Raw genomic sequence first — 115,343 nt, forward strand, 5'->3', positions numbered from 1 at the left:
TCGATTTCCGTGTGAACGAGATTATTTTGACGGTCGTCTATGATTTGCTTATACGGTTGCTCGATTTCCAGCGTTTTTCTCCAACGCTCATCCTCATTTTTCATCAAGATTTCGTCCAGCGTTAGCTTTTCCTGATAGAGCATGAAATACATCGCCATACTAAGATTAATTAATTTAAACGTACTCATCACAGGGACTCCGTCGTAATATTTCTTCATTTCATGATGATCCGCTTTGGCTAACAAATCACTTAGAGTCACACGAATAATTTCCTCTGTCATTTTAAAATTAATAATCGGGCCTACAATGATGATTCCTTTCCACTGATGATCCGCATGAATACGTATGGCGAAAAATTTCTCCAAATACATTGTTTCACGAAGGACAGGGAGTTGCTCGATTGGCATGCTGGAAAACAGGTCTGTCATGATCTTATATTCGGAGGGGAATAAGGGGTTACACCGGAAATCCACTGGGGTGACCTGATAGACTAGCTTGTATTCATTATCAAAATAGTAGACGGGTACATTGTATAAATGATGTGTCATATTACATATATATTCAAGGTTTTCATCACAAAAGTTAGGCATCACCAAGCCTCCGTTTCAATCTAAGAACTGAAAAACACATGTGAATATTCCTATTTACATGTGAAACTTACCATATGAAACCTCACAAGACCGATTATAATTTGTCATGAAATCGATTTCAAGCACGGATTTAAGGGGGATCAGCTACTCAGCCAATATAACACATGACCTATACCCTGAATTGAGAGCGTTATCAAAAGATCAGATTCATCTTGTAATAAAATTCGACAATAGTTATTCCAAATTTTGAATAAAGAGGTGGATTTTTATGCGTCCTTTCGGATATAAGGATAAATTCGGTTATTTGTTTGGTGATTTTGGAAACGATTTCTTTTTCGCGCTAGTTGGCTCATTTTTGATGGTCTATTACACGGATGTATTTCATATTAACCCGGCAGCGGTCGGAGGATTATTCCTGTTAGCTCGTTTGTGGGATGCCATAGCGGATGTCTCGTGGGGGCGTTTTGTTGATACGCGTAAAGCAAGCAAACACGGTAAATTCAAACCATGGATTTATCGCATGTCATTTCCGCTTGTGATCTCCGGGGTACTCATGTTTGTTTACATTCCCGGAATGTCCGATGGATTTTATCTCGCTTACGCTTATGTTACTTACATTCTGTGGGGAACGCTCTACAGCACCGTTAACATTCCTTACGGTTCCATGGCTTCAGTCATTACTGCTGACCCAGTAGAACGAACCGTGCTGTCTACATGGAGATCGCTTGGAGCAACATTGGCGCAATTATTTGTAGGCGTGGTGGGCCCGTTGCTGTTGTTTGTTAATAACGAAGCGAATGCAAGCCGTTTTTTCCTGGGAGCTGTTATTTTTGGAATATTGTCCATTGCTTCTTATATGGCGTGTTATAAATTATCGCTCGAACGTGTTATCCCGGATATGAATGAGAAGCCAAATACCAATTTGAGAAAAACACTATATGGCCTTTTGAAAAATAGACCGCTTATCGTCTTCCTGATCGGATCGCTCATTTTCTTAATTAATTTAATGTTGCTGGGCACGGTTAATACGTATTTGTTCAAAGACTATTTCGGTAACGCGCAATTACTTAGTGTGTTCAGTCTGGTGCAAGCTGCGCCTATATTTATCGGAATGCCGTTAATCAAACCACTCGTAGCAAAGTTCGGGAAAAAAGAAGTTGCCGCTGCTGGCTTTTTACTCTCAACGCTCGTTTACTTGCTTCTCTATTTCATTCCGAATCTTTCCGCTATTCAATACATGGCGATTCTGTTCATTGGCTTGTTAGGATACGCTCTGTTCAATCTAATCAGCTGGGCGTTTATCACAGATTTGGTTGACTATCACGAACATGTTACAGGACTCCGAGAGGATGCGACGATATATTCCATCTATTCCTTTTCGCGTAAAGTCGGGCAGGCCGTTGCAGGTGGTATTGGCGGGGTAGCTATGGCGGCTGTTGGCTATAATGCTACACTGCATGTGCAAACAACACGTACACTTGAAGGCATTTATTTCTTGGCAACACTTGTTCCAGCTATGGGCCTATTTCTCGTATTTATCTGCATTGCTTTCCTGTATCCATTAAACAAAAAACGTACAGCACAACTTGTAAGCGATATCAAGGCAAAACGAATGAACTGATACCCGAGACCTGTTTCACAACGTGCATAAGTCAGGAGGTAGAGGAAGCACCTATTTTATAGAGAATGAAGGAGTGTTCATATGTTATACCCTATTTTGACCGAGACACGTAATCTAATCGATCTGAATGGAATCTGGAATTTCAAATTGGATGCCGGAGAGGGATTTCAGGAAAATTGGCAAAAGGCAAAACTCCAAGATCCGATGCGCATGGCTGTCCCAGCTTCATATAACGACATCGGAGTAAGCGCCAAAATTCGGGACCATGTAGGCTGGGTCTGGTACGAGCGGGAGATCACGCTACCGAGTGTGATGAATGAAGAGAGAGTTGTTTTGCGCTTTGGCTCCGTTACTCATATGGCCAAAGTGTATGTGAACGGGGAATTTGTTACCCAGCACAAAGGCGGATTTTTACCTTTTGAAGCTGAAATAAACCGTTACCTGCACACAGGGAAGAACCGCCTGACCGTCGCTGTAAATAATATTGTGGATGAAACAACACTACCCGTTGGCTCCATTGTTGAGAAACAACATTCAGATGGGCAAACAACGGTGCACAATCTGCCGAACTTTGATTTTTTCAACTATGCCGGTCTGCATCGCCCTGTAAAAATATACACAACACCAACGACCTATGTTAAGGACGTCACGATCGTAACCCAATTGGATGGACAGGTTCATTATTCCATTGATGTGGTTGGCTCTGCGTCGGTTAAAGCTGAAATTATCGATGAATCCGGCTTTTTGGTTGCAGCATCCGAAGGCGAATCGGGCACAATGATTATATCAGATGTTAGACTCTGGGAGCCGCTGAATGCCTACTTATACACGTTGCGCGTAGAACTGCAAACCGAAGGGGAAACCATAGATGTATATGAACAGCCATTCGGGGTGAGAAGTGTAGAAGTGAAAGAAGGCAAGTTCCTGATTAATGATAAACCCTTTTACTTCAAAGGGTATGGCAAACATGAGGATACGACTATTCATGGCAGGGGATTTAATGAGGCCGCCAATGTGCTTGATTTTAATCTCATGAAATGGTCGGGAGCCAACTCCTTCCGAACTGCACACTATCCATATTCGGAAGAAGTGATGCGACTGGCTGATCGGGAAGGATTTGTTGTGATTGATGAGGTGGCCGCAGTTGGCATGCATCTGAACATGCTGGTTGTGCATCGCGGGGGCGTGCTGAAGAACACATGGGATGAACTTGATACGTTCGAACATCATGAGGATGTCATTCGGGAACTCATTGAGCGGGACAAAAATCATCCCTGTGTGGTCATGTGGAATATCGCTAACGAGCCTGCCTCTGAAGAAAAGGGAGCCTATGAATATTTTAAACCGCTGATTGATCTAACGAGAGAATTAGATCCACAGAAACGTCCGGTGACTATTGTTACTCAAATGGAATCTTCACCAGAAAAAGATCAGATTGCAGAGCTGTTGGATATACTCACTTTCAACCGATATTACGGCTGGTATGTGGATGGTGGGGATTTGCACGCCGCCAAGGAAAAGCTTCGTGCCGAATTCAATGGCTGGCTAAAGCGATGCCCGAACAAACCTTTCATGATGACCGAGTACGGGGCAGACACGGTTGCCGGATTGCACGATGTTGAACCTGTCATGTTTACGGAGGAATACCAAGTGGAATTTTACAAAGCCAACCATGAAGTATTCGATGAATTTGAGCAATTTGTCGGTGAACAAGTATGGAATTTTGCTGATTTTGCCACCAGTCAGGGAATTATCCGTGTGCAAGGCAATAAAAAAGGCATTTTCACACGGGATCGCAAACCGAAAGCTATCGCACATGAACTGAAAAGACGGTGGACGAGTATCCCTGATTTTCATTATAAGGGCTAAGAACGAAGCGGGAATATGTACGTGAAGCAATCCGAGTGATCAAGAAGTAATTTTAGTGATCAAGTCATTCTAGTGATCAATAGGTAAGCCAGCTAATCAATATGGTTAGCTGGCTCTTTTTTATTTAGTAGCAGTGATAACACAGGTTGTAGGAGCAGGTCAGGAGGCGGCATCAGAATCGGTAGTTGGTGTCCTTAATCCTCTGTATCCGCTCCTTCAAACAACTGCTGAATCATCTTATCTTTGTTATTCAAAAATTCCTTCATGATCAAGAAATGATCGGTTTCCTCCAAGATCTGTACCTCGATGCCTTCCGGTGTCAGGTTATAGATCTGCGCATCAGGATAAGCCATCAGAATAGGAGAGTGGGTAGCAATAATAAATTGTGAATTTTGCTCTACCAGCTCATGAATTCTGGCAAGCATGGCCATCTGGCGAAGCGGCGATAATGCCGCCTCAGGCTCGTCCAGAATATAAAGACCATGACCGCCAAACCGATGAACAAACGTGGAAAAAAACGACTCTCCATGGGATTGCTCATGCAACGATTTCCCTCCATATGAATCCTTGATGGGAGCACCATAGGAAGGCTCACGATCCAACTCATCAATGGTTGTAGCCAGATTATAATAACTCTCGGCCCTGAAAAAGAAACCGTCCTTGGGACGCCGTGTGCCTTTGACTAATTGAATATGCTCATACAAGTTCGAATGCGTGGCTCGGGTAGAAAACGTAAAGTTCATCGTGCCGCCTTCGGGATTGAATCCCCATGACACGGCAATCGACTCCATTAACGTAGACTTGCCCATCCCGTTTTCACCAACAATGTACGTAACTTTGGGATGAAAATCCATCGTATGCAGGTTACGAATAACGGGTAAGTCAAACGGATACTCATCATAAGTAGCAATTTGATTCCGTTTAAGCTGTATTTGCCTCAAATAGGCTGGAGATCCTTTCAATTTCACTTCACCTCTTATATCTGTACATCATAACGATCGCGAAGGACTGACAAATGATGTAGCTCGTGTCCAGTAATCACATAAGCAATGGAACGAGTAGATGCCGTGTTATCATTGACCTGCCCCATACGCATCCAAGCTTCTGGACTCAAGCGGCGGAGCAGTACAATGGTGGAATACCGTACCGCTGCATATTCTTCAGCCAGATCAACCACGCTATAAGCTTCAAAAGGGTGACCTTCCATAAGTGTGTCCTGATCATATCCTGGAAGAGAGGTCTTGTCTCCTCTGGCGATGCGTAACAAACGGCTGCTCATAATTCGCTCATTATCAATAAGGTGACCAAATACTTCTTTAACGCTCCATTTCCCTTCATCATAGCGGTAATTGGCTTGTTCCTCTGATAATGCGCGAATTGCGCTCTCCACACGTTCCGCTTGCTTTTGTAATAACTCAATGACATTTCCTTCAGGAACAAGGTGGATGTATCCTTCGTAGAAAGCAGCGTATTCTTCTTGACTCGGTCTTTCGTTCATATTAACTCTCCTTTAGTGGGCATCATTTTTTGTTTATTTTACCATTAATCCAAGGTAGAACCGAAGAAAACTACAACAACTGATCTCATATGAGGATTGATCAATAATCGGTCAGGATAAATCATTGAATGAATGTGTTAGAAACCTTATCGTAAATTATAAGATAACGTTACCAATTCACTAAGAAACGTGGAGAAACAAACAAGTCTGTTTCAGAGGTGCAGATGCTCATTAAGACTCACTGATGTTTGAATCGCTTAGGCGATACACCTGTTATTTGTTTGAATTGCCGACAGAAATGTTCGACATTACGGTACCCGCATCTGTCCGCAATCTCTGCAACCGTATAGGGATGGTGTCTAAGGTACTCTTTAGCCAAGCGAATTCGGCTATGGATGACATCATCTATGCAGGACAAACCGAATGATTTCTTATAAATGAGTTGCAGGTATCCCGGGCTGATATTCATGGTTTTGGCCATTGTAGCCACAGTCCATGGATGACTTGGATGGTTGTGAATAGCTGTCCGAAGTTTCATCAGAGGATAATGCTGCGGGCCAATATTTTTTTGCACATAAGATTCAAGCAGTTTGTTAAACAATGTGCGAAGCAAATAATCGATGGATGATTCCTTGTAGCCTTTCTGGAGAGAATGCTCTGCGACAAGTAATTGAAACAGCTTATGACAATATTCAGGATCATCCAATGCAAAAGGCTCGCCCAGAGGGAGAGATGTTTCGGTTACATAGAGCTCGTCACTTGCAAAACGTATCCAATCGTTCACATATTGGTCTGAGCAAGCGCGATAGTATATTTTCGAGTAGGGCGGATACAGAACAGCACAATAGGGCGGGAATTCTTCCAGTTGACCTTTAACCCAGAACAGTGCCGGAGTCTGCGTAATGACCAACAGCCAGCAATCATGACCTTCAGGTATATCAAACACAAATGGACCGTGATGCTCAGCATCATATTCAACGTAATAAATCGTATTCATCGTATTTCACCTTTACCATGCGTATTGTGAATCTCGTCTACGTGTACATCGAAACGCCATTGAAACATGAACATGCTCGGTGTCTCCTAATTATACGAAAGTTATCTTGACAAATCTAAACAAGGGGTGCATTTTCCAATGAAAAAACAAGGTTTAAACCCTTATCTCCCATCATGGGAGTACGTGCCTGACGGCGAGCCTTATGTGTTTAACGACAGAGTATACGTCTACGGGTCACATGATCGGTTTAACGGACATGCGTTTTGTCTGAACGATTATGTATGCTGGTCCGCACCTGTAGATGACCTTGGGAACTGGCGCAATGAGGGAGTTATTTATCAAAAAACAGATGATCCGCTGAACCCCGACGGTCATATGTGCCTTTATGCCCCCGATGTGACACTCGGCCCCGATGGTCGTTATTATCTATATTATGTACTTGATAAAGTGCCTGTTGTTTCTGTAGCGGTATGCGATTCGCCTGCGGGTAAATATGAATTCTATGGATATGTTCAATATACAGACGGCACTCGGCTTGGCGAACGAGAAGGGGATGAGCCGCAGTTCGATCCAGGTGTGCTGACAGAAGGAGAGCTCACTTATCTCTACACGGGCTTCTGTGCACCCGGTGACCGTTCCAGACATGGAGCAATGGCGACAGTGCTTGGCCCCGATATGCTAACGATTGTAGAGGAACCGGTATTTATAGCCCCAAGTCAGCCATATAGTGATGGAAGCGGATATGAAGGACATGAATTTTTTGAAGCTCCTTCGATTCGCAAAAGGGGAGACCTCTACTACCTCGTATACTCCTCGGTCGTCATGCATGAATTATGTTACGCAACCAGTACGTCTCCAACTCAAGGCTTTGAATATCAAGGTGTAATTGTGAGCAACTGCGATCTTCACATCGATACATACAAGCCGGCTGGAAAGCCCATGTATTATGGAGGGAACAATCATGGAAGTATCGTAGAGATCGGCGCAGAATGGTACATTTTTTACCACAGACATACGAATGGAGATGCATTTAACCGGCAGGGATGTATTGAAAAGCTTACGTTTGAAAAGGATGGCTTCATCCCTCAAGTTGAAATGACCTCTTGTGGTTCGAATGGGGAACCTTTGGAGGGTAGAGGCGAGTACCCCGCCTATCTTGCGTGCAACCTTTTTACCCAAGAAGATCAATTGTATACGGGTGGATTTGGTGCAGGTGCTTGGCTCGACAGTCGCTTTCCGAAAATTACCCAAGATGGCCGAGATGGCGACGAAGAAACCGGATATATTGCCAATATGACGGAATCTGCGACAGCTGGTTTTAAATACTTCGATTGTAAAGACATTCAACAAGTCACGATTAAGGTGCGTGGATACTGTAATGGTAGCTTTGAGGTAAAAACCGCTTGGGACGGCCCCGTCCTGGGAACCATCCCGGTACACTTCACCAACGTATGGAAGCCGTATTCAGCCGCGATTCACATTCCGGACGGTAAACAGGCCTTGTATTTTACATACCAGGGGATGGGTAGCGCGAGCCTGGCTTCATTTGAACTGAATTAACTTCATTTGTTTCAAAAGTTCCAAGCAGTCAGTGGTGAGGGCACTCATCCTTGAGCTGCTTTTTTCTTTTTCACATGGAATCGCGTTTCATTTAAACAGTACGTTCTTCTCCATCTTTGCGCATTATTGTTCTTGCGTAAGACTCATCACATCCTGCTGGGCATGCACGCGAAATTCACTTGGCGCAATGCCTGTCCACCGTTTGAACTGGCGGCTAAAATGTGCATTCGTTTTGTATCCGAGCATCATGGCAATATGATCAATATTCAGATCCGTTTGTTTTAATAGCCGCTGTGCTTCGTTCAGTAATGTTTCGGATAAATACTTGCGCGGCGCCTGACCGTACACTTCTCGGAAAATTCGATTGACCTGTGACGTGCTCAAGTTGAGCGATTTTGCAATATCCTGAATCCAGGTTCTATCCGTTTCTTGAATCTCACTATGTAGATGGATATATCTTACCGAGTCCTCGATATACTCAGCGATCTGATGGGCAATCGCCTCTTTTCTGGATACAGTAACGGATGCGTTTTCCGATAACTGTCCAACTAGCGAGCCAAGAAGCTCAAATACAGCGGCATGCACCTTCATTTGTTTCGAGGAGGATAAGGATTCAGACAAATGCTCTGTGGACAGATCATACAACGTAGAGAGGATCGGGGACATCGCCATGGCCAGATTCGATGTTGCTGGATAGTAGGTGTCTTTGCTGCGGTTGAGTTCCCGGCAAAAAGAAGTATCGTGCACACTGAAATGAACTGAAAAATAGGTAAACCCTTCTGGCCCTGCCCCTGTGCAAGCATGGGTGATTCCCGGACGAATGAACAAAAGATCTCCTTTGGACTGCTGATTCAATTTTCCATTGATCACCATGCTCATCTGACCCTCCATCATCCAATGAATTTCATACATCGAATGTTCATGGGATGGATATGTCCAGTTCGAATCTGCTTTTCTGGCATGCAACCCCATTAATTGGAACGACAGACGAACATCAGGCAAACGGCCTAAATACATCCCTTCTGAATGCTTCGCCACAGCAAGTCCCCCTCATCCTGTACAATTTTTAAGATTGTTTATGTTTGAACTAACCCTTTACACAAAAACGGAGAGGACAGAAAAAACCTGAAAAAGCGAAGCGGTCGCCTTTATCACCGGATTTTCACCTTACAAGGGGAATTAAAAAAATCTGGGGATAACAGCGATTGGAAGGTTATTCTGTCATCGGAGTGTCTGTGTAAATCAGCTCCTTGTGAAACTGATATCCTTATCTTAACAGAAAGTTGATGCGTGAAAAGGGTAAATGGTCGGAGTGATTAGAACATCGTCATGAGACATGGTGAATGCTAATCTAGAATTATCAACCCAATAGGGGCACAGGAGGCACGTTTATATGCGAATTATTCGATTTCTGGATGGAGAACAGAAGTGGCTGGCAGCCGTGACGGATGATGAACAAGCCTATCGTTTGCCACAGACCGATTTCATGACCTTAATCTACCAAGCGAGAGAACAGGGCATTTCAACAGTCCAACTTGTTGAAAGCGCTTTTAAACCTGTAAACAAACTGACCGACGATTGGACAACCCTGCATATTGTCAACCCCATTGAAGCACCCGAAGTATGGGCAGCAGGTGTAACGTATCAGCGAAGCCGGGAAGCTCGTAATTATGAAGCAACGGATGGCAAGCTGGATGCGACTACCTTTTACGATAAAGTTTATGATGCAGAACGTCCGGAAATTTTTTTCAAATCCACAGCTGCTCGTACCATTGGACCCAATGAAGCGGTCACGCTCCGCAGTGATTCCACATGGCAGATTCCAGAGCCCGAGCTTGGGCTTGTGCTTGCCGCTGATGGCAGCATTGTAGGATACATCGCAGGCAATGACATGAGCTGCCGGGATATCGAAGGGGAGAACCCACTGTATCTGCCGCAGGCCAAAATATGGCGCAATTCTTGTTCTATCGGGCCAGCGATCCGGCTAGCGGAAACGGTGCAGAATCCCTATGACCTGAGCATTATTTGCGAGATCTATCGCAATGGAGAAGTCATTGTAAAAAGTGATGCTAGCACGAGTGAATTAAACCGTAAGCTGGATGAACTGGTTTCGTTTTTGGCAAGAGACAATGACTTGTTCGACGGTACAGTACTTCTGACCGGTACTAATATTGTACCGCCAAATGATTTTACACTTGAGCCAGGAGACCGTATCGAGATTTCAATCAGCAGCATCGGAACGCTAATTAATCCCGTTATTTCGAACTCGTGACAATCCGACAATTCTAAATACTAAATTCTAATGACTGATTAGAGAGGATGAAAACAATGAGCACTTTTCAGTTAGAGCAGACCTATAGCAATTTTATTAATGGAGAATGGGTGAAAGCTGCCAGTGGAAAAACAGACGCTAGCATCAACCCGGCCAATCGAAATGAAGTGGTGGGGCATGTACCTGCATCTGGCGTGGAAGACCTGAATCAAGCCGTGACAGCAGCAAAAGCAGCGGCAAAGTCATGGCGGAAGTTAACTGGCGCTGAACGAGGTAATTTTCTTTTTCAGGCGGCAAACGTACTGGAACGCAGAGCGAATGAAGTCGCAGAAGCGATGACGAGAGAAATGGGGAAAACGTTCCCTGAAGCCAAAGGAGAAACAATGCGCGGTGTTGCGATCTTAAGATATTACGCAGGTGAAGGCATGCGTAAAACGGGTGATGTCATTCCGTCCACAGACAGCGAAGCTCTAATGTTTACAACGCGTGTACCGCTTGGTGTTGTTGGTGTAATTGCACCGTGGAACTTCCCGGTAGCTATCCCGATCTGGAAAGCTGCACCTGCGTTGGTCTATGGCAATACGGTTGTTTTGAAACCTGCACAGGAGACAGCGGTTACAGCAGCCAAAGTATTGGAATGTTTTGAAGAAGCGGGCCTTCCGGCTGGCGTTCTCAACCTGGTGTGTGGTAAAGGCTCGGTAATCGGTTCTGCAATGGCTGAACATCCAGATGTGAACGGGATTACGTTTACGGGCTCCAATGAAGTGGGTAAACGGGTCGGTGCTGCTGTACTTTCTCGGGGGGCCAAATATCAGCTTGAAATGGGTGGCAAAAACCCGGTCATCATTGCAGCTGATGCTGACCTGGATTTGGCTGTGGAAGGAACGATTAGCGGTGGCCTGAAATCAACGGGTCAGAAATGCACGGCGACCAGCCGCGTAATCATTGAACGAAAAGTCTATGATGCTTTCAAGGAAAAGCTCCTGGCAAAAGTTGAGGAAATTCGTTTGGGCGATGGTATGTCTGGCGAGAGCTGGATGGGTCCATGCGCAAGTGAAGGACAGCTTAATACAGTCCTGAGTTACATTCAAAAAGGACAGGATGAGGGTGCAATACTATTAGCCGGTGGGAACAGACCGGACAGTCCTGAGCTTGCAGAAGGATTCTATGTACAGCCGACAGTATTTGAAGGTGTCGAATCCCATATGTCGATCGCTAGAGAAGAAATATTCGGCCCAGTGCTGGCCTTAATGCCTGTAGATTCCATTGAAGAAGCTATAGAGCTAGCCAATGATAGCGACTATGGATTAAGTGCTTCAATCTATACACAAAACGTTGGATCGATGCTTTCGTTTATTCGTGATATGGACGCTGGACTTGTAAGAATTAATGCGGAAACAGCGGGTGTCGAGCTACAGGCTCCATTTGGCGGGATGAAGATGTCCAGTTCCCATTCCAGAGAGCAAGGTCAGGCCGCTATTGAATTTTTCACCGCAATCAAAACCGTCTTCGTGAAATCTTAAACCGCGGGGAGGGATATCATGTACGAACAGATTCGATCCATTATGGGTGAAAATTCGCCTGATCTGAGTAACAATCAATCTGACCTCTTCACGATTCAAGCCCATGCTCCCGGGGTGGAAGGGCGTCTGCCACTAACCGATGATTTACTGCGAAACGCGCCAAGTGGCGACTTGTTCGGTATGTCTCAGAATGTGGGTATGGGTTGGAAGCCTGGAGAGTTAAATGGAAAACAGTATCTGATCTTAAGTACCCAAGGCGGTATCCGGAATGAGGATGGCAGTCCGACAGCACTCGGTTATCATACGGGGCACTGGGAAGTTGGACTGCTGATGAAAGCAGCAGCGGATGAATTGTCCAGCCGCGGTGGAATTCCTTTTGCCGGTTATGTCAGCGACCCCTGCGACGGCAGATCGCAAGGAACAACCGGTATGTTCGACTCACTGCCATACCGAAATGATGCCGCGATGGTGTTTCGCCGATTGATTCGGTCTTTGCCCACACGCAAAGGTGTGCTTGGTGTTGCAACATGTGACAAGGGACTGCCCGCTATGATGCTTGCCCTCGCAGGTATGCCACAGTTGCCAGGCGTTATTGTTCCTGGCGGTGTAACTCTTCCGCCTACGGATGGGGAAGATGCGGGCAAGATTCAGACCATTGGTGCAAGGTACTCCAATGGAGAGCTTTCTTTAGAAATGGCGTCGGAGTTAGGTTGCCGCGCTTGTGCGACACCAGGCGGAGGCTGTCAGTTTCTAGGAACAGCGGCAACCGCGCAGGTTGTAGCTGAGGCACTGGGCATGACTGTGCCTCATGCCGCTCTAGCGCCGTCAGGACAACCGATTTGGCTTGAGATGGCTCGGCAATCCTCGCGTGCGCTGATCCAAATGGAGACTCAAGGAATGAAAATGGCAGATGTTATCACCAATGCATCAATTCGCAATGCCATGGTAGTACATGCAGCTTTCGGCGGATCTACCAATCTGCTGCTTCACATTCCTGCCATTGCACATGCAGCCGGTTTAACCTTGCCCGATGTACAGGACTGGATTCAGGTCAATAAACATGTGCCGAGACTGGTGAGTGCATTGCCAAATGGCCCGATCTTTTACCCAACCATTCGGGTTTTTCAGGCAGGTGGTGTACCGGAAGCTATGCTTCACCTTAGACGTCTTGGTTTGTTGGATGAAAGTGTGAAGACGGTAACAGGAACATCTCTTAGCCACGTCATGGATTGGTGGGAGTCGTCTGAGCGTCGTCATGTTATGCGAAAACAATTGCAAGAGGTCGATGGCATCGATCCGGACAGTGTCATTATGAGTGCGGAACACTCCCAGCGGCTGGGCATTTCCTCTACTGTGACATTTCCAACGGGCAATATTGCTCCTGAAGGCTCTGTTATCAAATCTACGTCCATTGACCCGGATGTACTCGATGAACAAGGAGTATATCGTCACAGGGGGTTGGCCAAGGTATTTACCACTGAACGTGAAGCCATCCGTGCAATTAAAACAGGTGGAATAGTCGCGGGTGATATTATAGTCCTGCTTGGACGTGGGCCATCTGGAACAGGGATGGAGGAAACGTATCAACTTACTTCTGCACTTAAACATCTTTCCTTTGGAAAACATGTTTCGCTCATTACCGATGCCCGCTTCTCCGGTGTATCTACCGGTGCATGCATTGGTCATGTTGGACCGGAAGCGCTTGCCGGCGGTCCCATCGGAAAGTTGCGAAACGGTGATTTAATTGACATTGTCGTAGATCGGAACACGCTGGATGGAAGTGTTAATTTTGTCGGAGCGGAGGGGATCGAAGTTTCTCCCGAAAAAGGAGCATTGATCCTGGCACAGCGGCCTTTTCATCCGGATATGCGACCAGACCAAGCACTGCCTGACGATACACGCTTGTGGGCAGCGCTGCAATCGGTCAGTGGAGGCACCTGGAGAGGGAATATATACGATGTAGACCGCATCATAACTGCACTTGAGGCTGGCAAAAAGGCGCTCGGTTGGAACTGAGACCCTGCAATCAACGCATTCTTTTACCATGTGCTAGCCAGCAATGTTTCATAGCTATTACTTTTACCGGAGGTTGCTTTCATGAATACAACCACAACCATGATTACCAATCCAATCCTCACCGGCTTTCATCCCGATCCTTCCATATGCCGGGCAGGAGAAGATTATTATATTGCCACATCCACCTTCGAGTGGTTCCCAGGTGTCCGCATTCATCACTCCAAGGATTTAGTTCACTGGCATGCGTTACCTTCACCATTGACGCGAAAATCCCAGTTAAACATGGAGGGGAATATCAACTCTGGAGGCGTATGGGCACCTTGTCTCAGCTATGATCACGGTATGTTTTATCTAATATATACGGATGTGAAGAGTAGAATAGGTGCTTTTAAAGATACTCACAACTACCTCGTGACCGCAACAAATATCGAAGGGCCATGGTCTGAACCAATCTATCTGAACAGCAGCGGCTTTGATCCTTCTCTGTTTCATGATGAAGATGGACGTAAGTGGCTGGTAAACATGATTTGGGATCATCGTAAGGGCAAAAACCGCTTTGCAGGTATTGTACTTCAGGAGTATTCGGTTCAGGAGCAGAAGCTGGTCGGAAGTGCTATCAACATTTTTAAAGGAACAGAACTGGGACTGACAGAGGCACCACATCTTTATAAACACAATGGTTATTATTATTTAGTAACCGCTGAAGGCGGAACAGGTTATGAGCATGCTGTGACGGTTGCCCGTTCACGTACATTACAAGGCCCGTATGAAGTTGATCCGAACAATCCGATCCTCACATCACACGGTAGAACGGATTTACCACTGCAAAAGGCAGGTCACGGATGTCTCGTCGAGACGCACACGGGCGAATGGTACATGGCACATCTGGTGGGCAGACCTGTTCAGGAGAAACACTGTGTCCTTGGACGTGAAACGGCTCTGCAGCGCTGTACGTGGAGCGAGGATGGGTGGTTAAGGCTTGCAAGCGGGGATCGATATCCAGAACTTCAAGTATCCGCACCGAATATAAAGCCTCAGCCGTTTGAGCCGTCAGCGGAGATGGACCACTTTGATCAGAGCGAGCTTCGTAACGACTGGAACACTCTTCGTATCCCGCCGGACGCCACTTGGCTGACACTGAAGGAACGTCCTGGCTATTTACGTTTGTATGGGATGGAATCGATGAGTTCAACCCATAGACAAAGCTTGCTTGCTCGCAGACTCGAGGCTTTCGAGTGTGAAGCTGAAACGTGTCTGGAATTTGCGCCTGATTATCCACAGCAGATGGCTGGACTGATCCTCTATTACGATACGCAGGATTACCTTTACCTTAGGGTGACGCATCAAGAAGAGAAGGGACTGTGCATTGGCATCCTTCAGTCTAAATATGGGGTGTATGATGAGCTTTTGGAGGAAGATATTCCGCTACAGACAGGTAATCCAATTCGTTTAAAAGTAGTCGTCCATCATGATCGTGCCTGCTTTTACTATGCGTTAGGAGATCGTGAAGCGTCATGGAAACAGATCGGTGAGTGGACGGATATTACCCATCTATGCGATGAATCCCCGGAATACATCCGGTTCACGGGAACCTATATTGGTCTTTGTGTGCAAGATCTGGGTGGAACCCGCAAACATGCTGATTTTGATTATTTTCGTTATTCTACATCATAAAAAACGATGTAGATGGCTCCTGTTTTCACGGGGGCCATCTTTAGGTTGAGCGACAGAAGTTTAAAGCGGATAACCTAGTTCGCGTGATACATAGAGTTCAGGTATTGTAGAATCTGTGCGCTGTCCTCAATGGAAGTGCGTAATGCGATGTAGCCATCAGGACGAATCAATAAAAGTGTCTCGCTTGTAATATCGTACATTTGATAGGCATTACCTGCTGCGTCAATAATGCATTCTTCCCCTTCGACATGTGATGGCACAATGCAGTGCGTATGGAGTTCATCAAAAGTGAAGTCCATTAGAGAAAGGTGGTCTGTACGGTTTACAAAAGCGAAAAGAGTCCAGTGTGGGCCGCGCAACAGGTCAAAGACATCTCCTGTGAACTCAGCACTTTGCAGACCCTTGGCATTAGGAGCACGATCTCCAGGCATTGAACGGGTAACATTGGCTTGATGAGAGGGGAGGGTAAGAGAATTTGAACGATAAGAAATAAGAAGTCCGCTCGTTAGATCATCGGATACGGTACTTAAGGATTGGGATAATGCTCCACGTTCAGTCGCTGTCCCTAGAATCGCTCCCATTTTTTTGGTGCTATCCTCAAGCACCGCTTGTGCTACGGGACGACGTTCCTCATCATAGGTGTCAAGCAAGGTGGTGTTTGCTCCGCGTATGACGGATTCCAGTTTCCATCCTAGGTTGTAGGCGTCCTGCATCCCGGTATTCATGCCTTGCCCTCCGGCTGGCGAGTGAACATGCGCAGCGTCTCCGGCAAGAAAAACCCGACCGTTGCGGTAAGATTCAACCATTCGCACGTTGATCCGGTAGATAGATAGCCAGGAGGCATCGATAAACTGAACATGCCCAGCACCTGCCCGACGGTTAAACATATCCTGATACACTTCTAACGATGGCTTTTCCGGTTCCTTAATCTCTGACGGAATGGTAGCTTGCAGTTGCCAAATGTCGGATTTCGGTAATGGCGTTACTCCAATCATCCCTTCCGGAGAAGTCCAGATATGGATATGATCACGATCTAGTCCTTCCAAACGCACATCGCCAAGATACCAGCGTTCATGATCGTATGTATTCCCGACCAATGGATGATGGATAAATTTGCGAACACTACTTTTCCCACCATCAGCGCCAACCACATAACGGGCATGAATTTGCTCTTTTCCTTCTGGTGTATTCACCGTTACCTGCACACCCTCCAAGTCTTGAACAAGTCCTACAGCTTCCATATCCAACTCCACTTTACCGCCAAGCATCTCATATCGGTCACGTAGCGCCTTTTCCACATCAAATTGAGCAATCCAGACCGGATCTGGATAGGGTGAACCCAGTTCAGCGCTAGCTGCAACGGTAATAGAGGGCTTAACCATACTTCTGCCATCCTCGTTATAATAGCGGACAGGTAAATCTACGACACCGGTTTCCATAATGTAACGAACGGCTTCCAAATCATCAACGACTTCAAGCGAACGGGGCTGAATTCCTTTGGCACGGGACGCTAAGTTATACGAGGTGCTTCGTTCGATAATCCGATGGTCTACGTTTCGACGCGCAAGGTCACAGGCGAGTGTCAGTCCTGTAGGCCCAGCCCCAACAATAAGAACATCAACAAAAGACTGCGGCGTGTTCATAAATAAATTCCTCCTTGATCATGGATAGGTTATATAACTAAACTACACCGTGCAGTGTAGTTTGTAAAGAGGAACTCATTTTTGATAGTATAGTTTTAGGGGGGAAGCTTAAGGATGAATACTACGGAAAACAAAAAAGTACGAAAAGGCTCTTCTGACAAAAGAGCGAAAATTATTGCGGCGGCACGTGATTTGTTTCTCTCAGATGGGTTTGATCGTTCCAGCGTTGATGCGGTCGCAGCTAAAGCAGGCGTTTCGAAAAGGACAGTTTATGATTATTACGGTGACAAACAAAACTTGCTGCTTGCTGTTGTGGAAGACACAAGTTGGGCGGTTTTGGACATGATCAAACAAGGAATAACAGACTATCTCTCGGAATTCGAGGATTTGGAGCAGGCTCTTATATCCTTCTGTGAACAATTCGTAGCTTCTGCGAACGGTTCTTCTGATTACAGTGCTTTGATCCGTCTGGTTACGATGGAAGAAGCCAACCTACCCATCTCTTTTTTAGAAAAGTTAGACAATGCAACAGAGGAGGGGCTAATCAGGAGGTTTACCGAGTTGGGAGAAAACGGACTTCTTCATGTGCCCGATCCTGAACTGGCTACAAAGCATTTCGCCGCATTAACGTTTTTAATGGTATTTAATCAACCGAAAAAAATTGAAAATTTTCAGGATGAACAAACCAAGCGAATCATCACTGAAGGGGTACGTGTCTTTCTTCGCGCCTATGGGCAACACATCATTTATTATAAAAAATGAAGAATTGTCCTGATCGTTGGGTTCACTTTTTAAAGAATTACATTCTGGAGGGAGTACATATGAAGCAATACAAAGTGATTCACCCGCATAAGTCCAATTATCCAGACCCTATTGTTCTGGCTAAGGGAGATATCGTTCATTACGGAGAAGAAGATACTGAATTTCCGAACTGGATTTTTTGTGAATCTATCGAGTCTAAGAAGCGTGGCTGGGTACCCAAGCAAATACTGAGCACGCCTAATGAAGAACAAATGGCAAAAGTACAAGAAGACTACTCAGCATACGAACTAAACGTGGCTCCAGGTACGGTAGTGCAAAAAGAACGAGAACTAAACGAATGGAGCTATGTACATACAACTGAAGGGGAGAAGGGCTGGGTGCCCAACAAAGTCATCACTCCATTAGAACAATGACCCGTTGGGTTCTACGTCATAATGGAACAACCCATTTCTTCACAAAGATTACTTACGCATGTTTAGCCATTCCGATTGCAAAATCGCGTATTGATACTCATCAATCCAATGACCTTTGGACATGTAATTTTCGAGCAAATGTCCTTCGCGTCTCATGCCCAAACGTTCCAGAACGTGAATAGACTTTGTGTTACGCACATCGGAAAAAGCGATCAATTTATGTTTGTTCAGTGTACCGAAAATATAGTCAAGTAGGGCACAAAGTGCTTCATGCATATATCCTTTCCCTTGATGCTCAGGCGCGAGAGTACATCCAAGCTCGACAATTCTAGGTTCGGCTCCAAGTGTATGAATCGCACAATCTCCGATAATCTGATCAGACGCAGCCAAAGCAACCGCATATTGAAACCACCTACCCGGCTGATCAGGGAAAGATTCTAATTGATGGCCGACAAATGATTCTGCATCTTGGAGCGTATAATTTTCCCACGATTGAAAGCGAGCAATATCGGGATTAGAGCGGTATTGATAGAAGGACTGAACGTCTTGCATGCCGAACTTTCGAATCACTAAACGCTCCGAAACGGCAAATACGTCTTTCGATTTCTCCATTTTATAAAACCTCATTTATTCTCTTCGAATTTTCGCTTTTCACTAGTTCGTTTTCGATTTAAAAAATTCAATCAACCACTCCGCTAGTTGGTGTTGCGCTTTGCTAATGAATCGATCCGCATAGTAGGTCAACTCCATGTGTCGAACAGGTGCAGGCCCAACAATGGGAATCGTTACGATATCTTCCCAGCCAGAATGCTGCTTTAACAGTTCTCTTGGCTGGATCGTTGCACCAATACCTGCAGCTACCAGTTGCAATAGGGAAGAAGCAGAACCTGCTTCCATAACCGTAGTTAACTCCAAGCCTTGCTCCCGAAAAACCTCATCCACCAAATCTCTGCCAATATACCCTTTGGGATACATGACCAGCGCGAGCCGGGTCAATTCTTCCAGGGTTATTTCATGTTTTTTTGCAAGATCACTGGATGCATGAACAAACAGTTCATAAGGCTCACTTCCCAGTGGAATCTGCACAAGGCGCTTGTCCTTGGGACCACGAAGACCAATACCAAGATCTACTTTATGTGTTAGTACTTCGTCTCGAACGAAAATGGTTGAAAAAGCCTGTAGCTTCGTATGAGGGTACCGAGTCTTGAATTCAACAAACAGCGGAACAAGTTGAAAATCAAGATCAGAGGGTAACACAGCAAGCCGGACCGTTCCACGCTTCTCAGATACAAGTTCTTGAATCGCACTTTTTGCATCCATTTCAGCCTGAATCATTTTCATTCCGTATTGATGGAGCAGCCTTCCAGCCTCGGTTGCCACAACTTTTTTGCCAATCCGATCGAAAAGAGGCATACCGACTTCAGCCTCCAGCAGACGTATCTGCTGACTTAATGTAGGCTGTGAAATCCCGAGAATCTCTGCGGCTTTTGTGAAGTGAAGATGCTCAAAGACGGCTATAAAATACGTTATATTTCGAGTATCCATCTTTTTCTCCTCGTTTAATAATAGTATTTTACTATCATAATAATACGAATTATTGGATTGATCAATGGTTAGAGCGGACGTATACTCAAAGTGACTTCAAGAAGAACCGGGAGGAAAAGAACCATGAAAAAAACATTATATTTAATCGCTCTATTTATTGCGGCATTGAACCTGCGACCTATCATTACTTCTGTCGCATCCATGATGAGCATGATTCAAACCGAGTTAGGTATAAGCGCATTAACAGCAAGCCTTCTGACCACACTGCCTGTCCTGTGTATGGGATTATTTGCTCCTGTCGCCACCACATTAAGTCAGAGGCTCGGTTTGGAGCGAACTATTTTTCTCTCGCTTCTGCTTATCACACTCGCCACTGCACTTCGCAGTGTAGATCAATCTGTTACTTTACTACTTGCTACCGCCTTAGTCGGAGGGATCGGCATCAGCTTTGCGGGACCGCTACTTTCAAGTTTTATTAAAAAGTATTTCCCGGCAAGCCCAAGCATAGTGAGTATTTACTCTGTATCGATGACGATTGGGGCAGCATTGGCATCCGGATTAACCATTCCGATTTATAATCAAAATCAACACAATCTTTCACTAGCCTTGTCCTGCTGGGCCGCTTTTGGTTTCATTGCTGTGATCTTCTGGACCTTACTCATTCGAAAAAACAAACCCTCCAGCAGCAGATCACAACGCGTTAAACTGCCTCTGGGTAATAAAAAAGCGATTCAATTCACTTTGTTTTTTGGCTTCATGGCCAGCATGTTCTATAGCTTGACAGCTTGGATTTCGCCAATCGCTCTTAGCTTCGGATACAGCGCACCAAACGCAGCGTTGCTTCTGACCGTGTTTACATTGATTCAAGTTCCTGTTGCATTACTGATTCCGAATCTTGTAAACCGTTCAGGCAAGATCAAACTATGGCTTGTCTTGTGTAGTGTCTCAGAACTCATCGGTTTAGTGTTACTTTTGTTGCCTGTGCCCATGCTACCAGCCGTTATTTTTCTAGGTATCGGGGCTGGTGGATTGTTTCCACTAGCGCTGATGCTACCCATTATGGCAACAAATACGGCCGAGGAAGCAGGGTCGTGGTCAGCAATGTCACAGATGGGAGGTTATATCATGGGTGCCTTCGGTCCACTTGTTATTGGATGGATCTTTGATCTCAGCGGACGGTTTAACGTATCCATTATTGCCATGCTGGTCATTGTAATGCTAATGATTAGTGTACAGTTATCCATGAACATGGGGAGAAAAGCTGTTGGAGCTCCTAAGGGTAATGAAGCGCAAAAAAGCTGATAAGAAAATTACCAAAATCAGGTTCATCATTGAATTAGAGCGCTTAAGCTGTTACAGATCCTACACAAATTCATAGTACAAATCGCCGCAGAACGAATCTTGAATCTCTGTTATCAGAAAAGAAGGGTGCAGGATTAGGCTCATCCGTGCCTGTTCATTAGTACTCCATAAATTAAAAATAATCGTATTTTTGTGAGACATGTCTTATTTTCATTTGCCCAAAGTGTTGTTTAGATCCATCTTAGGCAAGTGAGCATTGGGCATGTCTTTTTACTTCTCATTGGCGATACTTAGTTTATCCAATATACAAAGTGTTGTAAACATGTTATTATCACACCAAGTTCAAGTAAAAGGTGGTGCAGAGCCATAATGGATCAATATCTCAAACGAGCGATTGTCAGCGGAGAAACCTCGCTTGGCATTGAATTTGGATCAACCCGGATCAAGGCTGTTCTGATCAATAACAAATTTGACATCATTGCTTCCAGCAGCTACGAATGGGAAAATCAATGGAACAATCACTACTGGACTTATCATCTTGATGAGATAATTCAAGGGTTGCAAGAAGTGTACGCTAAACTGAAACAGCAGGTTATGATGCATTATGAAGTAACGCTGAGCAGCATAGGCTCCATCGGACTATCCGGCATGATGCAGGGTTATCTTGTTTTGGACAGCATGGGAGAATTGTTAGTTCCATTTCGGACTTGGCGTAATATCGCAACGAGTCATGCAGCAACATTCTTAACCAGGGAGTTCCAATATAAAATTCCGGAGCGATGGAGTATTGCGCATCTTTACCAAGCCATCTTAAACGATGAAGAACATGTAAGGGACATTAACTATATGACAACGTTGTCGGGTTACATGCACTTTCTTCTAACAGGTAATAAAGCGCTCGGTGTGGGCGATGCTTCGGGCATGTTCCCGGTCAATAGGATGACCAGAGGATACAATGAAGAGATGATTGAGCAGTTCAACGAATTCATTAGCCATAAAGATTACCCATGGAAACTTGAAGATCTTTTACCTTCTGTTTATTCGGCTGGTGAACATGCAGGCTATCTTCATGAAGCCGGTGCACGTCTCATCGACCCGTCTGGCGATCTACAAGCAGGCATTCCGTTCTGCCCTCCGGAAGGGGATGCAGGAACAGGCATGGTAGCTACGAATAGTATCCATACAAGTAGCGGCAGTCTATCCGCAGGAACATCTATTTTTGCTATGATTGTTCTGGATAAAGATATAGGGGTGTATCCCGAGATTGACATTGTGACTACACCGGATGGAAGTCCTGTTGGTATGGTTCTTGCCAACAATTGCACTAGTGATATCAATGCATGGATCAGAATTTTTCATGAGTTTTATGAAGCATTAGGATATAAAGCTGACGCCAGTCACTTGTTCCATGTTCTGTTTAATAAAGCCCTCGAAGCAGACCCGGATGGCGGCGGTTTGCTAAGTTATGGTTACTATTCGGGAGAGAAAATTACCGGTATGACTCAGGGGCGTCCGTTATTTGTTCGTTCTCCAGAGAGCCGCTTTACACTCGCTAATTTTATGAGGACGCATCTGTTCAGTGCGTTTGGCACATTAAGGCTCGGAATGGACATTTTAACGCAGAGGGAGAATGTAAAGGTTGACCAGATCTTGGCACATGGCGGACTATTCAAGACGCCCTTCGTTGGCCAGAAAATGTGTGCAGTTGCACTTAACGTTCCCGTATCTGTCATGCCGACTGCTGGTGAGGGTGGTGCATGGGGTATAGCCATATTAGCTTCCTATATGGTTTGTAAGGAGAAAAACGAAAGTTTGACAGATTACCTCCATCTGAAAGTATTCAAAGACATCGAAGCCCTGAAGATTGATCCGGACATTTCTGATGTGAACGGGTTCAACCGCTTTATGGAAAGGTACACGAAAGGAATAGCAATTGAGCAAGCAGCAGGCGATCATTTACAGAAAAGAGATGAAATCCATTGACTGAATTCGTTTGGGGAATATTCGCAGTAGATGCCTCTGCACACTTTCCTAATTTTTTTCCTATTGGCATGTACAGCACGAGGGAGGAGGCCGTGAAAGAAATCGACACTTTACCCCGAGATCACAATTATCAATTGCTGCGAATGCCGCTGAATCATAACTTTGCGTTTTACCACAAAAAAACGGGGAAGCTGGCAGGAATGGATTCAATCCATCACGAACATTTCCATTTTAAGGATGAAGGTTAACTGTAGCTCTTATTTTTCAGATGGACTAGACTATGCTCAAACGTTCTGGAGGAAAATCTTGTACGATAGGGGCGATGTACGTTATGAATAAAACGATTCTGGAATTTGTGACTTGGGCTGAGTCAAACGGATGGATTGTAACTCTTAAATCCGAACGTGACCTCCATCTGGATCCTCGTTTACTCACTAGATACACGGATATTCCCGCGGAATATACAGCGTTTTTGCGCGTAATCAACCAATGTATGACACCTAGCGAGCAGACGTGGTTCCTGTGTGAGGCAGACTACAACAATAGCTCTGATTCGGACTTTCACTGGAATGAATTTGAATTAATCAGCCTGGATGCAGCAGTGGACGATGAGGCGTGGCGATCAGAAATTACGACATGGTGGGAGAAGTATCTGCCGATTATGATGTCTGTTCGTGATGGATATTCTTTCTATGCCATTGATTTAAACAATGAGATTGGCTCTATTGTACGAGGAGAAGAACCTGAGTTTGAAGAGGTTAACAAAATCGCAGACAATTTGCATCATTTTTTACGACAAATAATGTCCGATTCGATTAAACTTTACTAAGAAGTTGACTGCAGAGTTACACCCACAGGTTATACGACTTGTAAACATGGGAGCACAGTCTTTAGGTGAAGCTGCTTTTTTTGAGTTTCCATGATCTTTATACCGTTACCATTCTTAAACAAAACTTAAACATCACGTGGACTGGTTTTAAACGGAGAATGTTAAGCTGAACTTCATCATAGCAGAAGGAGTGTCAGCCTAATGAATCCATGGTACAAAAAGGTTTTATTATCTACAGCAGTAATCTGCAGCTTAAGTATGGTGTCTGTGAGTGCAACGGCATATATGGAAGGATCTTCTAAAGAGGGACAAGAGAGCCTTATGTCTTCCGATCTAATCTGGAAAGAACACGTTCGTACAAATGCCAAAACGATCACATCGATCAAACTGCAAAAAGAGGATGAATACAATGATTTGAAGTTTTTGAATTCTATTTTAGCGGATAAACAAATCGTTAGTCTGGGCGAAGCTTCGCATGGTGCATCTGAGTACAATTCGATGAAAGTGCGGCTAGTCCAATTTTTGCATGAGGAATTAGGATTTAACGTCATCGCATTCGAGTCTAATCTTTCGGATACAGCTACTGCGTATTCTCAGGTACATCAGTCGACGCCGGAACAATTGATGAAAAATTCTGTTTTTGGTGTGTGGCAGGTCAAAGAAAACTTGCCCTTGTTTGAATACATTGCAGAGCAGAGCAAGACCGATCATCCATTGATTTTAACTGGATTCGACGCACAAGGCCCAAAGGAGTCTTTTATCACGTTCATCAAAGATTGGTTCGCCCAAGTCGATCCAAGTAAAGCGAGCGGTTTTGCTCAAACGGAACAATGGTATCTGAAAATGAACACGATTACCGACATGGATGAATTCAACAAGCAGAAAAAGAAGATTAAAGAAAAATATCTAGCTCTTCAGCAATTCGTAAGCGAAAATCAAGATGAATTACATCAAGCACAGCCAAAACAATCCGACTTGGTACCCTTGATTGAACGTGTATTGCAAAACCGTTTGGATATGCTGGATAGCTATCATCCACACATCATAAACATGTTTGCTGGAATTGACCCTGAGAAGCAGTTACAAATGGCGAGTTATGAACGTGATCGCGTTATGGCCGATAACCTGACTTGGCTTGCCAAAACGGTATATCCCAATGAAAAAATGATCGTATGGGGACATAACTATCACATTCGTAAACACAATTCTACGATGATCACAGAGCATAACGGTTATGATTTTGACGAGAATCCATATCCCACCATGGGGGAGCTTCTGCCTTATTCACTGAAGCAAGCTAATTATGTAATCGGTTTATTTGCTTACCAAGGAAGCTCATCCAAAAATAATGGCGAAGAGGAACAGGTTCAATCTCATGATAAGGGTAGCCTGGAAGATATTCTAGGAACGGAAATGGAGGCAGCCCGATTTATCAACATGAGAGACCAAAAATTAAGCCCAGCGACGGAATGGATGTTTACACCTCGTATAGCCAAGGCGTGGGGCGTATTGGATGAAAAGATGATTCCTCGCGATCAATATGACGGAATCTTGTTGATCCGCGACATTCATCCTTCAACAAAGTAGAATTAGCACAAAATCTAATTTTTGCAAAAAATCTAAGGATACCTAACGAACTAAACGAGCCGAGTAATTGAAGGAAAGTGCTCAGGACATTTGGAAAAGCCGCTCTATAGCGGCTTTTTTTAATTTAATTTAGTTTTAGACTAGACTTTTTACAAATGTCTTTTTTCTAAAATGTTATTGTTACTTCTGCTTATTTTTGGATAATGTCTACAATCTGTTTAAGCGCCTTTTTCGCTTCAGGTATCGGAAATACAGGGAAGACATGATTCATTTTTGGATACTCGAAATAGTTGATATCAACGGATTGGCGGGCTGCTTTTTCTTTGAATTTGCAGGCATCCGGAAGGAAAAATTCATGTGTTCCAATAAATAATGAAATTTTACCCAGATTTTTAATCTCTCCATGGATGGGGCTGACCAAGTAATGGGAGCGCGGAGTTTCACCGGCGTATCTTTTCCCGGCCTCGACCAGCATATCCCAGTTCAACATAGGTTCTTTGTCGATCATGGCGAGTACTGCCGGATTGCTTAATGTTATATCAAGCCAGGGTGACAACAGAATAATGTCCTTGGGCTGCGGCAGTCCTTGTTCTAATAGATACTGCGCAAAGGCTAGTGACAGGCCACCACCTGCAGAGTCACCCATGATGACGATGTTTTCGGGTTTAGCTATTTTTAATAGATGCTGATAAACCATGAGAACACTCTCAATCGCGTCCATATACTGATAGTTCGGTGCTTTAGGGTAAACAGGGACGTACACCGTACAATGTAACTGCTTCCTCAGTTGGTTCAAAAAATGCCAATGCCATGTCAAGGGCTGCTCAACATATCCTCCGCCAGGCAAAAATAGAACGATCCGACGGTCCGATTGTGAATCAGATTTCAACACATACGTATCTACCGGGAGGCTGCGTTCCTTCGTTATATTATACTTATGTTTAAGTTTGGCAGGTACTTCATAAGGGATGCTGTTAATTTTTCTTCGCTGCTCCATAAATTCTTTTGCATCAAGCTTTTGTTTCGTCATCTTCAGCAGCATTTCTACTAGAAAACTTCGAATGCTTCGCATAATATCAACCTCCTGTATAAAGAATACTTGAATATAATCATAAATGATATTTAAATATAATTTAGTATCCTAAATAATTATTTAAAGATATGGAGGATAGAATGAATATTTCACAGCTGCAATATCTGATATCTGCTGCACAGTGTGGTTCGTTTACAAAGGCCGCAAGTGTTCATCATCTCACAGTTCCAACGATCAGTCAGTCCATTAAACAATTGGAAGAAGAGATAGACACCACTATCTTTCATCGTACCAAAAAGGGAGTTGTGCCCACGGCAGAAGGAGAGCTCGTGCTGCAGCATGCCGCAGCTATACTCAACAACTTGGATCATATGCATCATGACTTACTCAGCCTTAAAGAAGAACATATCGAGAGCATCACGATCTCCACCATTCCAGGTTTGGTTCCTCAAGTGGTTCAAGCTACGTTAGAACTTATGCATACGTATCCCGCACTTAAAGTTCAGATGATCGAAGGAGATACCCAAACCGTAATGAAACACGTTCAGGATGGATACGCCAACATGGGATTGCTCTCTTACAGTAAAAGCCAGCAGAATACTTCATTGAAATGGGTTCCTATCGTTAAAGGCAATGCTGTGTTAATCATGAATACGCAATCGCCCCTGCGTTTCTACAAAACGATATCTCCTCAAGTATTGAAAAATGAGGTGTTTGTTCTGTATAAAGATGAACATATCGAACAAATAGCGCACCATTTAATGTCTGCCAGTGATGGTAACCGTATATCTTTAATCACCAACAACACAGATGCTCTGTGTCAGATGGTTGTTAAGGGAAATGCAGTTACTATTGCTCCCGACTTTATCGTAACTGCGTTGTCTTCCATCTATCAGGAGCAGTTAGTCACCGTTCCTATACATCAGTTCACCTCGGACGGTACAGCTATATTGGGCAGAATCACAAGAACGGATGAAACGATTCCCAAAATGGTTAAAGAATTTACAACCAAGCTGACGGATCTGGTTAAACATATTAGTCCCCAATCGGAATGAGCTGCATACCTGGTATGCGAGGCTGATCACATCCATGTGAACATCTGACTGCGTTATCCCTAATCTGTTAAGTACATTTGACTCACATCATAAAATGATATACTTTATTATCAAATGATATTGTTTTTTATTTATCGCTTCAAAATCCTATAAGATCGGATTGATGTAACTATGAAAATGAATCAGAACATTAAAATAATAGTTGACAGCACATCAGATTTATCAAAAGAACTCATGGATAAGTACAATATCAGTGTCGTACCTCTATATGTCGTTATGGGCACAGAATCATATAAGGATAACATAGAAATCACTACAGGACAGTTATATCAACGTTCGGATCGAGAAGGGATCACTCCCAAAACAGCAGCGCCGTCACCCTCCGATTTTGTTCCTGTCTTCGAAAGAGAGCTTAACGAGGGCAATCAAATCTTGTTCATCAGTATGTCATCCAAGGTGTCTTCCACCAATCAAAATGCACATATTGCAGCATCTGAATTTCCGGCTGGTCGAATTCATATCGTGGATTCGATGCACTTATCAGCGAGCTATGCCATGTTGGTTATACGTGCAGCGCAAGCACTTGAAGCCGGACATTCGCTTGAGCAAGTCATTAAAGATATCGAGAATGTAAGAGAGAAAGTCCATATTGAGGTTCTAGTGGACCGACTTGATTATCTACATAAAGGCGGGCGGGTGAGCAGTTTACAACATCTTATTGCTAATGTACTGAGAGTGCGACCTGTGCTGAATATCATCCAGGGAGAGGTGCGCTCCATACAGAAGTACCGCGGGAAAATGGAGAAAGCCTTGGACGGGGTTGTACAAAAGATTGTTACACGGAAAAATGAGATCTGTCCAAACGTACTCGTAATCGCTCAGACTTTTGCCGAGAAAATGACTGAAAAGCTTCTTACATCTCTGCTGCAAACCAACCATTTTAAAGAAATCATCATTATTGAGGGCGGATGTGTTATCGGCTCCCATACAGGTCCAAATTCAATCGCTGTAAGTTATGTTGACTTATAATTCCCATGAAAAGGCTCAGGTTGGTTTAATCCAAACGAGCTTTTTTATGTTAGATAAGAAATGAATTTAAATGTTGGCTGCCTGAAAAAGTACCAGAAAGGCGTTCTTTTGGCTAGATTGCGTCAACCTTCTCAAGGTTTGAATGTAACCGAAAACGACAACTTCAAGCGGCCTGTTTGGCGTGAAAGCGTTTGACTTATTTAGATAACCTTTTATAATTATGAAAGCAAAGGCAAGCTTCCGCAGGCAGGAGGCTTGCTGTTTCATTTAGCAAGGAGAATATCAACATGACACTAAAGAAAAGAATCTTTCTGTTGTTTTTCCTCAGTGCGTTTATCCCCTTTATCAGTATTTTTGCCATTTCGTATTATACGATCGATTCGATTTTCGCCAATAAAATTGATGATGGCATCCGAAGCAGTCTGCAGCAGGTTAACTCCTCTTTGGAAAACTCAATCACCAACCTGAATCACGTGACCCAGCAATTATCATACAGCGGCACTGCGGGCAAGAGACTGCAGCAATTTCTGAACCCCTCCTCTGATATTTTTGAATTAATCGAAGCGAGAGACGAATTAAAAAGTGAGTTAAGTGTTGTTACGTTCACCAATCCTAACATCGGTTTGACCTTGTATTATTTTCAAAAAGAAGGCACGACGCAGTTCGGTAATTTTCCGATCAAGGATCGGTTTTCTCCCGAATCGCTACCCGCTCTTTTTCAATCCTATGGCATCCAATATCACAGTCCGCACATCAGTATGAATCGGTTCAATGACGAGCTTGTTCTGTCCGCCATGCGAAAGGTAAAGCTGCCAGGCAGAGAAGATGTGTATATTTATGTTGAATCCGGCTTCCGTCTGAGTGAGGATATTCTTGGTGCCAATCAGCACAACACTACCGTATCCCATCTCATCCTTGATGCCGAAGGAAACACCGTCTACAGCGAAATCCCCGGGACCATTCGTGTCGGAGAGAATTTCGACACCTTGACTGAGGCATCTGCCCAAGACGGAATATCGCGAGGATATCACTGGTTTAAGACAAGTTCTCCGCAAAAATGGAGTGTTGTATCCGTCATTTCACAGGATCAATACCAACAAGAGAAAAATCAATGGCTGGTCCAAATTCTGCTGGTTGCTTTATTTTTTTTAGGCTTTACCGTATTTCTTGCTTGGCTGCTCTGGAAGATGGTGTACAGACCTCTCAGTCTGTTTCATTCCGAAATCAACAGCATGTCGAGTAATCCGCAAACGACAGGCAGTCAGGCTCGTACGGAGATTCCCGAGTTTGATTTTCTGCTCAGTGAGTTTTCCAATATGCAGCACCAGATTGGTGACTTGTTTAAGGAAGTACAGCAGAAAGAAAAGATCCGTGCTGACTTGGAGGTAGAGAAGCTACTCTATCAGATCAATCCACATTTTCTGATGAATACCCTGGATACAGTGCACTGGCTGGCAGTAATGAACGGACAAGGAGAGATTGATAAGCTGGTGCAGGCACTGAACAAGCTGCTCTATTACAACCTTGGTAAATTGGGGCAATTCTCCACCATGCAGGAAGAACTTGATGCGTTAAGACAGTATTTGATTCTTCAGCAGATTCGCTATGACTTTGAATTCGATGTGCGCATTACCGCAGATGAACAGGTACTTCAGATTCCCGTACCCCGCTTCATTCTGCAGCCGCTGGTCGAAAATTCGCTCTATCATGGGCTGAGCGATGATGGATTTATTCAGATTGAGGTCACCTGTACGTCGACATTGAACATTTTGATCGAGGATAACGGCGCAGGCATGAGTGAGGAAGCGATTCAGAAACTGCTGAACAATCGAGAAGCCGAACAGGAAAAGGTAGGAATGGGCATTGGACTCAATTATGTTCATCGTATGTTGCAGGCCCAGTATGGTAATCAAGCACAACTGGTCATTCACAGTGAACCAGGAACAGGGACAACTATGCTGTTGATATTGCCTATAAAAGGAGAAGACACTCATTATGATTAAAGTATTGATTGTTGATGACGATAAACTGGTACGCAAAGGTATCAGCTCAGCGATGCCATGGAATGAATTCAATATGGAGGTTATAGGGGAAGCGAGCAATGGACATAAAGCGCTGGAGTTTCTGCAGTCCCGTCCCGTTGATCTGATGCTGACGGATCTGGCGATGCCGGTGATGTCCGGCATTGAGCTGATGAGAGCCGCGAAGCAGCTCTATCCGGAGCTTCATATTGTGGTGTTAACCCTGCATCAGGATTTCGATTATATCCAGGAAGCACTTCGGCTGGGCGCAATCGACTATATCGCTAAAGTGCAGCTGGAAAAAGAGCAGTTCGAGCATGTGCTGCAGCGCATCCATACACGGATGAACGGATCAGCCAAGATTGTTCGCCAGCTTCCTTCACTCGATGAAACCAATGTTCATTATTCAACCGTGTATGCTCTTATATCACAGGATCGCAAATCCGAACCGTCGTGGGGCGATCAGCTGCATTCGACTGACCATTCTGAGGTTCGATGGGAAATTGAACGGAACAGCTGGATGTGGGCAGCACGTAAGGAACAGGAAGAGCAGGTGTTTGAACTGGTTAAGAAAACACAGCTTCAAGCTCCAAACAGCACACTACTAGTACTGTCTGATGTACAGGGACAAACGTGGTCGCAGATTAAAAACTGGATTATAAATTACACGGAGACGGCGTTATTCTACGCTTACTCTCCCGATCAGCAAGTCATGCATCTTACGATGAAAGATGAGCACCAGCAGATAGAAGAACCCCGGGATGAAGAACTGGACCGGATGAAGCAAAGCTGGTTCCAAACAGCCTGGGCACACCGGGAGCAGGACTATCACCGGCTTATTGCTCAGTTCAAAGCACTGCAGCTGCAGAAAGCGCAGCTAACCGGACTGCTTTATTTCATTGTCATGGAGTGGAATCGCTTATTTGCTCACACCTCACTCGGTAAAATCACCATGATCCATTCATTTCATTCCTGGCACGAAGTGCAGGCCTGGGTCAAGCAGACGGCTGCCAATATTCAGAAGGCTGATCAACAGCAGGCGTATTCACCTGAAATTATAGAGGCTGTAAAAAATGCGGTGATTATCATACAACATGATTTGACTCAAGCACACACTGCTTCGGAGCTTTCACAACAGCTCAACATCAGCCGAAGTTATTTCAGTCAATGCTTCAAAGAGCTGATGGGACGCACCTTTAATGATTATTCCCGTTTTGTTCGGGTAGAGAAAGCCAAAGAATATTTGGTCAGTACACCTCACACCATCTCCTGGATTGCGGAGCAAGTCGGGTATACGGATGAGAAATATTTCAGCCGGATTTTTCGTGAAATGACAGGTCTGCTGCCAAGCGAATATCGACATGTTGGCGAGCAACGAAGTAACAGATCGGATACAGAGAATTCATTACGTTCTTAAAATTTCAAAATGATAAGCGAGGTCATCTTTACAGGTCGACAGTATTCTTAACTAAGGAGCTGCCGGCTTTTCTTTTCAAATGTAAACACAGGGGCGGGTAGACAAATGGATGACAGCAGGTAGGACGAATGTTCACAGGCGAATGGTATAAGGGAATTCCACCTGAGAACTGTTAACATTAATCTATCTAAAGGGGCGTGTAATCCCTATCCCGGCAGGAACGGAGTCCACCTTATAATGAAAGCGTACACAAAAAACGAAATCAGATTGAAGGGGAATCTAACAAGATGAGAACAAAACGATCGATAAGAAGCAATCTGTTCACCAAACGTTTAGCTGTGCTGTCGATGTCTGCTTTGATGGTTGCTGCCTTGGCAGCATGTGGAGCCAAGACAGAAGCTCCTACTGCAGAGGAAGCAGGAAAATATGAAGTAACACCGGGCGATCCATTCAGTGCGTATAAAGAGGAAATAAACGTAACGATGGGACGAGTGACCACGGCTAATCCTAAGCTGCCCGCGGGAGATACGTATGAGAACAACGCCTATACCCGGCTGGTCAAAGACACCTTTAATGCCAAAATCACAGATCAATTTGAAGCGAACGGTGAGGATTACAGCCGCCAAGTCTCGCTTGCGATTGCATCCGGGGAACTGCCCGATATGATGCGTGTCGATTCCAAAGATGAGCTCAAGGAACTGGTTGACAATGATCTGATCGAGGATTTAACAACCATTTATGATCAATATGCCACGGATGAGATTAAGAAAATTTACGATTCCTACGATGGCCGCGCGTTGGACAACGCAACGATTGACGGACGTTTGATGGGACTTCCCGCGACTTCCCTGGATTCTGCGCCAACGATGGTTTGGGTTCGCCAAGACTGGGTGGATCTGCTCGGCATCAAGCTTGATGCCGATGGAGACGGAGCCATAACACTGGAAGAGGTAGAGAAAACGACACAGGAGTTCCTGAAAAGAGATCCGGGACAATCCGGCAATCCGGTCGGCATTCCTTTTGTTAACACATTGAATACAACGGATTATAATGGCTCTGCGTATACGATGCTGGGAGCAGCTTCAACGCAGCATGCATTTCCGCAGTATTGGATGAGAGGAGACGACGGTAAAATCCTCTACGGTTCAACGACGGAAGAAACGAAGAAGCTGCTCGGAATTATGGCAGACTGGTTTAAAGAAGGAATCATCGATCCTCAATTCGGAACTCGTACATTTGACGATATTACCGCGCTGTATGCAAACGGGCAGAGCGGCATTGCCTTCGGACCTTGGCATATTCCTGACTGGGGATTGATCAGCGTCAAACAGATGGATAAAAACGCTAAATTTTCAGCTTATGCACTGCAGGATGCAGATGGTAAGGTTAACGTCGCACATGCTAATCCTTCCAATCAATTTATTGTGGTGAGAAAAGGATACGAGCATCCCGAACTTGCGGTGAAAATTTTGAACCTGTTCTACGATAAGCTGGCCAATGACAAAGACGTGGCCACAACGATGCCGGAAGCGGCCAAGTATCAAGAGACCGGCGTGGACGGTTCCACCCGCCCATTCAATATTGAAGTTAACTCGGCTACATCGCTGCTGGACGATTATTCGGACGTTGTTCGCGGGATTAAGGGAGAGATCAGCCTGGATGAGGTACGTACAACCGAATCCAAAAACAATATTGGCAGCATCAAAACATATCTGAGTGATATGGACACGGATAATACTACAGCTTGGTCGAAATACCACTCGCGCATTAACGGTGTGGGACTGATTGACAAGCTGACCAAAGAAGACAAGTTCGTGTGGATCACTCCTGCTTTTTCGGGAACGACCCCAAGCATGAAACAGACATGGGCTAACCTGACCAAGCTGGAACAGGAGTCATTTATCAAAATTGTAACCGGTTCAGAACCGCTCGATTACTTCGACACATTCGTGAGCAATTGGAAAAAACAAGGCGGTGAGCAGATTATTCAAGAAATTGAAGCCGAGATCGGGGCAAAACCATAATCATCTATGGATAGCTGCAGGGCTGCGCGCGAAATCCGAATGCGCAGCCTTTCTTCATAAGGAGAGGAGAGAATTTCATGAAACAACGAGTATACAAGACAGATGGCCGCATCCGCTCAGGTACGATGTACCATATGATGATGATACCGGGCATTTTGTTTTTGCTTGTATTCAGCTATATACCGATGGTTGGTGTGATTACGGCCTTTCAAGACTATATTCCTGCCAAAGGCATGTTCGGCTCGGAATTTGTCGGGTTAAAACATTTTATCTATATGTTCAAGCTCCCGGATATTGCCCAAGTGGTTAGCAATACACTGGTGATCGCTCTGGGCAAGATTCTGCTCGGCACATTAATGGCGATCATTTTCTCCGTACTGCTTAATGAAATTCGGATGAAAACGATTAAAAAATCGGTCCAGACGATCGTGTATCTACCGCACTTTCTATCCTGGGTTGTGCTCGCGTCCGTCGTTGTTAATATGTTCAGTCTGGATGGCATTGTGAATCAGATCCTGGCCTTTTTTGGACTGCAGCACATTAATTTTCTAGGCAGCAACACATGGTTTCAGCCGCTGATTATTGGGACGGATGTGTGGAAGGAATTCGGCTACAGTTCCATCGTTTATTTGGCAGCCATTACGTCAATTGATCCAGGCTTATACGAAGCTGCAGGTATGGATGGAGCCAGCTGGTGGAGAAAAGTATGGCATATTACGCTCCCAGGCATGCTGCCTATTATTCTGCTCATGGGTGTGATGAGTCTGACGAATATATTAAGCGCCGGTTTTGACCAAATCTATAATCTCTATAATCCGGTAGTCTATGAATCAGGTGACATTCTCGATACCTATGTTTATCGAATTGGTCTGGTCGGAAGACAGTACAGTTTCGGAACGGCTGTAGGTCTGTTCAAGTCCGTAATCGGCATCATCCTACTGCTATCTGCCAATCAGCTCGCCAAAAAATATACCGATCGTAAAATATTCTAAGGAGGCAAACGTCTGTGTCTTATTCCGCAAACTTCAAAGATCGAATGGGCCGGGTGTGCATCTATGCCATCGTCATTATGCTTGCGCTGATCTGCCTTCTGCCGTTATGGAATATTGTTGCGATTTCCTTCAGCAGCAGCGAAGCGGTATCCGCGAACGCCGTCGGTCTGGTTCCTGTTCATTTTACAACAGCTGCGTATATCCGAATTATCGATGATGCCCAGTTCTGGCGCTCCTTCGGCATATCCATTCTGCGTGTGGCGCTCTCGCTCGCGCTGAACATGATTTTGATTATTCTAATGGCGTATCCGTTGTCCAAATCCAAAAGAGAGTTCAAGGGCAGAAACATTTATATGAACATTATGATTTTTGCCATGCTGTTCAGTGGCGGTATGATTCCGAGCTACCTGTTGATTAAAAATCTGGACATGCTGAATACAATCTGGGCACTTGTTTTGCCGGGAGCAGTACCCATATTCAGTGTCATTCTGGTCATGAACTTCTTCTCAGCCGTTCCTAAAGCACTTGAGGAAGCAGCTTTCATTGACGGAGCCAATCCGCTTCAGGTTTTATTCAAAGTGTACGTTCCCGTATCCATTCCCGCACTTGCAACAGTCGCCTTATTCAGTATCGTGGGTACATGGAATGACTTCTTCAGCGGGTTGATCTATATGACGAAAATAAGCAACTATCCGCTCATGACCTATATCCAGTCACTTAACGTCAATATTGCGGATCTGCTCCAAGCCGGAACGAACTCCAGCGAGCTCAGCAGCCTGACGGAGATATCCAACAAAAATTTAAATGCAGCCAAGATCGTCGTTGCTGTTATTCCACTACTGCTGATTTATCCGCTGCTTCAGAAGTATTTTGTAACCGGGATCGTTGTTGGATCGGTTAAGGAATAACATCCTGCCATGAGATTGCAACCGTGAGTATCTTAATATACAACCGCATTGAAACTTTACTAAAATAACCGTAGGCACAGCCTTTAGGCAGCGTCAGAGAGGTGGAATGAAACATGGAACAGCAAGAATGGTGGAAAGAGACCGTCGTTTATCAAATCTATCCGCGCAGCTTTCAAGATAGCAATGGAGATGGAATCGGCGACTTAAGAGGCATTATATCTCGGCTGGATTATTTGCTGCATCTCGGGATCGGTGCGATCTGGTTATCACCTGTTTGCAAGTCTCCTCAAGATGATTATGGTTATGATATTTCGGATTACCAGGATATTGATCCGATGTTTGGATCGCTGGAGGATATGGAAGCTTTAATTCATGAAGCCGGCAAACGGAACATACGCATCATTATGGACCTGGTCCTGAATCATACCTCTGACGAACATCCTTGGTTTCAGGAAGCTAAAAAAGGAAAGGACAACCCGTACCATGACTATTATGTATGGCGAGACGGGATTGAAGGAACCCCCCCCAATGACCTGACATCTACCTTCGGCGGTTCAGCCTGGGAATGGGTGCCTGAGATTGGGCAGTATTATTTGCATTTATTTTCGGTCAAACAGCCGGACCTGAACTGGGCGAACCCGAAAGTCCGTCAGGACATCTACAGCATGATCAATTGGTGGATCGAAAAAGGTGTAGGCGGATTCCGCCTGGATGTCATAGATTTGATCGGGAAAGAGCCGGATTCCAAAATTACAGGAAACGGACCTCTTCTGCATGAATATATCAGGGAGCTCAGTAAGAAAACATTCCAGAAAGGGAAGGAGTTGTTAACCGTAGGAGAGACGTGGGGAGCCACGCCGGAGATCGCAAAATTGTACAGCAACCCTGATGGCAGTGAGTTTTCCATGGTATTTCAATTTGAGCACATCAGTCTGGATGAGCAGGAGGGGAGGGGGAAGTGGGATCTCAAACCTCTAGATCTAATGGAATTGAAAGATGTGCTGTCCAAGTGGCAGACCGAGCTCAAAGGCGAAGCGTGGAACAGTTTGTTCTGGAACAATCACGATCTGCCTCGAATTGTTTCACGTTGGGGTAATGACGGGGAGTTCAGGGTTGAATCTGCTAAGATGCTGGCAACCCTTTTGCATGGCATGCAGGGAACACCATACATCTACCAGGGCGAGGAACTGGGCATGACGAATGTCCAATATGAGATCAAGGATTATCGGGATATTGAACTGCTTCGTTTTTATAAGGAAAGAATGGAGAAAGGATATCCCGAACATGAAGTTATGGAGTCGATCTACGCCAAAGGGCGTGATAATGCGAGAACACCCATGCAGTGGGATGACTCCCATCAAGCAGGATTTACGACAGGAGAGTCCTGGATTAAAGTCAATCCGAATTATAAGGAGATCCATGCTGCGGAAAATGTCCAAAATCCGGACTCCATCTTCCATTATTATCGACAGCTCATTCAGCTTAGAAAAGATCATGCGGTCATTATCTATGGCGATTATGAATTAATTTTCCCGGAACATCCGGATGTATTTGCTTACACACGCACATTACATGAGAATCAGCTCATCGTTGTCTGTAACTTCCGGGGAGATACGGTGCAACTTCCGCTTCAGGAACATTTGTCATCCTCAGCCAAACTGCTGCTTGCCAATTACACAGATATGCTGCCAGACAACGAGCTGCGTGCTTACGAAGCCAGAATGTACCTTATGCAGAACAATTGAAAAGCAGCATACCTAACTAAAGCCTAGTCATTGAAGAAAGAAGGAAGAGATGGAATGAAAAGAGTATGGTGGAAAGAGGCCGTCGCTTACCAGGTCTATCCGAGGAGCTTTATGGATTCGAACGGAGACGGCATTGGTGATATACAAGGCATTCTTTCAAAACTGGATTATATTCAGGAACTGGGTATTGATCTGATATGGATCTGTCCGATGTATAAGTCACCTAATGATGATAACGGTTATGACATCAGTGATTACTGCGCCATTATGGATGAATTCGGTACGATGGCTGACTTCGACCAATTATTAGATGAAGTACATCGTCGCGGTATGAAGCTCATTATGGATCTGGTCATTAACCACACCAGTGACGAGCATCCCTGGTTTATTGAATCAAGTTCTTCCGTGGATAATCCCAAACGAGACTGGTACATCTGGAAAGACGGCAAGAACGGGGAGGAGCCGAACAACTGGGAAAGCATCTTTGGCGGTTCAGCCTGGCAGTACGATGAAACTTCAGGCCAGTACTATCTTCATCTGTTCTCCAAAAAACAGCCGGACCTGAACTGGGCTAATGCCGACGTTCGCAAATCCATCTATGAAATGATGAATTGGTGGATGGACAAAGGCATTGACGGCTTCCGGGTGGATGCGATCAGTCATATCCACAAAGAAGAAGGTCTGCTGGATATGCCGGCCAAGGAAGGTTTCAAATACATTTCGTCATTCGAGAAGCATATGAATGTCAAAGGCATTCAGCGCTATCTGCAGGAAATGAAAGAAGAGACGCTGTCGAAATATAATGTCGTCACCGTTGGCGAAGCCAATGGAGTCAAAGTAGAAGATTCAGAAGATCTGCTGGACTGGATCTGTGAAGTCAGAGGCAAATTCAACATGGTTTTTCAGTTTGAACATCTTGACCTATGGAATAACAGTACAGACAAGCAGCTGGATGTTCCCAAACTGAAAAACGTAATGACCAAGTGGCAGAAATCACTGGAAGGCATCGGCTGGAATGCACTGTTTATTGAAAATCACGATCAGCCGCGCAAGGTTTCATCCTGGGGAAACGATGTCGATTACTGGTATGAGAGCGCTTCGGCACTTGGAGCAATGTACTTTTTCATGCAGGGCACACCCTTCATCTATCAGGGACAAGAAATTGGCATGACCAATGTGGCTTACCCTTCCATCGAGGATTATAACGACATCGCAGACCAAAATCTGTATCAGATCAAGCAGGCAGAAGGCATGGAGCATGAGGAGATCATGAATATCATCTGGGCGTCCAGCCGTGACAATTCAAGAACACCGATGCAGTGGTCTGCAGGCAACCAGAGCGGATTTACGACTGGAGTTCCTTGGCTAAGGGTAAATGACAATTATCTCGATATCAATGTGGAGAAACAGCTTCAAGACCCGAACTCTGTCCTTCACTTTTATAAAGAGATGATTCGGCTCCGCAAGCAGCATGACACGTTGATATACGGCACCTATGACCTGCTCCTGCCTGATCACCCTCACATTTTCGCCTATACACGTACATTGGAAGATCAGCAGGTGTTAGTACTCATTAATCTTACTGAACAGATGGTGGAGCTTAAGGATGATGAGCCGGGCGTTCAACTCTCCGAGATATGGCTGACCAACTATGAGATTTCTTACGCTGGTCAGCTGCAGCCGTTCGAAGCCCGCATTGGATTATGTGATAAAATGTAGGGGATTCGCTTGTTCGAGGCATGATTCTAACGAGTCATGCTTTTTTTTATTCGATAGCCCCACACCCATTTATAGCAACTTAATAGGTGTAGGAGTTCACCACAGCTCCAGTCTTGTGGTGAAGTTTTCATATATGACATATAATAGCCTAACCGTAGGCAGAGGATACAGCTTAGTATGAATGAAAGTGACTTGTTCATGACATCCTACAGAAGTAGTACTATTCTCATTTCCTGAGGAGGAGATCTTATATGGCTCGCCAGAAGAAAAGGCAGGAAGCTGCCTGGAAGTCACGTAAGCAAGAACAGCACCCTCATGGTAAAATCAGATCGCTCAAAGAAATATCAAGCGAATATGAAGAGAAGAATACTACGGAGTAAGAGCATGACTGTCGGCGATATTTGCCGGCAGTCATTTTACATTTATATTGGAATTTTAACAGTATTATTTTCTTATATAGAATATGCTCTCCTATGGTAGTCAGGTAAAATAGTCACTCTTTACTGTGAGGGATTTTTTCATGTAAAAAAAGACCAAGATGAGATAAATTAATTATACCCGGGTAATATTGACTTCATATTTTTACCCGGGTATAATACCTAAAGAAGATCATTAAAGGAGGGTTAACATGCAGGATTCACCTACACAGATAAACTACACTGCCTTTGTAGGCAGAAAACATTTCGTCAAAGGTACATTACAACACGTTGTTCAAGTCGTAAAAGAAAACTTGGAAGAGAATACACTTTTTGATTTGCTTGTTTTTGACGATTCTACTGGAAAACCGATAGATATTGATTTTCGAGGAAGCCTAGAGGATGTATTAGACCGTCTTAATAGTAAACCGGGACGAATAAAGGATACGAAAGAAAATGAACAACCCGCTCGCAGAGCCGGCCGCCCCAAACTAGGCGTAGTATCCGGTGAGGTTACTTTGCTGCCCAGGCAATGGGACTGGCTTAAAGCTCAACCCGGTGGCGCTTCGGTAACCCTAAGAAAACTGATTGATGAGGCTCGCCATTCAGGGGAGAACGGAAACAAAGTTCGTGCGGCGCAGGAAGCAACCTATCATTTCATGACAGCAATGGCGGGGGATTTCCCTCAATACGAAGAAGCTTTGAGAGCACTGTATGCCCCGAATGAAAATCGTTTTTACGAATCAATTGATGATTGGACACCTGATATCAGAGATTATATTAAGTCTTTGTCCAGTAATGCATTCACGCAGGAATAGAGGAGAACATCGTAATGAATATGTTAAGAGTAAACGATATTGATATTGCTTATGACAGTTATGGCAGTGAAAAGAATGAAACCATTCTATTAATTGCAGGGCTCGGCACACAGATGATTCGTTGGACGGTTCCATTCTGTGAGATGTTAGCAGCACGTGGATTTCGAGTGATTCGTTTTGATAATCGAGATACGGGGTTATCGACCCATTTTAGCAATCATGCAACATTAGATTTCGAAGCACTTGCTAAAACACTCATGTCGGGAAAACTTCCTGATCTTCCATATACCCTTGATGATATGGCTGACGATACAATTGGATTGTTAAATGCCTTGGGGATCAAAAAAGCACATGTTGTTGGTCGTTCGATGGGCGGTATGATTGCCCAGCTTATGGCCAGCCAATATCCCGAGCGTGTCCTCTCGCTTACTTCACTAATGTCAACTACAGGTAACCCGGAACTTCCACCCACATCCACGGAAGTCATGGCGTTGATGACTGGGCCAGCACCGAATCCGATGGAGGATGAAGAGGGTTATTTGGCTCACAGCGTAGCTTTTGCTAAACGTATTGCCGGTACAGGTTACCCTTTTGAGGAAGACGCGTATCGTTCACTCATTCGAGAGGAAATACAGCGAGCTTATGATCCGGGAAGTGTTGGGCGACAGATTGCTGCAATTGCGGTTTCAGGTGATCGGCGGGCGCGACTGGCAAAAGTTAAGGTCCCAGCCTTAGTGATTCACGGTGTGGAAGATCCGATGTTTGTTCCCGCTTGCGGTAGAGACACGGCGGAAGCGATCAACGGTGCAGAATTGATGTTACTTGAAGGTATGGGCCATGATTTGCCGCAGCAGCTGTTTGAAACCGTTGTTGATGGAATTGAGAGGACAGCCCGCAGTACACGCCCGTGATGAGTAAAAAGCCGCTTTAATAGCGGCTTAAACTGTATTATCTTTATTTGTGATAAGTCGCAGTAAACCCATGTTGTCCGAAACTTAATTATATTTTATGCTGCATCAACTGTGATCTTTGGGAAAACACCCAGACGGCAAACAGCATCACCAAAGCAACCAATATGCCGGATTCCCCCGTCCATAGGTAGGCGTTTTCTCCGCTTGTGGATAGATCAAATGAATCCTGAATCACGGCGTTCCAGGAAGCATGAAGGAGGATTGCCGGCCATATGCTACCTGTACTTAAACGAAGATGACTGATGACAAAGTTAAATGAACTGATCGTAATCAAAAATAGGATAATTGACAATCCGAGTGATGGTCCCGAATAATAACTCCCTAACAGAATGGCGGGAATATGCCACGCTCCCCAGATCAACCCACTTGTAAGAATCGGTTTGGGCACACCTGCTGTTATTAATCTGGTAAGCATATAGCCTCTCCATCCCAGCTCTTCACCGGCACTGCTGATCACACCGAACAATGTACCAGCAAACATCTGATAAATAACACTTCCCATCAGAGCCCAGATAAAAGAGCCACTGGTGTGCACGTAGTCGACCAAGCCGGTTATCCAGGCGAATCCATAAGCTAACGACCCGACAACTACTGGAAATAGTAGCACAAAAGGAAGCGTTTTTAACGTTAATATCCCGCCAAATCGCAGAGAAATATCTGCAAAGCCTTCGCGCAACATAAGCCGTGTCAGGATAGATGAGAGTCCTGGGCCCACATTAGTAGCAGACCAAATACAGGTGACACATTGATTGCCAGTACATAGCTAAGTAGGGTGAGAGAAATAAGCCATATGAAAAAAACAAGTAAACCTCTCCGTGATTGTTGAATCGCTCTCTGACTTTGGCCCAAGATAGAATACGGCTTAAGACGGTTCAAAAACGATCATTCTACAATTCGAGCGCATAAGCAAGGACTCGCGCTTGGCTCATGTCTGCCCCTTTATTCCACCAAATTTGCCATTCGTGCTGCTGTAAACCTTGATGGATGGCTTCCACACATTCCAAATATTCTTCTGGAAAGCTCGGTTGATTATCCCCGCCATAGGACTGACGTCTTTTCTCGGCAGCACCGAGTAATAATGCGGCTTCCATTAATGCTCCCCGAGCACATAATGTTATTCCCAAACCCTCAACTCCACGAGAAAGAACCCAGGAACCGCGGTAGATCTGACTTGCAGCGATACATTTCTTGAAATATTCAACCGCTTGATTCATTGCCCCGCGTTTCAACGCGGAATACCCGAGACATTCGTACGGGCCAGATAGTTCCCATGGGTCCTTTACCATTTGAAAAAGACGCACGCTCTCTTCCAGCAAGTTGGAAGCCTCTGTATAACGTTGCTGTTCCAAACGAATTTTGCCGTATGCATGCAGTGAAGAAGCAAGATTCCAAGAGTCATTGATACTTCTTGCCAATTCTACGCTCTGTTGTGCCATTGCCTCCGCTTTTTGAAGATCGTTCTGCCGAATGTAGATAAAAGCAAGCAAGCGAAGGGAAGAGGCAGACAGGGAATTGTCTTGTTGTTCAAGGGCTAGCTCCACACTGCGTGTTGCAGCGTCCATTCCCGATTGGATGTTCCCTTGAACAAATTGAATGATGCCTAACCCGTGCCATGCTTTGGCACAATCTGTTGCAGAACCATCGTTCGATTCTTCTACATGCAAAAATCGTTCCAGCCAGAACAATCCATCCTTCAATCTGCCCTCATGAAGCCAGAACCCATACAGATGGGCCGCCAGATGAAGACCCGATGCTCGTGAGTAAACATGAGCATAACACCATTGAAGTGCAGCACTTAAGTTGGCGTATTCCGTTCTCACAGATTCGATACTAAGCTCTCGTTCAATGGTTCTGAAGCAGGCTTCAGCCTGAATCAAATAGCCTTTGTAATATTCCATATGTCGCATAGAGAGAGTACTACGTTTTTCATCATCAGATTGTTCGTTCCATTTATCTGTGGCATATTCCTTGATTGCCTCCAGCAAAGAGTAACGAATGGAGCCATGGTGCGAATCAATCCCGGTGGAGACAAGAGACTTGTTAACCAGACCCGATAAAAGATCGAGCATATCTTCGACCGTAATAGGGTCTTTCTGGCCAGACAGATCCGGTTCACATATGCAGATTGCCTCTGCTGCTTCCAGCGTGAAACCGCCCGCAAATACATTTAACCTTTGGAGCAAATGGCGTTCCTTGCCTGTCAGCAGATGATAACTCCAATCAATGGTTGAACGCAGTGTTTGGTGCCGAGGCCCGGCGGTTCGTTTACCTGAAGTCAAAAGGGTAAGCTGCTGAGTGAGACGTTCTTCAATCTGTCCCAAGCTCAACATGTTCATCCGTGCTACCGTAAGCTCAATCGCTAGAGGTATACCCTCAATTTTCCGGCAGATCGCACCGATTTGCTTGAAATGTGAAAGCGTAGGCACAAAGTGCGGAACCAGAACGCTGGCTCGTTCCACAAACAGCTGGATCGCTTCATAGCTCATCCATTCTGATTCAGTATGTACATCCGATAAATCCTCCTCCGCAGGATAAGAGAGTGGAGGAAGGCGATAAACCAATTCTTGAGTGATATTAAGAGGCTCTCGACTGGTGGTTATTATTCGTAGGTCTGGTGTTTCCATCAAAAGGAATTCCGCTACCTCAGCAATTGTATCAATGATATGTTCACAGTTATCGAAAATAAACAGCAGCTCATAATGACGTATCGCTTCAATGATCACAGCTTCATCCGACATCTTCCCCTGGGTGGTCAGCCCCAATGTAGATAAAAGCAAAGGATATACGTCATGTGCATCATGGATTGTACCAAATTCAAACATATATATTCCTTGCGAAAAACGAGCTGTGAGTGTGGAAGCCACTTCGGTAGCAAAAGACGTTTTGCCAATCCCACCAGGTCCGATGATAGAAATCAGAGCATGATCAATCAATTTCTCAGTCAGCACTTCTCTGGAATGTTGTCGTCCGACAAAGGTGGAGGGTCGATTGCGTAATCGTACTGCTGCCTTGAACGGTGTTGTGGACACTTCTTTCACAGCCTCAGGTTGCACAGTTTCACTTGCCATGAGGGTGTTGAACCATGTTTGATCAAAATCTGCAAATTCACGACCTGACGCCGAACGCGCTTCCGAGAATCGCTTGACGGTATTCCATAACATTGTAGCTTCCTCTATAGCAGCATCCTCTAGAAAAAGTCCTTCTTCCCAAAAAGCCTGAATGATCTGCTTCAGGCTTCCGATACTGGGGAGACGATCCCCATTCTCCCATTGCTGTACCGTCCTTGGATCTACGCCAGCTCGCTTGGCCAAGTCCACTTGCCGCATTTTTTTAAAAGTGCCTTTCCGAGAAGGCCTTGTACGAATTTTTTTAATCCATTCATGGGGCCAATCGTTTGTGTATTTATCGTTTTCCATGACATCACCTGAATTTCATAGTCTAAGCAACCTGAGCACACGAACAAACACGAACTCTTGTACATTCGTGTTCTGGATTGTAGCAGATAAAATAAGTCATATCAACACCAATTAACTAAGGAGGTAACACAGATGCCTTTAACTCGCATTGTCGCATTGAAAGGTCGTTCGAGCGAAGAGAAAACGCAGCTCAAGGAAGTTGTTTTACAAACCATCGTGGATAAACTGCATGTGCCCACAAATGATCGTTTTCTGATTATTGAAGAACTGGATCGAGAAAATTTCAGCTTTGATCCAACTTGTCTGGATATCGAAAGAAGTGAGGGTTTCCTAATCATTCAGGTCACCTTGAACCTGGGTCGTCCTGACGAAATGAAAAAGGAGTTTTATGAAGCGCTCGCTGAAGAGTTAATCAGAAGGTGGGGATTCGAAAAGAAGATGTATTCATTAATCTGATTGAAGTTACCAAAGAAAACTGGTCATACGGCAATGGAATTGCTTCGTTTATTGTCTAGATCTGTAACAATGCATTCATACCGTATATAAGAGAGGAAGTTATAACTATGTCAACTTTACTATATGTAACAGCTCATCCCGGCAACCCCGAGACATCGTATAGCCTTTCGGCAGGCGAGCAATTCGTACAAGCTTATCGTGAAAGTCACCCTCAAGATGAGGTCGTGCATGTAGATCTGTATCAACGCAATATCCCACACATCGATGCAGACGTATTGGATGCTTGGGGCAAACTGCAAACAGGCGGCACTTTCAATCAATTGACTGAAATACAGCAACAAAAAGTAACTCAATTGAATGAACTTCTCGAAGAATTCGTGGCTGCAGACAAATATGTTTTTGTGACACCCATGTGGAACTTTTCTTATCCTCCCGTAATGAAAGCTTATATCGATTCCTTTTGTGTCAGAGCCAAAACATTCAAATATACCGAAAACGGTCCAGTTGGCCTGCTACAAAACAAAAAAGCGTTCCACATTCAGGCAAGTGGCGGAGTATACTCATCAGGTCCTGTAGCGGATCGTGAGAATGGCAACCGTCATCTGGAAACAGTACTTCATTTTGTAGGCATCACAGACGTTCAGCATCTGTTTATCGAGGGTGTATCCACAGCAGGAGAACGTGCACCACAGATCAAAGCCGAAAGCATTGAACAAGCGCGTAGCATAGCACAAACATTTTAATGCTAGATATAAAATAACGATGTAAAAACAGGAATTACAATACGTCAACTTGTATCGCATCTCATTGTACCCATCACGCATTTTTCGGTTCATCCGTCATTTGCAGGATGGGTATCTTGATTCAAGGAGGATTTAGTCATGAAAGTAACTTATCACGGACATTCTGTAGTAAAGATCGAAACGCAAGGCACTATCATTTTAATTGATCCTTTTATTACCGGAAACGCACATACCGATCTTGATCCATCCACCATAGAGACAGACGTTATTCTGCTGACACACGGGCACGGCGATCATGTGGGAGATACCGTAGACATTGCAAAACGCAACAATTCACTGGTTATTGCTTCACCCGAACTCGCCGACCTGCTCGGATGGGAAGGCGTTCGTACACATGCCATGAGCATTGGGGGTGCGTATACGTTTGACTTCGGGCGAGTGAAATTGACACAAGCTTTCCATAGTTCAAGTTATGTAAACCATATTTCGAAAAAAATTACGTATACCGGCATGCCAACAGGAATTTTATTTACCACCGAAGGAAAAACGGTGTTCCATGCAGGAGACACTGGCCTGTTTTATGATATGAAAGTGATTGGTGATCGCCATGCCATTGATCTGGCTTTTCTCCCCATTGGAGACAACCACACCATGGGACCCGAAGACGCGGCTGTGGCGGCTGAATGGCTTCAAGCCAAACAGGTGGTACCGATTCACTTCAATACCTTTCCGTTCATTCAGCAAAACCCGCATTCCTTTGTCGCGCTGTTGCCTAGTGGAGTAGGGAAAGTTCTAGAAGCCGGCGAAGGAATTGAACTCTGAGTCTCATTTGTATATCAAAACGGAATAATCGTTGTATTCTCAACAAAGTTCAGCTAAAATAAAGCTACAAATTTTATATCATGCTTGTTTTTATCCCCGGGTAAGAACGATAAAAAGCATTGAGTCTCAATCCCCACTAGGGCCTATGTAATGTGGGAGGGGTGAGATTCAGTGCTTTTTTTGATAAAGAAGGAGGCATACCAGGTGCGATTTTTAAGTGATCACGATGTCAGACAAGGATTGAATGTACCTCAGGTGATACATTTAGTGGAAACAGTATACAAGGCTAGGAGTGAAGAGAACACGGAGACTTGGCCGACAATCTTCTACGATTTTGTTCCAGGCAAGGCAGATATGGATATCAAATCAGGATATTTGAAGAGTGATAAGGTATTTGGACATAAAACAATCACATGGTTTGCCGAGAATGAAGCGAAGCAACTCCCCACGTTGACGGGGCTTATAAACGTATTTGATGCCGATACAGGCAGACCCTTAGGCATAACCGAGGCATCCTATATTACGGGCATACGTACAGGTGCTTCGGGGGCAATCGGAGCAAAATACTTGGCAAGAAAGGACTCTGAAACTCTCCTTGTCTTAGGCTCTGGCAATCAGGCGATCTTCCAAATCGCTTGTGCCTTATCCGTGCTTCCGAACTTGAAAACGGTTTGTGTGGCCGGTAGGGACCAAGAGAAGCTGAGAACTTTTGTAAACGCCTTACCACACCGACTTCAATCTGAATTTGGTACGAACATAGAGAACGTTACGTTTGAAGCAGCAGAATCGTTAGAAGAAGCTGTAAAAAGCAGTGATATTATCATCACCGTCACATCATCCAGAACGCCGATCATTAAGAGGGAGTGGGTAAAAGAAGGCACACATCTTTCTTGCATAGGTGCAGATATGGCGGGAAAACAGGAGATTGACTCCAACCTGGTGTCACAAGCCATCTTATATGTAGATGATCGGGAGCACTGTATACAAGTGGGCGAGATTGAGATACCGCTAAAAGAAGGCAAGATTGCAGAAAACCATATATGCGGTGAGATTGGGGATTTACTTTTAGGGAAAACAAAGGGAAGAACTTCAAACGATCAAATCACCATATTTGATGCTACAGGTATGGCGATTCTGGATATATACGCAGCGAAAATGGCGTTACAGACTGCAGAGGAAAAAAATCTCGGCGTTAAAATTGACATCTAGGGGAGAAAGAGAAATGACTTTTAACTATGAACATGTGTTAAAAGCATACGACCGCATCCAAAAACATCTGAAGCAAACACCACTTGAAGAGTCGTTCTATCTAGGTGATCTGAATAGAAGATACTTTTTCAAACTGGAGTCCTTCCAGCGAGCGAAGAGTTTTAAAATCCGAGGGGCTTTAAACAAAATGATGACGCTATCCGAGGAAGAAAAGAACAAAGGCGTTGCCGCCATTTCTTCAGGTAACCACGGTAGTGCTGTGAGCTACGCGTCTTCCATTCTCGGAATTCGTCCCGTTAAGGTGATCGTTCCCGAAACGACAGCCCAAAGCAAAATTGATAAAATGAACTATTTCGGAGCAGAAGTGATGAAATTAGGTAAAGATTTTGACGAGGCTCATACGCTCGGCATGAAGTACATTCATGAACATCATTTAACGTATATTGATCCTTACTACGATGATCCGGAGATTTATGGTGGACAAGGCACGATAGGCATTGAAATTTTAGAACAAAACCAGGATATTGATACGATCGTCGTTCCAGTAGGTGGTGGGGGCCTGATTACAGGGATTGCGGTTGCTGCCAAATCGATCAAGCCGTCCATTCGAATTGTTGGAGTGCAAACCGAAGCCTGCCCAGCCATGATTAAATCTTACGAAGATCATACCTTATATGAACAGTATCCTAGCGAGGAATCCCTCTGTGATGCACTCCTTGGTGGGGTTGGAAAACTGAGTTACGAGATGGCTAAAGATTATGTTGATGATTTTATTGCCGTATCGGAGCATTCGATTGGCCAAGCCGTAAGTTTTCTGGCCAAAGAAGAAAAATACATTATTGAAGCAGGAAGCGCTACTGTAGTTGCAGCAATTATGGAACAGAGGGAACGAATCGATGGTCGAAATGTCGCACTTGTGTTAAGCGGTGGCAACATTGATGGAGATGTACTCCTGAATATTTTATCCAAATACTAACACTTACACTTCATACTAAATACATGTTTAGTTGTTTTCGGTGAATTATACCTGTAAATCAATAACCCTCTTACCTGTGGAGAGAACGCTCTATAGGCATGAGGGTTATTTTCGTTCAACGAGCATGTCATATTAATAATTTGTTATCGAAGTTATCGTTTTATCATGTTGACTTCGGAGCGGTGAATCTATACTGAATATACGGAGATACAACAGAGCTGACGCCTATCTCTGCAAAACATAGAGAAAGAAGGGGAGCACACGAATGAGTAATGCAAAAGCCACCACATCCACCCAAGCCGATGTGATTCGTCCGAGTCCCCGGCGCACCAAACGCAAAAAAGGCTTTAAACGAACACTGGCACTGGATCTTATGCTACTGCCGGCAGTCATCTTGACGTTCATATTTGCGTACATACCGATGGGCGGATTGGTCATTGCTTTTCAGGATTACAAGCCCTGGCTCGGGTTTGCCAAATCTTCCTGGATCGGCCTGGAACATTTCCAATTTTTGTTCAGCATGCCGGAGAATGTGCAGGTGATCTGGAACACTTTAATTATTGCGGGAATGAAACTGATTGGAGGTCTGATTGCACCATTGGTCTTTGCCTTACTCCTCAACGAAGTACGGAAGGAAACCTTCAAGAAGAGTATACAAACGTTCGTTTATCTGCCGCACTTTCTATCATGGGTTATTCTAGGCGGAATACTGCTGGACATGCTCGCAACAAAAGGTATGATCAATCAGTTTCTTGGGGCCGTGTTTGGCCTGGAACCAATCTTTTTCCTCGGAGAAGGTACCTGGTTTAGAATCGTTGTGGTCACCAGTGATATCTGGAAAGAATTCGGATTCGGCGCGATTATCTTCCTCGCCTCGCTGGCAGGTATAAACCCTGCACTATATGAAGCTGCTGAAGTGGATGGAGCGAGCCGGTGGCAACAAACCTGGTCCATTACGATTCCTGCTCTCATTCCCATTATGATTGTCGTAGGAACGTTGTCCCTTGGAAATATTTTAAACGGAGGATTCGACCAGATTTTCAATCTATACAATCCACTCGTTTACGATAAGGGCGATATCATTGATACCTTCGTTTATCGGGTAGGTCTCATCGACGGGAAGTTTGGATTCTCGGCTGCAGTCGGGCTGTTCAAGTCGGTTGTCGGATTCGTTCTGATTGTGCTCGCATACCGTGCAGCTTATAAATTTGCAAATTACCGTATTTTCTAGAAAGGAGACCTCACGGCATGTATCATAAAACAAAACCTTACAAAGTTTTCACCGTGTTTAACTATACGTTCTTAATTTTATTATCGTTACTCTGTATTATCCCGTTGATTCACATTCTCGCGGTCTCCTTCAGCGGTAAAGCAGCTGCCAATGCGAATCTGGTTGGACTCTTTCCGGTTGAATTTACTTTTGATGCTTATGAGAAAACATTGGCTAATGAAAACTTCATCCGATCCCTATGGGTTGCTGTACAGCGAACCGTGCTGGGTACACTTCTCAGCATGATGGTTGTCATTCTGGCAGCCTATCCGTTATCCCGCGAAAATCGAAGCTTCAAACGTCGTAATATCTACACGTGGTACTTTGTGTTTACAATGCTGTTCAGTGGGGGCTTAATTCCATTTTACATTCTTATTCAGAAGCTTAATTTGCTCAATACGATGTGGGTGCTTATTCTTCCCGGTGCCGTATCTGTGTGGAATATGATCCTGTTATTAAATTTCTTCCGCAATGTGCCTAAAGAGCTGGAGGAGGCTGCCTTTATTGATGGTGCGGGTTACTTTCGAACATTGGTCTCTGTCTTTTTGCCCGTGTCGATGCCAGCCATCGCTACATTATCCTTGTTCTCCATGGTAGGGCACTGGAACGCCTGGTTCGATGGTTTGATTTTCCTGACAGATCACGAAAAATATCCACTCGCAACGTTCTTGCAGACGATCATCGTACAGCAAGACTTTAGCAAAGTTTCCGTGCGTCCCGAAGACCTCGAGAATATCTCACAACGGACGATCAAGGCGGCACAGATTTTCATTGGCATGGCACCGATCTTGGTGGTGTACCCCTTACTCCAACGCTTTTTCGTTAAAGGGATTGTACTTGGTGCTGTTAAAGAGTAAGACCAATTCAGGGTTAACTAAATTTTATATGATATGGGGGAGACAACATGTTAAAAACATGGAAAAAGCCGCTTCGCATTCTGATGGCTGCTACAATGTTATCTGGTGTACTCGCAGCATGCAGTAACGATTCTACATCACAGAAAAATCCTAGCGACAGTAATGAATTTTATTCCGCACCGTTTGAAAATGGTAAGTATGTTGAACCGGTTACCATTTCGACGGTATTCCCAATCACTAGCAGCCTGAAATTCAAAAATGGGGAAAACATTGAAAATAACGTTCATACCAAGTGGGCTCACGATACACTAGGGATCGATATTAAGTACTTATGGACGGTCAGTGAACAAAATAATGCTTACCAGACCAAACTTCGTCTGATGCTCACATCGGGTCAAAAAATGCCGGATATTATCTCTTTCCGTGGCAGCCAGACATTAATCAGTGATTTAATTGAATCGGGTCAATTCGTGGATGCAGGAGAACTGTTTGATAAATATGCTTCGGATACGTATAAAAAAGCGATGGCGGAAGATCCAAATGTATGGAATCCTTACATCCGTGATGGTAAACGAATGGCAATTCCTATTCTGGAGAACGCTTACAACAATGATCCAGTGATGTACATTCGTGAAGACTGGCTTAAGAAGCTGAATCTGAAGGCACCAACAACATTAGATGAATTAGAAACGGTAATGGATGCCTTCGTCAATCAAGACCCGGATGGAAACGGGAAGAAAGACACCGTTGCTCTCTCTGTAGGGTTCAAAAACAATTTGAACACATGGATGGCAGAATCCGGCTGGATTTTTGGTATGTTTGGAGCGATGCCGAATCAGTGGAATAAAGCAGCAGACGGTTCGCTTGCATACGGCTCTATCCAACCAGAGATGAAACCGGCACTGGAGAAGATGAAAGAGTGGATGCAGAAAGGTTATATTGATAAGGAAGCGGGACTATATGATGAGCCTAAGGCCGCTGAAGCATTCACTGCCGGCAAGTCTGGTATTATCGTTGGCCCTTATTGGATGACAGGCTGGCCAATCCCGGATCTGCAGCAAAATGTGCCAGGTGCTGAATATAAAGCTTATCCACTTCCTGCTGGTCCCGATGGTAAAATGGGACGCCACGGAACACCAATTAGTACGGGTGCTGTTCTGATCAACAAAGATATGGAACACAAAGACGCTTTCTTTGTATACCAGAACTATCTGTTTGATCACTGGGCTAATCCGGACAGCACAACATTCGTACACGGGTTTGCCAAAGGATATGATTATGATATCGGCCCTGACGGTGAGGTATATAAAGAGCAGCAAAGCGACAAAATTCCCGGCGGCTGGATTGATGCGATCCGTTATTCATTAACCTTTGATGGAGCGATCATTCCTAACCTGATGATGAATACGTTAGCTGATCTTGCGAATGGCAAAGAGCCGACCACTCAGTATGAGAAAAACCTGGCGGACCGAATCCCTGAACAGATTAAGGCAGCCAAAATCGTCATTGATCAAAAAGATATTGTAATGCCTCAGATGTTCACGGGTGTTCCAACGAAAACACAGGTTGCCAGAGGCGATATGCTGACCAAGCTGGAGAAGGAAGTATTGAACAAAATCATTTATGGCCAAGCGCCGATTGAGGAATTTGATACTTTTGCGGAGCAGTATATGACTTCTGGAGGTAAAGAGATCACGGAAGAAGTCAATGCATGGTATGACACGATAAAATAAAAAAACGAACCGCGCTTTACGTACAAGGGGTTTCATTGACCTGTGTACGTGAAGCGCGGTTTTTTACTTTGTTTTATGCTACTTTCTTCACGATATGCCGCATTACTGTTCCCGGTATTCCTGCGGTGTCATCCCGAATTTATCACGAAACACCTTGATGAAATATTGGGAGTTGGCATACCCCAGTTTTTCGGAAATCTCATATACCTTATCCTGCGAATGGTTGAGCAGGTAGAGGGCAAGATCCATTTTCACGCTTAAAATATACTCACTTAAGCTGATACCTTGAAATTGTTTAAACAGCTTGGAGACGTATACCGGATGCAAGGATACATGATCTGCGATCGATTGAAGACTTAGGGAGTGCAGATTAGCAGAAACAAATGTCTTGATCTGATGAATAACGTCATGTTGCTCATCAAAAGACTGTTCTTCCAGCTTAATACGCAGCCGATCAAGCATGTTATCCGCCCAATCCGTAAGTTGGGAGACTGAACGATAGGGGACACGAGGAATGGCCTCATTTCCAATCAGATCGGATAACAGCGTATGATTTTTATGGGCAATGTAATGATAGGCAGATAACAAAACAATCTGAATCTCGTCCAGTTGCTCTTCGGTTTGCTCAGGCAGCGCACTGTACCCAGCCTTGATGCGGTTCAAGCGTTCCTTGAACATCTCCCATTGTCCTGTTTCCAGCAGATGATTAAAGGTAGGCGGTTCATATAATATATGCAAAGAACGAATGGATACGGGGCGATAACTTTCCTCGAGGGAAAGGAAGTATCCCGTGCCGTTACCTACCTGCTTTTTGAGAGCCGATAGGGCTTGCTCGTACATGTCACGTATATCTTGCTGAAGTCTGCCTCCATGGCTAAGGATGACTGAAATGCCTCCTTTCAGGTATTCATTGACATTGTGATGCAACTGCAGGGAAAGATGGGTGAGATCTTGATCTTGTTTTTGCTTCGTAAGCTGCTCATTATGATTCGTGTCTGGTGAAGTATGCCATTCGTTGTTGTCAGGTCCAGCAGACTTTAATAAAAAGACCAAATAATCGTAATGATCCCTACAGTGCCAAGTATAAAAAGCCGTATTGAACAACTCACATGCAATGTTGGTCACAGCGTATTCAAACAATTGCAGGCTGGTCGTTGTATACCTGGTGAAATGCTCTTCCAACCGCACCAGAACAAGCTGCACATTATCTTCTGCACTGAAGGGTAACTGATAATGGCCCAACTTATCGTTCAAAACATCTTCTGAATAACGATTACCTTCAATCAGTTGATTCAGTAATCTGTCCTTCAGCGAAGGAAGATGTTCGCGAAATGAGTTCATCGCCTGTTCATAGGACAAGGCCCTGCGGATTTGCTCTTCAATGGACAGTACCGTTTTTTCCAGACAGGAGGCCAGTTTTTCGACATCCAGCGGTTTCAATAGATACTCGACAACACCATATTTCGTCGCTTCTTTGGCATACTCAAACTCGGCATAACCGGTAAGCAAAATGCAGGGAAGGTTGGGTTTTACCGCCTTGATCTGCCGTATCAGTTCAAGTCCGTTCATGACAGGCATTGAAATATCAGTGATCACAATGTCTACCGTTTGTTCCTCCAGAATGGATAATGCCTGCATGCCGGAGTATGCTTTGTGAATACGCTCAATACGGTATTGATCCCATGGGAATGAGATCTCAAGATCGTCGATCACATAGGATTCATCGTCAACTAACAGAATCTGATGCATCTGCAATATCCTCCTTATGTATAGTAATGATGTACGTGGTACCTTCATATAGGCTGGATTGTATGGACAAGCCCGATCGTTTGCCATACGTAAGCTTGATTCGCTGATTTACATTTCGGACTCCAGTTCCAATCTGTTCTTCTGGACGTGTTAATTCATCCATATGCTCACTGATGAGTGCAAGCCGTTCTGCTGGCATGCCTACACCATTGTCTGCAACCGTGATACGTATGAACTCCTGATCCTGCTCTGCACGAATTGTAATTTTCCCAGGATCCATGGAAGGTTCTATCCCGTGTTTGACACCATTTTCAACGAGCGGTTGCAGGATCATGCGAGGAATGCGAATAGATAGAAGCTGTTTTGGCACATGAATCTCACAGGTAATACTCTTTTTTCGCATATGTATGATGGACATGTAGTGATTCACAAAACGGAGCTCTTCACCAAGCGTTGTATCCATATCTTCAATGCGGTGAATATAACGGCAATAGGCAGCCAGTTCCAGGGTCATGGCGGTTACAGATTCATAGTCTTTGACACTGGATTTGCTCTGAATATAGTTGAGGCAGTTATATAGAAAATGTGGATTGATCTGGGCTTGATACTGCTTCAACCTGGCCTCTTTGACCGAAAGCTCTCCAAGTAGCACCTGCTCGATTAACGTCTGGGTATTCTCGGCCATTCGGTTAAACGACCGGCCTAATATTCGAAACTCAAGAGTCTGGGTTCCATCAACACGGCTGGAGAAATCTCCCCGGTCAAAACGATCAATCGCTTTACGCAAACGAATAATCGGTTGTTGGATCTGATTTCGCAGCGCCAGAGTGTACAGTAGAGAGAGCAGAAGCATCGCCATCAGCGCCAGCACAAATAATGTATTGTTACGTGAGATAGACTGTTGCAATTGATTGGTAAGATGGTAATCAATAAAGTACAAATCGAGAATACTTGCTTTCATATAACTGATGAAATAATTCTGATCCTGAAATTTGATTTCGAAGAAACCGCTATCATTTCTGATCTGTGGAATAACCTGTGCGTCAGCTTCGGCAAGTTGTGAGGATCCTAATCCCCGGATAGCTGTCTTAAAATGCGAATCATAAAGCATGGGTGTCCCGGAAGTATATTCAGACATCATTTTCTGCAACACCTCCAAGGATATTCGAATCTCGATGTACATTGGTCCTCGATGTCCCTTGGTAAGATGCGAATAATACCCCGTACCATCCTTGTTCATATGTAACGTCCATTTATCCAGCGGATCTTTGGACATGACAAACGGCTGAAATGAAAATTCACGGTCCGAAGATACGGTAGCCTTCTCATCTGGATAATATAGAATGATCGTATTGTTCCAAGCCGTTGAAGCACTGTTAAGGGCCAACTTCTCCATTAGCTCGAGTTTGGCTTTGTATTTAGCAAAATCATTCCCGTAAGTGAGAGCATACGTATATCCTCTAACCGACTGATCCTCGGATAATGTCAGCGCATTCATTAATACCTGCTCAAATTGATTAGACAGCTGGGAGGACATGAAACGTACTTCGCCCAGTTTATTCTTCTGCAGCTCACGCTGAATTTCATCTACGTTTAATCGATAGATCCACCAGAAGATCAGGATGATTAGTACAAACATCAAAACCAGGCCCAGCGCCAGTTTTTGAAAAATAGAAGCGTTTTCTTTTGAAAACTTTTCCTTCAACATATTTTTCCCCCTGTACAGCAAAGAAGCATAATGACTATCCTTTATTCTACAATAACTTTTTGTACAAAGGGAAGGAACTTGAAGCTTCTAAAGGCATGGACGTCCTTGGAATGAGCTGAATCCAGCTTAAAAAAAGAGGGTTCTGTCGTATTTTAATGAAGCAATTGGCTCGATAAAAGACAAATGTTGGCGGATATTTATCAATTATACGAAATTTGACACATAAAAAATCTGTGTTATTATGTATAACAATAGAAAAATTTTACACATTAAAGAATTGCTGTAGTTAAATTGAATTTTATTGGATCCAATGGTTCTACATAACATTCTGCCCATTTACTTTACCCTTCGCTAAAAAAGTCAGAATAGTTTTCGTATTGTACTTTGGAAAAGGTCACGACGTAAAATTACATGACGCTCTTCTTATTCTACTCAAAGTTGAAAGAGTAAATCCCGCACATTCTTTGTCCAAAATTTCAATACAAAACTCATATTATTCAATCTCACATGATCTCTTTTGTATCACATCATATTTGATAGACTTATCAACAAAATAACACGTCAGATTATTCAAAAAGGATGGTGTTATATATGCATTCTAAAGAAGTAGGGATTCCTTTTCTTATTGAAAGTAAGATAAAGTCAAAATATGAAATATTAGAATCTAATGTATTGAAAACCCTGGAACAAAAGAGGAACAAACTTCCCTTAAAAATAGAAGATAAACTATGGATTTATAACGGTAATTTGATTAACAGAGTTACTTTTGCTAAAAAAACACATGATCGATTAGCTCATACAACGAATCTAATTACCATTGGAGGTAGATGGGGAACTGAGGGGTTTAATTCCATTGCACCTCTGATCTATACAATCGTTTCTTCCTTTCTCCATAACGGGAAACACCATCTTCTAAAAAGCCATGCACCTGAGATTCTGTATCTTTTTCCAAAATTCCGTTCCGAGTCTCCTTTTGTGAATGCTCAAAATCTTGAAGATATTGCACTTCCTCCATCACGTCGTAGGTTACATAAAGAATCGGAACAAATGTTCAGAGTTACACAAGCCATTGTAAAATTGTTATTAGAATATACAAAACATCTGAATCACACAAACACCATAATTCTATTTGACCAGATCGACAGAATGGACGAACATTCTCTTCGATGTTTTGCCCGCTTGTCTAAGTGTATTGAGCATCATCCCATTGTCATTGTTGCAACCGTATCCGAAGCCAGTGAACGTGATTCCCGTTTCCACATGGCATCACATAACGATATCTGCATGCATGTCAATCTGGCGGAAAACAGAAATAAATTACTTGAAAGTCTGTACCATCAAATCAAACCTAGTATATATGAATTAACAGACTTGAAAGATGAGAACCAAAGTGACTGCTCATACGAAAATTCATTAACCATGCAGCCTGTAAACAATGAAACTCACAAATCAGCACAGCTTCTAGACAGCATTACCAATGGAGATGTAGACCATCTTGATGAATTGTTACTTGAAGCGCTAGAGATCAGTGTTTTCACGCAGAATTATGAACATGCGCTGTTTCTCATCAATAAGGCATCCCCGTATATCCACAATCTGAGGAAAGAGACACACGTTGAACTATGGATTTATATGGGCTTATGTTATGCATTCATGGTTGAATATGATAAAGCATTAGCTATATTCAAGAATGCACTTTCCCTTACAGAAGATACATTAAAAAAGTCGGAATTACATTTGTATGTAGCATTGCTGTGTACGAAACGTTTGAACAAACCATTAGTAGGAAGGGAAATTATTGATCAGGCACTCCAGAGTATTGAGGGAACAACCGGTTCCGAAGTAGAAGTGGAGCGTACTTGGTTACATAACCTAAGGGCACTTACCTTCGTGGGAACGGGCGATCTGGCTCAGGCATTTAAAGAGTGCAAACAAGGGTTGGAACATATAAAAGAGGGCAATCGGAAAGAAGATGCTATCCATATCAAAATCAACTTAATCTCCAACATATCGGTCTTATTTGAATCGATGAAGAAGGTAGATGCTGCGCTCAAACATTGGTCAAAATTTGAACCGTTTGTCATACATTCAAGCCCGATTTTTACAAAGCATTATTTATATAGAAAAGCAGGCCTGCTTTTTAAACTTCAGCGATATGCTGAAGCCATTGAGTCATTAGAAGATAGTTATCGAATTGCCAAAGAGATGAATGATGCTTTTCATATGGATATCATCGCCAGAAGCATAGGAGCCATATATTTCGAGCAGGAGATTTACGATAAAGCGACGCAATGGTACAGCCAAAGTCTTGATTCCAAGCTGGCTCTTATGCAAGATGAAGATCTTCCACGGGTTGCAACGGCGTTAGCCATATGTCTGGAAAGACAAGGAAACGGGGAAGCAGGGAAACAGGAAATTTTGAATAGCTTAAAAGTTCAATCCCAAGGAAGCGCTGCGCAAAAAGCATCAGAAATCGTACTAAAATGGGATCAAAAAAGAGATGAGACGTGGGAGAGTTACGTAAAATGGTCAATCCAAAAACCAGAAACCAAACTAAATCGGCCTTTTGATCTTACTAATCTTTATTATGAAAAAGCGGAGAGAATCCGTGTGGGCTAAAACATCCACCTGGGAATGGTTAAAACCCTTTGTTTTACGTAGCACATCTCTCCCTATTGAAGATATTCTTCAGCTAAGAGTAGTTAAAACGAAGGATTATTTTCATCAATGGCAAAAAGCCACGAAAGTTTTGAACGATTGGTGCAGCCAATGGATTGAAGAAATAAGAACTATTCCGAAGCAAAAGATCCTACTTTCCCAACAGCGTAGAATCATCCGAAGAATAAAACAGAAGAACCCTTTAACTGAAAATGATAAAACAACGCTACTGAACTTGCATATGGAAGAGAAAATCCAATTTTATTCACTTAAAAATCAAGAGTTGGTCCAGCTTGAAATCTTAACTCGTAATACATTTGAGCAAGAACTCGGACTTGTACAACAAAAACTATTTGAACTGTATCAATCGGAGCGTTATGATCGAGCGCTTTATACAATTAACTCGGCATTTTGGAGTTTTTATCAATCTTATAAGCGAAAAAAGCATACAAAGCATAGTCAGAAAAGACAAATGGGAAGAACTCTTTTCGCCTATCTTCAACGTGTTACCACAAAAAACGATACGATGGGTGAATTTGGCCCCATTAGTTATGGCGTTTTAGATCAAGGAGCACCCCTTAAAGAAAGAAAGATTATAGAGAAAAAATCATTCATGTCACATCAAGCGCTACAAAAAATATTAACTGCTATAAAGCATGACTTGGGTACAAATGCAGCGGAGTGGAGACTTCCTTCTTCCGCTGTAGATGGCTTAGATGAATTGCAGCTTCTTCTGAAATCAGGAGATTGTAATTCACCTAAATGGTCCGCTGTATTGTCTGAGATCAAGCACAATCTAGAAAAGTATGGCAGTAGTTTTTCACCCATTGAAAAGAGTAACACCTTAGCTAAAATCGAAGAAATGTATACCGAAATTACAGGAGAGCATTATCAAGGTAAAAACACCCAATATTTTGCTGACAAAACCTTAGTATACGAGGAGTGTTACGATCAGCAATTTTTGCCCGTCGTTATCTCGGAAGATCTTTGGCAGGAATTAGACCAAACGATATTGATCCAAGCAAAACTTCGATTAGAGCGGTGGAAGGCATTCCAGAGAACGGCAGTACAACAATTTAAAAAAATAAGTCATGGCCGTTCATCCGTACCAGCAAAGAGGTGGATATCGTATTGGCTTCGGAATCCTGCAGTTATTGAAAATCAGTCCATGGTCAAGTTTCTAGAGAGTTGGTTAGTTGAAGATCAGGGGAATTTTTACATTCAAGTGCCTCAAAACGTATTGCAAGAATGGAGATCAGAAATGGACTCATTCAGGTGGCTTCTTTCTCCTGATCTTATGATCATTGGCAATGAAAGCAAAATAGGAATTGAAGTTTCATCCATTGTTATAGGAGAGCTTCATCATGGATTTACGGGTGATGGGTGGATGCAATATTTTAACATCGAAAAAGATAAGATACGACAAACGGTTCAGAACGCTTTACAAGTCGAACACAGCACACAGTCGTGGGCCAATTGGGTATTTAAACGCACGATGAAAAGCACCCCACAAGAATATCCAGGTCTTTGCGTTGAATTAACAGGTGTCTCTGAATCGATCAAGGAGAATATTTTGTCTTTAGAGCAACTCGAAGTGCGAATTAAAAATAATGAAGTAGCTCTTTTTATAAAAGACTCGCAACAATGTTTACATTTTTATTCTCCTTCTCTTGGATTTAAAGAGGAAACCTTTTTCCCATTTGCTCTATTCGGTACACCCATTTTTGATCCACCTAAATCGATATCAAAAGGTAGACACGCACCCGTTAAAGTAGGAAGAGTTACCATGATACGCGAACATTGGAGATTTGAGCCTTCAGATTGGGTCGGTGAGCAGAACTTATCCGATTGGTTTCAACAGTTTGAGCGGCTGCAAACAATCCAAAGCAGATTTAATTTACCAACGGAGGGTTTTATTCACTTTTCGCACGAACAGAAGCCCATGTGGTTCGATTTTGACAATCCTTTTTGTATTGATCTGTTTTTTACCGAAGCCAAAAAAGCAAAATCTTTCATTTTCACAAGAATGGACCCTTCTTTCCGGGATTTGTGGATGAAAGATAAGTATGGCCACTACTGTTCCGAATTACGAACTTTTCTATATAGAACAGAAAAATCGATTTAGCGTTATGGATAGTCTTTATTATACCTTGTGAAGGAGGTGATAAAGATGGCTGACACAGTTGAATTGGAAGAATTGGATCTGGAGTTAGATGACCTTGATGATATCGATTTCGAATTGGAAGAGATCGAAGATAAGATTGCACCTTTAGCCCTCTGATAATACAAGCTTTTGAGTATAGGGATCGGCTTATCATAGCTGATTCTTATACTCACAATTTACGTGAAAAATGAACAATAAGGGGGATATGATGCAGAATATTCACCTATTTGCTGAACAAAAGAAAACCGAGCTTCTCATTTTTAATAACCTTGAAAAAATCGAAATGAAAAATTGGATCGAAAACGGTAGTGCTGTTCGTTTGAATCACGGAGCACATCGACAAGTCATCGGTATCTCTGATTTGAGTCCGGATTCTTTATATGCTGCTTCCAAACAACATTTAAGTGGAGAACAATTCCAGTTATTTAAACATTGGGACCCTAAGCATGAGAACAGCTTTGAGGATGATATGACAAACGAAATAGAACAATGGAACCACCATATGAATGAATTAGCTCTGAACTTTGCACCAGAGATCTTGTCTACAAGAGCTTATTGGAAATCTGTAAAGCAGCATGTGTGGTTTTATTCGACAGCAACAGGGTTGCGGGAAGATATTAGACCTTGTTTCATGTTAGAGCTAGATGTAATCGCAAGAAAAAACAAAAAAATAACGAAATCAAATGTTACGAAAAGCTGGCTTTCACCAAAACATGTGCACATGAAAGACATTGAAAAATTAGTGTCGTACGCTGCCGCATCGGCGTTGGACAAGCTCCAGGCCAAACCATTTTACTCTGGAACATACTCGTTAGTACTAGGTCCTTTAGCAGCACCAGGCATCTTTCATGAAGTTGTTGGGCATGGACTTGAAGCAGATATTGCGGCTCTTACAGGAGCGGCATTCCATAACTGTAAAGGTGAAAAAATTGGCTCCGATAAACTTAACATTGTTGACGATCCAACCATTTTGGGTTTACCCGGGAGCTATAACATAGATGATGAAGGTATTACCGCCAAGTGCACACCATTAGTCGAATCAGGTAGAATATCTAACTATTTAAGTCATCTGCACAGTAATGTTGAGAGCAACGGACATGGACGTGTCCTCAATTATGCGCATCCTCCTCTAGTAAGAATGTCGAATACGTTTGTGTTACCAGGAGAGGACGCACCAGAAGAGATCATTTTGGAAACAAAATCAGGAATTTATATCAAAAATGCTTTTAATGGAGACGTAAATATGATTACTGGTGAATTCAAAATTCATGTTACTGAAGGCTATCTTATCGAAGACGGTAAACTAACCTCACCAATAGCGCCTTCTATATTAGAAGGGGACGGCCGTAAGCTGCTTCGTTCCATTGATCGAGTAGGAAATGATTTTCAGATCCATGCAGAAGTAAGAGGTGGATGTGGAAAATTAGGACAATCACCTTTACCCGTTTCGGCCGGTTCCCCGACTGTAAGAGTACTCAACTGGGAAGTGCAGGCAATCGACTCATGAGCAAATATGCGGATTATTATGGAACAGAACTATTCCAGAAATCATGGGTCATGACCGAGATTGAGTCTCTTTATTCCGAGAGAAAAGGATGCGGAGGAGCGCTACGAAGGTGGGTGGAAGATCGATTCTATTCATGTATTCGCCCTTTATCCAATTATACGGATGTGAAAAATCAAGATTGGATTCATTGGGCTTGTGATAGCGGAGTAGCAGGGTCTGTACCGCAACGATCTGATGAAACAAATATAAATCAACCCTGTTTGAACATGCACCAGCCTATCTCAAACCACACTATAGATCATATTTTGCGTGAAGGAAAAGAAATCATATATTCAATTCCTGACCTTATCGTGAGTCCGACTCTTTTTTTTGAAGCGGAAGAGAAAGCCGTTTTTTATCAAGATACGGAGGGAAGAGAACTCGAGAAACGAGAAGCTCAACATACTGTATCTATTTTGGTTCAAGGGAAATCCCGAAGGGCCAGTACGACATTCTCTTTTCGTTCCATTGCAGATTTAGATTGGCACTTACAGTGTGAACAGTTAAACGTTCAACTGCAATCTCGAGCAGATGGTCCAAGCAGAAGCGCAGAACATTCACGCATCATATTAACGGAGCAGGGGACAGAAGAGCTGCTCAAAGCTCTTGGAAATCTTTTTATTTCTGACTATATGGATGCAAATGTACCTGTACTTTGGCAAAAACAAGGGAAAAGAATTGCAAGTCCCACATTCACATTAACGGATTGCGCTCACATCCCTGACTTGCTTAGAAGTTCGACTTTCGACGATGAAGGAGCCATCTGTAGGGACGTTGCGATCATCAAAAAGGGCGTATTTAATGAAGCCTTGCATTCACTTTCTTCATCAACTAAACATAAACAGATGGCCAATGGCCGAGCATTTCGCAAAAATTATCAAAGTACACCCAAAATCCAATACACAAACTTGAAGGTAGAAGAAGGTACTCTTTCGACAGAACAAATGATAAGTAAAAAGCTATCCGATTTTGTACTAAACCGCAGCTATGGTGGACATATTCGAGGCGGCAAACTCATCTTTGAAGCGGAAGGCTGGAGAATTCACAATCACCAATTAGCGGAGAGATTATCACAAGTCCGCATTGAAGCACCTTTATTTCAGATGTTACGTTCAATTGATCCAGCGACAGATGGATATCATCTTACATGTAGTAAAGGATTTATATCTCCATCTTTGTATGTAGAAAACGTATCTGTATTCTATTAAAGGGGTGAGAAGATGAAGGTAATGAAAAGCGACAAACACGACCTGCTCAATTGGATAGACCAAGGAGCACTGGATCAGTGGTTCTCCGCTTGTCCAAGTGTTACGGGCCGGGAACATCAAGAACTCCCTTCTTTAGATGGAAGAGTGGCCATTCTGATTCAACTACAAGAGGACACATACACGCCTGCTCATTTACTTTATAAAATGTGGGACGTTTTAATTCATCCTTACATCGGAAAAAGTATTCAATTGCAACATGCCTATACCCCTTTGCATCAGGCTCTTGAAGAGGATGAGACAGGCTGGTTGACGCCCCTTCCAGCTCACTCAATGGATCGACAATTCTCAACTAACATGGAGAAAATACTGCGTATAGCCAATGATATGGTAAGTTGTTTGCTTGAAATTCGTGCGCAAACGCCTGAAATACAAGTCCCTTGGATTCTACAATTAAATGTCTCATGCCTGGATAAGGTAAGTTTGATATTTCTACAAAGGCTAATTGTTCGGACAAAAGACCTTCCGTTTGGTATCGCAACATATTACTTCAACCAGGAAAACATTCCATGTAAAGATCAAAACGTAAATCAGCTCATCCAGATCCGTGTAAAGGATTTTTACAAATCACTAGGTGTAGACCACTTAAAGGAAACGTCCATAATCAGATCATCCTATGAACCGTACCCCTTATTAAATCTATCTTTAGAAAAAGCACTTGTTTGGTGTGACGGATATGCAGTATTAGCACATGCTAACGAAGCACTTGACAAAGCAGTGAACGACGAAGAAGAGGCTGAAGTTTTATTTCTTGTCATGCGTGCCTATCTTTTTGAGAGGCAGCTCTCTGCAGCAGAATCAACGTTGCAAAAAATCACTCAAGCCCATAAATATTCAAACGATATTCGTGCAAGAGCAGCGATATATGATGCGTTGTTATTAGCGAATCATATCAAACGTCCTGAAGATGCCATTCACGTTGTGAGAAAAGGGATATCTTTTCTTCGTGGAAGGAACGATGAATCAGCCATTAGAGAAATGGCTTGGTTACATAATGTAGAAGCTTTAACTTATTACAGGCTTCAGCAACTGCCTCAGGCAGCGAAATCATTACAACAAGTTAAAGAATACATTAAGCAGCTAGGCGAGGAAGATGCAGCCCTGCTCTCGTCTGCATATGCCCAGAATTCAAGCTACCTTTACGAAGCTATCGGGAAAATAGATGCAGCGAAACAAGCCCAGCACATATTCATCCATAAAAATGCAGGACAGGAAGACCGTTTTCTGCTCCCGCACTGGTTCCGCATAGGATTTCTGGCAGGAAAGAAGGGAGAACTCGACCAAGCGCTAAGTTGGTTAGACAAAGCGTATCAAGCTTGTAACCGGTTATCTGACTCTTACATGCAAGAATGGATTGCCAGAAGCACAGCATATCTATTACTTCAGTCCAGGGAGATGGATCGAGCAGCATTATGGCTTCAAAGAAGCGCAGATCTGTGCCAAAAAATTCATCTTCTGCCAGAGTGGATATCTATCTCTACAGCTTTAAGGGCAGTCCGCCAAATCACTGGTGTATCAGAAGAACTGTCGGAATCAACAGTCAAACGAAACGTGATTTTATCCCCTTCTCAATTGAGAATTAGAAAAAAACAACTAGAACAGATCGAAAGAGGGGAGATTGAAATCTACCAGATCGTCCCGAAACCGAATTCAAGATTCTTTTATCCTTTTCATCATTTTTGGTTTTAAGGGAGGCACTTCATTTGTCAGAGATCATACCTTTACGCAAAAATAGAAGTTTTAATTTTTGGGTATCTGCCCAAATTGTTTCACCCATTGCAGAGAGTTTCTCCACGATTTTAATAACCTGGACGATTTGGAAAGAGTCCAATTCGACTACACTTTTGGCTTTAACCTTAATCCTTACGACCATCCCGCAAATTATCTTTGGAATGGTCGCTGGAGTGGCAACAGATCGTTTTAACCGCAAAAAAATTGTGATGTTTTGTAATGCCATAAGAGCTGTGCTCATGGTTGTAATGGGACTTTTAGCTTTTTCTAGCCTCTTAAATGAAATCATTTTTATGTTGGCTTCGTTCATATTAGGTTTTCTGCGTTTATTTGCGATGACCGCATACAGAGCTGCCATGCCGGGTATCGTTCATAAAGAGCAATTAATGAAAGCCAACTCCATAACGAACAGCGTGAGAATGGGTTTTTGGCTCATTGGACCGTTATTTGCTGGATTCTCATTAACGTTACTTAGTACGGGACAAATTATGATTATGAACGCTATTCTATTTATAATTTCTGTATTTTTACTTCTGCCTGTGCAGATTAAGCAAGTGAAAGTGGAGCATAAGAACAAAAATCTGTTCAAAGATTTAGGCGTCGGATTAAAACTGGTATCCCAAGATCGACTAATCTTCTCCATTTTTATTACGTTTGCTGCATTTACCTGTTTTGGTCGGGGGATTGCCCACCTAGGTAATCTGATGGTTTCAAATGAAATTGGCTTAGACTCTTCGGGTTTTGGTGTTCTTTCGAGCGCCGATGGGTTTGGATACCTGATTGCAGGCATTATTATGGCTCGTCTTGCCATTAAGAACAAATACCGTACAATGATGCTTGCTTGGCTGGGAGGCGGAATCGCATTTCTTTTCATGCCGTTTAGTGACTCCATCTGGCTTCCTCTGATCCTATTATTCATGGTAGGGATAACTCAACCCTTCGTCGATGTTCCTTTAGTTACTTTAGTACAACAAAGAGTGGCAGATGAACACCTAGGTAAAGTTTTTGGATTTCATACAGTAACGATCTGGATCGGGGAATTTATGGCTTATGCGTTATTTGGATATCTGTTTGGAGCTTTCACACCAACTATGGTCTATGCAACTTCCGGTTTTATCGTAGGACTTCTGGCAATCGGAATGTTAATCTTTGGTCGAATCAGACTAAACAATGCGAAAAACAACATTCATCAACCAGAAAGTATGACGAAGGACATCAGTAATTAGGAGGTGCAATAATGACATTAGAAATGACAGCAGATCCTACACGAAAACAGTTAGACCGAGGAGAATGGCGTTTCTTCCCACATGTCATTCTTCGGAGTGCAGGATTTCCTTTACATTGGTTACAACAACTTTCTTTTCTAAAAACATCAGCATTGATTTATGAAAAGAAACAGCAAGAAGCCAAGTGTAAAGAAGCGCTTAAGGATTTTAAAGCCGCACTAAGAAACATGCCTGAATTGACAAATCGACAACGAAAGAGATTACATCGCCAACTGGATATGTACACCTGGCCAGCAGGTGAGGGAAGTGATGAACTACTAGGTAAGATTGAGAATCGTCGGCTCATGGAAACAAAAGAATTATTCGATACATTGAAGGAAATATCCGATCAAATAAACACGGTCTTTGCAGACGAGTTAAGGAGAAATCGCCGACATTTGCAACAAATATTTATGGAAAATGAAAATCTTCAAGAAGCGACCTATCTGTCATCTCCGAACGCATATGAGACCGGATTACATTTGTTCATAAACAGTGAGCTAGATTCATCTCGTGCTAACAGCCAGCGAAAAAAGGAAAAGATGGCCACGAAATATTTACAGAGGTTTACTTCAAAGAATGAAACGGCGAGTTTCTATGGGCCTTCTAACTACGGTGTGTTTACATCTCAACCTGGCCGGCTAGATGTCCGTGTTAACGGTAAAATACAGCGCCGATTATTTCTTGCTTACTGGGCAGTACAGAGCTTAGCTGACAAAATTGCAAATGATATACATGTGCAGCCATATCTGAAACCCAAACTCAGCCCATTTTTGAAAAGAGAAAATACACAGCTCAGACAAGTAGCAACGGACAAATTGCTTCGGCTTCCAAACTTATATCAACAAATTATTGAAGAGAGCAACGGAATAAAGAACGTTAGTGAGATTGCTCATGTTCTAGATTTGCCTTTAACCGAATGTCTGTCACGAATTTTGAAATTAAAAGAAAAACGTGTCCTGGTTCTGGAGGTGGATTTCCCCACTTCAGTATTTGAAACGTTTCACGAATTAAAAGAATGGATCCATCAGCTGCCCAATGACTGTGCTTCGAAGGCGGCCTGGCAAGAAATTGCCCATGAATGGTCTGACCTTTTAAACGAATGGAATCATAGCAGCACCTTTGAACAACGTCGAAAGCTGCTAAAATCACTTGAAATCTCCTTTGAAAAACATATCGGAGTTTCTTCTAGAAAAGATCAAGGAAAGCATTATAGCGACAGAATGATCGTATATGAAGAGGCTCATGGAGATGTAAGCACTTGTCTGATTGGACAGGATTTAAAGGAGCAATGGAAAGCGCAATTAACCCCTATTTTCCGTTTATTGACTTGCCGTGCTGGTATTGAACACCAGGCATTCACAACGTTTGCCTATGAACAGTATCAGAAATTTGAGAGCAAACCTAACTTTCTTTCCTTCGCACTGCATATGCAACAATGCAAACAGGATGCACTGGAGTACGTAAACAAAGAACTTCAGGCATTTGATCATAAGCTAGTCACAATGCTACAAGGAATTCCCCTAGATTCAGACAAAATCAATGTTACAGGAGAGGAGATTGAACGATTTTGTTCTCAATTTCCTTCAACAGATTTGGCTTTATTCAGCCCGGATGTAATGATGGCGGCGCCTAATGCGGAAGCAATAAATGAAGGGCAATATCAATTGGTATTGGGTGAAGTTCACAGTGGTATACAGGTATGGAGCGTGCTTGACTCCGTTTATCCTGAAAGAGATCAACTCAATGCGGAGATTTATCATCATTTAGGTGACCGTTTACAAGCCCTTTGGCTTGAACATGTAGGGCCAAGAGCACCCGGGAAGACGTTTAGGCCAGAACTAAGCGGGGGCATAACTATTGAAAACCTAGGTCGCTCCATGAAATCGCATGATGAAGTACGAGCGGTTTCCGAATTAGATCTAGTCTATGATGATCGCTTTTATATTGTAGAATCCGGACATAAAAAGATTATGGACCTGGAGACGGATGTTGAACCTCTTAATCAGATCTTTAGTTTCCCTTCCGTCAAGTCGTTTTCGCTTCATATGGGTGAACATACGCCCCGGATTGAGATTAATGGGGTCGTTTATCAGCGTGAACGCTGGAAACTAAACAGTCAAGAGATTCTAACGAGTGCGAGTGATCAAGACACAAACGATGAGTTGCTTATTGAATGGGCCATAGAGTTCAAAGAAACATATTCGATGCCTCGCTATGTGTATGTGAGGGGAGATCGCGAGCCTAAACCCATTTTCGTTGATTTCGAAAATTTTTTCACCTTGGAATTACTGATCCAGCTTCTGAAGAAAAATGAGCTTGTAGTGATATCGGAGATGTTACCATCAGCGGATGATCTATGGTTTGAACGTCATGACAGCAAGTATACTTCGGAATTCCGGTTCAGTGTCATATATGAGAATCTGACCTAGCAGTATAACGTTAAGGTTAGGAGGAACTTATGAGAGAGAACTTTGATATATGTGTTATAGGAGGCGGCGTTATCGGTCTATCTATCGCCATTCATGCAGCGCAAAAGGGAGCGAAGGTTGTCATCGTAGAGAAAGGACAACTTGGTCAGGAAGCATCGGGAGGCCGTGCTGGCTTGTTAACTACTGTCTCCGAAGGATCAAGTGAGGAACATCCTTACGCTAGATTATCCAGAGAAGCACTTCAATATCTTCTCCATTGGATACCTGAACTTCAAAGCAAAACACAGATCAGCAGCGGACTGGTTCAACAGGATTTATTGCGACTGTCCATAAATCACGAAGAGACCTCAATTCTTGAGGATACCTTTCAGCTTCAATCCGCAGCTAATCCGGGGACAACCGTACTGAGCGCTGAAAAAGCTAGAGAGATCGAGCCTTTGCTATCTCCCCATATTCAAATGGCAGTCCGCAGTCCAGGAGAATACCATGTAGACCCGGTACAATATTCTCATGCCTTAGCAAAAATGGCGAGGAAGTTAGGTGTAACGATCAAAGAACAGACCGAGGCTGTTCAGCTAATTCAACAAAACCAAAAACTGCACGGAATTTTAACGAATCACAATGATCAGATTCGAGCTAAAACGACTGTATTGGCTGCTGGAGCATGGTCTGCTTTACTTGCAAGATGGGCCAAGCTAAAGCTTCCCGTTTATCCTTTAAAAGGGCAGATCATCGTACTAAAACAGGGAAATATCGATCTGAACGTTATGATTAACACTTCCAGAGGCTATATTCTCTCAAAGCCAAATGGCACTGTTGTGTTGGGAGCAACCAACGAAAGAGAGAAATTTAACAAAGCTATTACTCCAAAAGGGTTGGAACAATTGCTCCCCTTATTTGACTACGTGCCTGAGCTTAAACGTTGCGAAATACAGGAATTATGGGCTGGACTTCGACCTGCTACCTCTGATGGACAACCGATTATTGGAGCTGTCCCTGAATGGGAAGGATTTTATCTAGCGACCGGCCATACAAGGCATGGTGTCCTGCTTAGCGGTATAACGGGACATCTAGTAACTCAGGAATTGGAAATGAACAAAACTCCCAATCTGCTGAATGCGTTCGGCTTCGAACGGTTCACAGCTGCAGGAATGAGGTGAAATCGGTGATGTGGTCTTTTTTATCGGATTATATTGTACGCAGTACTGGATTTCCTCAACATCTGATGGACACGCTTTTATTTTCAGAGACAATAAATCAAATTCAACATACAACTCAGCTTAGAGAGAAATTAGAAAAAGAACGGGAATGGTTTCTCACTACTTTTGATAAATGGGTTATTGCAGCACAACACATCTACCCTCAGGGAGATCCTGTGTTTAAAACGTTATACAACGTAAAAAAACGGATCACGAAATATGCTCCTTTATTAACTTATGACTGGCCTCACAATCTGCCTCCCGGGGAAGCATGGCTTAGAGAATACGAGAAACAAAGAGCAACACTAGTGAAGGAAGAAGAAAAGACCTTACATGTTCTGCATGAAGAGAAAAATAGGAAAACAATCCAGCTGCGATTCCTATTAAACCTACCAGACATCCAAGAAGCCATCGCCCATTCAAACCCTGAGGTATGGAATTCGTTGAACAGCTATCTTCAAAAAGAGACGAGTTCAATGAAACCTTCCAGAAGACGTTATGAAGAACGAACCTACATTAGTTACTTACAGCGGTTTTTGTTCAAAAATGATACGACCAGTTTTTTTGGCCCATTAAATTACGGATCTTTCAAAGAACAAAATCAGAATATTGGTTTGACAAGAACGGGACACATCCCTAGCCAACGACGAACATTTCTTGCCTATTGGGCGGTCGAGTCTTTAGCTCATCAAATCAATCGCGAAGAGACGTGGAGCCGGTTTTTCCCACTGTCTTTACATGATAGTTTTTATCTGGACGAAACAGGCATTGTGCATGCTCAGAGTGGTAAAAAAATAGGAACCCGAACCGAAATCATTAAAATTTTACAACAATGTGACGGACTGAAATCAGCGAACGACCTACTCGGTAACCATTCGGCTGCTGTTTTAAAACAGATGGAACTCTTGATCAAGAAAGGTATCGTCATTCGAGGGTTCAGATTGACACCTTCTACACATCATCTACTTGAAGACTTAATTGAATTCGTTGAGAAGTTACCCGAAAGCTCTCGGAAAGAAAGCTGGCTACTACATTTGAGTCAATTTAAGAAGTGGCAATGGGAGTACAGTAACGGAAACGCGGAAAGTAAAGTGAAGATTATTCAACAAGCCGGCGAACTTTTTAAAAATCTCACAGGTATGGAGCCATATCAATCATCAGGGAAAAATTATGCGGATCGTAGTTTGTATTGTGAAGAATGCGCAGGAGATGTGACCCAGTTCATTTTATCCGAAAAAATAAAGGAAGATTTAGAACAGCGTATATCCCCTTTGTTAGATTGGGGCTGGACACTGGCTAATCAGAAGAAGAAATTGGCACAATCTCAAGCCAGGCAGCTGTTCAAGCAATTAAGTAACGATTCGGGGTCACAACAAGTTCCTTTTTTAGTATTTTTACTTGCTCTACAGCAGCAAAGATTTCAATTAGAGGTAGAGGGGGCATCGCCTTCTGAACTCTTGAAGAAGTGGGTTGATGAAGAGGAACTGCAACATAGTAGGGTCGTTGAACTGAAGGAGGAATGGGTGGAAAACGTCATCGATCTTCCAGAAGCAGAGCAGTATCTATGTGTTACGTCCCCAGACGTCATGATTCAAGCCAAAAGCATAGATGAAATCAATAAAGGAAACTTCCAGTGGATCATTGGCGAGGTTCATTGGGGAACACAAGGGATGAGTAATTTGCTTTATTATCATCCGAATCGTGATCCATGGATCAAAGAGGTCAAACAGGCTATCGAAAGCTTGCCTAACGGAAAGCATATTGTAAATGTGGTTTTAAAGCAGAGAGCCGGAAAAAATTTCTTTCTAGAAATTTTCAATCGAAGTATTACACTCATGGGTTATTCGGCGAAAAACAAAGATGACGTGTTGTCGTTTAGCCAATTATATGTGGTCGAAGAGAACGGGGAACTATTGATTCGGGGTATACATCATGAGCGGATTATTCCACACATGGGAGAACCAGACGATTTGGTATCGCTTGTTTTCTCTGAACCTAATGTTGTCGTACCCAAATTTAAACTTCCTGGGCATACACCACGGATTCTGTTTCGTGACATTGTACTGCAGCGTGAAACATGGACCATGTCAACCGAAGAATGGCACAGCATTTTGACAGCGGATGAGAATAAGCGTTTTATAGAAGCCTGGCTCTTAAAGGAGAAGTATCAACTTCCTGATGAGGTATTTGTGCGTCTGGAGAGCGAGTTAAAGCCGTTCTATATTCATTTCAAAAATTATTATCTAGTTGATTTGTTACTTAAACATCTGGTTCCAGAGCAGAATGTAACCTTCAGTGAATTACTGCCGAACCGAGACTCTACTTGGTTTGAAAATGAGAAGGGAAGCTATTGTTGTGAACTCAGGGGCATTATGATTCGCCCTCCCATAAAGCAGAACAGCCTTAAGGAGGAACTTCAACATGCTGTTATCCAATCATGAGAAGAAGTGGACGTTGATGGATAGAATGATCCTTCGAACGACAGGTTTTCCTTTTGACATGGTGGAGAGATTAAATTCACAAAAAGTAGTCGTTTCACTAGAGCGTTGGGAAGATATTCAACAGCGTAAAGAAGAGTTGGCCAAACGGTATCTTCAAACCATTTACGATCTGATGATGAGTTGGGAATGGAGTCAGACGGAAAACGAGCAACACCACCACCAAGTGAACAAGGTTAGAAAGTACTTTTTTAAAAGAACCCCTGTTCCCGGCGAAATGGTGCGTTGGTGGTTATCCAGAAACTACCCGAAAAAATGGAGGGAAATCCCTGTTTTGTGGAATGCTCTTTTTGAAGAGGAATCACGAGTTGAGTTAGAGGCAAAGGAGAAATTTGAACAAGAGTTCAGCAAAATAAGAGCAGGTCTTAAGGAAATTGCAGAAGATTCCCGTTTTCAGGAAGCAGTATATTTTAGCAGTCCGTCTGCTTATGAAGCATTGGAGAGGCACTCCAAGTTATGGCAACATTCTGGTAGGGAAGGCCCCTCTTTGAATAAAGAGGTTCGCAAAAATGAATCTTTAATCTTTGGTTATTTGCAGCGTTTTTGTACGAAAAACGATACAACCAGTTTTTTTGGGCCGATTAACTACGGGCGATTTGAACAAAAGAATGGTCGTTCGTTAGAAATACAGCATACAGAGGGAAGAACATTACAGAGAAAAGCAGCTACTTTTAGTCAATGGTGCATACGTGCAATGGCTTCAAAAATCAGTAGTGACCCTGCTGTTCTGAGACATATTGCTCCTAGTAAAAATCCGTTAGTTACCATGGTAGACAACAGACTAAAGTATCACTTCACGGACAAAACAAGGGTTCTTCCAGAAGTCTATCTCTCTCTATTAGAACGAATCGACGGTCAAACGCAACCACATGAGTTAGCCCGCTTAATAGATGAGCCCATTGAAAAAATAGATTACATGCTTGCACAACTCAAAAAAATTGGAGCGATTCGGCATGAGGTTGAGCTTTGTGCCACAAGGGTCCCATTACTAGAGGATTTAAAACGAATTGTAGAACAACTACCTCCGGATGCTCGAAATCGTTGGGCTTCGTTAGTGGAAGAAGCTGTAACACTGAGAGATCAATTCGAAGCTTCGGCATGGCCTGAAAAAGCCCGTATTTTTGAAGCAACGGAAACGTGGTTTGGTTCGTGGCATGAAGATGAAGTTCGCCGTAAAGCGGGTACGCTCTATGGTGATCGGTTGATTCTTACCGAAGATTGTGTTGGCAGTGTAACCCATTTACAGATCGGCGGAGAGCTCTATAAACGGCTATATAATCAAAGCGTTCTCGTATTGGAATTTTTAAAAATCCCTGCAGCCTTGCGCTGGTTAGATTATCAGGAAGCCGCTCTTCTTGTTTTTGAAAAATTAAGAGGGGAGAGGGACTCCATATCTTATACCGAGATCATTCAGAGCCTGGATAACCCTGGCGTAACTTTTGTTTCATCAAGAGTGAATGAATTTGAAAAAAAAGCAAGTTCAGTACTCCAGGAGACGACCGAGGGGTATGTGCTTGATAAGCATCAAGTAGAGCAGTTCATTCGAGAATATGAAGAAATCATAAATCAGGTGTATTCACATGCGCCATTTAGTTTTCCTAGCCCGGATCTCATGATTGCTGCCCATTCAGTAAGGGATCTTGAAGAGGGTGCCTATCAAATTGTATTAGGAGAAATACATGATGACTGGAGTACGATTTATGATGGTGTGTTCGGCTTCTTTCATCCCGAAAATGAGAAAGTGAAAAAAGAGATGCAGGATTTTATATCTGCTTTGCCTGTATCATCTCAAATGTCTAGTGTTGTTTCTAACCGGCGCCATAAACATGTCACCCCGGAGTTACCTGGTTGGACCATTGAACTCGCATCGAAATCCACCAAAAGCAGGGAACAGGTTATTCCTATTGGCGAAGTGAATGTTGTCAAACAAGGAGCACATCTAACTCTTGAATATCAAGGGAAGGAAATCATCCTTTATCCCGGAGATGTCAGAACAGTAGCTCATGGAGCATTCTCTTTACCCCGAATCATTTCGATTAACCTATTGGATTCGCTGGATCGAACAATGTTACCTCGAATTTATGTTGGAGAAATGGTGTATCAACGAAAAAAATGGAAGATCAACACACGAGATTATCAAAGCCAGACTGTACCATCTGGATATGAACTTCTAAAAGAAGGTTACAAGTTCAAGGCTGCTCATCATCTTCCAACGCAGTTCTTTGTAAAGTGGTCGAATACTGAGAAGCCGGTATTTGTCGACATCCGAAATTACTGGGCTTTAGATTGGTTGTTCCGGATCATGAAAAATACTTCTTCTATTGAAATTACGGAATTCTTGCCTGCAGCAGACCAGCTATTCCTGGAGGGTGGACACGGTAAGCAAACCTGTGAATTCAGAATGGGATTTACATACTCCCATCATCCATTTTCAACAAATTTAGAGGGTGTGTTAGCTAATGAATCTGTTAACAGATAATTCTAAAAATACTTCGTCGCATGAGCATGATTTTTTCAGTGGTTGGCAGTGGTTTGGGCATTTCGTTTTGAGAAGCACAGGTTTCCCTTTCGAATGGTTAGCTGAGTTAAGAATGGAGCAAACCTCACTCCTTTTAAACCAGGATTCCAATCAAGAGCGAGCGGAGATTGTCTTTGAAAAAGAATTCGCGGAGAAAAGAACAAAACTAAAATACTTTTTTGATACGGAAGACTTTCGGCAGGCTATCTTTATATCCAACCCAGATATGTATCAGCATATTGATCGATATATGCAACACTTTTCAGCTTCCCAAAGACCTTCCAAGGTAAAACGAATCGAAAAAAAACTATTTTCTTATCTCCAGCGGTTTTGCGCTAAAAACGAATCGGCTAGTTTTTTTGGTCCATTGAATTATGGAAAGGTAGATCGTGAAGAGCCTTGCTACTGGAATGGAGAATGGGATCATCGAAGCTATTTACAAGATAGAGAGTCCTTTATATCCTATTGGGCTGTTAAGGAGCTTATTAAAGCTGTGGCGGCTGAAAAGGAACTTAGTGCCTACGTCCCGTTGCATATTTCTGCCCGGACTATTTTAGAGAAAAATGAAATTCAAATCTCTTCAGAAAATCGAATCAAACTGCCTGCACAGTTGATGTCTATATTACGCTATATTCAGCAGTATTCACCATGTCTTGCGGAAGTCATGGAGGTACATTCGCATCTTGCACCAGCACAAATTAAAAAATGGATAGATCAACTCACCTCCAAAGGAATTTTACGAAAGGAATGGGTGATCCCATCCACATTGGTTCATCCCATTTCTATGTTTTTGAAACAGCTTCGAGCTCTGCCAGATAACGAAGTGAAAGAAAAATGGTGCAGTGAATTACAGGAACTATGTGGAATAGCAGAGCAATTGGCCGAACAACCCATAACGTCCAAGATAGAATGGGTTCATAAACTCGAAGAGAAATTTGAGCAACTAACGGGTAAGCCAAGCAGACGTGGCAAAGCTTCTTTATATGCAGACCGGTTTGTTTATTACGAAGATGCTCACGGACATATTAAGCATTTTACTTTGGGAAATCCCTTTATTAAAGATTTGGAGTCCAAGATGTCAGGGGTTCTGAATCTGAGCGCAGCATACGGAGAAGAAGTGTGGAACCACTACCAGCAGCTTGGGAAAAATGTGTTCGAAAGAATGGAAACGGTAGATCGTGAAGGCGTTCCTTTTTCTAAATTTATAGAGCAATTAAGAGAGCACTACCCGGATATACCCACTTTGCCGTCATTTTCGCTTACACAGCATTTGAGAGAAATGGTTGAAGAGAAGGGTTCGGAGTTGCAACAAGTCGAACTATCTTCCAAATCCATGCAGATCAAACGTTCCAATCGTTCATTATACGCTCTACCGGATCTATTTCTTCAGGCCAGGAATACAGAAGATTTACAAACCGGCAACGTACAAATCATTCTGGCCAAGCTGCATCATCATTTATTGATGAATAATTGGATGACCTATTTTTACAGAGAAAAAGAAAGTCTGGAGACAGAGCTGGTTCAACTATTGGAGCAGATGGATCAGACGGATGGTACTACGCTGGCCGGAATTGAAGTGATGCGCAGAAATAAAGCCTTTTATGATTATCCATCCAAAGTCATTGAGATCGCGGAGAAGCCCGCGCAGGGTAAGCCATCCTTCCACTTGTCCGAATTAGTTGTAACAACAAATGATGAAGGACATCTCATTCTTATGAGAAAAGGCAGCTTGGAGCAAATAGAGCTTTACATCCCTCTGGCCGATCAAGTATTTTATTTGCCTTTTGCAATATTTAGTAAACCTATGCTGCTTCATGTTCCTATATCTACTGGAAAACATACACCTAGAATCGTGATTGATGGTGTAGTTTATCAACGAGAACGTTGGAGCTTTGAAGCAGAACCCTTGGATCTAACCTTTAAAGGTTTGCATGGCCTTGAATTAATGAAGAAAAGCGAGGAATGGAGAATAAAAGAAGGCCTTCCTGAAATCATTTATATGAAAGGATCTAACGTTAGGAAACCTTATTTTATTGATTTCAAAAATTACTTTTCTCTTGAACTGATGCAGCAGATTTTAATGGACAATGACAATGTGATGATTGAAGAGATGCTTCCGGGCCCGAATCATCTATGGTTGACCTCAAACAAAGGAAGCCATTCTTGCGAGCTCAGAATGGGTGTTTACAAAATCGGAACAAAGGAGGAGGAAGACCATGTATAAAGATCCTTCTACCCTTGTTACGCATGAAGAAATCAGAGTCTCTATTTCCTTCGAAGAGAAACTGTTCCATTCATTCTACGGGTTAAAGGAATGCTGGTGGCAACTTCGAGACGTTGTTGAGAACCATCACCCCGAGTTGAAGCGACGATTCTCAGCAGAGTTACAATTTTTATTCCCAGAAGAATCGTTTAACGAGCGTATAGACCCTTTAGAAGCGCTGGCTGCAGGTTCTTCCGAAAGAAGGTTATCCAAAGAATCCGAACAGATTTTTCGCGTCGTCTGGGGCATATCCAAGTTAATTCAGTTTGTAAGTTATCACAGTCCTCTACAAATTCGTTTTTATAACCTAGCAGAGGCGGACCGAGTTAGTCTTCAATTTATCAGTTATCTTTCTTCATTGAAGGGAAACATGAGACTACGAATACATGTTGGCGAGGTTCCAGCAAGCTGGGATGAAGAATGCAAACTTTTGCGCTTTGAACTTCTGCAGTTATGGAAGAAGAGCCTATATAAGATTGATGAAATTGAAGCCCCATTTGAACAAGTAACACAGAGTAGGTCTTTATCCTTCGATGAAAAAGTCTCGTTATCCTGGTTTCAGCATCGTGAATCCAGCGACACTTACGATATTGAGGAAACCATTCAGCGGTTGGTTATGGATGGGAATTATGAAGCTGGTCTGGCACTGATTCAAGAAGGACTGCAACAGATTAGCGATAAGGAACGCCTAGCAACCTTTTGGATGAAAAAGGGGCTTGTATACGCCTTCATTGGCAACTACAACAGGGCAATAGCTTGTTACAAACATCTATTTTTACTCTCGATGAATGCTCAGAAACGAACTGCAACCTGCATGTACCTGGCTCTGCTCTCTAGTAAACGACTGGATCAGGAAGACGAAGCACAGTCTTGGATTAATAAAGGGATGCAAGAGGCCGAACAGTTGGAAGGGAAAGAAGCCGATATTGAAAAGGGCTGGCTATTTAATGTCCGTGCATTGTCTGCTTTCCGGGAAAAGAACTACCTTGAGGCTTTAGAGTACAGTCAATCTGCTCTGAAACGAATTAAGAACCATCAAGCAGGAGATGCACTTCATTTAAAAATTAATGTTATTTCTAATTTAAGTGTACTTTTTGAAAAAATGGGATTGAGCGATAAAGCACTGGCGACTTGGCAAAAATTCGACCAATTCATAACCCGTGGCACAACCGCAGCGTTTAGCAAAACTTATTATTTCCGATTGGGAGCACTCCTTGTAGTGTCCGGTCAGCAAAAAGAGGGTATTGCACACATCATGCAAGCTTATGAAATTGCAAAAGGGATTGACGACGTGTTCCATGCCGCCTTTATTGCCCAGGAGCTGGCGATCTATGCCTACAATGACAATAATTTCGATCAAGCTGTCCACTGGCTGGAACAGTCGGCGTCTATGGCAATTGAGTTTGGTGATGAGGAGATCGCTTCGCTGCAGAGGAGAAGAGTCGAGATATTACAACAACATGATTCCATGATGATAAAACCACAATTGGATCTGGGTTTACCGATTACGAAAATCGGTCGTCCCTTTTATCCGATCCATATTCCTAATCCGTTAATCCAACAGTAACTAGAATACGATGTTTGGAGGTATGAACAGGATGGATATCAACGAAAATTTGGACTGGACGTTTGTATCAAAATTGGTTGTCAGAAAAACGGGGTTTCCTTTTGAAATACTAGAGCAGCTCCACTGGAAAGAAACTATGCAGCAGTTAATCGTTGTCACTTCCTTAGACAAAGATAAAGAATTACTAACGGAACAATTATTACGTGACATCATTCCTCGGTCCGTCAAACTGTATGCCGAACAGAACCAAAAATCGATCTTACACCTCCTGTCCCGAATTCGGAAATATCTAGCAAAAAATGTGATACGAAACCGTGAACTGGAGGAAGTGAATCAATTCTTTCCTTCGGATCACCCTATGCGTAAAGGTTTGCAGAGATGGCATGATGTTGATCTGCTTATCCATGAAACTATAAGAGGGGCTGAGGATAAATTTCTTGAAGAACTAAAGATGAATAGGCAACAACTTCAGAAAATATTTCAAGATCCGTATTTAGCAGAAGCCGTATATATCTCTAATCCGGATGTTTTCAATATTTCCTATCCTCGTTTTATGACACATCGGGACTATGAGAGTCGACCTTCGAAAATTAGAACACTGGAAATGCGTTTTTATTCTTATTTGCAACGTTTTTGTTCGAAAAATGATACCGCCAGTTTTTTCGGACCAATGAATTATGCAGAGTGGGATATGGAATCGCATGAACCAGTGCATTATGAAGCACACTCGGGCAAATTCGCAGAGCGCATCATCCATTACTCCTTCTGGATGGTCAGAGAGCTCGCCAAAGGTATGACAGAAGAGCAGGAGATCCAAAACTTTCTGATTCCCAGACTGCACCCGATGTGTACACTCCAACAAAATAAACTGTTCTTTTTACACCTGAATAAAGAGGTCTTACTCCCTCCAAAGTACGAAAAGATTGTCCAGGAAATATCGAATGAGGAGCAAAATCTGCATCAATTGTCAGCAAAATTGGGTCTGAGTATTCCTCAACTTACGAGGTACATCAAACAATTGGCTGATAGAAACATCGTTCTTTTTGAAATTGAGATTCCTTCTACCATTTTTGATCCGTTAAATTACTTGTATTCATGGTTAAAGGATCTTCCGCTAAACAACGGCAGTAAGAGAAAATGGCTCGACATATTGGAGCAGTTTATCCATTTGAAAAAAGAAGCATTAGCGAAAGATTTAGATCATCGTCAAGATGTCACCGGTCGTATGGAACAACTTTTTGAAGAAGTTACTCGTTCCTCGGCACGGCGGAGCCAGGGGCAAATGTATGCGGATCGAACGTTATACTATGAAGAATGTAAGGGAACCATTGATAGGCTGTCGTTTGGACAGAATTTCTACGATGATTTTATGGAAAGGCTCAAACCGGTTCTCGATTTAAGTGCCGCCTACGGTGATGTAATGAGGGATTATTACCAAACCATTGCACAACGTATCTTTGAAAAAATAAAAGACAATCGAACTCATATTCCATATTCAGAATTTATATATCAATCCCAAGCCTTATTAGCTGAAGCCAAGGTTGACCTTTCTTTTACTGCATTAGACCAATTTCATACGCTGCTTGATGAACTGGTTCAAATTCGGCAGGAAGGTTCAATCGCTCACATCACCTCTGAAGATGTCGAGCATTTTAAACGCTTCAGGAAATTTGAGGAGTGTCATACTTCTCCAGATGTCATGTTTTCAGCTAAGGATTTAGATGCATTATCAAAAGGAGATTACAAAATCATTTTGGGTGAGGTCCACCAATTTATTGCGATGTGGGGTTCACAACTTCTCTTTGATTCGAAAAGAGAGCAGGTAAATGAAGAGATTAATCACATGATTTCCGATATGCCCATGTACCAAAACCTCTCTGTCATTCTCAATACAAGGAGGCACAAAGGACTTATTCATGAAACTTTTCCAGGCACGATTATCAAACTATTTGGTACACCATCCACAAGAGCTCAAGACGTAGTGTCCATTCGTGATCTAGTTGTAACCTATGAAGATCGGGAATTGAAATTAATAGATCAGGATCAAAGACAGCTCTATTTATACAATAGCGGAGACGAGAACATTCATTTATGGGCTTTTGCTCCCTCACGTGTGAGTTCGCCTGTAGTCCGAATTTCGGAGCATACACCAAGGATTGAAATTAACGGTGTAATCTTTCAGCGCGAACGTTGGGAACTCGGAGAAGCAACTTTAGAAAGGCTGCGTAACGCCAAAGATGCGTTTGGCATTTTTGTTGAAATGCAACGTCTTCGTGAACAATACCAACTTCCAAGATATGTATTTTTTAAGGTAGATTCAGAGAAAAAGCCATTTTTCTTTGATTTCGAAAATTTCTTTGCGATCGAACTGCTCCATAGTTTACTCCAAAAAAATAAAGGTGTAACTTTCATTGAAATGGAACCCTCGCCCGATCATTTGTGGCTTAAAGATGAGGAGGGCAAATACTGTTTTGAGATGAGGGGAACTGTTTTTCAAAAAGGAACATCCGTATCCGAACGATTAGGAGGTGAGCGGTATCGTGACTCCAAAGTGGGAGCACTTTCCTGAATTTATTTTACGCTCAACCGGGTTTCCTGTGGAATGGATACAACAACTTCGCTTTGAAAAGACCGTTCAAACGTTTCATCAACGCTATGACATAGAGAGAGCTATAGAACAGGGTATTACCCAATTGAAGGAATTGGAACATGCCGACTCCATCTCAAACGCAGTACTTCCTTTTTGGAAAAAAGCTCGCAAAACGATGTCGAAAAGAAAACCAATACATCCGGAGCTCATCACAAGCCTTGAAACAGGTGGATTAGACTCAAACGTATTAGATGAATTAAAACGTTATCAAATAAATGTTGAACGTTTGGAAAGGGTCTGTGAAGAAAGTAATCAAGTATTCAAAGAGGAACTTTGTTTAAAACAACGTCAATTACAGGACATCTTTAAGAACGTGCGATTACAAGAGGCTGTTTTTCAACAAAGCCCATCCATGTATAAGAACGCATTATTACCCTATCTGCAGAATTCTCTAGAAAAAAGGAATGCAGATGTAAAGCGGACAGAGAGACAATTAATTTCCTATATGCAACGATTTTGCACAAAAAATGAAACCACGAGTTATTTTGGCCCTATTCAATACGGCAAATTAACAAATATTGACGAAGACGTGACATACACTGTTAGCGTTTCAGGACAAGAAAGGGAGCGGAGAACCTTTTTCCCCTACTGGGCAGTGTCCAGTTTAGTCAACGTCTTGAAGGTCAAAGAAGTGTTTAGACCCTATTGTAGTGTGAAATTATCTTATCTGCTTAACAAGGAAGGCTCCACACTTTATTTCCCTCATTCCGGGAAACGCATTACACTTCAGGAGCGTTATCATCCATTGATTGAGGGGCTTTCTCATGATTTTCAAACCATATTGGAGCTGACGGATCATTTACCTTGGACGTACGAAGAAACAGAACCAATGTTATCGAGGCTCGAAAGCAAAAAATGGGTTGACATTGAAATACCCATTTCCATTACGGAACCAGATGCCCTACGCAGTTTAAGAGAGTGGCTGAACAATCCAGTCTTACCCACACATCCAGAAGTAACCTTATGGAGACAAAGGATTAATTGGCTCTGGGATTTAAAAAATTCATATGCCTCATTTCCATTGGAAGAAAAGATGAATGCATTGACCCAACTGGAGCAGTCTTTCACGGAATGGACAGGGGAGAATCCTCGAAGAAGTGGTGGTGCTATATATGCAGACCGTACTCTTTTGTATGAAGAAAGCCACGGTCCATTAGATGAATTACAGATAGGTGGCACCATTGAAGCGGTTATTCGGGAAAGCGTACCTAAATGGCTCAATCTCTGCGCTAAACATGGCCAAGAAAAGTATGAGAAACAGCAAAAACTGGCGAAAGAGATATTTACCGCCCTATATCCGTCAGCAAAAGAAGTACCTTATCTGAAATTTATACAGGATGTTACTCAGCATCCTGAAGCTCAGATCTGGGAAAATCGATGGCAAAACATACAAACGGATACAGAGCAGCACGTGCAATCCTTTGTTCAAAAGAGCAATGACTTTGTTGTTGAGCTTCCTAACGATTCACCCTATGAATTTGATTCAGACCTCGGCTGGATTAACTCTCCCGACCTGATGCTAGCCAAAAAGAACGATGGTACTTATCAAGTTATACTCGGAGAAATTCACGATACCGTTATGATATGGGGATGGGCATTGCAATTTCATAATGATGAAGAAAATCTAACAGCACAATTAGAAAAAAAGATTAAAAGCAGCACAATGAATCAACCTATGTTGAATCTGTTATCCAATAAACGATTTAAAATTGTACCCTTCGAATATCCTGGCATAACCGCACAAATGAGCAGCATATCGAATAGCCCAAATCAAAAAATTCCCCTGGCTCAAGCGAAGGTGCAATGTTTAGACAACGGTGTTGCTATATCTCTTCCAGAGGACGATGGCATGTATCGTATTTATAACGGTGAACTTCACACGATGGTACATTCGTTCTTCGCTTTACCTAAAGCGGTGCCATTTGTTATTAACACAGGCTCATTCACTCCAAGATTGATGATGGGGGAAGTAGTTGTGCAAAGAGCTAAATGGCAGATCAAAAAGGAAAATTTCTGGGATGGAGTATATAAAGGCTCTTCCAGTGAACTTTTTTATGCTGCTTTTAAATTTCATTTGGTAAACGGACTCCCCAAAGAAGCATTCGTTAAAACGGCGAATCAGCCTAAGCCATTTTATATTGATTTTGAGAACTACTTTCTTCTGGAAATGTGGAATGCATTCTGGACTGACGAGGAATGTACTCTAAGTGAAATGTTACCCGGTCTGAACGAAACGTGGCTAACCAAAGGTCACGAGCAACATCATACAGCCGAACTAAGAATAAGCTGCTTTGTTGAAAGGGGAAATGGGCATGACTCTTCCGATTAAAGTAATCTATCCACCTTTGAAAGATCCCTCCGAAATTCCTTTTTTGTTAACGTCCTGTATCTCTTCTGTACAAGCTTCTTATACGGAGATTGAATTTGTAGACGCCAATCTTTTGTTTTGGAACGATGTCGTAGATTCAGATGCGGTAAAAGAACGGTATCAACAACTTGAATCTGAATGGGATCACCTGCATGTTCGAAACGAAATTCAACCAGAAGATCAAGAGTATGTGAGAGGTTTGATTAGGGCCTTTTTGAGAAGGGACCTCATAGAAAAAAACCTTCCTGAAGCGGTACAAGCGATGAAGACAAAATGCGGTGTACGCGAACGAGAAGAGGCAAGAAATCTGATCCGGTATGCAATAGAGCTTTTTCAACTGCCTTATCTCCCAACTCAATTAGCAATGAATGATATTAATTTACTGTATTCCACTGAAAGTACAGCGCAACTGGAGAAGAGCATTACTGACGAGAAAACAAATCCCTTTAAGCCATTCCTGAAATCCATTATAGAAACCGAAGAGAGAGAATGGATCATTTGGATCGAGTCAGATCAACAAATCGTTTCAGCGTACACGCTGACAGCCCTTATTCGTGAAAAGAATACAAATGCGTCGATTTCCTGGGCTGGCCCGTTTTTTTCGGATTTTGGGAGAGCTTTAATCAGCAATCCTCCGATGAATCTAGCCCAGGTTATAGCTGTTAGACATCCTCAAGACTTCATTTTGCATCAAAGCTCTAAGCATGACATCAGCTGGGGATTCGGGGAATTAGAGTCAGCTGAATATTGGACTCCATACCGAGATGTTCGAGTACAGAAGAACTGGATGCAGGACGATTCATTTTTCTCCTGGTTAACCGAGAGCAAGCACTTAGCGGATAAACGCCTGTATTTGTATGAACCTACGACTTTGAAAGAAGCTCTACACTTTGGAGAACGCTTGGAAAAATCACATACTGAAGTCCCTTGGGGGATCTATCTCAAATTCGATCAATCCTTGAAAGAGGATGAATTGATATGGCTAAAGAGTAGAGGGCTACGGTGGGTCCACTGGGAGATCAAGGGTTGGCTTGAAAGTGATAACGTTGAACAGGTCAAGCAAAAGATGCTTCAAACTTGGCAAGCATGCAGGTCTCAACAACTTCCGGTGTACCATTCTGTCGTTCTAGGTTATCCGCTGACTTCTCCGAAAGGATTTACAGAATTTATATCCTTTCTGAAAGAACATTCCGAATGGACAGATCGTTATATTCGTTTCAAAATTTTCCGTCTTTATGAGGGTAGCAGCTTTTGGAATAAATCCAAGGAATACGGAATCGAGCGGATCGCTGAGAAAAACCCGGAGAAAGATTTGCAACGGAGTTATCCTTTCCGAACGGAAACGGGTTGGGACAGTAAACATTTTCTTAGCTTTGCCTCTTCACTAGTAGGGGAGCTTCAACATAAGGAAAGATACGACTTTCCTCGTGATGTGCTGGCTGTAGATGATACGGAGCTCTTCTTAGATCCACCTCGAAAAGCGGATTCAGAAGCTGAACCCGTGTTGAAGCAGGATTTAGTAGTGTCGCTCTCACCTTCATGTAAAATGTACACCTTACCTTACTCTCTATCGGAATTAGAAAAAAGTATGCAACCAACTGTTCCAGGTAAGGAGAAGGAGTACGCTAGCGTAGCCATTGAGAGAAAGGAAACACGTATACTGTATGATTGTAAAAAAGATAGCTTTATCACGATCTCTCCAGCTATCGTCACCGTTCTTACACAATGCAAAAATCCAATCACAATAGGCAATTTATTGAACAAGTTTCCAGAAAAGCAGGAGGCCTCCGTAAGAAAGTTATTACTTAAGTTATACACGGGGGGAATATTGGTTGAAGAAACTGGAGCAACGATCTCCTCATAAGGGATCCAAAGTGACCTATTATATCCTATCTTTCTTTTGGCGCTCTGTTTACTTTTGGAGAAGGGATACAAATTCCCTTTATCATCTTGGAAATGTATATTTTGCTCACGGCCACCTATTCAAAGCAACACAACTGTGGAACAATGTCGTTCTTAAAGACCCAAGTCATTCTAAGGCGTGGCATAATTTAGTACAAGCTACTATTTCGAAGGAAGAATGGATGCAAGCAACGACTGGCTTATCTGCGCTTTGCCGATTGCACCCTGATCACTTGGAATACGCTACGTTGTATTCACAAATTCTGAAAAAACAAAATAGAACGAACGATCTGGAGCAGTTATATCTCAATTATGTAGATAGCGTCCATAAAAAATGGGCAATAACTGAACTGGCGCTACTGTATATTCGTACTAAGAAAGAACAAGAAGCATGCTTATGGCTTACCCCTTACTTGAAAGAACATCCCCAAGATGCTTATGGCTGGCGATTGCTCGGGATAAGTTATATGAAGTTAAAAAAATATCCCAAGGCTTTAGGAGCCTTGCAAGAATCTTACGGTTTACATGCCGACACGGAGGTTAAGTCATGGATTGTAAAAATGAATAGCAGGTTAGAACAATTGAAAAATACCAATTAAAAAACAATTAAAACCTTTTTAGTAGAAATAGGAGGAGCGATATGGCTAAAATTGTTCTGATTAATGGGAGTATGAATCCAAATTCGCTAGGAAAAAAACTGTTAAACATGGCAAGTCGAACGCTGCAGAAGAAAGGACACGATACAGAGATCATTTGTGTATGTGATTCGAACTTTCCTTTATACAGCCCAGTAGTACCTCTAACAGAAGAGATGAATATCGTTTCAGAGAAAATAAAGGCGGCTGATGCTTTCATTATTTCTTCGCCAGAGTATCATGGAGGGTACTCTGGCGCACTGAAAAACTTACTGGACTACCAAGATGGATCAGGATTTAAAAATAAAACCATCGCACTAATGTCAACTTCAGGCGGAATGAGATCAGGCATCAACACCCTGAACTCGATGCGCTTAATATTTCGTTCTTTACATGCTCACGTTATTCCTCAGCAAATCTCTGTGTGTGAAAAAGAGTTGTCAGAGAATAACGAATTAAGCGAAGAAGCTCAATCACAGTTTAAAAGCGTCCTCTTAGGTTTGTTACAAGAGGTCTCCTATCGACTCCAACATAGATCGTGAGTGTGATGAACATGGAAACGTATGGTCATGTATTTGCCGGATTATATAATAAAAAATGGTCAAACTTCGCTCTTCAAGCAGCGCCAAGAATTTGGAAATATTACGTTGAACAGGCAATACACCTTGATAACAATTACGTTCTTGATTTATGTTGCGGAACAGGGCACTTAGCTCATTATTTTCTAAAAAAAGAATTTCAAGTAACGGGTATAGATCTTTCCTCAGGGATGTTGAATTACGCAAAGCGAAACAATTCTAGATATGTTGAGACAGGACAGGCTGCATTTGTACAGGCAGATGCAACTGATTTCAAGTTGGAGCAGAAATTTGGTCTCATTGTTTCAACATTCGATGCCCTTAACCATTTACCTGATATGCATGCCTTAAAGAGATGCTTTCGTTCCGTTTATAACGTGACCGATGATCACGGGATCTTTATTTTTGATCTGAATACCAATAAAGGTCTTAAAGGATGGACCAATATCGTGATTGAGGACAATGAGGAATCCATGATTGTATCTAGAAGTTTCTATGACGAAATGAATTTAAGAGCCGTTACAAATATGACAGGTTTCTCTAAAAACCAAAATGGGGATTACGACAGATTTGTACATTCAATCACCAATACCTGTTTTAGGTTAGATGAAGTAAAGGCCTCTCTTCTAGAAGTGGGATGGAACCAAGTCCACTTTTCCAAAATGAAAGACTTATCCGCTCCTATTGAAACCCCGGAAGAAGAGGACCGTGTTTTTATTGTTGCGCAAAAGAACGAATCTTCTGATAATATGAAAGCACACATGTCGAGGAATTAAAAACACTCTCATTTAAGTCGCTAATTTAGCGACTTTTTATGTTAATGGGGACAGTTTTCCATAGAGCTAAAATACACGGAAGGATATTCGAAGAAAGGATTGTAGCATGACCTGAATATGGTTTAGAAAATGGCGTAATTTGTTGGTCTGTTGTCACCCTGTGCTAGTTACATATCAGAAAGTTAAGGGTATCATCATATTCATGAGTCAGCGAAGACGAGGGAGGTTTGTCATTCGAGTGTGTCAGTCAACAGAAGGAGGTACAAATGAATGTCATCCCATTCCTATAACCGTATCAAAATGCCACAAGGTCTCTGGGAAGGACTGCGTCAGTTAGGGATTGCCTCATATGATCTAGCTCGTAAAGCCGGATTACCGCTTACCGTCATTTCCGAAACGACGGTAAATACCGCTCAATATTATGCTATTTGGCAAGCGTATTCTGACCTTTCAGGCGATATTGCCCAAGGGCTCATCAATCTTGCAACCGTTTATGAAGTAACGAAGTATCCACCGCCGATATTAGCCACTTATCATGCCCGTAATTATCGCGATGCATTGCATCGGATGGCCAGGTATAAACAACTTTGTCCTCCCGAAAGATTAAAGATGGTTGATGCGGGGGAGAGTTTTACAATTGATCTGGAGTGGATCATCACCGATCAGACTTGTCCGCCATTACTGGTCGGCATCACATTAGCATTCCTGCTTGAATTGGGACGGAAGGGAACAGGACGGCCTCTTATTGCAAGTGCGGTAGAATTTACTCAACCGATGGGAGATGAAAAAGCTCTCGAAGCTTATTTTGGTTGCCCAGTCCGGACAAATGGCAGTAGAAATCGGTTGACGTTACATCGAAAAGACCTGGATCTTTCTTTCCTCACCTACAATGAAGAGTTAATTGAGATTTTGAGCCCTGCACTGGATCATACGCTACATGAATACAAAGTAAATCGTTCCATGTCGGACATGGTCAAATGGATCATGAAGCGTAGCTTAAGCGCCGGACGTCCAGAAGTACAGACTATCGCTAAGGAATTGGGCATGAGTGACCGCACTTTACAGCGCCGATTAACGGATGAGAAAACAAGTTTCGTACATCTGCTCACCCAGGCAAGGCATGAACAAGCACGGATGTACCTGGCAGACTTATCGCTTGATATCAAGGAAGTCGCATTCCTGATCGGATATGAAGATCAGAATTCATTTTACCGTGCATTTCGTGCTTGGGAAGGAGATACACCTGCCAATTGGCGAAGCGAACATGCGGAGAGATACGCCAAACTAGACAGAAATGGAGAAATGGTTTATGGATATGGGATTAAATAATAAAACAGCATTGGTGACAGGCTCCACCAAAGGAATCGGTAGAGCGATTGCTATAGAGTTAGCCCAAGAAGGTGTCAACGTACTTATCAATGGACGATGTGCTGAAGAGGTAGAACGAGTCGTTCGCGAGATCAAATCTGCCTATCCGAACACTTCTCCTCAAAACGCGGCTGCCGATATCGTCAACGCCGATGAACGTGAAGCTTTGTTCAAAACGTTCCCACAGGTTGATATTTTGATCAACAATGCCGGGATTTACGAAATCATGTCCTATTATGATGTAGACGACGCTGTATGGGAAAAATATATTCAGACAAACGTTCTTTCCGCAAACGCACTGACCAAGTTTTATTTACCAATCATGCTGGACAGCGGCTTCGGAAGGGTCATCTTTATCGCGAGTGAAGAAGCTGTGATGCCTGGACATATGCCGCAATATGCTGTAACCAAATCCATGCTACTCTCTTTATCGAAGAGTCTAAGCCAATGGACAAAAGGTACGGAAGTAACGGTCAATACGATCATGCCTGGACCAACCCTTTCGGAGAATGTAGAGCAGATCATAGAGAGTGTCATCCAGGATGAGAGTCTGACCTTTGATGAGAAAGAACAAAAGTTCATGGCGGCCAATCTTCCCCAATCCGAGTTGCAGCGTTTCATCAGACCAAGCGAGATCGGAAGACTAGCAACATTTGTATGCAGCCCTTATGCAGCGCCATTTAAAGGTTCACCGATTCGTATGGATGGAGGAATGGTTCCAACCATTTACTAATGAAGTTACAGCCATAAGTGGTTTACATGGACAGGAACTAGTAATTCAATAACTTGCATAAGCGGACTATCATTCGATAGTTCGTTTTCTTTTATTTGCAGATACAACAAGGAATATTATAAATCAAGATCGAATACAAGATTAAGTAATTGTCTAATTTTCCAATATTATCTACTGGGTTCCATTAAGACGATTTACCTTCTAAATGGATGTGAATGGCTATCCTTTTATGAAAATAATTTGAAGGGATTGATAAGTATGAAAACTAAACAATTAATCAATTTGTATATGGACGAAAATAAGGGTTTTGAAAGCGAGGAGCTAATTAATGAAACTGGTATTACAGAATGTAAGGAAGAGTTTTGGTGAGAAAAATGTTTTAAACGATCTAAACTTTCAATTTGAAAAAGGAAAAATCTATGGCCTTCTTGGTCGAAATGGCGCTGGAAAAACAACATTATTCAATTGCCTAGGTGGCGAGATTCAGGTGGATGGCGGCGCAATGGAACTAGTTAACGATGCGACATCGCGGCACTTAGAGGTAGATGATGTAGGTTATGTTTATTCACTGCCTATGTTGCCAGAATTTCTGACGGGGTATGAGTTTGTACGATTTTTTATAGATGTTAACGCTGATGTAATCGAAGGGCGAGGAAACAATATTGATGACTTATTCGATATGATGCACATGACATTAGAAGACCGTCACAAACTCATTAAACAGTATTCACACGGAATGAAAAATAAAGTTCAAACGATGCTATTCTTACTGATGAAACCCGCTGTGATTCTACTGGACGAACCGCTCACTTCCTTTGACGTCATTGTTGCGAGCGAGATGAAACAACTGCTGCGTGATCTGAAAAGGGACCATATCCTGATTTTTTCAACTCACATACTGCAACTGGCAACGGATCTGTGCGACGAGTTAGTTATTTTAAATCAAGGGAGTTTGACTCGGATTTCACCTGATATTCTCACTCAACCCGACTTTGAAGCACAGATTATTGAGTTATTGCGACATGAAGGCGAAGAGGGTAGCCAGAAGGAGAATGCCGATGCAGGGAATCTTTAATACAGTTTCTCTCATGTGGCAGTTGCAGGTGATCACGCTAGTCAACTGTTTAATATATTTCATGCAAAGGTTACCGGTGGTAGGCCCTCTCATTAGTGACCAAACATATGCTGCTTTCCGGGCGAAACGCACATTAGGTGCAGTCGCAGTAGTTCTAATGTTTGGCGCTGGTTTATTAGAAAGTTTAATCTACTTCTGCGGAATGCTCGCATTGCCCATACTTTTATGGACGGAAGATCATTATACGGATCGATTTGTACTCGCTCTTCACATGTATTTTTGCATTAGTGGAGTGATGGGTGCAGTAACGGGTGCGAAAGTGCTGGAAACAAATAAGATGAAGTATACTGCGATCAAGCTTATGCGAATAGCGCCAACTCGATTTATGCGAGCTATACTGTTTCACAGGTATACCACATTTTTCTTGTATCAAGGGATAGCCTTTACGCTGGTCTCCTTATTTTTCAATTTTTCGATCAGCCATGTATTGCTGGTCGTCGGAATCATGACTTGTTGGAGAGTCTTATGCGAATTTTTACATTTGGCAATATTTCAGCAGAAAGGCATTGTTCTCATACAGAAAACGTGGGCTACGAGTTTAACAATGTTAATCGCACTTGCTCTCGCTTACCTTCCTTTAACCCAATGGAGCATTCCTTTATTTGGGGCTACGATATTGGATCAACGTTGGTTTGTGACCATCATCGTGTTGTCAGGAACTGTCGCCGGGTATATTTTGCTCAAACATACGGAATATGCAGCCGCAGTGCGCGCAGTAACAAATAATGCTGATCCGCTGTTGAACACAGAACTCATGATCGCTGATCTTCAACAAAGAATGATCCAGTCGAAGGGGAGCGATCTTAGCCAGCCTTCATCCACTAACCTCCATGTCATTGAGCAGAGCGTCCAGAACACCGTAAACAAAAAGGGATACGAGCAGATGCATGATTTATTTGTTAAGAGGCACTCGAATCTCCTTCTCGCACCGTTCCACAGACGTTTAATCGCTATTATGATCATTGGTTTATTGTTATCTTGCTTGGCATTCATTTTCAAAGATCATATTTCGCTGAATGAAGTAGAAAGATTTACGCCTTTACTCATTCTAGCCATGCTAAGTCTGACGGTAGGTAGTCAAATCTGTAAAATGTTATTCTATCATTGCGATATACCACTTATGCGTTATGCATTTTACCGTAAGGATGCGAAACAGCATTCCCTTTTGAGGTTTAAATATATATTAAGCACCAATTTAAAATTAGGCTTGTGTTTTGCGGCTGTCACAAGTGTGCCTGTACTCATATTAAGTGAGGGACGGAATATAGATTCACTTCTTGCTATCTGGATTTTAATCATTACGCTGGCTGTTTTTTTCTCAGTACATCATCTATTGTTGTACTATGTGCTCCAGCCCTACACAGCCGAGTTGGATACGAATCATCCTCTTTTTACAATCATGAACACTCTTATCTCATTAAGTATTGTTGTCGCGATCTTTCTAGGGACTGCACTCTGGTTGTTAACTGCTGCCATAATCGTGTTGACGGTAGGTTATCTATTCAGTGCTGTACCTCTTGTCAGCAAATATGCTCATCACCATTTTAGAGTCAAATGAGAGTGAACATATTAAACGTTTAACATTAATCCTCCCTTTGAAAAAGAAGGGGGGATTTTGTTATTCATCTGGCATGCAAATGAGGAAGAGATCAATGTGATACCTGAACAAATATCCTTATTTTATAGTCGTCTGGATTCTTTTCTGTCCAATAGGTGTGCAGTTCCAATGCATATACATCTCCGCTTATATACATTCCTTTACGTGCAATGAAATTTTTAATGACAGAATACGTTTGCGGCATGCTATCGTATGATCCTTTGTGATCTATAACTGCATATAAACCTGCAGGTTTGATTAACATCTTTTCTTCAGGAATGGAGGTCTTTATTTGGTTAGCTATGTATTCAGGATAATAGCCCCCGGATTCAAATCGGTCTTTACTTATAATCGTCCAAATCGCAAATTCATGATCGATATAGTGTGTTTCACAAAAGTCTCGATGTTCGGTTAATTTTTTGGCAAACTCCTTATCACCATCACCTATATCCAGTTGGGTAGTTATAAAATATTCCTCTAGGCATTCTAGAATCATTGGTGCGTTTCGTAACTCTACTGTTGCTTCCTCTGTCATCTTGATGGCACTTGTCAAAATATTTTGCATCTGAGTAATTCTACGTTGTTCTCTTTCCAACTCCACCTGTTTTTCTTTTAACATATTGATTAATAGAGGCGTATTTTGCTTCTGGAGAAACACCTTGATTTCCTCTAGTGAACTCCCGGCTTTTTTGAGCACAATAATCAAATCAAGTACAAGACATTGTTGAACGGAATAATAACGGTAGCCTTTAGAATTGACAAATTCAGGTTTTAACAGTCCAATATCATCATAATGAAAAAGGGTATGTTTAGTCACTCCGCAAGTTTTAGCTAGTTCACTGGTTGTGAAATATTCGTTTGATATATTCGACATTTTTCTATCCTCCATGCCTCTATAGCTATGTATTAAATTCGCTGAAAATGTTTGTTGACTATAGGGTTACCCTATACATTATAGTTCAATATGTTAAAAGTTTAAAATAATTCGTACGGAGGAAGATTACTTATGTCAACATTCAAACGCTGGATGATTTTAATCATTGTATCCAGTGCACTCTTACTCATCGTCATGGATATGACCATTCTTTACACGGCTATGCCAACGTTAACACATGAATTAGGTGCGACTGCTTCACAAAAATTATGGATATTAAATGGTTACTCACTTGTTATGGCGGGTTTGCTTCCCGCAATGGGGACATTAGGAGACCGCCTGGGTTATAAACGGGTTTTCTTAATAGGTTTGATTATATTTTCAATCGCTTCACTTACTGCGGCTTTTGCTCCCAACCCCTATGTTTTGATCGCGGCAAGGGTACTTCTTGCTGTCGGAGCATCGATTATGATGCCTGCTACCATGGCAATCGTCAGAGTTACGTTTACAGATCCGCGTGAGTTAGGCTTGGCTATTGGTATTTGGGGTGCTGTTGCCTCAGGAGGTGCAGGACTTGGACCCATTGTTGGTGGACTTCTTCTCGAGTATTTCTCGTGGGGATCTGTATTCTTAATTAATTTACCGATTGCAATACTAGCATTTGCACTAACCATACTGATCGTTCCTAAACATGAAGGGAATAGAAGTAAAAAATTTGACTTAACCAGTTCAATCCAAATTATGATTGCCTTGGTGACTCTAATTTATGCGATCAAGGAGTTTACTCGCCGCGAAGGTTCGGTAACTTTTGCAGTAATCGGAGCTGCTGTCGGCATTGTAGCACTTGTTATCTTTATACGTCGTCAAAACAGAAGTTCTGACCCACTTATTGACCTTTCATTATTTAAGATACCTCTGTTTACCACAGGATTTATTACGGCATTGGTAGGTTTATTTGCTATGACGGGAATCCAATATATTGTGACGCAACGCCTTCAATTAATAGAAGGTTTCAGCCCACTACTAGCCGGAGTATATACGTTAACGATCCCTTTTGCATCTGTCATTGCAGCTCCAGTGACCGGAATGCTCTTGAATCGCTTCAATGTTATTTATATCAAGGGTGCTGTTCTATTCCTTACAGCAGCAGGATTGGGAATCTATCTTGTACAATTTGATTCGGGCATTGCTGGTCAGGTATTTGGACTAGCCATTTTTGGAGTAGGCTTAGGTGGCGGGATGACGGTAGCATCTCATTCTATAATGAGTAGTGCTCCGTATGAAAAAGCAGGTATGGCTGCATCGATGGAAAGTGTGGGATATGAAGTTGGTGGAGCTACAGGAATAGCCATAATCGGCAGTCTATCAGGTCTTGTGTACACATTAACCATGAAAATCCCAACAGGATTGACTGTTCCAGTAAATGTGAAAGATAGTTTGGATGAAGCTTTAATCGTAGCAGAAGGGCTGCCTGGAACAGCCTCGGAAACATTGAAACAGGCCGCGCGGTTTGCGTTTGATCAGTCCTTTTTTGCTGTTATTGTAGCCCTTATTGTGTTATTGGTAGTTGCTTCATTAAGCATGATATGGGTTGGATCACGATCAATAAAAAAAGTAGAAGAACTGCGGCGCTTGAGATAAGGTGAGGGGGAACAGACTCTGTTGATCGACAACATGAGACAGGAATTGTGATAACCATCTGGAGGCGATAAAAGTGCTGGAATTAGAGTTTACAACGATAGAGACCTGGGATGAAGCCTTGTGGGCGCGGATTGAGCGGATCTATGAAGAGGCTTTTCCATACGGCGCTAAGCCAAAAGTGATTCTTCGCAGTATGCTGGATCGGGGGATTGGTTATTTACACACGGGCATGCATCATGGAGAAGTGGTTGCAATGGCCGTTACTGGACTCGGGGGAAAGGGCGAAGAACGCATCCTTATCATCGATTATCTCGCGGTTGAACAGAAGTTGCGTGGGTCGGGTATAGGGACATGGATGCTGAAACAGCTTAGAGATTGGGCAATAAGGGATCATGGGCTCAATGGCATAATTATCGAGGCAGAGTTCGGGACAACAGAGGCTCATCTGGAACGCATTCAGTTCTGGCAACGGAACGGATTCGTTCTGACCTCTTATGTTCATCAATATAGCATGGTGCCAGAACCGTATCAGGCAATGATGTTGCCACTGGGGAGAAGCAAGCATGTGCCTGATGATGGTAAGGCGCTATTTCGTTATATCAATGCTTTTCACAGGGTTGCTTATCGGAAGAGCTAGACGCAGTCTAGGTTATACGATTCTCACTCCGATATTTCGAGGGAGACTGGTTATAATATTTTTTAAACGAATGACTGAATCGTTCCGGTGTTGAAAAACCTGCCGCGATCGCTACCTCTCGAATCGGCAAATCGGTCGTCAGCAGAAGCTGCGCTGTAGCCTCCATACGCGCTTGCCATTTCTTGTCCTTAAACGACATTCCGTATTGCTTCTGCACGGTCCTTTCTGTCTGCCTTGTGCTTAGTCCAATTTTATCTGCAAGCTGTTTCAATGTTATGGATTGATAATCATATAAGAAACTGTTCTCAATGGTTACAAGCCTGCTATCATTTAATGTTTTAACAGGTGCATTCAGTACCGCGGTGGCACCTTGGTGATAATGTCTGATTGTTCGAGCTACAATCATCTCAAGTATGCTCGATGTCATTTGATGAAAACCTATATGTTTGAGTGACACCTCCCGAGCAAGCATCTCAAATAAAGTCATCATGTTTTCCTGATCGGGGCCGATCCAGAAAGGCGTATCCAGTAGCCACCTAGAGAGAAGCCCCTTTCTCGGAAGATCTCTTGTGTTTTGTTTCAGTTGAAGTGGTCCCGTAATAATCTCGAAGAAAATACAATACTCAGCCATGGGGTCCGTTTGATCTGGAATTTGCTCATGCTCGACCTCAGGGCCAGTCATAAACAACGTGCCGGGCGTTAAGGAATAATGCTGGCCGTCGGCAATAAGAAGCCCCTTACCGCTCGGAATATAATGAAGCTCATAGCTTCCATGACTGTGGCTGTGTTTGGGCATCGTTTGATGAAAATAACCGAATTTTACATAAAGTACGTTAAGGACAAGGTCATCGAGTTTTAACTTGATATCCATATCATCAATATCTATCGGGGGTAGATTCATGGTCTATTCTCCTCTGTCATAATGCGACATCATGAACGGAACTTGGTCGGCTCTTGTGATAACACAACTCCATTGCTCATCTCTATAATTATATCTATGAATCCAAGATTGGGAAACGGGGGAGAAGAAGTTGGGAAAAACGAAAACGCGAACTAATCTTTACGATAGAGGCAATTACGCTCTGCATTATACCGAAATACCCGCTTTAAATCCGGGTCATGCCTGGAGAGATGGCATGGTGAGTGGTAATGGAAGAAACGGCTATATCACGTCAGGTTCACCGTATTCCGACAGCTTTATTTTTCAACATATGTGGTTCAATTTCCCTTCCGCTGACCCCAGAGAGATACCACCAGAACTGACTAGTCAATTGCAGGAAGCCAGACAAAATGTATTTGAACAGAATGACCAATGGAAAATCAAACACAACAATGGTGAGACCCGTGTAAGAACATTCTATTACAGCTACCATCCAGGTCATCAGCTTCGCTTGAACATGGTGAACAGAGGACAAGTTGCAGATTATGAACGTTGGACGAACTATGAAACGGCCGAAACTGGCGTAAAATATCGTGACAACGATGGCCTGTGGGTACGGACTTCGTTTACATCCAGAATTGATGACGTGTCCATCACCAAGCTGGAGCATTCGAATCTTGGCAAAAAAATAACTATGGTGTTGCAGCTTGATGATATTTCACAAATGGACGGAGCGCATAATGGGATGTCCGAAGTTCATGCACTTCGATACAAAAAACTGGTGGATCCCGAAGCCCGTTATCTTGCTCAAGTGGCCCACTATCCATCTCATGCAGGCAGTGAGTTGTGCCATGGAGGATATGCCGGAGTCACTCAAGTTATTGTTGTTAATGGTACGAAGGAACGTATTGTGCTGGAAGATACCCACGAGGAGATGAATGTAGGACTTGAACGGAACCCTGCAATTCAGATTAAAGATGCCGATGCAGTATTTCTGATCACAACTTCGGGACGAACTCATGAAATGGGCAGTATAGAGAACTTTGCCGACTGCGCAAGCTACTTCCTTGTAGATGAGTTGTTACAGCAAACCCAGTCGGTCGTGGAGAAGTATAGTCATGCGCAATGTGCATTTGATTATGAACAGGCACTTTCATTACATGCCGCATGGCATTCCCGTGAATTTAACACTGTTCGTTTTGCTCTCGGTGGTGATGAGGAACACAAAGATGTGGATAATCTGAAACTCATTGAACTGCAACGGGCATCCCCAAACCGAATTAATCATGCATTTATGGAACAGGTCTATAACCAGGGGCGGTATGCTATGATCTGTTGCAGCGGAAGCAGTGCACCTCGCTTATACGGAATGTGGACAGGCGAGTGGAATCCGGGATGGAGAGGCATTTACACACTTGATGCGAATGTGAACCTGCAGGTCGCAGCCATGAATACGGGGAGTCTGACACAGGCTCAGCTTGGATATATTACATTTTTCCTGAGAAATGCTCCGGATTTTGAAGCTAATGCCCGTATGGCCTACGGCATGCATGATGCGATTCAGGTAAGTGTTAACTCGGACGGAGATCGTGCTATGCATGTCGAATATGATAACGACTATCCTTTTGAATACTGGAATGCCGGCGCGAGCTGGTGTTTACTTCCTATTTTTGAATACTGGCAATGTTTCGGCAATCGCGATATTCCCATAGTAGAGGACATGAACATTGATCGTCTGCAACCGCTGTTATCTGTCAATGATAACGGCTTATCTGATGAGGCATTTGTTAGTTTGAAAGAACGCGGTACGCTGAATCTGCTTCAAGATATTTTGCTACCGTTGCTCACTAAACAGGCTAACTTCTGGGAGCAAATCTGTACACCTGAGTATTTCACAGATGTTGCGGGACAATCACGTTATGAACCAGGCAAACAATCATTACTTGCCGGAGAGCGTTATATGATTATTCCTACGTACTCTCCTGAAAATCACCCAATCGGTTATAACAGCACCATCACCGCTAACGCTACGATGGACATTTCTGCAGCACGAGATGGATTAAACATGGTTATTCAGGCGGAGATGGCTTTAAAGCGTCCAGGATATGACAAAGCGGTAGGCAAGTGGAACAAGTTGCTGGAACAGTTACCAGCATATCGTTACGATGAAGATGGTGCGCTCTGCGAATGGGCCATGGCCGAGTATATTGAAAACAACAATCACCGGCATTTGAGTCATTTATATGCTGCCTGGCCTGCGTATGAAACCCACAGTGATGCTGACCTCGCATCGGCTTCTGCTGTAGCTCTGGCAAACAGAGACCAGTTTAACACAACGGATGCCACAGCAGGACATGGCTGGATGCATAAAGCACTCGTACATGCACGCTTGAAAAATGCAGATGGTGTCCTTCATTCACTTCTGCCGATGATGATCGAAGGGGGTTATTATGATTCTTTAATGACTGATCATGATACCAACCGTAGAAATCATTGTTATTGTACGGACACAGCTTTTGGTGTAGTTGCTACGGTACAGGAAGCACTGCTCTATTCCAACACGGGAGAGATTGAAGTGTTGCCTGCACTTTCTTCAGACTGGATATCGGGTCACATCGAAGGGCTAATGGCAAGAACACAAGTGCAAGTAAGCCGTTTGTCTTGGGACCAATCCGTGGGGATAACAAGCGTAGTTTTGTCCTCACTTATTCAAAATAACACCATTCGACTGAGTTCGGGGTTGCCATGGACAACCGCGCTGGTCGATGGAGTAGAGGTACAAGTTCACATGCATGGCAAGCAGAAATATGTGAACTTAACACTGCAAGAAAATCAGGAGACTTCAATCGTTTTTAGTAGAGCATAGATATGGATTCAGTAGAAACTGACTTTCTTTGAGCATCGTAAAATCCTTTTACAAATATTATCAGTAAGTTATAATACAATCACCCGATGAAATTACCCAACAATAAAGTGAAATATTGTTATTATTCAGTGAAGGAGGTATTGTTATGGTCAAGAAAAAAATTTCCACTGCCCTGAGTGCAACTTTAATCATTTCTATGTTAGCTGCTGGTGTAATCGTTGCGATCCAAGGCACAACCACGTTAGAGGTAGCGAAAACAGCAGGGGATAAAAAGGTTGAAGTTATCAAAGGTATTGAAAACAACTGATACAACTGTCACTAGAATTAAAAGACTGCAACATGATAGAATTTTGATAACATAATGAATGGATTAACCTCAGAATAGTTATATCATCTGAGGTTTTTTTCATTAGTGCAAATATTCTGCTTGAAAATCGCAGGTTTTCAATTGGTGGAGGGAGATATGGACTACAATTCAGGAGAAAAAGCATGGTTTGACACGAAACAACTTAGAAACTCTACTATAGCGGCGGGTCGTCGTCATACCGCCCGTCTTCGATCAGACGGTACAGTGACAGCAGTGGGTGATAACAAATACGGACAATGTAACGTAAGTGATTGGACCCACATCGTCGCAGTTGATGCTGGCAATGTTCATATGGCTACGAACACGGGTAATGCCCACACCGTCGGTCTTAAATCTGATGGTACGGTAGTATCTACAGGTTGGAATAAACATGAGCAATGCAATGTAAGCGAATGGCGCGATATTGTTTCCGTTTCAGCAGGCTGGTGTCGTACTGTCGGGGTTAAGTCAGATGGAACGGTGGTTGCCGTGGGGCGAAATAACGAAGGGGAGTGCAACGTTAACAGCTGGCGCGATATTGTAGCGGTCACAACGGGGGACTGGCATACAGTCGGCCTCAAATTAGACGGTACAGTAATAGCCGTTGGTAACAATAAGTATGGACAATGTAATGTTAACGATTGGAGCGACATATTAACTATATCCGCCGGGTATCTTCATACGGTTGGGCTTCGATCTGATGGTACGGTAGTAGCTGTGGGTAGGAATAAGGAAGGTGAATGTGACGTAAGCGGATGGCGTGATATTGTAGCTATTGTCGCAGGAAGTTATCATACGGTAGGTCTAAAATCGGACGGTACAGTCATTGCTCTGGGTTCGAATAAACACCAGCAATGCGTTGTAAGTGAATGGCAAGATATTAGAGCTATTTCAGCAGGATGTGCCCATACCATAGGACTGAAATCAGATGGTACGGTGGTTGCGGTGGGTGATAATGATTATGGACAATGTGATGTAAGCGGATGGAGTAACATGATGAATAAATAAAAGAACACCCACACAAAAGTGAGTGTCCTTTCTTTCTGTAGAGATTGCATACGTTAGAGATCAAGGATACATTACCTGCCGGCTATTCAGATCTGCAGGTTTTCCTGTTCTTCCAGCAGTCGTTTCAGTTTTTGGCGCTGTCGTTTTTCCTTCTGACGGCGCTCTCGATCTTCAGCTTGCAGAGCTTTGAGAAGGGACACACACATACCGATAAGGACAACAGCGAACGGCAACGCGGCCACAATAGAGGCTGTCTGAAGACCATTCAATCCCCCGCTAATCAGAAGTACGACCGCAATGGCGGACTGCATGATTCCCCATGTCAATTTTACTCTGGTGCTCGGATTCAGTCTGCCATCTGAAGTCAGCATACCCAGTACAAAGGTTGCTGAATCCGCTGAAGTAATAAAGAACATCATAATGAGAAGTGTAGCGATGAATGCTATGATCGTACCCAAAGGTAGTTGCTCTAACATTAGAAATAAAGCCGTTGTCGCATCTTCCTTAACAGCCTCTGCGAGATGGGCAGCATTAAATAATTCCAAGTGAAGTCCTGTTCCACCGAAAACAGAGAACCAAATAAATCCAAAAAGGCTTGGAATAAGCATGACGTAAATTACAAATTCCTTAATAGTCCTTCCTCTCGATACTCTCGCGATAAAAGTGCCAACAAAAGGAGCCCATGCGATCCACCATGCCCAGTAAAATAACGTCCATGCACCAATCCATGTTTCTCTAGAGAACGGCGTAAGTCTCAAGCTCATGTTAATAATATTTTGCATGTAACTGCCCAAGGTTGTCGTAAATGTGTCAAATATAAAAGAAGTTGGGCCAGCCACTAATACAAAAATCATCAATAGCACAGCTATAACGAGGTTGGTGTTGCTTAGAATCTTGATTCCTTTATCCAGACCGGTTGTCGCCGAGATTAAAAATAATACGGTGACTACCGAGATAATTAGAATTTGAGACATAGTCGAGTTGGGAATACCAAATAAGTAATCCAAACCTCCACCGATCTGAAGCGCCCCCAACCCAAGCGAGGTCGCAACACCGAAAATCGTAGCAATGACCGCCAGAATATCAATGGCCTTTCCAAGCCAGCCTGTAGCAAGACGCTCACCGATCAGAGGAATGAAGGTGGAACTAATCAACCCTTTGTAACCTTTACGGAACTGGAAGTAGGCAAGCGCTAAGCCGATGACGGTATAGATCGCCCAAGGATGCAGCCCCCAGTGGAAGAAGGAATACCGCATGGAAAGTCTTGCTGCCTGAGCGCTTCCGGCTTCTGCTCCTTCCGGTGCAGATAAAAAGTGGGACAGCGGTTCGGCAACTCCCCAGAAAACCAGTCCAATCCCCATACCAGCGCTAAAAAGCATGGACAGCCAGGAAATCGTAGAATATTCCGGTTCATCATCGTCATCCCCCAGTCTGATATTGCCGAATCGACTGAACGCCAGATAGAAGGCGAAGATCAGGAAGAACAGTGTCGCCAGCAGATAAAACCAGCCAAAATTGTGAATCGAGAAGTTGTAGGCCACGTTAGCCACATCAGCCAGCTGATCAGGAGCAACGGCTCCCCATATTGCAAAGAGTGCAACGATGATAATTGTGATTGTGAATACCATGATGAGACCTCCGTTATGTAAGCTATAGCCAACTAATCCTTAGTATTGCTAGTCCGGCTTGTAATCATGCGAAAAGCCAGCTGTTGATAATTTAAAACAAACCGCTATGTAATGAAACACTGGCTGGCTGAATTTTAGTTACAGAGAACCGTAACTCAAACTATGAAGTAAAACAAAATGTCAAAACGATAAAAAAAAGCCCGACACTTTATTGAATCAAGCATCGGTCTTTACTTATTATTTATCCGTATCATGGATTTCGATTTGAAATTGATCTGAATACGATTTGAGGTTATCAGCAAGGAGGGTTAGCTCTCCGGAAATGCCTGATAGTTCATTGGCCGAACGCTGTTGCTCTACAGCACTGGCGGAAACTTCTTCGGACATGGCTGATGTTTCCTCAGTTGTGGAAGCAATGTAACTCAAATGTTGCTCCACCTCTTGGCGAATGGATTGCATATGAATTGTCCGATTTTCCAGACGTTGAGCAAGCTCATGCACTTCAGAGGATAACCGGCTTACCTGTTTGAAGCTTTGAAGACATTCAGCGATCTGTTCTTCCTGCTCCTTGGCAGCTAACATATTTGAATCCAGATGCGCTCCCATATGATGAATTTCTTGAACAAAAGAACTCAGTATCTCATCAATCTCCTGAATCGAACGTTCGGATTCTTGAGCGAGATGTCCCATCTCATTAGCAACAACTCCAAAGCCTTTACCTGCTTCACCAACACGGGCTGCTTCAATCGAAGCATTCAAAGATAAGATTTGAGTTTGTTTTAATATGTTGTGAATCTGTCCACTGATGGAAGAAGCAAGTTCCGAACGTGTCGTCAGCGACTTGGAAATATTCTGTTGATCCTCAACAAGTTTGGCGTTCTCACGGCCCTTTTCTAGCAGAACCTCATGTTGGCGTGTCACTTGTATTTGCAATGCAGATAACTGATCGGAAGTACGGGTGAACTGTTCCACATAAGAACCTACTTCATTCATAATACTGCCCAGATTTTCAGAATGCTGGACGGAGTGTTCTGTCTCTTCAGCTTGTTTCATGGAGCCTATGGCAATTTCTTCGATAGCTCTGGAAAGCTCTTCAGACTGACGCTGATTGGTAAGAGACGTTTTGGCAATATTTTTAGAAGACTGTTGCAGTGTAGCGGAGCCTTGTTGTATTCCCTTCATAATGTTCGTTAGTTGAACAACCATAGTATTAATTAGGTTACTGATGTCACCGAGTTGGTCGTTTGTCATCTGAGTGGATGCAACCCGGAGATTTCCGGAAGAGACCTGTTCCAGGCTTGACTTAATGTCAGATACTTGACGAAGGATCCCTCTTACGACAAGCCACATGATGATGAACGATAAAATTAAAACTACTGCAAAAATCGGGATAACTTTACCATACGTATTATTCAACGTTAATGCAGAAACGCCTTCAACTTCTGCTGCAGACTGGTCCATACCCAAATAACTAATAATCGTTCCTTGCGAATCTTTAATTGGTGTAAAAGAGGACATAAGCAGTCCCCAGACAGGATCTTCGACAATGCCAGTCGTTACAACTTCACCGCTTGCCAAACGTTCTAGAGTTTGAGAGTTCAGCTCAAACGCAGTCCCGTAAGGACTGTATTCCGGATCGTCCCAATCCGCGCCATCCACGGTGTAGACCCATCCATTCGGTGTTTTATTATACATATAAACATAAAGGGCCCCCGATTGAAGGCGAGCCTTAACAAGCTGTTCTCTAAGTGTTTTGTATTCAGAGCTTTCCTCCGAACCTGAAGTATATAACGAGTTGATTAATGCTGATTCCTTACCCATCTCAGTAGCGATGTTCACTGCAAGCTTCTGGTTGTTATGCTGCATTGTCATCAAGGATGAATTTTCACTGGAGTAGTTCGTTGCCCACAAAATCAGGCCGCCCATAGCCAGTAGTGGGACAAGGATGATCGAATATAGTTTTAATCTTAAATCCATTCTTTTGTTGCGCATGTGTTTCACGTTCTGTTCCCCCTCGGAAGTAAATAAAGCATAATTATTTATGAGCCTATACTATCTTATCGTAAACTTGAGGATTAGAATGTAGTCCAATGCTAAATTCAGTGTCATCTTGTCCGTTACTGGAAGATCAAATTACATATGTGATAAAGGCTAATATTTAAAAACGTTTTATCTCGTTTTATTTTGATTTACAAAGAATAAAGTTTTTGGGAAAATGGTTCTAAATCATAAAATGAAGTAGGGGAGAGCTTTCAATGCAGGTTCAGAAGGTTAATCATCATGAATTCTTCGAGCAAATATATGACCATACACCGATTGGAGTTGCTCTCATAGCTCCAGCGGGAAATTGGCTGAAAGTGAATCCTGCTTTTTGTCATATGACCGGTTTCACTTGGGGAGAACTGATAGAGCTCCGTTGCCAGGATTTAACGCATCCCGAGGATTCCTCGAAGGATCATGTTGAAGAAGCTGGACTTTTTGAGAACAAAGTAACAGAAAATATATATGAAAGGCGTTGCATTAAAAAGAATGGCGAAGAATTATGGTGTTCTTTTCATGTAACTCCCGTCAGCGACGACGTAACGTGTGAACTCCTTTATTTTATTTGCTTTATTGTAGATATCACTGATCGTATCCGATCTGAACGGAAACTTTCGCACAGTAAAGGCATTATTGAAAATGCCGAACGCTTGGCGAAGATTGGAAGCTGGGAGTGGGATGTAGTTCATGATCAGATCACCATTTCTGAACAGGTACTGGAAATCTTTGAACTTGAGCGCACAAACCCATATTATTGTGCAAAAGATATCTATAAGGTAATGAGTACTGCAGATGTTGCATCTTTGCGAGAAAAAATAAGAAACGTAGAACAAAGAGATCCATTTGTTTTTGAATTTAAATACGCTCGGTCCGAAGCTAGAGTAAAGTATATTCAATTACGTGGGTTAATCATTTATGACAAACATCAACAGCCCGTAGAGTTAAAAGGAGTACTTCAGGATATTACCGAACAGAAACAGATCGAATTCAGGCTTCAAGAAACCATCGAACGTTACACCTCGCTCAAAAAGTATAATCATGATGCTATTATTTCATTTGACATGAGTGGAAACATTATTAATGCTAATCCTGCATCCGTCAAGATGACAGGTTATGCAGTAAACGAAATGATTGGAAAAAGTATAGGGAGATTTATTGGGGCTAGTAATTTAGGCCTCATTCTGCGGAGTCACTATGGTTTGGCTGAGAAGAAAATGAACACTGTTTTGCACAAGGACGGCCGTGAAACGGAAGTATTGGTAACGCTTGCCCCAATTATTATTAATAATGTCAATGTCGGCTACTATTTAATAGCCAAGGACATAACGGAACAGAAAAAGCTTCTCATTGCCAAAGAAACAGCTGAAAGGATGAATCAGGCGAAAAGCGATTTTCTGGCGATGATGAGCCATGAAATACGAACACCTATGAATGGTGTGATCGGAATGACAGATCTTCTTCTAGATACCCCGGGACTGAGCCAGGAGCAAACAGAGTATATTCAGATTATTCAAAAAAGTGGAGATTCCTTACTTACTATTATCAATGATATCCTTGATTTTTCTAAGATCGAGTCAGGGAAAACCGATTTAGTGGTTGATCCATTCGATCTTCAAGAAATCGTGACAGAAACGGTGCAAATCGTGAAACCTTTGATCCGCGAAAAGAAGTTAGACATTCTTATTTGTTTGGATAAGACGCTGCCAATTCCGCTTTATGGTGATGCATCTCGTTTAAAGCAAGTACTGACTAACCTCATCGGTAATGCCGTGAAGTTCACTCTCGAAGGTAGCGTTGAAATTGAAGTACGGGTTAAAGAACAATGTGATGAGAACGTGTTTCTCGAGTTTAAAGTCAAAGATACGGGAGTGGGAATTCCAGTAGAGAAAAGGCAACAATTATTTGAGCCATTCTACCAATTGGATAACTTTATGACCCGCAAAACACAAGGAACGGGATTGGGACTGGCAATCAGCAAAAAATTGATAGAACTTATGCATGGAGATATATGGATTGAGGATGCAGATGAGCCTGGCACAACGTTTATATTTACAGCCTGCTTTAAAAAAAACAATAAGGAAGTCAGCCAGCGCTTAGATCTGTCCCCAAAAAAGAACAGAGACATCCCTCTCCATATTCTGATTGCAGAGGATAATGATATGAATCAGCTTGTCCTTAGTAAAATGATTGAAAAAAAGGGACACTTCGTAGATCATGTCGTGGACGGAAAAGAAGCGTTAGAAGCTGTCAAGAGAAATGCATACGATATAGTATTTATGGATGTGCAGATGCCAAAATTAAATGGATTTGAAGTGACCCAAGCGATCAAAGAGAATCTATCTCCTGAAGACTGTCCCTATATCGTTGCAGTGACTGCAAATGCTCTAAGAGGAGATAGGGATAGATGCTTGAAGGCAGGAATGGATGAATACATCAGTAAACCCATTAAAAGTGAAACTATTTATCAAGTGATGGAAATGTACTATACCAAGAAACAGATGAATCATTCGTAAATATTAAAGTTAATGTGAGAAAGCCCGTGGGAGAGAGGCCTCGAACGACGAAGTCAAAAAAATGTGGGTGAGCATGTCAAACCCAGTATTATCAATACAACAACCCGCAAAAACCCGGAATGATAGAAGGAGTTCCCAAAAGGGGACTCCTTCTATTTAGCTCTAATCAGTCGATTTAGTTCTACTTCGATCGATTGAGATGCAATGGATGGTTCTTTTCCGCGCTTTCCTGATTTAGTATTTTGTAGGTTGATCGGCCTGCATATAATGGAATCTCAAGCTTTGAGAAGTCGGGGAGTCCATTCTCTAAAAAACATGAATCATCTCTATAGCGCTGAACAATTTCTCCTGCGATCCACTCATGGTCGCCAAAACTTGTAATGCTCAGCGAACGGCATTCATAAGCAAAGTAGGCATCCGTAAGAACAGGTATATCGACTTGAAGTCCTTCTTCATACTCAATATTAAATTCCTTGAATTTGTCCAAATCTCTTCCACTGTATGTTCCAACGGCTTGAATTATTTCTGAACAATGTGCAGGCAAAAAGTGTACACCGAATGCTCCGCTTTGCTCTATTAGTGTATAGGTATAGGTCTCTTTGCGAAGAGATATGCCATATATTCCTGGTGAAGAGCCGATGTACGTGTGCCATCCTGAAGCCATAATATTTTGCTTTCCCTCATGACGCGCAGTCACTATTGCAACCATTCCGGGGTATGAGTACCATGATTCGTCTTGGATCGGTTGTCGCATGAAAATCACTCCTCGTAACCGTATTTTCAGAGCTAAACTTGAAAAGGCCACCCGTCTGATAAACAACAATCATATTATGGGGTATCGATATGAAAGATGCCAATCTCATTATAGTGATCCAGCTTGTAATCAATGGTTCCCAGGCTACAGTTCAACACGTCCAATTGCTTCACTATGTTTTGCCGATGTTGCTGAAGCATTTCTTTCCTCTGTTCACTAGTACTTGAACCTTCCAGACAGAGCAGCATGAATGCTTTTATATCCTCAAGTGGCATACCACTATCTCTCAGACAGCGTACTAATTCCAGCCAACATATATCCATCTCGGAATATTTACGGGTACCGTATTCTGTCTTTTTCAACAAAGGCATCAGACCTGTCCGATCATAGAACCGCAACGTGGAAGCAGGCAACTGGGTGCGTTCTGCAACTTGTTTAATCGTAAATTCCAAACAAATCTTCCTTTCAAAAAAAAGGTTGAAGGTATTGACTTAAACCTAAGTTTAACTACTATCCTAAGATAGTACAATAGAGCGTTTTCATAAATAGCCTCTAGTCAAACCATTCTCAAAAAGGAGTGATTCAGTTGAAATACAGAAAGCTGGGTAGAAGTGGATTGAAAGTTAGTGAAATTGGATTGGGAAGCTGGCTGACCTATGGATCGGCCACTTCTGAGGAGGCAGCGCGTGCATGTATGCATAAAGCATACGAACTCGGTGTCAACTTTTTTGATACGTCGAATTCATATACAGGTGCTGAAGAGGTCATGGGAAGTACGTTGAAGTCGTATTCACGCAGTAGTTATGCCCTTGCTACAAAATTGTTTTTCCCGCAAGGATCGGGACCGAATGAACGTGGATTGTCCCGTAAACATATCGTCGAGCAGTGTGAGGCGAGCTTGAAACGATTGGGCACAGATTACATTGACCTATACCAATGTCATCGTTTTGATTCCGAAACTCCTGTTGAAGAGACGCTTCGAGCATTGGATGATCTGCAAGCGCAAGGTAAGATTTTATATGCAGGTGTCAGTGAATGGACTGCCGCACAGATTGCGGAAGCCTCTGGAATCAGCAAACGTCTGAACTTGCGTCCGTTAATTTCCAATCAGCCAATCTACAATATGTTTGAGCGATATATCGAGAGAGAAGGTGTGATTGAGCAATGCGAGCAGGAGGGGCTTGGTCTCATTGTGTTCTCTCCACTAGCACAGGGCATACTCACAGGCAAATACAAACCGGGACAACAAATTCCAGAAGGCACACGAGCTGCGAATAATCAAACGAATGGTGTCATCAACAGTTATTTACGTGAGGATGTGCTCCAATGTACTGTACAACTATCGGAAATGGCTAACGAACTCGGGGCAACCTTATCTCAATTCGCATTAGCATGGATTCTCCGTCAACCAGCGGTAAGCTCTGCTATTATTGGCTCCAGCAGACCCGTTCAGATTGAGGAGAATCTCAAAGCAATTGAGCTTAAACTTACACCGGATATTATCTCGGAAACAGAAAAAATCCTGTCTTCCATCAGCCATTTTGCGCCGATGCGATAATAACGAAAAATGAATGGAGATATAGACTAACAGGTGGAGAAGCGCTCGTGTGACTTATATATACTGCAATGCACAAAAAAGGCCGTTATTATATAACGGCCTTTTTGTCCTATTTGAAAGGAAAGATGGTCTAACTACTCACTAAAAAAAATCTAAACTCAAGTTGATTAGACTAATCCACTTTATCAATCTCCAGCTTAACCATGACTCCGTTCTTCTTCAAATCTTTAACGATCTGCTTCGCATGTTCATTTAGCGGGTTATTGCCCAGATATACCTCGGTTAGATGAGGAACCGTTTCAAGCACAGCAATATCTTGAATAAGATTATCTTGCAGATAAAGATGTTGTAAAGTTGGATGGTTTTTTAATGGTGTCAGATCCTTAATAAGATTATTGTCCATACTAAGCCATTCAAGATTCATCTTCTGGAGTGGTCTTAAGTCTGATACTTGATTACCGCTGGCAAGCAAACTTGTAAGATTGCGTAAATTTTTTAGAGGTCCTAGATCTTTTATTTGGCTATCATTAATCAACAAACTTTCCAAATTGCGCAATCCTGAAATTGGAGATATATCTGTAATTTGATTCCCATCTAAAGCCAATAGGTTTATTTTTGTCAGCTTGGATAGGGGGTTTATATTTTTGATTTTATGGCCGGGTAGAACTAGTTCCCTTATGTTAACTGCATACTCAAGTCCTTGCAAACTTGAGATTTTTCTTTTTGCATCCAATGAATACAAGGATTTCATTTTTTTAAATCGGCTGCTTTCAGTTCATTTTTACCCGATAGCTTTAATTCTGTTCGAATGATTTGTGTTAAAACGGGATCTTTAACGACTGAAGCTGCCAAAGTTGTGGATGTCGGTAATATTAAAAGCATCAAACAAAATACGATTAAACGTTTTACGAATGGATTAGGCATAGTGCACTCCTTAAAATTAGGTTCTACATTCATTCTTCGATCTCTTTCTCTCCACTATGTATGACTATGTACGATTCATGATCCACTCCACTCCTTATATGATTTAATAATAAAGAATATACGATTTGGAGCTTAGTACATGGTTATATTGTCAAAATATTATACTAGTCCAGCGATGCAATCACTATGTTTATTTGCGGATTTTTTTGTCATTTTGTCCACCATATGTGTACAAAAAATAAAAAAGATGCTACATTGAAATCAGGAAAATTCCTTTTATAACAAGGTTTTAAAACAGAAATTTCTTGTCTCCTGTACGAGGACATACGTATATCGAGGAGGGAATAGAATGTCAAGTCAAGCATTGGATCAATTTTTAAGTTCGAACATCGAAGATCTAAAGTCTAAAGGTCTATATAACGTTATCGATACGCTACAGGGTGCAAATGGTCCGGTTATTCGAATCAACGGAAAGTCCCTAATCAATTTGTCTTCTAATAACTATTTGGGACTGGCAACAGATAATCGCCTGATTGATGCTTCAGTTAAGGCAGCTCAGACATACGGGGCAGGCGCAGGGGCTGTGAGAACCATTAATGGTACGATGGATCTTCATATTGAGCTTGAAGAAAAACTTGCCCTTTTCAAAAAAACGGAAGCCGTTATCGTGTATCAATCGGGATTTAACTGCAATATGGCCGCTATATCCGCGGTAATGGACCAGCATGATGCGATTTTATCAGATGAGCTGAATCACGCTTCGATTATTGATGGATGCCGCCTGTCGAGAGCCAAGGTGATCCGCTATAAGCATTCGGATATGAATGATTTAAGACAGCAGGCGAAAGAGGCCAAGGAATCCGGTCAGTACCATAAAATTATGGTCATTACCGACGGGGTATTCTCGATGGATGGCGATATCGCAAAACTGCCCGAAATCGTAAAAATAGCAGAAGAATTCGATCTGATTACCTATGTAGATGATGCCCACGGTTCGGGCGTTCTCGGAGCAGGTGCAGGAACCGTGAAGCATTTTGGATTGTCCGACCGTATTGACTTTCAAATTGGCACTCTTTCCAAGGCGATCGGCGTTGTCGGCGGTTATGTCGCGGGTAAGAAACAACTGATTGAATGGTTGAAGCTGAGAAGCCGTCCGTTTTTGTTCTCAACATCGTTGCCTCCGGCTGTAATCGCTTCGTGTAGCGCTTCTGTCGACATTTTGATGAATGACAAAGAACTGATCGAGAAGCTGTGGGAGAACGGCAATCATTTGAAAAATGGCTTGAGCCGGCTTGGATATGATGTAGGCCAAAGCGAAACACCGATCACACCTTGTATCATTGGCGATGAGGTAACCACTCAAAAATTCAGCAAACGGCTCTATGAAGAAGGCGTTTACGCCAAGGCAATCCTGTTCCCTACGGTTCCGAAAGGAACCGGAAGAATACGCAACATGCCGACAGCTGCCCATTCCAAGGAGATGCTGGATCAAGTGATCTCCGTTTACGAGAAAGTTGGCAAAGAAATGAAGCTGATTTAGTTGCACCTACGGGAGTCTATTTCGGGAGGAATGTCTTATGAAGAAGATATTGGTGACCGGAGCACTGGGCCAGATCGGTTCTGAGTTAGTTGTTAAATTACGTGAAATTTATGGTGCGGATCACGTCGTTGCTACGGATCTCAGGTCATCGTCCCACGAAATTACCCGATCCGGACCATTCGAACTGCTGGATGTGACAAATGAGAAGGCGATGTTTGAAATCGCCAAGCGGTACGAAGTAGATACCATCATGCATTTGGCTGCGCTACTGTCGGCTACGGCAGAGGAGAAGCCCCTGCTTGCCTGGAACTTGAATATGGGCGGACTGATGAATGCACTTGAAATATCCAGGGAGCTCGGTTGCCAATTTTTCACTCCAAGCTCCATTGGATCTTTTGGCCCTTCGACTCCCAAAGACAATACACCGCAGGATACGATCCAGAGGCCCAATACGATGTACGGTGTGAACAAGGTGTCCGGCGAACTGCTTTGTGATTATTATTTTTATAAGTACGGTCTGGATACGAGGGGGTTACGATTCCCCGGATTGATATCTTATATGACGCCTCCCGGTGGAGGAACGACGGATTACGCTGTGGAAATTTACTATGCAGCTGTGACGACGGGTCGGTATACATCTTATATCGCCAAAAACTCTAACATGGACATGATGTATATGCCGGATGCCCTAAACGCTATCATTGATTTAATGGAAGCGGATTCATGCCGATTGATACACCGAAACTCATTTAATGTCACCGCAATGAGCGTCGACCCAGAGGCGATCGCTGCCGCGATTCGGGAAGAGATTCCCGGATTCACCCTGGATTATGATGTTGATCCGAAGAGGCAAGCAATTGCCGATAGCTGGCCGCATTCCATTGATGCTACGGCGGCGAAAACAGAATGGGGATTTCATGCCCGCTACGACTTGAGGGCCATAACGAAGGATATGCTTTCACACCTAAGCGATAGACAAATGCTTCGCAAAGCTTAAAGTTATGTTGAATTCGCTGTGTAAAGCGAGTAGAAGTACAAAAGAAGCTACATCAAGAGGTTGGGCGTTACCAAGACCTTTTGTTGTAGCTTCTTTTTTTATCCTCCAGCCCAGTCGTTTCCTTAGTCGGATTCAATTATGCTCTTGATATTTTTAATTGTTGCAAAGTGCATTGCTTCATGGTAAATCAGAAAACTCAGTAATTGTTCTGCATTCGTAAAGCTAAGTCCTGTAGAAGACTTGTAATGAGGATTGATTTCTTCTTTCAATTTGCTTGAAAGTACCGATTCGACCCTTTCCATTTGTTCAGTTAACAAGTCGATTAATTGAGACAATGTCGGAGGCTCTGTATCCCAGTCAGACGGTTTAGTTCCTGGATCAAACAATTTACTAAAATTAGCAGGATATTTGGTTTCTTCACCAGTAAGCTGGAAAGCGAACTTCTCATGTATAACATACATGTGGCCGAGATTCCATTTTATATTGTTTTTCAAACCTGTTGGAATGATTTCGGATGCAGAGTCAGTTATATTCCTTACATAATCAACTGCCTGACGGCGAACAAATTTCAATTGATCTGCGACAAAATTGCTCATGATATTGACCTCCCATAAAATAAAGTCGCTAATGAAAACGTTAAAGAGAACACGTTTGTGTCAGTGACCAGAGTTGCTTTTAGAAACATAAGTTGAGACTCGTTGTGAAAGATTTGCCAACGTACGTTCAAAGAAAGATTCGTCATTAAGCGCTCTACTCAGAACCAATGCTCCTTGAATACTAGCAATTGTTTCCTCTGAAATTTGGTCAGCAGTCTCTTTAGAGATACCTGTTTGAACTAGCGCCGCGCTTAAGGCTTCAATCCATCTTATAAAATATTGCTGTATTACAGTAGCGAATCGATCTCTTGTTCCGTCCAAAGCGAATGCACCAATAAGGCATATACGCTGTCCCGATTGAAAATAAGTATCGACCTCTTGCCACATATGATCAATGGCTGCTCGAGGTTCATTCTTTTCGAGCGGTTCAAAAATATTTTTGACAAACCATTGATCAATATGAGTAAGAATTTCAGCAACCATCTCATCTTTTCCACCTGGAAAGAAATAATACAAGCTTCCTTTAGATAGACGCGTACGCGCTGTAATTTTACTTAAAGATGCACCTTCATAACCTAATTCACGAAATACCTCCGTAACGAGAGGGACGACGTCAGATTTTTCAAAAACAGTACGAGTCATAGGTTTAACTCACTTAGGCTCGGGTGTTCAGCAGGGCGTGTGCCGAGAGGCCAATGAAATTTTCGTTCCGATTCCTTAATCGGCATGTCATTAATCGAAGCGAATCTTCGCTTCATCAAGCCGTCATCAGCAAATTCCCAATTCTCGTTTCCATACGATCTGAACCAGTTACCGCTATCATCATGCCATTCATATGCGAATCTCACTGCAATACGGTTATCCGTAAATGACCAAAGCTCCTTAATAAGGCGGTATTCCAGTTCTTTGGCCCATTTTCTAG

89 protein-coding genes and 1 pseudogene (2 of these 90 only partly in view) are annotated in these 115,343 nt (G+C 42.9%); 66 read left to right on the forward strand and 24 right to left on the reverse strand.

The annotated features are described in order from the left end of the window. A protein-coding gene (locus tag ACT89M_RS14985) for an AraC family transcriptional regulator (RefSeq protein WP_487344722.1) crosses the window boundary here: on the reverse strand, positions 1-548 show its beginning. It extends 655 nt beyond the left edge of the window; only the first 548 of its 1,203 coding nucleotides appear in the window; the start codon lies at positions 546-548; its stop codon lies beyond the left edge, outside the window. Positions 549-858: 310 nt separating this feature from the next. Between ACT89M_RS14985 and ACT89M_RS14990 the strand changes: the two genes are divergently transcribed. After that, the gene (locus ACT89M_RS14990) at positions 859-2,211 is read left to right on the forward strand and encodes an MFS transporter (protein WP_487344723.1); all 1,353 of its coding nucleotides are present in this window, start codon (positions 859-861) and stop codon (positions 2,209-2,211) included. Between the two features lie 81 nt (positions 2,212-2,292). Continuing rightward, the gene (uidA, locus tag ACT89M_RS14995; RefSeq protein ID WP_487344724.1) at positions 2,293-4,080 is read left to right on the forward strand and encodes a beta-glucuronidase; all 1,788 of its coding nucleotides are present in this window, start codon (positions 2,293-2,295) and stop codon (positions 4,078-4,080) included. Positions 4,081-4,274: 194 nt separating this feature from the next. On the opposite strand, the gene ACT89M_RS15000 is transcribed toward uidA, so the two are convergent. The 3 genes from ACT89M_RS15000 to ACT89M_RS15010 form a co-directional block, all read right to left on the reverse strand. Then, complete coding sequence (locus ACT89M_RS15000) at positions 4,275-5,048, reverse strand: AAA family ATPase (protein ID WP_312027593.1); 774 nt, start codon at positions 5,046-5,048, stop codon at positions 4,275-4,277. A gap of 8 nt (positions 5,049-5,056) precedes the next feature. Beyond that, positions 5,057-5,578, reverse strand: a complete 522-nt coding sequence (locus tag ACT89M_RS15005) for a DinB family protein (RefSeq protein WP_154888862.1) — start codon at positions 5,576-5,578, stop codon at positions 5,057-5,059. A gap of 238 nt (positions 5,579-5,816) precedes the next feature. Further along, complete coding sequence (locus ACT89M_RS15010; RefSeq protein WP_090916187.1) at positions 5,817-6,575, reverse strand: AraC family transcriptional regulator; 759 nt, start codon at positions 6,573-6,575, stop codon at positions 5,817-5,819. Positions 6,576-6,713: 138 nt separating this feature from the next. Between ACT89M_RS15010 and ACT89M_RS15015 the strand changes: the two genes are divergently transcribed. Next, on the forward strand, positions 6,714-8,135 hold the full coding sequence (locus ACT89M_RS15015) for a family 43 glycosylhydrolase (protein WP_487344725.1): 1,422 nt from the start codon (positions 6,714-6,716) through the stop codon (positions 8,133-8,135). A gap of 123 nt (positions 8,136-8,258) precedes the next feature. On the opposite strand, the gene ACT89M_RS15020 is transcribed toward ACT89M_RS15015, so the two are convergent. Then, positions 8,259-9,173, reverse strand: coding sequence for a helix-turn-helix domain-containing protein (locus ACT89M_RS15020; protein WP_487344726.1), 915 nt, complete (start codon positions 9,171-9,173; stop codon positions 8,259-8,261). A gap of 355 nt (positions 9,174-9,528) precedes the next feature. Here ACT89M_RS15020 and ACT89M_RS15025 point away from each other — a divergent pair, with 355 nt between their 5' ends. From ACT89M_RS15025 to ACT89M_RS15040, 4 genes are all read left to right on the forward strand, one after another. Further along, positions 9,529-10,407, forward strand: coding sequence for a fumarylacetoacetate hydrolase family protein (locus tag ACT89M_RS15025; protein WP_090916193.1), 879 nt, complete (start codon positions 9,529-9,531; stop codon positions 10,405-10,407). 56 nt (positions 10,408-10,463) lie between these two features. Next, positions 10,464-11,930, forward strand: a complete 1,467-nt coding sequence (gucD, locus tag ACT89M_RS15030; protein WP_487344727.1) for an alpha-ketoglutaric semialdehyde dehydrogenase GucD — start codon at positions 10,464-10,466, stop codon at positions 11,928-11,930. Between the two features lie 18 nt (positions 11,931-11,948). Continuing rightward, positions 11,949-13,946, forward strand: coding sequence for a YjhG/YagF family D-xylonate dehydratase (locus ACT89M_RS15035; protein ID WP_487344728.1), 1,998 nt, complete (start codon positions 11,949-11,951; stop codon positions 13,944-13,946). An 81-nt stretch (positions 13,947-14,027) separates the two neighbouring features. Continuing rightward, positions 14,028-15,620, forward strand: a complete 1,593-nt coding sequence (locus ACT89M_RS15040) for a glycoside hydrolase family 43 protein (RefSeq protein ID WP_487344729.1) — start codon at positions 14,028-14,030, stop codon at positions 15,618-15,620. A gap of 74 nt (positions 15,621-15,694) precedes the next feature. Here the strand turns inward: ACT89M_RS15040 and ACT89M_RS15045 are convergent, their stop codons facing one another. Further along, positions 15,695-17,263 carry an FAD-dependent monooxygenase gene (locus tag ACT89M_RS15045; RefSeq protein ID WP_487344730.1) on the reverse strand — a complete coding sequence of 523 codons (1,569 nt, stop codon included), beginning with the start codon at positions 17,261-17,263 and terminating at the stop codon, positions 15,695-15,697. Between the two features lie 114 nt (positions 17,264-17,377). Between ACT89M_RS15045 and ACT89M_RS15050 the strand changes: the two genes are divergently transcribed. Next, positions 17,378-18,025, forward strand: a complete 648-nt coding sequence (locus ACT89M_RS15050; protein ID WP_154888836.1) for a TetR/AcrR family transcriptional regulator — start codon at positions 17,378-17,380, stop codon at positions 18,023-18,025. A 59-nt stretch (positions 18,026-18,084) separates the two neighbouring features. Continuing rightward, positions 18,085-18,438, forward strand: coding sequence for an SH3 domain-containing protein (locus tag ACT89M_RS15055; protein ID WP_154888834.1), 354 nt, complete (start codon positions 18,085-18,087; stop codon positions 18,436-18,438). Between the two features lie 48 nt (positions 18,439-18,486). Here the strand turns inward: ACT89M_RS15055 and ACT89M_RS15060 are convergent, their stop codons facing one another. Together ACT89M_RS15060 and ACT89M_RS15065 are read right to left on the reverse strand one after the other, a co-directional pair. After that, positions 18,487-19,050: a GNAT family N-acetyltransferase gene (locus ACT89M_RS15060; RefSeq protein WP_154888832.1), complete on the reverse strand. Its 564-nt coding sequence runs from the start codon at positions 19,048-19,050 to the stop codon at positions 18,487-18,489. Between the two features lie 42 nt (positions 19,051-19,092). Beyond that, the gene (locus ACT89M_RS15065) at positions 19,093-19,983 is read right to left on the reverse strand and encodes a LysR family transcriptional regulator (RefSeq protein ID WP_154888830.1); all 891 of its coding nucleotides are present in this window, start codon (positions 19,981-19,983) and stop codon (positions 19,093-19,095) included. Positions 19,984-20,106: 123 nt separating this feature from the next. Here ACT89M_RS15065 and ACT89M_RS15070 point away from each other — a divergent pair, with 123 nt between their 5' ends. The 5 genes from ACT89M_RS15070 to ACT89M_RS15090 all read left to right on the forward strand — a co-directional run bounded on the left by ACT89M_RS15070 (position 20,107) and on the right by ACT89M_RS15090 (position 25,684). Continuing rightward, positions 20,107-21,285, forward strand: coding sequence for an MFS transporter (locus tag ACT89M_RS15070; RefSeq protein ID WP_154888828.1), 1,179 nt, complete (start codon positions 20,107-20,109; stop codon positions 21,283-21,285). A 369-nt stretch (positions 21,286-21,654) separates the two neighbouring features. Next, a complete protein-coding gene (locus ACT89M_RS15075) occupies positions 21,655-23,268 on the forward strand; it encodes a xylulokinase (protein ID WP_487344731.1) in 1,614 nt (537 codons plus the stop codon). A gap of 92 nt (positions 23,269-23,360) precedes the next feature. Beyond that, on the forward strand, positions 23,361-23,516 hold the full coding sequence (locus ACT89M_RS15080) for a hypothetical protein (protein ID WP_186809654.1): 156 nt from the start codon (positions 23,361-23,363) through the stop codon (positions 23,514-23,516). 83 nt (positions 23,517-23,599) lie between these two features. Then, positions 23,600-24,097 carry an SMI1/KNR4 family protein gene (locus tag ACT89M_RS15085; protein WP_487344732.1) on the forward strand — a complete coding sequence of 166 codons (498 nt, stop codon included), beginning with the start codon at positions 23,600-23,602 and terminating at the stop codon, positions 24,095-24,097. A gap of 201 nt (positions 24,098-24,298) precedes the next feature. Next, positions 24,299-25,684: an erythromycin esterase family protein gene (locus ACT89M_RS15090; protein WP_154888822.1), complete on the forward strand. Its 1,386-nt coding sequence runs from the start codon at positions 24,299-24,301 to the stop codon at positions 25,682-25,684. A gap of 190 nt (positions 25,685-25,874) precedes the next feature. Here ACT89M_RS15090 and ACT89M_RS15095 read toward each other — a convergent pair whose 3' ends face one another. Further along, entirely contained in the window at positions 25,875-26,804 is a 930-nt protein-coding gene (locus ACT89M_RS15095) for an alpha/beta hydrolase fold domain-containing protein (RefSeq protein ID WP_487345316.1), read from the reverse strand. A gap of 53 nt (positions 26,805-26,857) precedes the next feature. On the opposite strand from ACT89M_RS15095, the gene ACT89M_RS15100 reads away from it, so the two are divergent. The 12 genes from ACT89M_RS15100 to ACT89M_RS15155 all read left to right on the forward strand — a co-directional run bounded on the left by ACT89M_RS15100 (position 26,858) and on the right by ACT89M_RS15155 (position 41,772). Next, positions 26,858-27,772 carry a LysR family transcriptional regulator gene (locus ACT89M_RS15100; RefSeq protein WP_341180906.1) on the forward strand — a complete coding sequence of 305 codons (915 nt, stop codon included), beginning with the start codon at positions 26,858-26,860 and terminating at the stop codon, positions 27,770-27,772. 177 nt (positions 27,773-27,949) lie between these two features. Continuing rightward, on the forward strand, positions 27,950-28,801 hold the full coding sequence (locus ACT89M_RS15105) for a DegV family protein (RefSeq protein WP_186809652.1): 852 nt from the start codon (positions 27,950-27,952) through the stop codon (positions 28,799-28,801). A gap of 287 nt (positions 28,802-29,088) precedes the next feature. After that, positions 29,089-30,804: a sensor histidine kinase gene (locus ACT89M_RS15110; protein WP_487344733.1), complete on the forward strand. Its 1,716-nt coding sequence runs from the start codon at positions 29,089-29,091 to the stop codon at positions 30,802-30,804. Continuing rightward, positions 30,797-32,239, forward strand: a complete 1,443-nt coding sequence (locus tag ACT89M_RS15115; RefSeq protein WP_487344734.1) for a response regulator transcription factor — start codon at positions 30,797-30,799, stop codon at positions 32,237-32,239. The genes ACT89M_RS15110 and ACT89M_RS15115 overlap by 8 nt, the downstream gene beginning before the upstream one ends. A 287-nt stretch (positions 32,240-32,526) precedes the next feature. After that, positions 32,527-34,263 (forward strand): extracellular solute-binding protein, encoded by a 1,737-nt coding sequence (locus ACT89M_RS15120; protein ID WP_487344735.1) that lies wholly within the window; start codon positions 32,527-32,529, stop codon positions 34,261-34,263. A 77-nt stretch (positions 34,264-34,340) separates the two neighbouring features. Then, positions 34,341-35,255 carry an ABC transporter permease gene (locus ACT89M_RS15125; protein WP_154888806.1) on the forward strand — a complete coding sequence of 305 codons (915 nt, stop codon included), beginning with the start codon at positions 34,341-34,343 and terminating at the stop codon, positions 35,253-35,255. Positions 35,256-35,269: 14 nt separating this feature from the next. Continuing rightward, positions 35,270-36,163, forward strand: a complete 894-nt coding sequence (locus ACT89M_RS15130) for a carbohydrate ABC transporter permease (protein ID WP_154888804.1) — start codon at positions 35,270-35,272, stop codon at positions 36,161-36,163. Between the two features lie 113 nt (positions 36,164-36,276). Continuing rightward, entirely contained in the window at positions 36,277-37,908 is a 1,632-nt protein-coding gene (locus ACT89M_RS15135; RefSeq protein WP_308721768.1) for a glycoside hydrolase family 13 protein, read from the forward strand. A gap of 54 nt (positions 37,909-37,962) precedes the next feature. Then, entirely contained in the window at positions 37,963-39,627 is a 1,665-nt protein-coding gene (locus ACT89M_RS15140) for a glycoside hydrolase family 13 protein (protein ID WP_154888799.1), read from the forward strand. Positions 39,628-39,878: 251 nt separating this feature from the next. Continuing rightward, on the forward strand, positions 39,879-40,007 hold the full coding sequence (locus ACT89M_RS15145; RefSeq protein WP_222592175.1) for a DUF6254 family protein: 129 nt from the start codon (positions 39,879-39,881) through the stop codon (positions 40,005-40,007). Between the two features lie 248 nt (positions 40,008-40,255). Next, positions 40,256-40,861, forward strand: coding sequence for a DUF2239 family protein (locus tag ACT89M_RS15150; protein WP_154888797.1), 606 nt, complete (start codon positions 40,256-40,258; stop codon positions 40,859-40,861). Between the two features lie 14 nt (positions 40,862-40,875). Next, on the forward strand, positions 40,876-41,772 hold the full coding sequence (locus tag ACT89M_RS15155) for an alpha/beta fold hydrolase (protein WP_154959180.1): 897 nt from the start codon (positions 40,876-40,878) through the stop codon (positions 41,770-41,772). 88 nt (positions 41,773-41,860) lie between these two features. Here ACT89M_RS15155 and ACT89M_RS15160 read toward each other — a convergent pair whose 3' ends face one another. Continuing rightward, positions 41,861-42,547 (reverse strand): CPBP family glutamic-type intramembrane protease, encoded by a 687-nt coding sequence (locus tag ACT89M_RS15160; protein WP_154959181.1) that lies wholly within the window; start codon positions 42,545-42,547, stop codon positions 41,861-41,863. Between the two features lie 172 nt (positions 42,548-42,719). After that, the gene (locus tag ACT89M_RS15165) at positions 42,720-45,248 is read right to left on the reverse strand and encodes a tetratricopeptide repeat protein (RefSeq protein ID WP_154959182.1); all 2,529 of its coding nucleotides are present in this window, start codon (positions 45,246-45,248) and stop codon (positions 42,720-42,722) included. 132 nt (positions 45,249-45,380) lie between these two features. Here ACT89M_RS15165 and ACT89M_RS15170 point away from each other — a divergent pair. The 8 genes and pseudogenes from ACT89M_RS15170 to ACT89M_RS15205 all read left to right on the forward strand — a co-directional run bounded on the left by ACT89M_RS15170 (position 45,381) and on the right by ACT89M_RS15205 (position 53,314). Beyond that, positions 45,381-45,763 (forward strand): annotated as a pseudogene (locus tag ACT89M_RS15170) (tautomerase family protein). 48 nt (positions 45,764-45,811) lie between these two features. Beyond that, the gene (locus ACT89M_RS15175; RefSeq protein ID WP_154888788.1) at positions 45,812-46,447 is read left to right on the forward strand and encodes an FMN-dependent NADH-azoreductase; all 636 of its coding nucleotides are present in this window, start codon (positions 45,812-45,814) and stop codon (positions 46,445-46,447) included. A 138-nt stretch (positions 46,448-46,585) separates the two neighbouring features. Then, positions 46,586-47,269 (forward strand): metal-dependent hydrolase, encoded by a 684-nt coding sequence (locus ACT89M_RS15180; RefSeq protein ID WP_154888786.1) that lies wholly within the window; start codon positions 46,586-46,588, stop codon positions 47,267-47,269. 204 nt (positions 47,270-47,473) lie between these two features. Beyond that, entirely contained in the window at positions 47,474-48,478 is a 1,005-nt protein-coding gene (locus ACT89M_RS15185) for an ornithine cyclodeaminase family protein (protein WP_308721765.1), read from the forward strand. Positions 48,479-48,491: 13 nt separating this feature from the next. Continuing rightward, positions 48,492-49,454: a threonine ammonia-lyase gene (locus ACT89M_RS15190; RefSeq protein WP_308721764.1), complete on the forward strand. Its 963-nt coding sequence runs from the start codon at positions 48,492-48,494 to the stop codon at positions 49,452-49,454. Positions 49,455-49,719: 265 nt separating this feature from the next. Then, a complete protein-coding gene (locus tag ACT89M_RS15195; protein WP_373323146.1) occupies positions 49,720-50,685 on the forward strand; it encodes an ABC transporter permease in 966 nt (321 codons plus the stop codon). Between the two features lie 17 nt (positions 50,686-50,702). Then, complete coding sequence (locus ACT89M_RS15200) at positions 50,703-51,581, forward strand: carbohydrate ABC transporter permease (RefSeq protein ID WP_154888780.1); 879 nt, start codon at positions 50,703-50,705, stop codon at positions 51,579-51,581. A gap of 47 nt (positions 51,582-51,628) precedes the next feature. Further along, positions 51,629-53,314, forward strand: a complete 1,686-nt coding sequence (locus ACT89M_RS15205; protein WP_154888778.1) for an extracellular solute-binding protein — start codon at positions 51,629-51,631, stop codon at positions 53,312-53,314. A 102-nt stretch (positions 53,315-53,416) separates the two neighbouring features. On the opposite strand, the gene ACT89M_RS15210 is transcribed toward ACT89M_RS15205, so the two are convergent. Further along, positions 53,417-55,063, reverse strand: coding sequence for a response regulator (locus ACT89M_RS15210; RefSeq protein WP_308721763.1), 1,647 nt, complete (start codon positions 55,061-55,063; stop codon positions 53,417-53,419). Continuing rightward, positions 55,041-56,771 carry a sensor histidine kinase gene (locus tag ACT89M_RS15215; protein WP_154888774.1) on the reverse strand — a complete coding sequence of 577 codons (1,731 nt, stop codon included), beginning with the start codon at positions 56,769-56,771 and terminating at the stop codon, positions 55,041-55,043. Before ACT89M_RS15215 ends, ACT89M_RS15210 begins: the two co-directional genes overlap by 23 nt. Before the next feature lie 591 nt (positions 56,772-57,362). Here ACT89M_RS15215 and ACT89M_RS15220 point away from each other — a divergent pair. The 23 genes from ACT89M_RS15220 (at position 57,363) to ACT89M_RS15330 (ending at position 93,580) form a co-directional block, all read left to right on the forward strand. Next, positions 57,363-59,390: a tetratricopeptide repeat protein gene (locus tag ACT89M_RS15220; protein WP_308721762.1), complete on the forward strand. Its 2,028-nt coding sequence runs from the start codon at positions 57,363-57,365 to the stop codon at positions 59,388-59,390. Beyond that, complete coding sequence (locus ACT89M_RS15225; RefSeq protein ID WP_308721761.1) at positions 59,380-61,554, forward strand: hypothetical protein; 2,175 nt, start codon at positions 59,380-59,382, stop codon at positions 61,552-61,554. Before ACT89M_RS15220 ends, ACT89M_RS15225 begins: the two co-directional genes overlap by 11 nt. A 45-nt stretch (positions 61,555-61,599) precedes the next feature. Further along, positions 61,600-61,710, forward strand: a complete 111-nt coding sequence (locus ACT89M_RS15230; protein ID WP_139168847.1) for an ammosamide/lymphostin RiPP family protein — start codon at positions 61,600-61,602, stop codon at positions 61,708-61,710. Between the two features lie 88 nt (positions 61,711-61,798). After that, positions 61,799-63,100: a TldD/PmbA family protein gene (locus ACT89M_RS15235; protein ID WP_308721760.1), complete on the forward strand. Its 1,302-nt coding sequence runs from the start codon at positions 61,799-61,801 to the stop codon at positions 63,098-63,100. After that, the gene (locus tag ACT89M_RS15240) at positions 63,097-64,347 is read left to right on the forward strand and encodes a TldD/PmbA family protein (RefSeq protein ID WP_253494500.1); all 1,251 of its coding nucleotides are present in this window, start codon (positions 63,097-63,099) and stop codon (positions 64,345-64,347) included. The genes ACT89M_RS15235 and ACT89M_RS15240 overlap by 4 nt, the downstream gene beginning before the upstream one ends. 12 nt (positions 64,348-64,359) lie before the next feature. Further along, positions 64,360-66,093 carry a tetratricopeptide repeat protein gene (locus ACT89M_RS15245; protein ID WP_154888763.1) on the forward strand — a complete coding sequence of 578 codons (1,734 nt, stop codon included), beginning with the start codon at positions 64,360-64,362 and terminating at the stop codon, positions 66,091-66,093. A gap of 14 nt (positions 66,094-66,107) precedes the next feature. Next, positions 66,108-67,361: an MFS transporter gene (locus ACT89M_RS15250; protein WP_308721758.1), complete on the forward strand. Its 1,254-nt coding sequence runs from the start codon at positions 66,108-66,110 to the stop codon at positions 67,359-67,361. Between the two features lie 11 nt (positions 67,362-67,372). Next, positions 67,373-69,832 (forward strand): lantibiotic dehydratase family protein, encoded by a 2,460-nt coding sequence (locus tag ACT89M_RS15255; RefSeq protein WP_308721757.1) that lies wholly within the window; start codon positions 67,373-67,375, stop codon positions 69,830-69,832. A 29-nt stretch (positions 69,833-69,861) separates the two neighbouring features. After that, complete coding sequence (thiO, locus tag ACT89M_RS15260; protein WP_090916280.1) at positions 69,862-70,992, forward strand: glycine oxidase ThiO; 1,131 nt, start codon at positions 69,862-69,864, stop codon at positions 70,990-70,992. Positions 70,993-71,000: 8 nt separating this feature from the next. Beyond that, entirely contained in the window at positions 71,001-73,472 is a 2,472-nt protein-coding gene (locus ACT89M_RS15265; protein WP_308721756.1) for a lantibiotic dehydratase, read from the forward strand. Next, on the forward strand, positions 73,453-76,008 hold the full coding sequence (locus tag ACT89M_RS15270; RefSeq protein WP_308721755.1) for a lantibiotic dehydratase: 2,556 nt from the start codon (positions 73,453-73,455) through the stop codon (positions 76,006-76,008). Before ACT89M_RS15265 ends, ACT89M_RS15270 begins: the two co-directional genes overlap by 20 nt. Further along, positions 75,989-78,271 (forward strand): lantibiotic dehydratase, encoded by a 2,283-nt coding sequence (locus tag ACT89M_RS15275; RefSeq protein ID WP_308721754.1) that lies wholly within the window; start codon positions 75,989-75,991, stop codon positions 78,269-78,271. The genes ACT89M_RS15270 and ACT89M_RS15275 overlap by 20 nt, the downstream gene beginning before the upstream one ends. Next, positions 78,264-79,877 (forward strand): tetratricopeptide repeat protein, encoded by a 1,614-nt coding sequence (locus ACT89M_RS15280; protein ID WP_154888749.1) that lies wholly within the window; start codon positions 78,264-78,266, stop codon positions 79,875-79,877. The genes ACT89M_RS15275 and ACT89M_RS15280 overlap by 8 nt, the downstream gene beginning before the upstream one ends. A 31-nt stretch (positions 79,878-79,908) precedes the next feature. Next, complete coding sequence (locus ACT89M_RS15285; RefSeq protein ID WP_186809644.1) at positions 79,909-82,446, forward strand: lantibiotic dehydratase; 2,538 nt, start codon at positions 79,909-79,911, stop codon at positions 82,444-82,446. Beyond that, positions 82,418-84,856, forward strand: a complete 2,439-nt coding sequence (locus ACT89M_RS15290; RefSeq protein WP_154888745.1) for a lantibiotic dehydratase — start codon at positions 82,418-82,420, stop codon at positions 84,854-84,856. The genes ACT89M_RS15285 and ACT89M_RS15290 overlap by 29 nt, the downstream gene beginning before the upstream one ends. Positions 84,857-84,968: 112 nt before the next feature. Continuing rightward, on the forward strand, positions 84,969-86,759 hold the full coding sequence (locus tag ACT89M_RS15295) for a hypothetical protein (protein WP_308721753.1): 1,791 nt from the start codon (positions 84,969-84,971) through the stop codon (positions 86,757-86,759). After that, entirely contained in the window at positions 86,728-87,396 is a 669-nt protein-coding gene (locus ACT89M_RS15300) for a tetratricopeptide repeat protein (protein WP_154888740.1), read from the forward strand. Before ACT89M_RS15295 ends, ACT89M_RS15300 begins: the two co-directional genes overlap by 32 nt. A 41-nt stretch (positions 87,397-87,437) precedes the next feature. Continuing rightward, on the forward strand, positions 87,438-87,974 hold the full coding sequence (locus ACT89M_RS15305; RefSeq protein WP_154888738.1) for an NAD(P)H-dependent oxidoreductase: 537 nt from the start codon (positions 87,438-87,440) through the stop codon (positions 87,972-87,974). Between the two features lie 11 nt (positions 87,975-87,985). Next, the gene (locus ACT89M_RS15310; RefSeq protein ID WP_154889518.1) at positions 87,986-88,786 is read left to right on the forward strand and encodes a class I SAM-dependent DNA methyltransferase; all 801 of its coding nucleotides are present in this window, start codon (positions 87,986-87,988) and stop codon (positions 88,784-88,786) included. A 270-nt stretch (positions 88,787-89,056) separates the two neighbouring features. Further along, on the forward strand, positions 89,057-90,115 hold the full coding sequence (locus ACT89M_RS15315) for an AraC family transcriptional regulator (protein WP_154985483.1): 1,059 nt from the start codon (positions 89,057-89,059) through the stop codon (positions 90,113-90,115). Continuing rightward, entirely contained in the window at positions 90,096-90,887 is a 792-nt protein-coding gene (locus ACT89M_RS15320; protein ID WP_154985494.1) for an SDR family NAD(P)-dependent oxidoreductase, read from the forward strand. The genes ACT89M_RS15315 and ACT89M_RS15320 overlap by 20 nt, the downstream gene beginning before the upstream one ends. A 328-nt stretch (positions 90,888-91,215) precedes the next feature. Further along, on the forward strand, positions 91,216-91,962 hold the full coding sequence (locus ACT89M_RS15325) for an ABC transporter ATP-binding protein (protein ID WP_154985484.1): 747 nt from the start codon (positions 91,216-91,218) through the stop codon (positions 91,960-91,962). Further along, the gene (locus tag ACT89M_RS15330) at positions 91,946-93,580 is read left to right on the forward strand and encodes a hypothetical protein (RefSeq protein ID WP_308721751.1); all 1,635 of its coding nucleotides are present in this window, start codon (positions 91,946-91,948) and stop codon (positions 93,578-93,580) included. The genes ACT89M_RS15325 and ACT89M_RS15330 overlap by 17 nt, the downstream gene beginning before the upstream one ends. 91 nt (positions 93,581-93,671) lie before the next feature. Here ACT89M_RS15330 and ACT89M_RS15335 read toward each other — a convergent pair whose 3' ends face one another. Continuing rightward, positions 93,672-94,493, reverse strand: coding sequence for a MerR family transcriptional regulator (locus ACT89M_RS15335; RefSeq protein WP_186809643.1), 822 nt, complete (start codon positions 94,491-94,493; stop codon positions 93,672-93,674). Between the two features lie 132 nt (positions 94,494-94,625). Between ACT89M_RS15335 and ACT89M_RS15340 the strand changes: the two genes are divergently transcribed. Next, positions 94,626-96,134 (forward strand): MFS transporter, encoded by a 1,509-nt coding sequence (locus tag ACT89M_RS15340; RefSeq protein ID WP_308721750.1) that lies wholly within the window; start codon positions 94,626-94,628, stop codon positions 96,132-96,134. Between the two features lie 73 nt (positions 96,135-96,207). Next, on the forward strand, positions 96,208-96,771 hold the full coding sequence (locus ACT89M_RS15345; RefSeq protein ID WP_308721749.1) for a GNAT family N-acetyltransferase: 564 nt from the start codon (positions 96,208-96,210) through the stop codon (positions 96,769-96,771). A 7-nt stretch (positions 96,772-96,778) separates the two neighbouring features. Here the strand turns inward: ACT89M_RS15345 and ACT89M_RS15350 are convergent, their stop codons facing one another. Continuing rightward, positions 96,779-97,672, reverse strand: a complete 894-nt coding sequence (locus ACT89M_RS15350) for a helix-turn-helix transcriptional regulator (RefSeq protein ID WP_308721748.1) — start codon at positions 97,670-97,672, stop codon at positions 96,779-96,781. 130 nt (positions 97,673-97,802) lie between these two features. On the opposite strand from ACT89M_RS15350, the gene ACT89M_RS15355 reads away from it, so the two are divergent. From ACT89M_RS15355 to ACT89M_RS15365, 3 genes are all read left to right on the forward strand, one after another. Continuing rightward, positions 97,803-100,517: a glycosyl hydrolase family 95 catalytic domain-containing protein gene (locus tag ACT89M_RS15355; RefSeq protein WP_308721747.1), complete on the forward strand. Its 2,715-nt coding sequence runs from the start codon at positions 97,803-97,805 to the stop codon at positions 100,515-100,517. A gap of 145 nt (positions 100,518-100,662) precedes the next feature. Then, positions 100,663-100,824: a hypothetical protein gene (locus ACT89M_RS15360; RefSeq protein ID WP_186809642.1), complete on the forward strand. Its 162-nt coding sequence runs from the start codon at positions 100,663-100,665 to the stop codon at positions 100,822-100,824. A gap of 156 nt (positions 100,825-100,980) precedes the next feature. Continuing rightward, the gene (locus ACT89M_RS15365) at positions 100,981-101,871 is read left to right on the forward strand and encodes an RCC1 domain-containing protein (RefSeq protein ID WP_154889514.1); all 891 of its coding nucleotides are present in this window, start codon (positions 100,981-100,983) and stop codon (positions 101,869-101,871) included. Positions 101,872-101,957: 86 nt separating this feature from the next. On the opposite strand, the gene ACT89M_RS15370 is transcribed toward ACT89M_RS15365, so the two are convergent. Continuing rightward, positions 101,958-103,499: a glycine betaine uptake BCCT transporter gene (locus tag ACT89M_RS15370; RefSeq protein ID WP_487344736.1), complete on the reverse strand. Its 1,542-nt coding sequence runs from the start codon at positions 103,497-103,499 to the stop codon at positions 101,958-101,960. A 237-nt stretch (positions 103,500-103,736) separates the two neighbouring features. Further along, positions 103,737-105,491, reverse strand: coding sequence for a methyl-accepting chemotaxis protein (locus ACT89M_RS15375; protein ID WP_308722009.1), 1,755 nt, complete (start codon positions 105,489-105,491; stop codon positions 103,737-103,739). Positions 105,492-105,754: 263 nt separating this feature from the next. On the opposite strand from ACT89M_RS15375, the gene ACT89M_RS15380 reads away from it, so the two are divergent. Beyond that, the gene (locus ACT89M_RS15380; protein ID WP_154888719.1) at positions 105,755-108,052 is read left to right on the forward strand and encodes a PAS domain S-box protein; all 2,298 of its coding nucleotides are present in this window, start codon (positions 105,755-105,757) and stop codon (positions 108,050-108,052) included. A gap of 181 nt (positions 108,053-108,233) precedes the next feature. Here ACT89M_RS15380 and ACT89M_RS15385 read toward each other — a convergent pair whose 3' ends face one another. Together ACT89M_RS15385 and ACT89M_RS15390 are read right to left on the reverse strand one after the other, a co-directional pair. Continuing rightward, positions 108,234-108,806, reverse strand: coding sequence for a flavin reductase family protein (locus ACT89M_RS15385; RefSeq protein ID WP_336120003.1), 573 nt, complete (start codon positions 108,804-108,806; stop codon positions 108,234-108,236). Between the two features lie 74 nt (positions 108,807-108,880). Then, positions 108,881-109,258 carry a MerR family transcriptional regulator gene (locus tag ACT89M_RS15390; protein ID WP_336120004.1) on the reverse strand — a complete coding sequence of 126 codons (378 nt, stop codon included), beginning with the start codon at positions 109,256-109,258 and terminating at the stop codon, positions 108,881-108,883. A gap of 134 nt (positions 109,259-109,392) precedes the next feature. Here ACT89M_RS15390 and ACT89M_RS15395 point away from each other — a divergent pair, with 134 nt between their 5' ends. Next, complete coding sequence (locus ACT89M_RS15395; RefSeq protein ID WP_487344737.1) at positions 109,393-110,364, forward strand: aldo/keto reductase family protein; 972 nt, start codon at positions 109,393-109,395, stop codon at positions 110,362-110,364. Positions 110,365-110,536: 172 nt separating this feature from the next. Here ACT89M_RS15395 and ACT89M_RS15400 read toward each other — a convergent pair whose 3' ends face one another. Both ACT89M_RS15400 and ACT89M_RS15405 read right to left on the reverse strand, forming a co-directional pair. Beyond that, complete coding sequence (locus tag ACT89M_RS15400) at positions 110,537-111,097, reverse strand: leucine-rich repeat domain-containing protein (RefSeq protein WP_186809641.1); 561 nt, start codon at positions 111,095-111,097, stop codon at positions 110,537-110,539. Between the two features lie 14 nt (positions 111,098-111,111). Next, the gene (locus tag ACT89M_RS15405) at positions 111,112-111,288 is read right to left on the reverse strand and encodes a hypothetical protein (protein WP_487344738.1); all 177 of its coding nucleotides are present in this window, start codon (positions 111,286-111,288) and stop codon (positions 111,112-111,114) included. A 349-nt stretch (positions 111,289-111,637) separates the two neighbouring features. Between ACT89M_RS15405 and ACT89M_RS15410 the strand changes: the two genes are divergently transcribed. Then, positions 111,638-112,828, forward strand: a complete 1,191-nt coding sequence (locus ACT89M_RS15410; protein WP_308721744.1) for a glycine C-acetyltransferase — start codon at positions 111,638-111,640, stop codon at positions 112,826-112,828. A gap of 37 nt (positions 112,829-112,865) precedes the next feature. Then, entirely contained in the window at positions 112,866-113,825 is a 960-nt protein-coding gene (locus ACT89M_RS15415) for an L-threonine 3-dehydrogenase (RefSeq protein WP_154888706.1), read from the forward strand. 122 nt (positions 113,826-113,947) lie between these two features. Here ACT89M_RS15415 and ACT89M_RS15420 read toward each other — a convergent pair whose 3' ends face one another. The 3 genes in view from ACT89M_RS15420 to ACT89M_RS15430 are tightly spaced (at most 60 nt apart) and all read right to left on the reverse strand, a layout consistent with a single transcriptional unit that may run on beyond the window. Continuing rightward, the gene (locus ACT89M_RS15420) at positions 113,948-114,421 is read right to left on the reverse strand and encodes a DinB family protein (RefSeq protein WP_154888704.1); all 474 of its coding nucleotides are present in this window, start codon (positions 114,419-114,421) and stop codon (positions 113,948-113,950) included. A gap of 60 nt (positions 114,422-114,481) precedes the next feature. Continuing rightward, entirely contained in the window at positions 114,482-115,063 is a 582-nt protein-coding gene (locus ACT89M_RS15425) for a TetR/AcrR family transcriptional regulator (RefSeq protein ID WP_154959223.1), read from the reverse strand. After that, positions 115,060-115,343: the 3' portion of a nuclear transport factor 2 family protein gene (locus tag ACT89M_RS15430; RefSeq protein WP_308721743.1), read on the reverse strand. 178 nt of this gene lie beyond the right edge of the window; 284 of the gene's 462 nt are visible here — the last part of the coding sequence; its start codon lies beyond the right edge, outside the window — the gene reads right to left on this strand; its stop codon occupies positions 115,060-115,062. The genes ACT89M_RS15425 and ACT89M_RS15430 overlap by 4 nt, the downstream gene beginning before the upstream one ends.

The organism is Paenibacillus sp. NN59, assembly GCF_057597225.1.

What these genes read in the sequence shown, in the direction of transcription:
- ACT89M_RS15215 (WP_154888774.1), bottom strand. Translation starts at nt 56,771, where the DNA reads ATGTTGAAGGAAAAGTTTTCAAAAGAAAACGCTTCTATTTTTCAAAAA.
- ACT89M_RS15135 (WP_308721768.1), top strand. Translation starts at nt 36,277, where the DNA reads ATGGAACAGCAAGAATGGTGGAAAGAGACCGTCGTTTATCAAATCTAT.
- ACT89M_RS15320 (WP_154985494.1), top strand. Translation starts at nt 90,096, where the DNA reads ATGGATATGGGATTAAATAATAAAACAGCATTGGTGACAGGCTCCACC.
- ACT89M_RS15190 (WP_308721764.1), top strand. Translation starts at nt 48,492, where the DNA reads ATGACTTTTAACTATGAACATGTGTTAAAAGCATACGACCGCATCCAA.
- ACT89M_RS15340 (WP_308721750.1), top strand. Translation starts at nt 94,626, where the DNA reads ATGTCAACATTCAAACGCTGGATGATTTTAATCATTGTATCCAGTGCA.
- ACT89M_RS15115 (WP_487344734.1), top strand. Translation starts at nt 30,797, where the DNA reads ATGATTAAAGTATTGATTGTTGATGACGATAAACTGGTACGCAAAGGT.
- ACT89M_RS15195 (WP_373323146.1), top strand. Translation starts at nt 49,720, where the DNA reads ATGAGTAATGCAAAAGCCACCACATCCACCCAAGCCGATGTGATTCGT.
- ACT89M_RS15220 (WP_308721762.1), top strand. Translation starts at nt 57,363, where the DNA reads ATGCATTCTAAAGAAGTAGGGATTCCTTTTCTTATTGAAAGTAAGATA.
- gucD (WP_487344727.1), top strand. Translation starts at nt 10,464, where the DNA reads ATGAGCACTTTTCAGTTAGAGCAGACCTATAGCAATTTTATTAATGGA.
- ACT89M_RS15285 (WP_186809644.1), top strand. Translation starts at nt 79,909, where the DNA reads ATGGATATCAACGAAAATTTGGACTGGACGTTTGTATCAAAATTGGTT.
- ACT89M_RS15065 (WP_154888830.1), bottom strand. Translation starts at nt 19,983, where the DNA reads ATGGATACTCGAAATATAACGTATTTTATAGCCGTCTTTGAGCATCTT.
- ACT89M_RS15105 (WP_186809652.1), top strand. Translation starts at nt 27,950, where the DNA reads ATGAATCAGAACATTAAAATAATAGTTGACAGCACATCAGATTTATCA.
- ACT89M_RS15090 (WP_154888822.1), top strand. Translation starts at nt 24,299, where the DNA reads ATGAATCCATGGTACAAAAAGGTTTTATTATCTACAGCAGTAATCTGC.
- thiO (WP_090916280.1), top strand. Translation starts at nt 69,862, where the DNA reads ATGAGAGAGAACTTTGATATATGTGTTATAGGAGGCGGCGTTATCGGT.
- ACT89M_RS15010 (WP_090916187.1), bottom strand. Translation starts at nt 6,575, where the DNA reads ATGAATACGATTTATTACGTTGAATATGATGCTGAGCATCACGGTCCA.
- ACT89M_RS15420 (WP_154888704.1), bottom strand. Translation starts at nt 114,421, where the DNA reads ATGAGCAATTTTGTCGCAGATCAATTGAAATTTGTTCGCCGTCAGGCA.
- ACT89M_RS15325 (WP_154985484.1), top strand. Translation starts at nt 91,216, where the DNA reads ATGAAACTGGTATTACAGAATGTAAGGAAGAGTTTTGGTGAGAAAAAT.
- ACT89M_RS15005 (WP_154888862.1), bottom strand. Translation starts at nt 5,578, where the DNA reads ATGAACGAAAGACCGAGTCAAGAAGAATACGCTGCTTTCTACGAAGGA.
- ACT89M_RS15015 (WP_487344725.1), top strand. Translation starts at nt 6,714, where the DNA reads ATGAAAAAACAAGGTTTAAACCCTTATCTCCCATCATGGGAGTACGTG.
- uidA (WP_487344724.1), top strand. Translation starts at nt 2,293, where the DNA reads ATGTTATACCCTATTTTGACCGAGACACGTAATCTAATCGATCTGAAT.
- ACT89M_RS15155 (WP_154959180.1), top strand. Translation starts at nt 40,876, where the DNA reads ATGAATATGTTAAGAGTAAACGATATTGATATTGCTTATGACAGTTAT.
- ACT89M_RS15370 (WP_487344736.1), bottom strand. Translation starts at nt 103,499, where the DNA reads ATGGTATTCACAATCACAATTATCATCGTTGCACTCTTTGCAATATGG.
- ACT89M_RS15415 (WP_154888706.1), top strand. Translation starts at nt 112,866, where the DNA reads ATGAAGAAGATATTGGTGACCGGAGCACTGGGCCAGATCGGTTCTGAG.
- ACT89M_RS15360 (WP_186809642.1), top strand. Translation starts at nt 100,663, where the DNA reads ATGGTCAAGAAAAAAATTTCCACTGCCCTGAGTGCAACTTTAATCATT.
- ACT89M_RS15140 (WP_154888799.1), top strand. Translation starts at nt 37,963, where the DNA reads ATGAAAAGAGTATGGTGGAAAGAGGCCGTCGCTTACCAGGTCTATCCG.
- ACT89M_RS15310 (WP_154889518.1), top strand. Translation starts at nt 87,986, where the DNA reads ATGGAAACGTATGGTCATGTATTTGCCGGATTATATAATAAAAAATGG.
- ACT89M_RS15085 (WP_487344732.1), top strand. Translation starts at nt 23,600, where the DNA reads ATGAATAAAACGATTCTGGAATTTGTGACTTGGGCTGAGTCAAACGGA.
- ACT89M_RS15110 (WP_487344733.1), top strand. Translation starts at nt 29,089, where the DNA reads ATGACACTAAAGAAAAGAATCTTTCTGTTGTTTTTCCTCAGTGCGTTT.
- ACT89M_RS15280 (WP_154888749.1), top strand. Translation starts at nt 78,264, where the DNA reads ATGTATAAAGATCCTTCTACCCTTGTTACGCATGAAGAAATCAGAGTC.
- ACT89M_RS15405 (WP_487344738.1), bottom strand. Translation starts at nt 111,288, where the DNA reads ATGCCTAATCCATTCGTAAAACGTTTAATCGTATTTTGTTTGATGCTT.
- ACT89M_RS15410 (WP_308721744.1), top strand. Translation starts at nt 111,638, where the DNA reads ATGTCAAGTCAAGCATTGGATCAATTTTTAAGTTCGAACATCGAAGAT.
- ACT89M_RS15175 (WP_154888788.1), top strand. Translation starts at nt 45,812, where the DNA reads ATGTCAACTTTACTATATGTAACAGCTCATCCCGGCAACCCCGAGACA.
- ACT89M_RS15060 (WP_154888832.1), bottom strand. Translation starts at nt 19,050, where the DNA reads ATGGAGAAATCGAAAGACGTATTTGCCGTTTCGGAGCGTTTAGTGATT.
- ACT89M_RS15045 (WP_487344730.1), bottom strand. Translation starts at nt 17,263, where the DNA reads ATGAACACGCCGCAGTCTTTTGTTGATGTTCTTATTGTTGGGGCTGGG.
- ACT89M_RS15375 (WP_308722009.1), bottom strand. Translation starts at nt 105,491, where the DNA reads ATGCGCAACAAAAGAATGGATTTAAGATTAAAACTATATTCGATCATC.
- ACT89M_RS15240 (WP_253494500.1), top strand. Translation starts at nt 63,097, where the DNA reads ATGAGCAAATATGCGGATTATTATGGAACAGAACTATTCCAGAAATCA.
- ACT89M_RS15270 (WP_308721755.1), top strand. Translation starts at nt 73,453, where the DNA reads ATGCTGTTATCCAATCATGAGAAGAAGTGGACGTTGATGGATAGAATG.
- ACT89M_RS15120 (WP_487344735.1), top strand. Translation starts at nt 32,527, where the DNA reads ATGAGAACAAAACGATCGATAAGAAGCAATCTGTTCACCAAACGTTTA.
- ACT89M_RS15365 (WP_154889514.1), top strand. Translation starts at nt 100,981, where the DNA reads ATGGACTACAATTCAGGAGAAAAAGCATGGTTTGACACGAAACAACTT.
- ACT89M_RS15040 (WP_487344729.1), top strand. Translation starts at nt 14,028, where the DNA reads ATGAATACAACCACAACCATGATTACCAATCCAATCCTCACCGGCTTT.
- ACT89M_RS15200 (WP_154888780.1), top strand. Translation starts at nt 50,703, where the DNA reads ATGTATCATAAAACAAAACCTTACAAAGTTTTCACCGTGTTTAACTAT.
- ACT89M_RS15330 (WP_308721751.1), top strand. Translation starts at nt 91,946, where the DNA reads ATGCAGGGAATCTTTAATACAGTTTCTCTCATGTGGCAGTTGCAGGTG.
- ACT89M_RS15100 (WP_341180906.1), top strand. Translation starts at nt 26,858, where the DNA reads ATGAATATTTCACAGCTGCAATATCTGATATCTGCTGCACAGTGTGGT.
- ACT89M_RS15205 (WP_154888778.1), top strand. Translation starts at nt 51,629, where the DNA reads ATGTTAAAAACATGGAAAAAGCCGCTTCGCATTCTGATGGCTGCTACA.
- ACT89M_RS15050 (WP_154888836.1), top strand. Translation starts at nt 17,378, where the DNA reads ATGAATACTACGGAAAACAAAAAAGTACGAAAAGGCTCTTCTGACAAA.
- ACT89M_RS15150 (WP_154888797.1), top strand. Translation starts at nt 40,256, where the DNA reads ATGCAGGATTCACCTACACAGATAAACTACACTGCCTTTGTAGGCAGA.
- ACT89M_RS14990 (WP_487344723.1), top strand. Translation starts at nt 859, where the DNA reads ATGCGTCCTTTCGGATATAAGGATAAATTCGGTTATTTGTTTGGTGAT.
- ACT89M_RS15335 (WP_186809643.1), bottom strand. Translation starts at nt 94,493, where the DNA reads ATGTCGAATATATCAAACGAATATTTCACAACCAGTGAACTAGCTAAA.
- ACT89M_RS15245 (WP_154888763.1), top strand. Translation starts at nt 64,360, where the DNA reads ATGAAGGTAATGAAAAGCGACAAACACGACCTGCTCAATTGGATAGAC.
- ACT89M_RS15385 (WP_336120003.1), bottom strand. Translation starts at nt 108,806, where the DNA reads ATGCGACAACCGATCCAAGACGAATCATGGTACTCATACCCCGGAATG.
- ACT89M_RS15180 (WP_154888786.1), top strand. Translation starts at nt 46,586, where the DNA reads ATGAAAGTAACTTATCACGGACATTCTGTAGTAAAGATCGAAACGCAA.
- ACT89M_RS15230 (WP_139168847.1), top strand. Translation starts at nt 61,600, where the DNA reads ATGGCTGACACAGTTGAATTGGAAGAATTGGATCTGGAGTTAGATGAC.
- ACT89M_RS15165 (WP_154959182.1), bottom strand. Translation starts at nt 45,248, where the DNA reads ATGGAAAACGATAAATACACAAACGATTGGCCCCATGAATGGATTAAA.
- ACT89M_RS15035 (WP_487344728.1), top strand. Translation starts at nt 11,949, where the DNA reads ATGTACGAACAGATTCGATCCATTATGGGTGAAAATTCGCCTGATCTG.
- ACT89M_RS15070 (WP_154888828.1), top strand. Translation starts at nt 20,107, where the DNA reads ATGAAAAAAACATTATATTTAATCGCTCTATTTATTGCGGCATTGAAC.
- ACT89M_RS15210 (WP_308721763.1), bottom strand. Translation starts at nt 55,063, where the DNA reads ATGCATCAGATTCTGTTAGTTGACGATGAATCCTATGTGATCGACGAT.
- ACT89M_RS15145 (WP_222592175.1), top strand. Translation starts at nt 39,879, where the DNA reads ATGGCTCGCCAGAAGAAAAGGCAGGAAGCTGCCTGGAAGTCACGTAAG.
- ACT89M_RS15275 (WP_308721754.1), top strand. Translation starts at nt 75,989, where the DNA reads ATGAATCTGTTAACAGATAATTCTAAAAATACTTCGTCGCATGAGCAT.
- ACT89M_RS15075 (WP_487344731.1), top strand. Translation starts at nt 21,655, where the DNA reads ATGGATCAATATCTCAAACGAGCGATTGTCAGCGGAGAAACCTCGCTT.
- ACT89M_RS15265 (WP_308721756.1), top strand. Translation starts at nt 71,001, where the DNA reads ATGTGGTCTTTTTTATCGGATTATATTGTACGCAGTACTGGATTTCCT.
- ACT89M_RS15125 (WP_154888806.1), top strand. Translation starts at nt 34,341, where the DNA reads ATGAAACAACGAGTATACAAGACAGATGGCCGCATCCGCTCAGGTACG.
- ACT89M_RS15315 (WP_154985483.1), top strand. Translation starts at nt 89,057, where the DNA reads ATGTCATCCCATTCCTATAACCGTATCAAAATGCCACAAGGTCTCTGG.
- ACT89M_RS15425 (WP_154959223.1), bottom strand. Translation starts at nt 115,063, where the DNA reads ATGACTCGTACTGTTTTTGAAAAATCTGACGTCGTCCCTCTCGTTACG.
- ACT89M_RS15380 (WP_154888719.1), top strand. Translation starts at nt 105,755, where the DNA reads ATGCAGGTTCAGAAGGTTAATCATCATGAATTCTTCGAGCAAATATAT.
- ACT89M_RS15025 (WP_090916193.1), top strand. Translation starts at nt 9,529, where the DNA reads ATGCGAATTATTCGATTTCTGGATGGAGAACAGAAGTGGCTGGCAGCC.
- ACT89M_RS15255 (WP_308721757.1), top strand. Translation starts at nt 67,373, where the DNA reads ATGACATTAGAAATGACAGCAGATCCTACACGAAAACAGTTAGACCGA.
- ACT89M_RS15350 (WP_308721748.1), bottom strand. Translation starts at nt 97,672, where the DNA reads ATGAATCTACCCCCGATAGATATTGATGATATGGATATCAAGTTAAAA.
- ACT89M_RS15055 (WP_154888834.1), top strand. Translation starts at nt 18,085, where the DNA reads ATGAAGCAATACAAAGTGATTCACCCGCATAAGTCCAATTATCCAGAC.
- ACT89M_RS15305 (WP_154888738.1), top strand. Translation starts at nt 87,438, where the DNA reads ATGGCTAAAATTGTTCTGATTAATGGGAGTATGAATCCAAATTCGCTA.
- ACT89M_RS15235 (WP_308721760.1), top strand. Translation starts at nt 61,799, where the DNA reads ATGATGCAGAATATTCACCTATTTGCTGAACAAAAGAAAACCGAGCTT.